This window comes from Dyadobacter linearis (assembly GCF_907165045.1).
GTDB classification, from domain to species: domain Bacteria; phylum Bacteroidota; class Bacteroidia; order Cytophagales; family Spirosomataceae; genus Dyadobacter; species Dyadobacter linearis.
Genome location: NZ_CAJRAU010000001.1, coordinates 1,035,980 through 1,151,322 on the forward strand (window position 1 = coordinate 1,035,980; position 115,343 = coordinate 1,151,322).

The window sequence follows — 115,343 nt, forward strand, 5'->3', positions numbered from 1 at the left end:
GGACTGTTTCAACGGCGCGCTGGCAGTTACAGTTTCAGAAGGAAAACCGTTAGAACAAGCCGTGGCGTTCGCCTGCGGGGCAGCCGCGATCAGCGTGACCAGAATGGGCGCACAGAGCTCCATGCCGACGCGGCGGGAGGTGGATCAGCTATTGTTTTCTTAAATAGTACTGCATTTTTGTCTAACCTATCCGACGAGAATCTTTCATCCCGAAATGGCTTGCCTTTCTCCTCCTGCTTCTTTCCCTGTCTTCGTGCTCGTGCCGCTTCTGCCGGAACATTTCTTCGGCGGCTTTACCTTCGAAATGCCAGCTTTGTGTGCCGTCAGGGCCGATGAAGATAAGCGGATTATCGTTGCCGTAGGTGTATGGGCTGAAACGCTGGGCGACTTCTGACATCGGGTCGGTGGTGCCCCACCGGCCGTGTTCGGGATGTACATTAATTTATTTACTATAATTTTTAAATTACAAAATTAGATAGTGCTCATCAGAAGTCTGGCGGCTGAGAAGTATGCGAGTTTTGCATTTACCAATTCCTCTTTAATAGCGAGTGCTAGTTGTATTCCCTCTTGATCCAGCTTATCTATATTTAAATCGTCATTAAACCCATTGAAATGTTCATCTCCGTATCGTGTTAACCAACTATTTAGCTGATTAGTAATGTTATTGCTTAACATAAGCGTCTGCGGATCTACATATGCACCATCGTATTTATTGCGAATTCCTGTTCCGCCTAGTAAAGCATCAATTATTAAGTACTTCATGAATTAGTATTTAAACGGCCTAAAAAACCTGTGGTCAATTATTGCTCCCTTATTAATTCCAATCTCAAATACTCCATCCTTACCATTCATTGTTCCATGCTTTTGAAATATTTTGTATCCGTTATTCTTGAATGCAGGTTTTGTCGATAATATAACATCATCAAACGAGTATGGAAAGTTATGGCTTACCGGATCTTCTAGCGCTCTTCGTCGAACTCGTTCAGCATAGGTGAAGGTATGTTTTGATGCATTAATTTCAATCCCGCTAGTTGTTCTCCCCCCAACCCTCCCCAACCACTGCGCCCGCACCAACCCAACAAGCGGCTTAACCAACCATTCTAATGGCTTCGCAATCGGAATGATTGTGAAGTCAATCGTATGATCACTTTCAATCCCATCCACCACCGGCAGCTGCTGCCCCGGCTCCCAGCCGGTCGCTTTCATTCTGGCCAGCAGACCAAAAGGCTTGTCCTTCTCAGCCCGTTTCTTTTCCCTATCCTCCTGCTCCCGCTGCTCCTGCCGGAACATTTCCTCCGCCGCTTTCCCTTCGAAGTGCCAGCTTTTCATGCCGTCCGGGTCGATGAAGATAAGCGGATTATCGTTGCCGTAGGTGTAGGGGCTGAAACGTCTTGCTGCCTCGCTCATTGGGTCTGTCGTGCCCCACCGGCCGATTTCGGGCATGTACATCCGTGCCCCATAGTCCACATACCCTGTTCCAACCTGCCGCTCCTTGCCATTGTACAGGTACCGGTTGGCCCAGTCCTGCACTTTCGGTACCGCCCCGTCGCGGTTAATACTTAGCCCAAACGGATAGTAATCCGTCCGTTGCAACGTGCTGCCCTTTTCATTGAAGACCAGCCGGGTGCTGCCCAGATGGTCTTTTAAGGCGTAATGGAAAACGGGCTTGCCCGCTACTATTGCTGCTTGCCCAGCCGCAAGCTGCACCCGGTACAGGCTGCTCACATTGCCTGCCTTCCGGTACTCGAATATCCCTGAGTATTGCAGTGTAATGGTGTCGGCCACATATTGAAGTTTCCGCCCTGATGCGTCATAATCGTAGGTAAATGTCTTTGCCCCGATCTTGACGGTTTTAGCAAGGTCTAGCTGGTTATAGGTGATGGTGGCATTTCGGCCGCCGTCGGTTGTCATATTGCCGTTTGCGTCGTAGGCGTAGCTGCTCAGCCCGGCTTTTAGCCCGGTATTGCTGGCTGAGTTGTCGGTGACTGAGGTAAGCCTGTTGCCCGAGTAGGCATAAGCCAGCTGGTCCTGGGCTGAGCCGGCGCGGGTGAGGGTTTTCAGGTTGCCGTTCGGGTCGTAAGTGATCGATTGCTCGGTGTCGGTATAGCCGTTGATCCCGGTCGAGGCGGTGAGCCGGTTTGCGCCGTCGTAGGTAAAACTGAGTCCTTTTGCGGCTTGTGCTTTGTCCTGCCAGTCGGTTTGACTGATGTTGCCATTTGTATAGCTGTTCCCTTTCTGGTAAGCCAGCCCGTAGCCAAAGAATGCAAGCTCGGGGCCGTCGTTTTGCTTTTTGTAGACAGTTTTTGCTGAGGTTTGCCAGCTGCGGATGTTTTGGGTATAAGTCGTTTTTCTCAGAAAGTAGTTGCCGTCTTTCGAATGCAGCCACTTCGTGTACAGCTGCCCTAGCGGATTGTATCGCTGCGCGGTCGTGTAAGCTTCGTGTGAACCAGTTGGCGCGCTTACCGTTTCATGCGTGCTCAAAAGACGGTCTGCATGATCGTATGTAAAAGTGGCCAAATGGGTATTGGTGTTATTACCTCCGAGCAACTGCTCAGTTTTCTGCGCTGATACTACCGGCGCCAGATCGTACAGGTATTGATTTGATAGCCTTTCGATCGCAGATGCTCCCAATCCATAAAGTTCCCGGCTTGTTTGCACCGGCCGGTACTCTGCATCGTAATAGTTCACAGTGGTTAGCCAAGCGCCGGTCCCGCCTGCTCCGGGAAGTACCCGGGCGCGGGTGCCGGTTGGGTAGCCTTTTACATTGGCGTTATTTGCAGGGTAGTAGACTGAACTGTAAGCCAGATTGGCTGCTTTGGAAAAAGCGTAATCATCGTAAAAAGTGATATTTAGAAGATTGGCTTCCGTAGCTGTTTTCGGCGCTGTTTTGTCCAGGGTATAGCCCGCTATTTGCCCGTTGCTGCGCTCTTCGTGATGAAGTGTTCCTACATCTACCGCTGCTGACCAGTCTGCCCGGCTTAGGTTCGAGGCGATTTCGCCAGTGGCAATTGGCCGGTTTCTTCCATCGTATTTGGTAAAACCCCAAACGCCCCGCGCGGCCTGGCCCGCATCACGCGAAAGTGCTGGCCGGTTGAAACGGTCGTAAACCAGCTCGGTCGTGCCTGCGCCGGGGATGGTTTTGGAAATGTTCCTGCCGCGATCATCATAACTATAAGTAAATGCCTGTTCGGCAAGCGAAGGGTTATCCTGGTAACCAGGCTGTAAAACCGTCCGCAATTGCCCCAGGTCATCGTACACATAGTAAGTCGAAAGAGTCTGCTGGGCCGAGGCGACGATCTGCTTGCAAACCATTTGGCCCAGCTTATCGGTAAAGGTATTGCTCACATTCCCAGCCTCGTCGGTTTCGTTGAGCCAGAACAAACTCCCTGCCGCATAGTGGCCAGCCTGCGACAAAGTGCTGGTCGTCAGGTCAAAATCATAGCGTTTGACCTGATTGGCTGCATTGACCTTGTGTTTGATAACCGAAGCTGCGCTTTTGTTGCCAGGCGCCTGCTGACCGGTAACCCTGCCCAGGGGCGACTTTTCATAGAAAGTTTGCTGGTAAGGTTTGCCCAGGTCAGCGGCATCCAGCCCAGCCGGTGCCGATTGATAAAAGCTTGCAGAAGAATTCGCTGCATTCGGCTGAAAAGAACCGCTGCCCGCTGCCGGGTAAGGCAAATGCTTTTGAGATAGCCGTCCCAAAACATCGTAGCTGGAACCGCCTATCAAATCGGAACCTGACGGACTTTGGCCCACATCGACCGTCTGAACCGGTCTTCCCAACCCGTCGAAGTACTGGATTTGGGTCGATACTTTGCTCACATCGCCCGCCGCCGCGCCGGTTTGTTTGTAGGTGCGCGTCAGGATGTAGTTTTGGCTGCTGGTAGGCTGGGCGGAAAGCTGATTTACCCAAAAGAGAACAAAAAGCAGTAATAGTTTCTTCATCAAAAACTGGCTAAACAAGTTGAATTTTTGTTTAGACGTCAGTCTTTCAATTCGGTCACATTTTTACAGCTCTTTTTATAAAATAAAACAGGCTGCCTTTCCAGACAGCCTGTTTCCTTCACAAACCAACTCCACAATCATTAATTACAATTACATTTTAATAAAAGGTATTGCGATAGCAAGCGTTTCCTCCTTGGTCAGGATTTCATCGAATGCTTCTGTTGCCGCTTTGTATCTCACTGAACCTGTATCAGGAATACCAGTAAGGTCAAGATCCAAAAGATTTACACCACCCTGAACGATCGTAGCTTCGCTATTCGAGCCTTTGTAAACCGGTGCAGGAGATCCTTCATCCAGTGTGATCCACGATTTGATGGACTTGCTGTTTCTGATCTTAGCCAGGATCTTTCTTGAAATAGATGCGTGACGGGCTTCAACCGAATGTACCTGCAATGCGTATTCCAGGATCTGTGGATCCTTGATCAAAGTACCTGCTTGTCCTTTGTATGCACGAACACCGGTGTCTTCGAATGCATGTGAAAGGAATACGAAAGTATCGAAATCAGTAAACGCCTTGTAAGTTCCGCCTACCGTGAAATCGAAAGTAGGTTTATCTCTGAAGGGAGGTGTAACACCCAAAGCCGCTTCAAGGAATTTTACGTGAGCAAGCTCGTGTTGTTCGATCTGCGCGAACACAGGCTTGTACATATCAGGGATAAGTCCAGCAGTTTTGTTACCCAGATTGTAAAATTCGTTTTCAAGATATTCAAGCGTCAAAGCAAATTTAAGCACGTCCACCGCTTCGGATGATTGCGCATAAGCTTTGTTCATTGAACCTGCAATGATAGCAGGAGCAGCAGCAGCAGCTACTTTAGTGCTGATCTTGTTTAAAAAGAAACGGCGCGAAGTATATTCGATACGCTCGATCGCGTCGCCGTCAAATTTTTGAAATTGGTCAAGTATATTAAGTAAGTTCATTTTGATCCGATGTTTTTATGTTATTGATTATGAAGGCAAGCCGCTTCCGCTGATTTTATTTACAACGAATGGCTGAACTGCAGGAAGAATAACGCCTGGCTTAATAGCTTTGTCGAAACCGTTTACAGTATCAACTACATCATTGCCTGCGAAATCCGCAGAATTAGGGTTCAGTAAATCACGGATTGCAGCAGCGTGACGCGCTTCCACTGAAACGATTTTGCCGGCAATAAGCAAGTAATTAACATCTTTGATCAGATTTCCAGCGCCATTGTAAGCCTGTACGCCTGTATCTTCAAATAATTTTGCAGCACCCAAAACACTGCCGCGGCTTGAAAAATCAATTCCGCCGAAGTTTGGGGTAAGACCTTTTATCGCAGCAGCACCTAATGCAGCTTTGAAAAATTGACGGTGAATGATCTCGTGATACATAATATCAGTAAGGATCGTTTTTTCCTCTTCCGACATTCCTGCATAAGGAGTCATGATCACTTGTGTGTAGAAAGCAGCTTCAAGCTGTTCCAATGCGTAAGCATAATTCAGGATACCAATGTCGCCAACACCAAGGTCAACCACCTCTTCTCCTGGTATATTATGATCGTCAAGTGTACATCCCATGATGAAGGCACCCGTTGTAGCAGCGACTCCCGCTGATCTCAGAAAATAGCGCCGATTAACTTTTTCAAGCATAGGGCCAGCATTTTTTAGTAAGTTGTTTTCCATTACGGCAAATCCGGTTTTGTTGAGAGATTATTCAATTTACCACACCTACGAACCATTGCCATAAAAAGATCAAAAAGAATTGCAAGTTTCTTAGAGCTTTTAAGAATAAAATTTTTGACTTAATACAAAACACAGAATTTAATTCTAAAATGCTTAGAATCATATAACTATACCAATACCGAAAATTGACTTGTACCCGGAAATAATTTGTAATTTCTTTATCAAAAATATAATTCAGTGCTGATCCTTTTCACATCCTTTTTTTTCTAAATTTGGAAGAACCAGGTGACTGGATTCAATAATTATTAACCTTATTTATTAGACTATGAAAATGAAATACCTCTTATTCGTCATGCTTTTCACCAGCGCAGCCTTTGCAGTAGCCCACAACGTGGCCGACAAGCTGGCCGGTACCTGGAATTACACAGTTTCGAACGTGCCGCCGGAGTACGAAAAAGGATCGATGACATTTGAAGAAAAGGGCGGCAAAATGGTAGGCTACCTGGGAGAAACAGATCGGGCCGAAATGAAAGAACTCGCTGTTACTGACAATAAAGTGACCTTCAAAGTGGATTTCCAGGGCGGGATGATCAGCCTTAATATGGTACAGAAAGGTGATTCACTAACCGGAATGGTTGTTACAAACGACGGAGAATTTCCTATTGCGGCTGTGAGAGCTGCCAAATAAAAAATGCAAAAGCCTCCGCGGATATATTTTCCTCGGAGGCTTTTTTGTGCACCTACTATTAGCTTTCCAGCCAAGCTTCGAACGCGCGCGCTTTTCCCCGGCTCACCATCACCTCTTGCGGCATCTGCCGCCGCAGTTCTAGTTTCAGTTTCCCGTTAAAACAGGTATGTATCTTATTGATCGCGTCAACCCGCGCGCGAAGAAAAAAGACGCCGACTGATCGCGGTGCATAGATTAACTAACCCTTAATCCAGCGATAACACAGCCTTAACATTGGCGACCTACTTTTGCGGGCGTTAAAAATGAGCACCAGCTATTGCACACGAAACCTGAACTCCATGCGTATACCGGCATACGGTAGCAGCGTCCCATTTAATTAATCCACCTAAACACCTTCTCTTGAATAACAAGTATCACCAGCCCGGCTGGTGTGTGAAGAAAATGCGCAACCCACAATTTTTAAAACAACGATTAAATTAACAACAAACACAAAATGAATCGATCAATTACAAGATGTATTGCATTGTTCGCCTTGCTTTTTTGCGCCTGCCTCACAGGTTTTGCGCAGGGTAATGAGGCAACAATTATCGGGAGAGTCACCGAAGTACAGGCAGGACCGATCCCGGGCGCGACCGTTCTGGTCAGAAACGAATCTACCGGTTTCCAGGCTGGTACCGTTACCGATGTCAATGGTGATTACGTCATCAAGCAGCTTCCATTGGGCTCACCTTACTCTATCACAGTTTCGTTTGTAGGGTTTGGAGAACAAAAGAAAACGGGATATGCATTGAACCAGGGCGATCAGCTGAGGTTGAACTTCGCAATGGAAAGCAGCGCAAACGAACTGCAGGCTGTGGATATCAAGGCCAATTCGCTGAAAAACACGGTTGTCAGCCTTGGAGCGTCCACTGCTATTACTGCCAAAGACATTACCAAATTGCCGGTAAACGGACGGAATTTCACCTCGCTGATCGAACTTTCGCCATTGAGCAACGGTAACAGCCTTGGCGGTCAGCTGGGATCCTCCACCAACTATACAATTGATGGTATGACTTCACGCAGCACAATCGCTGGTGGTGAAACCGGAGGTACCTACGCCATTTCAATGGAGGCTATCCGTGAATTCAAGGTAGTTACCAATGAATACGACGTTACACTCGGCCGCGCAGGTGGTGGAACGATCAGCACAGTAACCAAATCGGGTACAAATCAATTGACAGGTAGCGTGTTTAACTTCATGCGTGCAGACTGGCTTTCAAGCGGTTATGATTTGAGGGGAAATAAAAGAACGCAGGATTTCTCAACAAATCAATTTGGTTTGTCACTGGGTGGTGCATTGAAAAAAGACAAAGCGCACTTCTTTGTAGCCTGGGACCATCAGGCCGACTCACGTCCCCTTTTTATCGCCAACCTGCAATCTGATGCAGACGTAGCGGCTAACCGCGTAACGCAGGAAACTTTGGATAACTTTTTGGATATAGCAAGATCAAAATACGGTGTTTCCAACAACCCGCAGTTTGGTTCATTTGGTAAGAAAAAAGGTACTGACGCGATTTTTGCAAGAATTGACTGGCAGTTAAATTCCAAAAACCTGCTGACGCTCCGCAATAACCTGATTAAGGAAAACGACAAGCTGTCGGAAGGTGACAACACGAGCATTAATGCATACGAATCCTATATCGACCGTGAGCGTTTTAACAACAGCATCATGGCATCGCTTCGTACGATCGTGAGCCCGAAGTTGACGAACGAATTTAAAGTACAGCACCTTTATCAGTATGAAGCGGTTATCCCAAGCTCGGAGCTTCCTTCTGCCGGTATTCCACGTGCAATTGTTGAAAACATCAACTCCACGTCGGGAACAAACAACTATATCACCGCCATCCAGATTGGTGGTCAGCGTTTCTCACCTGAGTGGTTTAGAGGACAGGTTTACCAGGCGATGAACAATGTGTATTACAACACCGGCAAAATCAACTTCACATTTGGTATTGATGTTATGTTCAACCGCATGAAGTCGGTTTATGGTAGTGAAATGAACGGCCGTTTCTATTTCACTGGTCTTGACAACTTCAACAACCAGACGCCTTACCGTTACGCCCGTGAGATCAATTTGAAGGACGACCCAAGCTCGATCGTCAATTCTCTGGCAACAGGTCTTTATGCACAAATGGATACCAAACTGGCGCGTGGTCTTGAAATGGTGGCTGGTCTGCGTTTGGACAACACCCAATACCTGAACAAAGCGAATTTCAGCCAGGTCGTATTTGATGAGTTGAACCTGCGTACGGATAATAAGATCAATACAACACAATTGCAGCCACGCGTACAATTTACGTGGGATGTAAATGAGCAAAGCAAAGACATTATCCGTTTCGGTGCGGGTATCTTCGGTTCGCAGCTGAACCCGTATTCAATGATCAACAACATGTTGTTTGACGGAACGAAAGTAGCAGCAGTTGAGATCCAGGGTGCATTGGTTCCGAAACCTAACTTCCCGGGTTACCGCGAAGATCCTTCGACTGCACCAGGGGCGGATTTGTTCAATACGCCTGGTATCGAGCGTCTGATCACGATCAACATGAACAATGCCAATGCGAAAATCCCTGTTCTTTACAAAACGAACTTCTCGTATAACCACTTCTTCAGCGACCGTCTGCGTATTGGTGTGAGCGGTTATGCTTCATGGGCGCGCAACAACTATATGTATGTTGACCGCAATATGGTAGAAGATCCATATTTCCGTATTGCAGAAGAAGCCAACCGTGGCGTATACGTTCCGGCTGACAAGATCAATGCTAAAAACGGAGCCACCAACTGGTTGGACAGCCGCAAGACGAAGCAAGTGGGTCGCGTGCTTGAACTGAATAGCATTGGTAAGAAAAACCAGCTTGCATTGGTAATTGACGGTACTTACCGTTATTTCAAAGACGGACAGATTACTTTCTCGTATACCTGGAACGATTCAAAAGACAATACTTCATACAACGGTAACGTAGCAAACACTGCAACGCTTGATTTGATGGTCAATGACGATCCACGCGATCTGAGCCGCATTACTTATGCGAACAACCACTTCCGCAACAAAGTAGTATTCTACGGAACTGCGCCAAGCATCTGGGGCGTAACATTGGGTCTGCGTTACTCAGGTATCGGTGGAACGCGCTATTCGCTGGCCGTTAACGGTAACATGAATGGTGACTTCGTTTCTTCAAACGACCTTCCATACATTTATGACCCAAACAGCCCTGAAACGCCACAAGTTGTTCGCGACGGTATCAATGCTATCCTGAACAATCCGGAAGCTGAGCAAAGCATCAAGGATTATCTGACGAGAGATATGGGGAAAATCGCTGAGCGTAATGGTGGTATCAATGGTTTCTACGGGGTGTTTGATCTGAGATTGGCCAAGAAATTCAATTTCTACAAAAACCATGGTCTGGAAGCATCAGTTGACATTTTCAACGTAGCTAACCTGCTGAACAAAGACTGGGGCGTAGGAACCAACCTAGGCAAGCAAAACCTTTACACCATCAGATCATTCGACGCAACTGCCAAAAGATACGGATACGGCATGAGCAACGGAACCGGTGTTTCCGGCTTAAATGGAAGCCCTTACCAGATCCAGATTGGCTTGCGGTATGCATTTTAATTAAGGGAGGAAAGGGAGGAAGGGAGGATGGAGGAATGGAGAATGGAGACAGGAAAAAATATTTCCTCCTTCCTCCGTTCCTCCTTCCTCCCTTTCCTCCTTCCTCCCCCATTCAATCATTCAATCATTCAATCATTCAATCATTAATGAAAAAACTCCTCACACTTCTCGGCATTGCTATTTCGCTGAATGCAACTGCCCAGGACTCCCACGTGGTACTGATCAGTATCGACGGGCTTCGGCCTGAATTTTATAAAGACCCTAACTGGTCGATGGTGAACTTGCGGCAGGGAATGGAAACCGGCGCTTATTCCGACGGCGTTACCGGCGTTTTCCCGACAGTAACTTACCCTTCGCACACCACGATTATCACCGGAGTGAAGCCCCTCAAACACGGCGTACATTATAATACACCGCCCGAGCCGCTCGAAGTGACCGGAAAATGGATCTGGGATTACAGCACGATCAAAGTACCTACGATTTTCAGCGTTGCAAAAGAAAAAGGTTTGAAGACCGCCTCCGTGTTCTGGCCGGTTTCAGTAGGCAGCCCCGCTACCTACAATATCCCTGAGTATTGGTATTTGCCTGAGAAAAAAGGCGGGGACCGGATTATGATCAAGGCGCTTTCTGAACATGCTTCTCCCAAAGGTTTGTATGAAGAAGTGGAGCAGAATGCGACCGGCAAGATGGAAGAGATTGATTTTAACAGCGATTACCTGAGCGTGGACGAGAATATGTCGCGCATCAGCGCCTACCTGATCCGTAAATACAAACCTTCTTTCCTGGCGGTACATTTGGTAGCGGTTGACCATTTTGAACACGAGCAAGGCCGTGAAGGCGACCAGGTAAGAGCCGCTTTGGCGAGTGTCGACAGAGGCATTAAAACGATCATTGAAGCCACCGAAAAGGCAGGTATCAGAGAAAAAACGACTTTCATCATTACTGGTGATCACGGTTTTGTGGATATCCACACAGCGATCGCACCCAATGTGCTTTTGGCGAAAGCCGGCTTGTACGATCCTGCCAACAAAGCAGCGTGGAAAGCTTATTTTCACGGCTCCGGCGGTTCTGCATTTTTACATTTGAAAGATAAAAATGATACCAAAACGCTGGAAAAAGTAAAGCAGATTCTGAACGATCTGCCGGTGGGTCAAAAGAACTTTTTCGCTGTGAAAGACCGCGCGGCACTGGACGAAGTCGGCGCCGATCCGAATGCGGCACTGGCGCTGGCCCCAAGGCAGGGAATTACCGTCAGCGCAGCTGCTACGGGTGATTTTACGCGTGCTTCGAGTGGCGGTACCCACGGCTTTTTCCCCGATTTCAAGGAAATACAAACTGGTTTTGTTGCTTTTGGAAAAGGGATCAAACCGGGTGCGGTGGTAGCTGAAATGAGCTTACAGGATATTGCCCCACTGGTCGCCAAGCTGCTGAATATCGAATTCCCGACCGCCGACGGCACATTGTATCCGGGCTTACTCACTAATAAATGAGCGGCACTTACTGAAAAACAGGTAATTGTACGCTAGCAAAAAAGCTGTTCGAGTCATAGATTTACGTTTCGCACTATTCCGAATCCGATCTATGACCGAACAGTTTACCTCTAATCCCGCAGGCTGGTTCCACAAGTTCTGCGAAGCCTCTCTCGGCATCCTCGCCGCCACCGTCATTATCCAGATCCCGCTGGACATATTCACGTCGATCTGGGAATATCTCGGTGACTACGATAACTATTACTTCATTATTCAGGCTGTTCTTCCGCTGATCGGCGGAGCGATCTACGCCACGCTGTGGCAGGATCGCGAACGCACGGGCCGCATTAACAGTGGCTGGCACCACGCGATTTTACTTGGAATGCTGCGCTATTGGCTGGCCTACTCTATTTCAGTTTATGGTTTTGCCAAAATCCTCAAAACCCAGCTGCAATCGCCCATTTATCGGCTAGATATGCCCCTCGGAGACCTCAACGGATTTGCATTGACCTGGTATTATTTCGGCTATTCCTACACGCTGGCGGTGATTCTGGGCTTGTTTCAGGTAGGCGGATCAATATTGCTGCTCTTCCGCAGAACGACGCTGATCGGTGTGATGGTACTGTTGCCGGTAATGGTCAATATCGTGTTGATCAACTTATTTTATGATATCGCCGCGGGTGCTTTTTTCAATTCCATTATCTACACAATTGGACTTGTTTACTTGCTTTTCAATGATTTTGAAAAATTAAAAGCGGCATTCTGGGATCTGGTTGAGCGTTTTCCCACGATCGGAGGAAAGAACCAGTGGGCAAAAAATGGATTGCGCTTCCTGGTAATAGCCGCCGCATTTGCGACCATTTACCAATATTTATGGAATGATAAAACCGATAAGATATTGCTGGGAACATGGAAGGTTGAAAAGCTCCTTAAAAACAAACAGCCTGTTGATGAAACTGCCTGGCTTAAAGATTCGACCGCCTGGAATAAGGTCTATTTCGCGAGCTGGAACGGCGCGGCGTTCAGTCCCAATCCTTATCGGTACCTGCCGGCAGAGAGTTTACGTGGTTCGTATGAGTTTGATAGTCTGAAAAATGATATCCAGTTTATTTTTCAAAACCCGGCGCAAAAAGGCGGGAAAGACGATACCCTTCATATTGCAGTGACCAACCGGACGCAAAAATCCATGCACCTGCATTTCGTGATGGCGAGCGATACGATGGATTTGCAGCTGGCGCGGCTGCGATGATCTAATGCTTTTTTTGTTCAAATTGCGGTTGGTACTTTCTCCTCCCTGAGTTCTTTTTATGAAAAAAGCCTTTTTCCTGATCCCTGTTTTCGTTGTAGTTGCATTTCTTGTATACCTCGTTTTCTCGGAAAAGCCCGTTGAAAAAAAATCCCAGGAACCTGCGCCGCCCTACCCTTACCATAGCGAAGACGTCACATTCACGAACAATCAGGCGGATGTCACCCTCTCGGGCACATTGACATTACCCGAAAAAGGAGACAAATTCCCGGTGGTGATCCTGGTTTCCGGCAGCGGGCCGCAGGATCGTAACTCTGAGTTTTGGGGGCACAAACCTTTCCTGGTGATCGCCGATTACCTTACCCGCCAGGGCATAGCAGTTTTGCGCTACGACGATCGTGGGATTGGCAAATCCACCGGAAAGTTTATGGAAGCCACTTCCAACGATTTCGCAACCGATGCAGAAAGTGCGGTCGCCTATCTGAAAACCAGAAAAGAGATCGATGCTGAAAAAATTGGCATTGCGGGACACAGCGACGGAGGGCTGGTAGCCGCAATAGCAGCCTCGCGCTCCAAAGACATTGGTTTTATCATTTCTCTTGCCGGCCCCGGGGCAAGGGGTACCGAGGTGATCTCATTGCAATCCGAGCTGATCGCACGGGCTGGCGGTGCCAGTGAAGACGAAATCGCGGTAATCCGAAAATTGAACGGGAAAACCGTAGAGATACTCACAAAAACGACGGACACGACCCGCCTTCGAACCGAGCTCGCCGCATTTTTCCAAAAAAATATGGATAGCTACCCCGCAAAAGGACTCCCTCCCGGATTTACCAAAGAGCAGCTATTTACAGCACAAGTCAATGCCATGTGCACTCCCTGGTACCAATATATGTTCTCGATCGATCCGGCCGATTTTTTCTCAAAGGTCTCCTGCCCGGTACTGGCACTGAACGGAGCAAAAGACTTGCAGGTAGACGCGCAGCAAAATCTCCCAGTGATTGGAAAAGCCGTAAAAGTCGGCGGCAATGCGAATGTGACAGTTACCGAACTCCCCGGTCTCAACCACTTTTTTCAGAAAAGCAAAACCGGCCACCCCAGCGAATATGCGGGTAATGCAGAAACGTTTTCGCCGGTAGCGCTGGCAGCGATGAGTGACTGGATTAAGGCAGAAGTGCGGTAGGTAATGAAGTCAGCTTTCTTTCAAATACCCTTTCAACAAAGGCAGAATATCTTCTGAACTCGGTCTGGGCGCGTGGGTTTTTAGCATTTTCCCTTCGGCGTCGATCAATATGTATCTCGGAATGCCCCAGAGGTGGTAGTTTTCCCAAATCGCGTCGGGTTGGCCGTCCTGCTTTTGGTGCATGTGGATGCCTGCGGGGACGCTTTTATCGGGTAGTAGTTTTTTCCAGGTATCTATATTCGAATCGGTCGACACGTACAGGAATGCGATTTTGTCATTGCCTTCAAATTCCTTCACCAGCTTTTTGGAATGCGGAAATTCGTCCCGGCACGGCCCGCACCATGTTGCCCATACGTCGACGTAAACGAGCTTTCCTTTGAGGCTGCTCAGCGAAATCGGTTTTCCATCGGCGGTAGTGCCTGTAAAATTCGGCGCAGGTTTCCCCGGCGCGAGGGCCGCCCATTTATCGTAGCTCTTCTGAATCGCTTTCTTATAAAGTGCATTGCGCCCGGTTTTCTGGTAGTTCGCCCACAGCGAATTCACCTCTTCAGACAGTCCGTTAGTTCTAAACCAGTCATTGATATTCGCAGCTTTTAAATGCTCTTCCAGCGGCGGGATAAAGTTTTTCGATTCAATTTCCCTACTCGAAAATGTCGGGTGACTTATCTCTGGGCCATCGGTTTTGGAGCTGTGCGTTTCCTCGTCTGCCGGCCAGATGATTCCGGATTGAAGGTAGGTCAACAAAAGCAGACCGTATTTATAGCTATTGGCAGCCAATGATAGCGAATCCTGCGGCAGATCCGCCATCATTTTTTTTAGAGTTTCCGACATACCGAGATCTTCCATATCATAGCCGAAATTGGCAGTCACGTAACTCTGCGTGTATGAATAGAGAATAATGCGGTTGTTCGCCTCCATGATCTGCAAAATCTCCGGCTTTACCTTATTGTCTTTTTTGAGATCAGCGAAATGTCGTGCCATTTGTTTTTCCAGAGAATCCCTCTTTGATAGAAATGCGTCCAGCTTCATCTTCTCAAATACTCTGTAATCGAAAACCTCGTAATTCCCGTAAGTTGAATTTACCTTTTGCAAATATTGATTGATAATCGCTCCTTCGCCGCTGTATGTTACAGATCGCTTAGTTTTGCCCTTCATAGTTGTTACCATCAGATTGTCTCCCGGACTTATGAAAAGCGGAACAAGACTTTTTTTCTGATCTACATATACGAAAACGGGGTGGTCGACTGACAGCTCAAATTCACCCGTTCCCGTACTATCAAACTTAGCTTTCGTCAGCACAACCTCATCCAGGTTCAGTATATTGAATGTAATCAGTTCCAGCTCCAAATTTGCCGCACTATCAAGCTTTGCGACGATTGTAACCCTATTCAAGTCTTTCTTTTCACAACCTGACAGACCGAGATAAAGCAGTAAACTGAGAACGCTAATTTTGAAAAGATGTAACATCGCGAAGGAACTTTTGTGATAAAAAGGGATCGATATCAACTTCATATACTTTGCATAAGTCTGTATTGATGCAAGTATCCTTTTATTTACTAAAAAAAATGCTGCATTCAGGACGAATGCAGCATGATACATAACTTACTAAGAATGCGCTAATTACTTTTTCAAAGCCTTCCGCACAGCCGGCGCGACTTTGTCACCCAACAGCTCGATAGATTTCATAAGCAACTTATGATTTGGGCCACCCACGTCGGTATGGAGCAGGAAGCGCGTTAATCCGAACATCTCCTGGTTTTGCAATATCTTGTCTGTGACCTGATTTGGGTCACCCACAAACAAGGCACCTTCCAGGCTGCGACCGCCTTCAAATTGCCCCCTGGTATACGGCGCCCAGCCGCGGCTGCTGCCTACACGGTCCATTTGTCCTGCGTAACTCGCAAAATATTCATCGGCAAGTGCAGTACCATTTTCGCCTACCAATCCGTGCGAATGCGTCGCCAGCTGCATTTTCGCAGGATCGTGACCGGCATTGATATATTCAGTTTTATAAAGATCAAAAAACGGCTTGAACTGGGCCGGCATACCACCGATGATCGCGATAATAAGCGGAAAACCCATTTTAGCAGCGCGCACAACCGACTGCGGCGTACCACCGACGGCGATCCAGATATCCATTCGCCCATTGACGGGCCTCGGCAAAACCTGCTGACTATCCAGCGCAGCGCGGTATTTCCCTTTCCAGCTGATCGTTTCCGTCTCGTTGATCTGTTTCAGCAGTTCCAGTTTTTCGGTAAATAACCCGTTGTAATCGTTCAGATCATAACCAAAAAGGGGAAACGATTCGATGAAGCTCCCCCGCCCTACCGTAATCTCGGCACGACCGTTTGAAAGCAGATCTACCGTTGAAAAATTCTGATAAACGCGTACGGGATCATTTGAGCTTAATACTGTGACAGAACTCGTCAGCTTGATATTTTTGGTTACTGATGCGGCGGCAGCCAGGATAATTTCCGGACTCGAAACCGCATATTCAGCACGGTGATGTTCGCCGATCCCGAATACATCCAGCCCGACTTCATCAGCCAGTTTTACTTCTTCCAGCAAATCCTGTAACCTTTCGTGAGGGGATTGAAATGCCCGGGCCGCCTTATCAAAAGACAAATCCCCGAACATACTGATACCTATTTCCATGATATTGTTTTGGTCAACTTTTCCTACTTAAGGAAAGGGATTTTGGCGGTTAGAAGTTCAAAAGTGAGGGGTTTGGGGGTTTGGGGGTTTGGGGGTTTGAAAGATAATCCTCGCAATCTAACTTCCAATTCCTGCCTTCAAATAGTCCGGAACGACAGATCGTCCATCTCGTCTTGTCTTAAATATTATCTAATATAAATTATTACCAAATTGGCAAAGATTTCACATAAAATTATGCGACTTGCTTTGCTAGGCATCCAATATTCTATTGAAGACTCTTCAAGATGATTATTTTAGTTAGTGAACAAGTTAATTACCAAAAATTGGTAACTTAGTTTGACAAATCACTAGCGTTAAAATGGGCAAAAACACATCGATATCAATAGGCCAGCACTTTGATTCCTTTATCCAGAATCAAATAGATACTGGCCGATATAGCTCGACCAGCGAAGTGGTACGGGCGGGACTAAGGCTGTTAGAGGAGGAAGAGCAAAAGCTTAAATTATTAAGACAGGCCCTTATTGACGGAGAAGAAAGCGGCTGGGTCGAAAACTTCGATCCATCGGAATTCTTGGCTAAATTAAAGTCTAGCAATAGCGAATGATTAAATACAAACTTACCAAACTTGCGGAGAATGATCTTTGGAGAATTTGGCAATACACCTTGCATGAATGGTCAGTGAATCAGGCTGAAAAGTATGTGGAGGGCTTAATATCCAGTTTTATGGCGATCGGAGATGGTAAGATAAAGGGCAACTCGATCGACTTGATTCGTAAAGGTTACAAGAAAACTATTTACGGTAAACACAATATATTCTTTCGGATTCTGGCCACGGGCGTTGTCGAAATCACCAGAATTCTTCATGTAAGTATGGATATAAAAAAGAACCTTTAGCTTAAATGCACATACAACTACCTGAACGTGGTCTGCATTTAATGCCCCCCCCCTCCCATGCAACGGACATCATTTAGCAAAAAATGGCTGCTTGGCTTTGCGCTGGCGCTGGTTTATATTCCGTTGCGGACTTACATGAACGTGCCGGAGGATGTTTGGGCTACGGTCCTGCGGAAGCTGCCGCTTTTCTGTATGGAGATCGTGATCAGTACCGTGTTTTATACCAGCTGGATCTACCTGGTCGATTGGGGATTGCGCCGGATCGATGCGTGGACAGGCAGCAGCGGATCAGCAGAATTTAAGTTATCAAACCAGCTTATTGCACTCGTACCGGCCATTTTGCTGGCGATCGTGTTCGACAAGATCCTGAGCGAAACGTGGGGTTTAATGAATGGCCTCTGGACGCATACACCCAGACTTGAATTCGGTAGCAGGCTGACTCCCATGGTCCGTGCATTTTGGAGAAGAGCGAATGAGGTGCTGACCATTCTGGCATTGATCGCGGCGTATTACCTGTGCGTAAGCGATCAGATACAGGAGCGATTAAAGAAGGTACAACTCAATTCAGAACGGCTTGAAAAAGAGAATATTAACGCTCGTTTCATGGTCCTGAAAAATCAGATCAGCCCGCATTTTCTTTTCAATAACCTGAGCGTACTTTCTTCGCTGGTAGAGTCCGGATCGGAGAAATCGAGTGAATTTATCCAACAACTTTCACAGGCCTACCGTTATATTCTCGAACAGGCGGAGCTGCATCAGATCAGCCTGCAAGAGGAGATCCGATTTTTGGAAACTTATACCTATTTGCTCAGGATGCGGTTTAAGGACAAAATTGTAATGGACTTACAGCTTTTGCCGGACGATCTGCAACGATATTCGGTGATCCCGCTCACGTTGCAGCTGCTGATTGAAAATGCGGTGAAGCATAATACCATGTCCGCCGCTAATCCGCTGCTGATCAGCGTTTCCATAGATTCAGGTTGGCTGGTAGTCAGTAATCCGTTACAGCTTCGGAAACTGAGTGAACCTACAACCGGGCTGGGCCTGAAAAATATTGTAAACAGGTACCGGTTATTGCTTGACAAACAAGTTGTGATCGAAAAAAATAGTACGCATTTTGTCGTAAAAATCCCTCTCATAGCATGAAAGTACTGATCATTGAGGACGAGGAACTGAGTGCGGAAAGGCTGGAAAACCTGCTTCTCGGCATTGACAGGGATATTCACGTGCTGGCTATTATACCCTCGGTTTTTGAAACAATTACTTATTTTCAAAACCCCACCAACATCCAGCCCGACCTCATTTTTCTGGATATTCACCTCGAAGACGACAACGGTTTCCGCATTGTAGAGAGCCTGAACCTGATGATCCCGATCATTTTCACGACTGCATTCGACGATTATATGCTGAAAGCTTTCAAAACACACAGCATTGACTACCTGCTGAAACCGATCAATCCGCTGGAATTGCAGGCTTCTATATTGAAGTTCAGGAAATTAAATATACCTGCCGATCCGAAAATGAGTGTTCCGGCAAACGAGATTTCGGTTGAGAAATACAAGGATCGGTTTCTGGTTACGGCCGGCTCGCGGATATTTACATTCAAAACGTCAGAAATCGCCTATTTCACGATCGAGGAGCGGGCAACATTCCTGCGGCTTTTCGACGGCCGCCATTTTGCGGTGGAATATAGTCTGGAAAAATTGACGCAGTTATTAGACCCCGCTGACTTTTTCCGCGTTAACCGCACATTCCTGATCTCGATCAACGCGATTAAAGATATTCATGCGATTTCCGCAGGAAAGCTGAAAATTGAGCTGGCCCCCGCCGCTTCGCAGGAAGTTTTCGTCAGCTCGGAGCGCATTACAGAGTTTAAAATCTGGCTTGGGCGCTGAAAAACTGTTCCAGTTCTGCATTAGAAATGCCCGTTTCAGTGCCGGAAAAAGGGCTTTCCGACATTTACAATTTCAACTGATAGGAGGATTGAGGAATTTGAGGTAAACAAAAATTCACTCGAAATGTCCGCGGTCAGGTTTAGTGTGCATAAAAAATTCCACCTCCTCCAAAGCAAAACCAGTATTTGGGAGGCGAGTCCGGAAGAGCTGCGGCATTACCGGCTGATATTCATCCTGTCTGGCAACGGACAATTTGTGCTCGACGGAAAAATAGCTGCGTATGCCAAATCAGGATTGATTTTGCTGAAACCAGATCAGCAACCGGTTTTTCAGGAAGACCGCGGTACCGAGATTTTTGTGATCGCATTCCATACTTTCCTGGCAGACGATTTTCAGAAAAAGAAAGCATTTGACCCAGATTTTGCGGACACTTACAAGCAGGCCGAAAATCTTTGCAACAATACCAGGCTCACCCAGGGAAGGCCCCTCCCCAACGAGCGCGACGGCCAGACGATCGCTTACCTGATCAACCAGATCGCATTTGAAATCAGCCAGAAACAATCTTCGCACGTGAAACTGATTAAAGGTAGTATCGACCTGATCATCACGATTCTGGCGCGGAATAACTTTGAAACCAAGAAAAACGAAGAAAAATCGTCACAGCAGGTGCTCACCGAACGCATGATCGAATACCTGAAAAGCGAGCTGCAACAGAACAAAACCATTCGTATTCCAGAACTGCTTTTGCACTTCAATACGTCCGAGGAGGTTGCCAATCTTTGCATGATGAACAGTACCGGGATGTCGCTGCGCAATTTTATCATTAAATACAAAGCTGACCTCTTCAAAAGCCGCATGCTGAAAGTAGATGTGGGAGAAATTTCGTCTTTTGTCAAAAATCACCTGACAACCTAACCCCTGAGACCACATCAATGAGTATTCATACCAATAGGAGAGATTTTGTTAAAATGGCCGGGCTAGGTGCGCTCGGCTTTTCTATTCTGCCATCACTTTATGGAAAAGTTGCCGCCAGTGACCGCGTCCGCGTGGCGCATATCGGGCTGGGCGGAATGGGAAATAACCACATGAAATGGTTTGCCAACCTGCCGGAAGTCGAGATCGTGGCGCTTTGCGACGTCGATGAGCTGCACCTGGGCGAGACCAAGCAACGATTGCTCGAAATGCAGCCGAATGCAAAAGTAGATACTTACGGCGACTTCCGCCGGATACTGGAACGTAAGGATATTGATGCAATAACGGTGGCCACGCCGGACCACTGGCACGCGCAGATCGCCGCACTGGCGTTTCAGGCTGGCAAGGATGTGTACGGCGAAAAACCGCTTTCCTACAATTTGGGTGAGGGTAAAATGATGTTAAAGAACCTGGAAAAATACGAGCGGGTATTTCAAATGGGCAACCAGATCCATGCAGGGGACAATTTCCACCGGGTGGTAGAGATCATTAAGTCCGGCGCGATCGGCAAGGTCAGTACCGTGCGGCTGTGGAAAACTGCGAATGCAAAAGATATCGGCTCGCCCGTGGCGCAGGCTGTACCCAAGACGCTGGACTGGGATATGTGGCTTGGCCCCGCGCCTTTTACCGAATACATTCCCGAAAAATGTCACTTCACATACCGCTATTTTCTTGACTATTCGGGAGGCGAATTTGCTGATTTCTGGTGTCACATTGCCGACGTGGTCTATTCCTCGCTCGCGCCGCAGGGGCTTAAAAAGATCAATGCACACGGCGAAGCTTTTAGCGGAATAGCGGACGCGCCGAAGATCCTGAATGTGGATTACGAATTTGAAAACTTGAAAATATTATGGACCATGGCACCGCCTAATGTGCCGGGAGCCGCAGGAACGGGCATAGGCGCCTATTTCGAGGGAGACAGGGGCACGCTCATTTGCGATTATAACACCCGGTCGATCACGATCAATGGCGAAACGATGACCGATATTGCAACCATCCCGATCACAAATCCAAGGTCGCCGGGACATCAGCAAAATTTTATAGATTCTGTCAAATCCAGGAAACAGCCTGAGTCCAACCTCGTTTACGCACGAGAAATGACGATACCGATGCATTTGGGGCTGATCTCCTACCGGCTTAAACGGGAACTTACCTGGAATGCGGAGAAGGAAAAGTTTGTCGGCGACAAAGAGGCAAACCGATTGCTTTCGCGGAAGCCGCGTAAAAAGTGGGATCTGGCGTAAATATGAAAAGTAAGTAAAGCGGGGCTATCTGACCAGGGATTTGAAGAGGTCGTAATAGCCCCGCACCATTTTTTCCCAACCAAAATTTTCAATTGTATACTGCCTGAATGCGGCTTTGTGCTCGTTTGGCTGCGTGCTGGCGATCACTTCATTGATACGCTCCGCCCAGATTTTTGCATTTCCCGACGGAAGCAGATACCCATTTTTTCCATCCTGGATCGCGTCGGGGATTCCGTCAATATCAGCTGCGAAAACAGTTGCACCGGCCATAACAGCTTCCAGACATACCAAACCAAAACCCTCCATATCGCCTGCTACCTTGATATTTGGCATAATAAAGGCGGCCGACTGCGATAGTAACAACTGCACTTCGGTCGTGGGTAATCTTTTCAAATGCTTCACACGCTCCGCGACTTCGGGCTCTTGAAACAATTGCCGCAAAGGCGCATTATCAGTAGGAAAACCAAGGAAAAGTGAAATTTTTCCGGCTGGCTTTTTAGGCAAACGGGAAAGCAATCTTTCTGTACCGCCCGCGACAGGTTCGTATGCACCGACTAAAAGCACGAGAAAATTCCCTTTCAATAACGGGACCACATTTTCAATAAACCACGACATTCCTTTTCGCCTGACTGGCCGGCCCAATGCCAGCAATATCCGCTCGCCACGGTAGTCAATACCATGATTAGCAAGCATTTCGGTCAACGTAATCGGACTTTTGGCTATTTCAATCCTGGTATCAACGCCATTTGGAATTACTACTATTTTATTTTTATCAATCCCCAAACGCTGCGCCTCGGAGGCGGTCGCGCGGCTCACGGCGATCAGCTTATCGAAACGGTTGAAGCGGGGAAGGATGAATTTGTGATAGATCTTACTCGGAAAAACCACGTCGAGCCCGTGCAGGGTTGCAGTACGTTTCAGGTGATTATATCCTTTGTGGCGGGAGCAAAATGCGGCGATCAGGCCGTCGTTGAAATGGATGATACTGATGCCGGGATTGTCGGCGCAGGTTCGCAGTATTCTCTTTTTCAGTAATAAAAAGTAGCTCACTGTGCTTTCATTCCCGTCAAAAACAATGCGGTGCACTTTGCAATGCCGCTCCATTCCGGTGATCAGCTCGTAGCTCTGCTTTTCCATTCCGCCTACTGCCGGGGGATATTTATGGCTGACAAATAATATCTCCATACCGATCAGGATATCGCTTTTTTAGTGCGGGCAAACAATGCGTAAAACAATGCGCCCATTAATATCCAGAACAGCTGACGCGTGCGCCTCAATGCCGAAACTGAGATCCATAAAGTAGCACTTGTAATACCTATCACTGCGAGCATGAGCTTGTTACCTATTTCTTCCACGCCAATTTGCCCCGGCACAAATGCACCCGCGGACTTGACGAGCACGACGCCCATATCGAGCAAAAGTCCGTGCATGAGCGTCACATCATAACCCAGCAATTTGAGGATTATATAAAATTCCACAGATCCGATCAGCCAGTGAAGCAGGAAGCAAATGAATGCAAAAACGAGTTCACGCGGATGTTTTAAGGCAAATTGATAAAGCGCAATTCGCAGTTCCCGTATCTTGCCACTCACTTTTTGCAGCCGGCTTTGTGTAGAACTTGTCTCAGTTGCTGCCTCCAATTTCCCCGCCTTTTTAACCCAAAAAAAACAAAAACCAGCCAGCAGCAATATCGCCGCCACCATTACTGCGAGCAACCCAGGCGGCAGCAACCCAGCGCCCGGTCCGCTGCCCGAAACCAGCCAGATCATCGCTGCAACCAGTAATACCAGCTGACTTAATATCATCAAAAACCGGTAAATGATCACGGAAGTCAAGGCAGGTTGCTGGTCAATTCCGTAGGGTTTTAACAGAAAAACCTTGAACATATCCCCACCGGCGACACTCGCAGGATTGAATGCGCCGACAGATTCACTGATGTGCCTGACAACAAAGATCTTTGCGTGTGAAATGTGTTTTTTTGATTCGCCCAGACAAAACCACCACCCTATCGCACCAAACCAGTAGGCAACGAACGTACTGACAATCACCCAGATAAACCCTGCACCTGCATTTTGCAAAGCACTTTTCACCTCCGCAAGATCGGTGTGCCGGATAAATTGAAATAACAGGATCAGGATACTTAGTACCAGGATGATCTTGAAAATACGAATATGAGCGGGACTAATTTTCAAGTTCTAGTTTTTCGATGGGTGCGGTCAACGCGATCAGGTCGCTAAAATAAACCCTGGCGAGTTCATCCCAATCATAACTCTGGCTGTATTGAACAGCATTTTGACTCAATCTTGCCTGCAAAGAAGGATTTTCTATGACTTCCCTGATTTTTTCAACGTAGGCCGCCGCTTCGTACGGACTGCATTTGTACCCATTTTCACCTTCTTCAATAAAGTCCCGGCTACCGCCACCGTCGGCTACGACAGGTACCAATCCCGACGCCATTGCTTCCAGAACTACATTTCCGAAAGTTTCGGACACGGAGGGGAATACGAAAACAGAAGCCGATGCATATAAAACCGAAAGCTGCTCGTGACCTAGTCGCCCCGGAAAAATAGCACCGGGCATACGCGCCTCGCAATCTTTCCTGGCAACTCCGTCTCCAACTACGATGAAATTATAGGAAAGCCCCCCGGACCGGACCAGCTCATAAATCGAGATCAGCGTTTCGAGGTTTTTTTCCCAAACCAGCCTGCTGGCGAAAAGAATGGTGGGTTTGGTGTTTCCCGTGAGGGTTTGCAGATAATTTTCGTCCTTTTTACCGGGAGAAAAAAGTCCCGTATCCATGCCTCGCTTCCATATCTTCATGTTCTTTGGTGACATTCCTGCCTCAACCAATTCTTTTGCAATACTGGTTGAAGGAATGTAAACTTTGTCACACTGGTCATAAAATTCGTTCTGATACTTTCTGGTGAGGCTTTCGACCGGTTTGATCAGAAACGGCAGGTATTTGAGATAATAGGCAATGTAACTGACGAAATGCGTGTGGTAAATGCTGGTTACGGGCAACGATTTGTTGCGCGCATATTTGAGCGCAAAATGCCCTAGAAACGACGGAGTAGCAATATGTACAAGATCAGGAGCAAAATGATCAAGTTTTTCCCACGTTCCTTCCGGCGCGCGGCCGGGCATTCCGATCACGTAATTTCTATTAAATGGAATCCGCAGAGATGGAATTTTCAGGCAATCAAAACCAAAAATCTGGTCAGGGCCGCTGGCGCAGATGAAGAGGAATTCGAATCTTTCGTGGTCGATCCTTTCAAAAAGCTGGAACATGGTCCGCGCTGCTCCGTCAAAATCGGCAATCAGGATCTCTGCGAAAAAGGCAACCTTAACTTTCCTCATTTCCTTGCTTTAATCTGCTAATGTAGCTCCCGGAGATTTCCTGCGGGTTAAATTTTTGTTAACATTACGTCAACTCAATTTCCGTTCCTAATTAGCCGCGCTTAGTTTTTCGAGCAAATGTTCCCCAAGCGGAGACAACGTGTAGCCAGGCTCGTGACTGATCGTCAAGCCCAGGTTTTTGAGCTTTCGTACATTCAGTTTCAGCCATTCTTTTTCTTTTTTTGCTTTGATTGCAAGGTCAGCGGCGCTCAGCATCGGGTTTTCCTGAATTGCTTTGAGGATTTTGATCGTCCATTTACCCTGGTTACTGCCAATGTCGAGGCGTCTCAGCTTTTCAACCAGATCATCAAATTCCTCATCGTTAACCTCTACTGGTTCCTTCATTGCTAATGCCGGATCTACCGAAATATAGCGCACTTCCATTTTATAGATCGTCCCCTCACTGATTTTGTCTAGCAGGGATAACAGTCTGTTCACATCAGAAAAACCCGCCTGGTTTGCTTCCTGTTCGGAAATGTCGTCCCTTTTATATTCACTTAGTGAAGAAATTTCAATGATTCCGACAGAGGTTTGAATGCGGCTGCCGGCACTTACGTCCGCTTTTTTCCATTTCCGGAAAGCGAGTGAAATTTTGCCGGACCTGATACCTTCGAGATGATTTACTGTAAATAGCATTTGTTGAGAATTTTGGATACAAAAAAAGGGAATAAATCGACCAATCCATCAAACAAAAATCTCTTTAATCCTTCACATTAAAATGAGATTAAAAGTGAATTAAATTTTTTTGGGCTGTTTTAATCGTATCGTGCTGTTTCGACGTATATCGAGTCGAAACTATTTCACATTTCAATAAGCAGCTTATGAAAATTCTCAACCTACCAGTTAAGCAGGTACTCCTTGCCGCTTCGTTCATGTTCGCATTCGCGCTCGTTTCCTGCGAAGACCACCGCGTACCGCCGACAGAGCAAACATTGCCGGACCGTATTTTCTACGCATTATCCGACAATAACCAGCTTCACGAAATCAACATCAAAAACACAGCAAGCCCGCTACGCTCTTTCGCAGTGACCGGATTGCAAAGTGACGAAGTACTGGCGGGAATCGATTTCCGCCCGGCGACGGGTCAGTTGTATGCGATCAGCTCGCTGAGCAATTTATATCACGTCAATATCAAAACTGGCGATCAGGAAGGAAAAGCGACACGGATCGGAATGGACCCTATTGCTACCAAATTGAACGGATCAAGCATTGGTTTTGACTTTAACCCAACCGTTGACAAAATCCGTGTGGTGAGCAATACAGGACAAAACCTGCGCCTGAACCCCGAAACCGGCGCTGTATTGATGGGCGATTCTCCGTTGAATGGGCCAGCCAGTCCGAAAGTGGGCGCGGTAGCTTATACCAATAGCAGAGCCGGTGTAACTGCCGCTCCTGGCGTGGGAACTACACTTTACGACATTGATGCTGAGGCAAATATGCTTTACATTCAAAACCCACCAAATCCCGGCGCATTGGTTCCGGTAGGTTCGTTAGGTTTGGATATCACCGAAGTAGGCGGATTTGATATTTCGCCGGACATGAATGCAGCCGATGTATTCCCGATCGCTTCTGTGAAATTCGAAAACAAATGGGAGCTTGATTTTGTAGACCTGAAAACGGGTAAGCTTCAAAAATTGGGTGACCTGCCGGCTGGCGTAAATATCACTGGTATTGCAATTCCTGCAATGCCTGTTGCTTATGCGCTGGACGCTGCCAACAACCTGAAAATTTTCAATCCGACGAATGGAAATGAGTATGGAACAAAGGTGATTGGCGGTCTGCCAGGCGGCGTGATGCTGGAAGGAATTGATATCAGACCGGCAAACGGCAGGTTGTATGCTTTGGGTAATGACAGCAAGATTTACGGAGTTGACCTTGGAAGTGGCGCTGCGATGGAAGTTGCTGCATTGAAAACAGGCGATGGTCCGTTGCTGATCGACGGAATGCATTTCGGAGTTGACTTCAATCCCGCAGCCGACAGACTTCGTGTGGTAAGTGACAAAGGACAGAATCTGCGTATCGATGTCGGTACGGGAATGACGATGATAGATACACCTTTGAAAAATTCAGACGCAACTCCTTTTGTAACTGCGGTTGCTTATACCAACAGCTACCCGGGCGTAGTTGCAGCAAATACGACGCTATTCGATATTGACAGTCAATCCAATATGATCTTCAAGCAAATTCCACCAAATAATGGTACGCTTGCCGATGGCAAAAGCCTGGGCATTGACGTGGCCGCAGGAATTGGCTTCGATATCGGCAATTTTACTGGTGTTGGTTATGCGATTTTCACGGTTGGCGGTTCAACCAGCTTCTATACAGTCGACCTGGCTTCGGGTGCGACGCAAATGAAATACAGTTTTAGCACGCCTGTGAAGGGGCTTGCGACAGGTTTTGGTTTGTAAGTTCGGTTTTGAGCAAACAGGCGGTCAGACGTTTTCTGGCCGCCTGTTTTTTTTGTGACAGCCAGGCATGGTTGTTTTTTACTCTCAAAAAACAAAAACTTCCCGCTATGCATCTTTTCCATCTGCTTCCTTTTGCGTTGCTTTTGTCCACTATCCAGCTTTCGGCGCAAAGCAAAAGTGATAGCATTCCGAAATATGTGAAGGTACCGGCGGGCTTTGTAATGGTGCTGCGCCAGGGCGATAATGTTTTTAAAGAAATTGAAAACATGGCTACGAAAGAGCAGATACCTTCCGCCAACTTTACTGGAATGGGTTTCGTGAGCGCCAAATTCGGGTTCTTCAATTTTAAAACAAAAGAGTACGATCCGAAGAATTTTAAGGATGTGGAGCTGGCTTCGATGCAGGGTTCCATTGCGTGGCAAAATGGCAAACCTTCGCTGCACTGTCACGGCGTGGTGACGGGGAAAGATTTCAAAGCCTATGGCGGACATTTACTGGAAGCAACCGTGGGTACAGGCTCCGTCGAGATAATGATCACCGTTCATGACAAGCAATTCCAGCGGCTTATGGAAGAGCCGCCGGGCGCCAATGTACTGAATATCAAAGAATAGTAGCCAGCCGGCTATTTTTTCAGCGCTTTAATATACAGGATCACGGATTCGATGTCAGTATCCGTCAAAACGCCTACGAACGAGGGCATTTCCTCATTATATCCCTTTACAATCCTTTTTGACGGTTCCAGGATCGATTCCCTGAGATACTTTTCATCGGCAACTACCTTGGTGCCGTCGTCAAATATACGCTCAGATTTGTACAGATTTTTGAAGGGCGGGCCGTACATCCCGTCGGTTTTGGTACCGGGCGAGTGACAGCCGGCGCAGGCCATTTTCTGGAATATCTCCTGCCCTTTTTCGGCGGATGCTATTTCTGTTTTCGCAGGCTGCGTCGCTATCTCAGCTTTTTTTGAAGTCAGTAATGCCAGATCCACATTCTCGAAACCATATTTTTTCAAATCCATATCGTCTGAGCTATTGACAGTAAAGTAAAAATGGTCGTTCATTTTCCGGCCGTCTTTTGCATTCAGCTTATACCCAACTTCCATTTGCATTACCTCCTTCATGTCGGGAACGAGCAGCAATATTTTTTTCCCATCGGCAGAAATATACGATCCTGCAACCGGCAATAGCTCCTCTCCCGTACTACCATCAAGCTTAAAGTGGCCCGAACCGTACTCCTCCGTTCTCTTATAGTTATATCTTTTTATGTCAAAATTCGCAGCATTCAGCGCAGAAGTCTTGTCTATTTCCGAATCAAAACCAATGATAATGCCCTGGTTACCAGCGTGAAACTGATTTGGCAGATAACTTGGCTTGCCGGTATAACGAAGCCGAAGCAGCGAACTGATACCGACCGATGCAGATCCCCAAAGATTAAAACCGGTCACATACAATTGTTCATCCACCGGATTCAATGCACCTTTCGAAGTGGGCGCCGGATAATTGGCATTGATGTACGAAACGCCACCCTGCATGATCCTCGAAGTACTGTCGATCAACACACGGAAAAGCCCTGGCGTACCGAATGAAAAGTGGATCAGGCTACCATTCAGCGGCCCCATTTTGTTACCCGTAACCCAGGCCTGGCCCAGGCTTGACCGGTCGACGCCATGCGGGATCCACGTTAACGGAGGGGCGATCTCCGGATTATCAGTGCGGTGGGCAGTTGGGATAACGCCGTAATAATCGCCTTTTTTGATCACGTAAATAGGCGTCGACGGCACGAAGTTACCTTGCTGATCAGTTGCTGTCAAAACGCCTGTTTTGGGATTATAACCCAGATACGGGCCACGTAAACCCGTCGCGATCACCTCGGATTTTTTTCCGTCAACTGATATTTTCAGGATCGTACCATTCTGATCCGAGCCGGTGCGGAATCCTTTTCCGGAGGTAGCCGCCGTCATTCCAGGCCCGTTGCTCAGACTTCCGCCTTTGGCCACATAAAAACTTCCATCGGGCGTGTACACCAGGTCCGCCGCCCACTCCCGCGACTCTGCGGATTGCGACATCACATTTGAAAAATTCTCGTAATAGTCTGCATTCCCGTCGTTGTTCAGATCGTGCAGTTTTACGATTCCGTTTCTGTCAAATACATAGATAAAATCTTTCACCACCTCAATGCTCAACGGCTCGTGCAAGCCCGACGCGAACCTTCTCCATTTGATATTTTGCAAATTCTTGTCAATACCCTCAACAGTCCACACATCCCCTTCAAACGTCACCACCGCAGCCCGCCCGTCGGGAAAGAATGCGATATCGGCTACCCGCACGTTGCGTTTCCAGGGGTTGTTCAAAGGTAAAGTCAGCTGGTCGGTAACAAATGCAGCGGTATCCGGAGATAGTTTTCCTGTCGTAGTAATTGTTTCTTTCCACGCAGCAGGGCCACCTTTTTCAAAATCAGGGAGCTGCTCGGGGCGCAAACGCGCCGCTTTTTCGAATGCTTTCAGCGATTTCGCCGGCCCTTTCCACATCACAATAATACCAAGTGACTGCTTGGCCGCCGGAGGGAATTTAACCGTAACATATTTATTCTCATTGATTTCAAGCGACCAGCCTACTTTGCCGGCAATGGAAATGGCTGTCACACTATCCTTATTTGCACCCTGATAGATATACGCAGTCTTTCCTTTCACCTCGCCCGTAGAACCGTTACTGACTTCCGCAGCTATCATATAAAGCTCTTTCTCAACACTTTCAACCCGCAGTTTCCGACGAAAAACCGTTTGGTCCCCAAACTTGAAACTGCCCGGCAACTCGTAGATCTTTGAATTCCCAACCGTGTAATGCAAAATGGCCTCTGAGCCTACCACGTACGATCCGTTCCACCGCGCCTGGTCCGCCGGTAATGCCTTCCAGGTCGGCTCGTTTTCCTGCTTTCCATTCCTGAAAAGTGGCTTTCCAATAGTCCAGCCGGCATAATTGCCCGTCGCGATCTTGGGTTCGCCCGTCAGCCTGGCAATAGCGTTATTCTTATTAAAGAAGTTTTTGTAAGATATCTGCGCCATTAAAACCATAGGCAAAAACTTACCTGTCCACGCCACCGACCACCGCAACTGATCGGTATCAAAGCACACATACGCACTGTCGCCCAGCTGCAATGCAAGCGTGCGCGCCGCCTGGTTATCAGTCGGGAAACCCGCGCCGATCTTCCGGGCATCGACGGAAGTAGAGATATATGGAAAGCCCGGCTCTACGAAAGCGGCCAGTCTAGACGAATCGGGCTGATCGGAGGCAATATGCTGGTATTTGGTATAACTGGTAAGCAAGACAGTCGCGAGGGACAACACCACAACAGAAACAACTCCCCACTTCCTGACCTGATTTTTAACAAACTGAGACATGTAAGAACGAATTAAAAGATCTAGTCCAAAAGTCGGCGGGTACCTAAACCTCCTCATTCGATATAAATCAATATATTTGAAATAAACCGCACGCCAATGTTTTCTTTTTCCCGGCTAAGAAAAGATCATACGTCTGTTTCCACCGAAATCCTCGCCGGACTTTCCTCCTTCCTGGCCACCGCTTACATTATCGTTGTCAACCCGTCGATACTCAGCCAGACGGGCATGCCGTTTTCAGCGGTTTTAACGGCTACGATCCTGGTATCGTTTTTCAGTTCGATGATGATGGGGCTGTACGCCAATAACCCGATCCTCGTCGCGCCGGGAATGGGGCTTAATGCATTCTTTACTTTCACGGCGGTGTTTACGTATAAACTCACCTGGCAGGTCGCATTGGGCACTGTTTTCTGGTCGGGGATATTCTTTTTGCTGCTCTCAATATTTAATGTAAGGTCCTATATTGCAAAAGCGATCCCAAAGCCGCTCCGGTATGCAATCGCCTCAGGGATAGGTATTTTCATTACATTAATAGGGTTTTCAAATGCAAAATTCATCGTCGCAAGTCCGGCTACGATGGTTAGCCTGGGTAACCTCAATGCATCCACACTCACTTTCATTGCCGGCCTGCTGCTCACAGTCGTTCTATTAATAAGAAATGTAAAAGGAAGTATTCTGATAGGTATCGTGCTCACCAGCCTCCTCGCCTGGCCGATCGGGCGCTGGTGGGGAGGGACTGAAACGGTGATCACCATCACTAACCTGGTGGCGCCGCCGGATTTCAGTTTATTGTTTCAGCTCGATCTGGTCAACTCGCTGAAATGGAGCCTGGCGCCCGTTATCCTCGCTTTTGTATTCACGGATATGTTCGACAGCCTGTCCACATTTGTCGGTCTGGCGGAAGCTTCGAACCTGCTCGACGAAAACGGCGAGCCGCGCAATATCAGGAAATCGCTGATCGTAGATGCATTTTCAACCACGGTCGCCGGACTTACCGGCAGCAGCCCCGGTACAGCGTATATTGAATCTGCGGTAGGCATTGAGCAAGGCGGAAGAACGGGCCTCACAGCTATTGCGGGGGCGATTTTGTTCCTGCCATTTCTATTTTTATCCCCATTATTAAGTGCGATCCCCGCTATTGCTACGGCGCCGGCATTGGTTTTAGTTGGGGTTTTTATGATGAAACCGGTTGTGAAAATTAACTGGAACGAGCTGCACGAAGCTTTTCCCGCATTTCTCGCGATGGTACTGATCCCATTTACTTACTCCATTACCCAGGGTATTATCTGGGGATTTCTCAGCTGGACAGCCCTGCATATTTTAACGGGCCGCGCCAGAGAAATTACATTAGCATTGATAATCATCGACTTATTCGCGGTACTCGCATTAATTTTTTAAATCTCTTCATGAAAAAAGTACTACTGCTGCTGGTTTTTTGTTTTGTTCAAATTCAGTCGAATGCGCAGGAAATAATTGGAATACTCGGCGCTTTTCCGCCTGAGTTGAAGCTTTTGAGGGCAAATATGGTCAATCCGAAAGATACCGTGATCCGCTCTGTCGGGTTTATAACCGGTGAACTGAAAGGCCGGAAAGTGGTAGTCGCACAAACCGGCGTGGGTAAAGTGAATGCGGCGATCACTACTACGATCATGCTCGACCATTTCCGCCCCCGCCAGATCATTTTCTCTGGTATTGCAGGTGCCGTGAACCAGGCATTGCGCCCGGGTGACATTGTGATCGGTACCGAGATCGCTTACCACGACTTCGGCGCATTGACCGATGATAAAATGGATTATTGGGCAACCAAAAATCCCCTCACCGACCAGCCCAATCCTACACATTTCAAATGTGATCCTGAGCTGGTACAAAAAGCAATTAAGGTTTCGAAAGGTCTGAAATTTAATCAGATAGCAGGAAAATCAGGAACCCGCGTACCGGCGGTGAGCGAAGGTATCATCGTTACCGGTGATGTTTTTGTTTCCTCCAAAAAAACAGCTGAGCGGCTGCGGAAAGATTTGAATGCGGCCGCTACCGAAATGGAAGGTGCGGCCATCGCGCAGACTTGTTTTCAACAAAATGTGCCTTTCCTGATCATTCGGAGCATGAGCGACAATGCCGACGACCACGCGGCGGAGGATATGGGCAACTTTTATGATATCGCAGCAGCCAATGCAGCCACGCTGGTTATGGCAGTAGTGGAGGCAAAAAACTAGTTCAGCGTATTCAACAAAAAAATCCCTGTACCAGACAGGGATTTCGTTTATATACTGCTTCAAAACCGACCTTAGTTTTGCTTTGGAGTAGATTTTGGTGTTTTGCTTTTGTTACCACCTGCACTACCCGACTGGTTAGTGGCTTCGTTTTGGTTGCCCGGCAATTTGGTTTTGCCTGTTGCATCTCCGTTACTTTTTCCACCTGGTTCACTGCGTTTGCCTGCGCCGGTCGCGCGGCCCGCCTGAGTTGCCGTCGCGGGGCCTCCCTGGTTCTCTTTTCCTCTTCCGTCAGTGGTCCTGCGTTCGCCCTGGATACTTCCGGCAGAGTTACTTGCGGTATCGCCGGTAGCTTTTTGTTTAGGGTTGGTTGATTGGGTTGTTGACTGTGCAAATGCGGCTCCGGTCGCGGTCAGAAAAAACATTGCTATTGATAAGATTGCAGTTTTCATGATTTGTAGCTGGTTTTAGCTGTTGAAAAACGCATTCTGTTAAATAACTATTCCAGCAACATCATTCCAGCACGATTCCGCTGGGCGCTTCGCCCTTTTTTGAACTGTCGGGGTATTGCAATTTTAGCTTTTTTCCCTGTTCGTCGGCCTCTTCGAGCAACTCGAACGTGCGCCGCTCGCCGACCATTAATAATGCCTGAAAAAGAATACCGGCATACGCACTTTCCTTAGTACCCGGCCCTTTTTCCTTTGCAAGATCATTGTAGTGACCAAAAAGTTCTTTCCCTTTTCCCATGGTGAATGTTTGCTTGTTCCTTTCAAAACCGTCTAAAATTGCGTGCCTTTTGTGCCTTTGCAGCGGCGGCGCGCATCTTACATCTGTGGAAAGCATTGAAAGCGGGCTAGTTACTTATAGGCTCCGGCAGATTTAGCAGCGGCATTTGCATTCCTCTTTTCCCGCCTGGAACGGATTTCCGCCTGCATATTCAGGAATGTTTCAACCGGTGCCTGCCTTGCAAAGTAGTTGACAACGTGGGCCGGGATCAGCCCGCCGGGATCTGCACGCAAGGTATATTCGAGCTTCACCTTCCACTCGCCCGCTGGTACGATCTTCCACACACTTTGCGAATGATTTACCCTCACCAGCCCTTTTTTTGGCGCAACTTCACCCGCGACAGCCGGCGAGTTAACGGTGACTATTTTAGTAACAGGGTCTTGTGTGATCTTCAAATGTGTCACGAAATCACGGTTATCAAGCGGCCAGGGCAGACTTACTTCGGTATAATAATAGAGTTCCTGCTCCGAGATCTTTTTCAGCAAAACGCAGACTTTGGCGTGACACATCCATTTGGTAGTAGCCGGAATATCAACCAGCAGATTTAATATTTCCTCCACCGTAGCCTCCATTACATATTCGGCTTTCAACGCTTTGATCCGGGAATCGGGAACCGTTTTACTGTACACTTTAACACCATCTTTCTCAGTAGCGACGACCCAGTCTGGCTGAGCCGCCGCGAAAGCAGCAGGGAATAATATCCCGATTAAGATGACAATTATTTTTTTCATGGCTACACAAAAATTGTCACTCGAAACGCCTCATAGCCAGTCATTTCTTCCAGATCGTCGGATATGCTGTACTAGTTGCAGCATTTCGCCTCCGAACTGAAAATGACGCGGCCCAAAAATTAGACGTATAGTGTTATACGCAAATCCCGACTGCCTGACTTTGTTTGCTGAGTGACAATTCAGGTAGCCTTTACCCTTTTTTTCCGCTCAAATAAAATGATAGTGTGGCATGGTAAGTACTACTAAGCGGGCTCCCACTGTAAGTTGGGAAAATGTACGCGAAATCCGCCTGGAATTTTTTCAGAATCCTGGCGCCGGCACCGGCTGTGACGTATCTCGCATTTTCTTTCCGCTTATCCTGATGGTAATAACCTGCCCGCAATGCAAACGCGTTGTTATACCAATATTCTGCTCCCATTCCGATTTTGATTTCCTGCATTTCCTCCTTAAAACCGCCTGGCGCGTCTGAAAACGATCGGAAAATGGCGTCAAAGTAGGTACCTGAATAGGGAACTCCGTTCACATTGGGAGTTGGTACGAGCAGCTTGCTCAGATCAGCAATGACGTTTATCCTATGCCGGCCAGTCGCCGTGTATGATATCCCGCCTCCTACCCTGAGTTTGGTAGGTAAATAAGATTCCATACCGCCACCGTAATCGACCTTTTCACCAATATTTGACACCACAGCTCCCAGCGACCAGGTGAAATCCTCTCCCGTAGATTCACTTTTAACCTGTTTCCGGTAATAGGCACTGATATCTGCAGCTGCTGTGCGTCCCGGCTCAACAGAATTTCCCCCAATAACAGCGTATCCCAAGTTAGACGAAATGTATTTTAGTGTGAGTCCCATAAAAAAGTTGCGCCCAAGCTGTCTGGAATACATAGCGCTCAAAGCCAGATCCTGCCCGTTGCTGAGAATACCAAAGGGAGCATTTGTACCATAGTCAAAATACTGCACTGACGCGGCAACCGCTTGTTTTTCGCCCAGCTTTTTGTAGGCACTTGCGTAACCCAGCCACATTCCGTTTGTCAGGTTTCGTAACCAGGGCGCGTAGGAAACGGAGGCCCCAAAATCCTCTTCGGCAGCGGCCAGTTTTGAGGAATTGATGTAGGTCGCATTGGCGTCGGGGCTCGATGCGGCGCCTGCATTGCCCATAGCGGCAGTCCGGGCATCGGGGTTGATTTCCAGCATCCACGGCAATCCGGTGGGTATGCCGGAAAACTGCGCGGCAGCCGGTGCACAACTTAACAAGAAAAAACTCAGGGGCAGGATTTTTCCTTTCATAGCAGACAGATTAAGTTGAAGGTTTTTGAGCAATCGGTTACAATGCAATCAACGCAACCATATCTTACTTAGTATGAGAATATTCCGGGTTTTATTTAAAACCGCAAATTGATCTTTCTTAACAAAATACTATCTTACAGCCTCGATACACCCGTCCTCTAAAAAGTTCTCTTGAAACCTGATAGCACGCAACACGTTGCAGATCAACTTGCAAATATTGCCTTATGCAAAATTCCCATCATCCCGACTAATGCGGCAACGCTATCAGATCAGATCTCCACTTTTTTTTCAAGCGTTTTCAACACAAGCGATTTTTCGCCAAGGTGGTACTGTGGGAGCTGGTCCGACTTTCATGGCTGGCTCTACATCCTTTCCGATATCGGGATCGGAGCAGCCTTTTTTGCCATTCCCGTATTGCTTCTCATCGTTTTGCGCCGACGCAAAGACTCCCCTTTTCCCAGGATCTTTCTGCTTTTTATAGCCTTTATCCTCCTCTGTGGTCTAACCCATTTGATCGACGCCGCGATATTCTGGTGGCCGGCTTACCGGCTCAGCGCACTGCTCAGGCTGGCAACTGCAATTGTATCGATCGTCACCGTTTTTGTTTTGTACAAAACGCTTCCGCTAATGAGCAGCCTCCGGTCTGTGCGCGACCTTGAATGCGAGATCGCAAAGCGAAAGGAAGTGGAGGAAAAGCTGGCTGCGAGCGAGTTCCTGCTGTCGGAGGCGGGGCGGATCAGCGAAGTGGGCGGCTGGGAAACGGATCTTGCGACGAAGGTAAGAACCTGGTCTAAAACGGTGTATGCTATATTGGAACTTCCCGACGACTATCCGCTTAACGAACTGAGTTTGTACAGCCACGTTCAGCAACCGTACAAGAAGATCGCAGAAGCAGCGGTGACAGCGGCTATCGAAACAGGGCGGGAGTGGGATGAAGAACTGGTAGCCACTACGCTGACGGGAAAATCAGTGTGGGTAAGGTCCACCGGCCGGCCGCTGTTCGACGAAAATGGCAAAGTGACGAAGCTGCGCGGGATTTTTATGAATATTGATCGATACAAGAATGCCGAGCTTGCATTGAACAAATCGCTCGAACTCACTACCCAGAATAATGTGCAGTTGAAAAATTTCACGCACATCCTGTCCCATAATATCCGGAATCACGCTACCAATATGGTACTGCTTTCCACACTTGTGGACCCGGAGAAGCTCGACCAGGATAATGCACTGCTTTTTGAGAAAATGAAGGACGTTTCAAATGGACTTAATTCCACGCTGGAAGATCTTTCCAAAGCGATCAAGATCAAGGAAAGTGTGGTACAATCCGAACTGATCGACCTGAAAACGATCACGGAAAAAGTGCTGGATATTTTCCATACGGACCTGAATAGGAATAATGCGGTGGTTGATATTTATTTTGAGGAAACAGTTGTCTCATTTCCCAGGGTTTACCTCGAAAGCATTATCACCAACCTGGTATCCAACGCAATTAAATACCGGAAACCGGACAGCCCGCTTCATATCCAGCTGAAATGTTACCAGGACCAGGAGGAGAGAACGGTACTGGAATGCCGCGACAACGGGCTGGGAATTGATCTGGCGCTACACGGTAAAAAGATATTCGGACTTTACAAAACCTTCCACAACCGCAGTGACGCGTACGGAGTGGGATTATTTTTGGTAAAAACGCAGATTGAATCCCAGGGGGGGAAAATTGAAGTGGAAAGTGAGCCGGGTGTAGGATCAGCTTTTAAAATAATATTTAATGGAGAAGATAAATAACCTCTGGGTAGTCGACGACGACGAGATCTACCGTTTTGCCGTCAACATCATCATCGACAGGTCGGCGATCGCAAAACAAACCAACTACTTCAATAACGGGCAGCTCGCGATCGACGCTTTTAATGAAAACCTGAGTACTCCCGACAAACTCCCCGACCTGATCCTGCTGGATCTGAACATGCCCGTTCTCGACGGCTGGCAGTTCCTGGACGCTGTTGGTAAGCTGCTGCCAACGGTTCAAAAGAAGGTGCATATTTTTCTCGTGAGCTCCTCAAATGACGAAGAAGACTTTGCCCGGGCGCAGTCGCTCAGCGAAGTGCAGGACCTGATCGTCAAACCACTGACACCCAAAGTGCTGGCTGAAATATTGGCCCGTATCCAGACAGGCCCGGTTATCTATTAACATTTTTTTTCTCTGAAACACAAAGCTATAAAGTGCTCTGACGCAGTGCATTCGCCACTTCTGCGTTCCAAATCTGTTGTTGCTTGAATAATCATGATATTTTTAAGATCATTTATTTGATACTTATTATATCATTGCTATTTTTGTAGTGTTACTAATCATTGACATTCAACAGACTACAAGATGAAAAGTATTCACATCAACAACAATCATCCCAGTACCTTAACCAGTATCCGCAATCACATGCTGGAATACCTTCTGATCTTCTCCTGCGACGAAGTGACGAAGGCACATATAACGAGTGTAAAAGAGTTTTTTGAGCGGCGTTACGGTTGTAAGTTCGCTGCCAACCTGACTCCGCACATGGCTTTAATGCAATGCATTATCCATGAAAGTAAAGTGGACCGGGTTGTTCAGGGATGCAAAAAAGTGGCAGAAACCTCCGCTCCGTTTAAAATGGAACTCAATGGTTTTGACAAATATGACCGCGGTACCATGTATGTAGACGTAGCTGCACCTGCTTCCGGGAAAATACTGGAAATCGTAAAAAACCTGAAAACAGATATTGATAAACATATTCAGCAGTGGTCGCCGGCAGAGCACGAATACTGCACAGACCCGCATTATACGATCGCGCGTAATATGACTGAAAAGCAGCTGGACCAGGCGTGGTTTGAGTGGAGGTACCAGCAATTTTCGGCCAACTTTCAGGTCAATGAGATGCAGCTGCTGAGGAGGTCACTCGTAAAAGGTGATAAATTCCAGATCGTGGAGCGTTTTCCTCTGAAAGGACTGCCCAGCGCACAGTTTGTTCAGGCCGCACTATTTTAATGCATGAAAGCAGATCAATACTTGATCTGCTCGTCCGTGTAGTAAGTTTTTCTGCTGCCTACCGTTGCATTTTTAATCTGTCCACCGGTTGGGCTGGTTTTCCGTTTGTGGTTATGTACCACCATAAAATCACGGATCTCGCCTGAAATGATATCCGGATTAGACTCCCTGATCTTTTCGATAGAATCGTTTACAACGCTTTTTATTGCCTTGGCGAGCTTGTGGACTTCTTTTGCAGGAATTTGATTGGCAATGGACTCTGGATGGATTTTTGCTTCCCAAAGGATTTCATCTGCGTATGCATTACCAATACCACCGATGATCTTGGGATCACAAATTACTGTCTTTACAGGCGACCTGCGTTTTTTCAACTGTGCTTCCAGCCATTCCGGTGTCATTTCATCGGAAAGTGCATCTACAACCATATTCTCTTTTGGATTGAGTGAGATTTTGGCTGCTTTCTGATAATCAGACAACACCAGTGGCTCAGTACCTTCAAATAAAAAAGCCGCTACAAATGCTTTGGGCAAAGTTTCGGGTGTACTGAGCTGGCCATGTAACATCAAATGCATGGAAACAACCTGATCGTCACCAAAATTGAAATATAGCTCCTTGGCTTTTCGGTCGACGCTTTTCAGTTTTTTGCCGGAAAGCGCTTTTTCAAAATCCTTTTCGGAAGCTTCGATCTTGGCGCCGGAGCCGATTTCCACTTTTTGAAGCTTCTTATTTTTGAAACGCTTTTCAAGGTTTTTCTTAAAGATTTCGAGGTCGACTATTTCCGGCATGTTTTCGCAGTTTTTGTAGGATGATCAATCAAAAATAATGATTCCAATCTATGCTCTGTTGGTTGCGTGATATATAAATCTAGCTTGAAACTAAGCTAGACATTTTCAGTTTTTTACGAGAAATGGTTTTGTGACGAAAAGGCCGAAATAGACTTTTTGGGATTTCAGATCGACCATATCTTTGAAGAAACTATCATTAAACCGGCTGGTGTAACCTATTTTTATCCCGGCCTGCAATCCGTTAAAATTACCGTCTTCCCGCTTCGTGAGAAAATATACCGGAATATCGAGATTGAGCTTTTCACTTTTGACAATCCAGGTTACGCTCGGATTAAGCCCCAGGACCGGTACTCTATCCCTGGTTATCATTTGTCGGAGCTCGGCTTTGATCCGCGAGCCGATACTTTTTGCCGGCGCTCCGTATGTGACCTCAGAGGTGAATGCGTGACCATTGGTCCCAACGGGAAACGAATAATCGAGCACGTCGCTTCCGCTTGCATAATTGACGACCAGGCCGTACGAAAAAGAATAATAGGTATAAAGATTTTTGAATTTGGAAAATGCAAGATTGAAATTTTTCCCCACGCGGGTCGCGGCGGAAGGTCTTGCGGCAAGCGAATCGGTGATGTAGTCGAATCCGACGCGACTGGCGCTGAACCTGGCTGTGAATATCCACGGCGTTTCAAAAGCATCGAGATTGATCGCGCCGGCTTCAATCAATTCCTTTTTGTCGGCCTCGTCCATATCCAGAAATGTTACATCGTTGGCCGGATCAATTTTCTTTCGCTCACGCACTTTCTGTTTTACCTCGATAAATTTCCGCAAGTCAGTGATCGGCAGCTTCGTCGGAATAAGTGTGCGTCCGATGGTCCGCTGCCAGGCGACCGAAAATGTGGTCCCGGTGGTAATGCCTTCCAAATCCAGAAAAGTAGCGGATCCGGGTTTTTCAGAAAAAGATTGTGAAAGGCCAATATTGAAAAGGCTTTCGCCCGCATTGACAGAAAACTTAGCCTCGGCTTGTGTGTCCGAAAAAAGTGAAGTCAGACTAATGCTGGGCAGATTGCTCACTGTCCCTGCATTGGCGACATTATTATTGGATTGTAACTTTTCGTTCAGGTTTTTTCTGGCAATAACAGTCTCCTGATCCGAAAAATCTTCCGCGTCCTGCGCGTGGCCTTCCCCGCCCATTAATATGCCCGCAATCAGGACAAGTTGTAAAAATCGTTTGTTCATATCTGCATTTGAGTTAGCTGACCTGAAATTCCCCTCCGCTAAAATCCGTATCTCCGCCTTTCAATGTCCTGGGCCCTACTCCCGTCCCGGGCACTGCCACGCCATTGCTCGTCATCCGAATATAATACCGAGTTAAATTGTCCTTTCCGTTCACCTGCCACTGGTATTCGTGCCTGCCTGCTTCAAGGATCATTGTTTTAGAATCGATGGAATCCCTTGCGCTGATAATCTGGTTACCGTCAAGAAAAAAGGTGAGCGTACCGTGCTCCACCAGTGTGCTGATGTGAAAATTTGATGAAAGTGTCTTGAATTGTGCCATCGCTGAGCTGGATAATTGGTTAGAAAATCGCCGGATTATTTCCTGAATAATCAATAGCAATATAACGAAATCCTCAGCTACATTCTGGAACGGGCTACCAGGAAATGCTATGAAATTTCGGAAGGTTTTGAAAATCCTTTTCCGGTAAAAAAACAATATCCCCCTATTAATAGCAAAGACACAATTTCGGCTAAGCCTCTTGCAAGCCAGACCCCGTTTAAACCTAGAAAATAAGGTAAAATCCAGGCGAACAAAGCGACCAGCAAGCCTCCTTTCAACACATTCATGATAATGGAAACAGTGGTTTGACCGGTGCTTTGCAAGTAGGCCGAGAGGATATAATTCGGGCCGGCAGCTAGAAAAAGGGTGAAATACCATCCCATACCGTTAGTCGCTATCTGGCCGAATTCCTTTGTTTCCTTCCCGGAAAAAAGGGCGACCAGCGGCTGCGGAAATGCGAAACCGGCTCCGGCGACGGCGATACCAAGAAGGAATGTAAACAGCAGGGCGAAAAGAAAAACTTCGCGCGCACGGCTGAACTTCTGCGCACCGAGATTGAAGGAAATAATAGGCAGGGAGGCGATCATGGCGGCTGTAAAAAATCTCAGGAATATAAAACTAATGTAATTGATCATCCCGAAAGCAGCAACTGCCAGCGCACCATGCGCCACAACCCGGCGGTTAATGATCAGCAAGCCAGTAGAAAAAGCGATTTCCGACGCAAACGAAGGTACCCCCAGACGCAGCAACTCCCTCCATTCCTGAAAGTGTAAAGTGAGATGGAAGCCTCGAAAATTCACATGCCCTTTTCCTCTTCGAATATGAAAAAACAGGAAAAGGTTACCCGAAAAAATAGCCAGTGTCGTGGCTACCGACGCGCCGGTTACGCCAAAGTTAAACACAACAATTAGGACCAGATCAAGGACTATATTCACAAAAACCGCAAGTAACGAGGCATTCCGGGAAGTTTTCGGGCTGCCGTCATTGCTCACAAAATTGCTCCAGAACATGCGTATAAAGAAAAACGGTAGTCCCAGGAATTGCCACAGCATGTAGTCTGAGGTGCTTTGCGCAATCTTTTCGTTTTCAGTACCAGCAAGGAAGTCGGCTATGGGCCTGACGACGAATGGGGCGGACAGAGCGATCATACCGCCGAATAGCAAACCGAGCGTGGTAGCAAACCTGAATATCTTCCCCACCTTGGGATAATCGGCTGCACCGATATTTTTGCTGATCATGATCCCGCCGCCAACCATAATCGGCAAGGTGAGCGCGATAAAAACGAGCAATACCGATCCGTACAACCCAACAGCCGCCAAACCTTCCTTACCCACCTGCCTGCCGAGGATAATACCATTGATCACCTGATGCGCGGTCACTGAAAGAATGCTGATCAGCGCTGGAACGTAATATTTGAAGAACAGCGGTTTGACGGGCGCTTCTGCGAGAGGGTTCTGATCTTTCATAGCCGCGAAATACCGCAAAAAGCAGCTAGCACCAAGCCGGTTACCTGATAATTTCGAGATTTTAAGGGAAATTTTGACCTAAATATTCACGACTTTTACTATTACAGCTTCACTAAACCGCGGGATCCCATTGAAAATAAAACTTCTATTCTCGACCCTGTTGATCACTACTTCGTCTTTTCTTGCGCGGAGCCAGTCTTTTAACAATTTCCCCGTAACAACCCAAAAACCGCCGCTGCATGGGAAACATTGGATGGGGATTACCGGAAAGCCACTGGCCGCGACTGCCGGGGCGATGATTTTTAGTAAAGGCGGAAATGCAGTCGACGCTTCCTGCGCTATGCTGGCTGCCACTTGCACGATGTGGGATGTACTGAGCTGGGGCGGCGAAACGCAGGCTTTGATCTACAATCCAAAAACGAAAAAGGTGATTGCGATCAATGCGATGGGCGTGGCCCCGACCGGAGCTACGGCTGATTTTTACAAAAAGAAAGGAATGAAATACCCACCGGAATACGGTCCGCTGGCCGCGACTACGCCGGGAACGCCGGGCGGATTGATGACGATATTGGCAGAATATGGCACTATGAGCCTGAAAGAAGTTTTGGCTCCGGCTATGCAAATGGCGGAAGGTTATCCGATCGAGGCGCAAACTGCGAATGCGATTGAGCGCGATAAAGCCGAGATCAAAAAATGGCCTTATTCTACCAAAATCTTCCTGCCGCATTTGGGACAGCCAAGAGAAGCGCCTGACGCCGGGGAGATTTTTGTGCAAAAGGATCTGCTGGCGACGCTGCAAAAGCTGGTGGACACGGAGCAGCAGGCACTCAAAAAAGGAAAGAATAGAAAAGATGCCATATATGCAGCTTATGACAGGTTTTATAAAGGGGATATTGCCAAAGAAATCGCCAGAGGTACCCAGGAACAAGGCGGGCTGATCACCGAACAGGATCTTGCGACCTGGAAAGTAAAGATCGAAGAGCCGCTGGTGACGAATTATAAGGGTATTGATGTGTATAAAATGCAGCAATGGACGCAGGGGCCGGTGATGTTGCAGGCACTTAATATGCTCGAAAACTTCGATCTGAAAGGAATGGGCTATAATTCGTCAAAATATGTGCATACCCTGTACCAGGTAATGAACCTTGCTTTTGCCGACCGTGACTTTTACTATGGCGACCCGGCATTTGCGCCCGAAGAGCCGATGAAAGGGTTACTGTCGAAAGAATATGCGAAGGAGCGGATCAAGCAGATCGACCTGGAAAAGAATGACGCAAAAGTGCTTCCTGGTGATCCCTACCCTTTTGAAGGCAAGAAAAATCCTTACGCTGATCAGCTCAAAAGCTGGGGTAATTTTCATGCAGTATTAAACCAAAACCAAGACGGGCCGAGCGAGCAGTTTATGAAGGAATTTACGGCTGGTACCACGTCGGTGGAGGCGGCCGACGAGGAAGGCTGGGTAGTGAGCATTACGCCGAGCGGCGGCTGGGTACCTGCTTGCATTGCTGGAAATACGGGCGTGGGATTGAGCCAGCGGATGCAATCTTTCGTGCTCGACGCCCGTGAAAACCCTTTCAATGTGGTGGAACCGGGCAAAAGGCCACGCGTGACGCTCACGCCAAGTCTTGCGTTAAAAGACGGAAAACCGTTTCTTTCATTTGCCAAGCAAGCGGGCGACGAGCAGGATCAGCTTCTGCTGCAATTCTTTTTGAATATGGTTGATTTTGGAATGACCGTGCAGGAAGCTACGGAAGCGCCGAGTTTTAAAACGCTGCAAATGTACGGGAGTTTCGGAGCGCACGAAAAGATCCCGGGCGGGCTGATATTGAACGAATCGATGCCCGACTGGACCAGGAAGGAGCTATCCAAAATGGGTTACAAACTCTCCTACCAGCCCAGGACCAGCGGCCCGATCAATGCAATTTACTTCGATTGGCAGCACGGCAGCTTCTGGGGCGGATCCAGTAACCACGGGGAAGATTATGGATTTGGCTGGTAGATTCCGCCGTAGCAGCATTCTAATAAGATTTTTATGAAACTATCTGCCCGCGTTCAAAGTGAATTCAATCGGCACTCGGTTCTCCTTGAAACGAATGGATCTGCCAAATCCATTCAGATTGCGCCAAAGCCGACAGGTTATGGCTCCTCCGTCAACGGCGGGGAGCTGCTTCTACTCGCATTAGCGACGTGTTTTTGCAACGATATTTATCGTGAGGCGGCCAAAATGAACATCATAGTAACCGGCGTGGAGGTCGATTGTACAGCTGAATTTGGAGCGGACGGACAGCCTGGTAACAACTTTCAATATGCGGCAAGAGTAACTTCTGACGCACCCCAAGCGGCAATCGATGAATTGATCAGGCACACCAATGAGGTTGCAGAGATACATAATACACTCAGAAAAGGCGCGAAAGTTACCCTGGTTCAGTGAGCGATCAGAAAAGTAATGTTGCGCGGCGCCTGGGTGAAATGGAAGAAAATTGCTTAGTTTGAGGTTTCTTGGTAATCTCAACGCTTCGAGGGACCGTAACCCGGCCCTTATCTCAACGGTATGCAAAAATTGTTACGCTTCGTATTGTCACTGTTTTTATGGGGCATAACTGCTCATTTGTTCGCCCAGTCAGAAACAGAAAAGCTCGATCTACCAGGAGATAATCTCAATTTATACGCTGTCATGAAGCTTTTTCAGGAATCCAAAACCCTGGAATCCTTTGAAAAAAGCCTGAATGCTCAACTGTCTGGAATCAATAACCTTGACCTGAACGGCGACGAGGGTACCGACTATATACGGGTGACGGACAAGGTAAGTGGTGATATTCACACCATTACATTAAAAACGGCTGTCAGCGAAAATGAAGACCAGAACATAGCGGTCTTTTTCGTGGAGAAGAAAAGTGACGGTAAGGTGCTGATCCAGCTGGTCGGCGACGAGGACTTGTATGGTAAGGATTATATTCTGGAACCAAACAATACGGAAACTGCGAATCCAGGCTATACAGGATTAGAAACGGTTAAATCGGCGCAGAGCAATCCTGTGTCGGTAGCCACCTGGCCGATGGTGCGTTACGTTTTCTCTCCTGGTTACTCAGCCTGGAACTCACCCTGGCGCTGGCGGTACTATCCTTCTTACTGGAAACCCTGGCGGCCGCGGTACTGGCATTCCTATTACGGTTACCATTATCACTTGCACAAATCGTACAATGCCCGCTACCGGAAATGGAAATATTTCCGGAACCCGGCCTGGTACGGGCAGTATTACAGCGCAAATTTTCGGTCGAGATCAATTATTGTGCGCACGAAATCCAATCGAGGAGACTACAAAACGACTTATTCCCGACCAGCAACGGCGAGTGAAGGTTCTGCATTATTTGTAAAAAGAAACCCAAAGTCGAGATCGGTCAGTTACCGCGTTCCTGCATTCGACAAAAATGGGAGGCCGATTATTGTGAAACAGGTGGAACCTGCCAGGCCCATAAAAAAGCCGGTCAAGAAAAAGAAGCCGAGGTATTCCGGCAAAAAACCTGCTTCAACCAAAGGTTTGACCAAACCTTCCTCCCGCAAATCGGTCAAACCGGCCACGCCAGCTTCTTCTCGCGAGCCGAAAAAAGAGATTAGATAGCGGCTTACAAATTATCAAGATACTTGCGTCCGCCAAGGTATTTCATTTGCCGAACGATCTGCCCGGTGCGCTTATTGACGTAGCCTGAGGGGTTTTTAATAGAAAAACGGATCGGATTGGGAAGTACCGCCGCAATGCGCGCCGCTTCATATCTCGTGAGATTTTGCGCCGATTTCTTGTAATAGCGCTGTGAAGCCGCCTCCACGCCGAAAGTCATTTCTCCCATTTCGGCCACATTTAAATATACTTCCAGAATGCGTTCCTTATCCCAGATCAGCTCGATCAAAACCGTAAAATAAGCTTCCAGACCTTTCCGGATATAGCTCCTGCCATGCCACAAAAAGACATTTTTAGCAACCTGCTGGGAAATGGTACTTGCTCCGCGCGCGCGCTTCCGCTTTTCGGTTACAGCATTATAGATCTGGTCAAAATCAAAACCCCAGTGCCGTGGAAAGTTCTGGTCCTCCGAAGCAATTACTGCCAAAGCCACTTCTTTCGAAATATTCTCGTAGGGTTCCCAATCATGAAAAAGCTCAGTTTCCTTGTCTTCCCTGAAAGCTTCGATTTTTCTGGAAAGCATATACGGAGTTGCCCAAACTGGTAAGAACCTGAGAATGACCACCCAAATAATTGAAATTCCAAAAAACAGGAGCAGTAACCTTAAAACAATAAATCGCAGACGGCGCACAAAAGAACTTTTCACTTCAACAATACGAGACCAAAGGACGAAAACAGCGTACAAAGAACAGAAACTAATCAGGTTTAGACAAAGAAATCAAAACCAATATTTAGCAAATCACACGTATCTGTCCCTTGTTATGATGAATGAAGAGATTCTGAGTTTCGTTTGGCGTTTCCAGTATTTTGAAAGCGCAAATCTTGCCACAGACGATCAAAAGCGCATTTCCGTAATCCGTACCGGCCATAGAAACAACAACGCCGGCCCCGATTTTCTGGAAGCCGCCGTCGTGATCGACGATGTACATTGGTATGGAAGCATTGAAATCCACGTGCGCTCTTCGGATTGGTTTGTCCACACGCACGACTCCGACCCGGCTTACGAAAGCGTGATCCTGCATTTGGTTTGGGAAAACGACAAGCCGGTAATGCGCCAGGACGGGACACTGGTACCGACTTTGGCGCTCAAAGGATTAGTGAAAAATTCCATTATGGAGAGATATGCGCTGTTGCAGGATATGGGCGACACGATCCCATGTTCAGGTATGTTCTCTGAAATCCATGAAATTCATAAGTACGCGATGCTCGACCGCGTGTTGCTGGAAAGGCTGGACAGAAAAGCCGCCGCCGTGATGGAAATGTTAGAAAAAAACCGCAATGATTGGGAAGAAACGGCTTACCAGTGGCTGGGAATGCATTTCGGATTCAAATTGAATGATCCTGCATTTCTCAGGTTAACTCAAATTGTGCCTTTGAAAATAATTCAAAAACATCGCGACCGGCTATTGCACATTGAGGCTATTCTTTTCGGCTGCGCGGGATTGATTCCCGAAAAATCCGAAGACATTTATGTGCGGTCTTTGCAAAAAGAATTCCGGTTTTTCAGTACCAAGTACAAGCTGGCCGACAAAGTAATGCAGTCGCACGAATGGAAATTTGCGAAACTGCGGCCTGCCGGCTTTCCCACGATCCGGCTGGCGCAGCTGGCGCGACTGCTCAGCATACAGGGTAACCTGTTTTCGACTATTATTTCGGTGAATTCATTTGAGAAAATGCAGGAACTGTTTCAGCTCAGACAATCGGAATATTGGGTCCGACATTATGTTTTTGATAAAAAAGCGGCGACACCTGTGCCTTTCATGGGAAAAGATGCCGGCTCTTTGCTGATTATCAATGGTATCATTCCGGTACTGGTCGCCTTCGCCCGACAACGGCAGCAGCCCGAACTGCTCGATAAGGCGATTGACTGGCTTTCGCAGCTTCCTTCGGAGAACAACCGGATCACCAGGGAGTGGGCGACGCTGGGAATGCGGGTGAAAACCTCCGCCGATTCCCAGGCGCTGATAGAATGGTATAATAATTACTGTTTGCCCAAGAAGTGCCTTGATTGCACGGTAGGCGCAGGTTTGGTAAGATCAAATTAGCCTTTGACCAGGTTGACCCCCGTGAGCAGAAACACGGTACCTACTAAAAAAGGCACGATCGATTCCCATTTGGAAACCGTCAGCCCGAGTACCGGTTTATCAGAAAGAAATGCGATGCAGGCGAAAAGCAGAACTGAAATGCCGAGAATCGTCAAAAGCGCGCCAAAAAAACGCTTGAACGGAGTATTTTCCATTGAATTGGTAAAGAGAAGATGTTTTTGGTAAAGTTATAAATATGCGCCTTATGCTATAAAATATGTGCCGTGTCACTGCACAGAAAACCCCATTTTTTTACCCTCTTCCACCATAAAAGCAAAAGCAGCTTCATATTCATTGGGTATCGTGCCTTCGAGAATCGCCTCGCGGATGATTTCTTTGATTATCCCGACTTCTTTCGCAGGTTTCAACCCGAAAGTCTGCATGATCATTTCACCGGTGATCACTGGCTGGAAATTGCGCAGCTTGTCACGCTCTTCCAGGTCTTTCAGCTTCTGTTCAACGAGATCGAAGTTACTGATGTATTTTTTAACCTTTTCAGGGTTTTTGGAGGTGATATCCGCCCGGCAAAGCTTCATGAGCGCCTCAATATCCTCGCCCGCTTCCACGAGCAAGCGCCGCATTGCAGAGTCTGTAATATCTTCCTTCGACAAAACGATCGGTCTCAAATGCAGCCGCACAAGCTTTTTCACAAAGCGCATTTTCTCATTCAGCGGCAGTTTCATCCGCCTGAAAATGACGGGTACCATTCGCGCGCCCACTTCTTCGTGATTATGAAACGACCAGCCGATCTTTTTGTCAAACTTCTTGGTAGCCGGCTTGGCAATATCGTGCAGGATCGCAGCCCAACGGAGCCAGAGGTCGTCGGTGGTCTGCGACACATTGTCCAGGACTTGCAAAGTGTGGTAAAAATTGTCCTTATGTCCCTTTCCCTCGATGTTTTCCACGCCTTGCAGCTCGATCATTTCAGGAAAAATGATAGCCAGTAATCCTGAGTGAAATAGCAGTTTGAAACCGTAGGAAGGCGTTTTGGAAAGAATTATTTTGTTCAATTCGTCTGAGATCCGCTCCGCAGAAACAATGGAAATACGGTCCTTCATTTTCACGATCGCATCGAAGGTATCCGCTTCAATATCAAAGTTGAGCTGACTGGCGAAACGGATCGCGCGCATCATTCGCAGCGGATCGTCGGAGAAAGTGATTTCAGGTCCGAGCGGGGTTCGTATGATCTTCTTTTTAAGGTCTTTAACACCATCAAACGGATCGATCAACTCGCCGAAGCTTTCTTTTTTCAGGCTGATCCCCATTGCGTTAATGGTGAAATCGCGCCTGTTCTGATCGTCCGCCAGCGTCCCGTCTTCTACTGCCGGCTTGCGCGAATCGGCGCGGTAAGATTCTTTTCTGGCGCCTACAAACTCGATTTCCAGATCACCCTGGCGGATCTGGGCTGTTCCGAAACTTTTGTAAATGCTCACAAAAACATCCGGCCCAAGCTGACTGGCGACAAGCTCGGCCAGTTCAATGCCGCTTCCGATTGAAACGATGTCAATATCCTTGCTATTCCTTTTGAGTATCAGGTCCCTTACAAACCCACCGATCACGTATGCCTCTACATCCAGCTCAGCCGCAGCCTTCGCCACCATCTCCAATATCGGATAGCCGGATAATTGCTCTTTGAAATTCATGCGGCAAAGGTAATATTTTCTCGTTTTGCCCGCGCCCGTGCAGCAAGTTTAGCGGGACAATTGATAATCGGCGATCAGGCTTCACAAATTCGTAACAAAATAAGCTCGCAACTTGTTTAGCATAAGACAATACTTAAATTTGTTAAACTCCAAAAAAAAGATATTGTGCTGACTTTAAGTAAAAAACAAATCGGAAACTGGGTTTTGCTTGACTATCTGTCGCAAAAGCAGGTGTATTCTGATAAGATTTCATTTCTGGAAAAGAAGTATGATGCAGACCTCGCATCTTTCGAAAATCAAATTAAAAATGCTTCTTCCGAGGATTTTGAAGCTTGGGATGATTTGATCGAGTGGAAAGCTTACCAACAATTATTATCCGAGATCACAGCCAAAATCACTGATATCAGGAATGGAGATTTTCAAATGGCTGGATAACCCTGACTTTGTCAGGAGCTACGCTGTTAATGATTTCAGACAGACGGAAGAATCATTTTATTTGAATATTGAAGCCCGCTTTTTTGACGGCAGTGTTTTGTATCAATACCTCCCCACATCATAAGCATATCGGAACAACTGATATCGAACCCAGCCACGACATTTCGGCCGAAGATGTGTTCCAGTTTATTTATAACAGCCTCTCACAGAATAAGACCAATTTCACCCCTCCGAATTCACCATAAAAAACGCTGTCCTGGGAAACCTGTTAAACAACTCGTCTTTCAGTTCCTTACTAACAGGCAGCTTGCCTACTGCTTCCGACATACATTGCAGCCACGCTACTGCGTCGTCTTCGGTGATGGTGTGTGGCATGTGGCGGGCGCGCATCATGGGATGACCGTATACATCCGAATAAGCCTGCGGGCCGCCCAGAAATTGTGTCAGAAACAACCTTTGCTTTTCCTTGATCAGGTCCTTATCCGTTTTAAACAACCGCGAAATGAGCTCGTGGCTGAATACCAGATCGTAAAAATTGTCAGTCAGCATCCGCAGCGCCTCGTCGCCGCCTATCCGCTCATATAAGGATTGATTTTCCATTTCGATGTGCATTAATTTAATTCTCAAAGCGCATATGCTTCACGGATTCTCCCGAGCGCGCCAGTTCAGTCAGTGACTCAATGCCGATTTCTAAATGCTTTTTTACAAAATTGGTCGTCACTTTCTGGTCACTTTCCTCCGTTTTCACGCCCTCGGGAACAAGCGGATTGTCGGACACGAGCAGCAATGCACCGTGCGGGATCGAATTCGCAAAACCCACTATAAAAATTGTCGCCGTTTCCATATCGATCGCCATCGCACGGATCGCCCGCAGGTATTCTTTGAAGTCGTCGTCGTGCTCCCAGATCCGGCGGTTTGTGGTGTAAACCGTGCCCGTCCAATAGTCCATTTTTGCCTTTTTGATGCTAGCAGAAACAGTGCTTTGGAGCCGGAACGAGGGTAACGCAGGTATTTCTGGCGGCATGTAATCGTCGCTGGTACCTTCACCCCGGATCGCCGCAATAGGCAGGATCAGGTCGCCGATCTGCGTCTTTTTCAGCCCGCCGCATTTACCCAGAAACAATACAGCTTTCGGGTTAATCGCTGACAGCAGATCCATTACAGTAGCCGCCATCGGGCTTCCCATTCCGAAATTGATGATCGTAATATCCTTGTGTGTAGCAGTTTGCATTGCTCGCCCCTGCCCTCTCACGGGTACGTCGAACTTCTCTGCAAACATGGTCACGTAGTTACCGAAATTTGTCAGGAGAATATAGTTTCCAAACTCCCCCACCGGCGTGCCCGTGTAGCGCGGGAGCCAGTTTTCCACTATTTGCTCTTTGGTATTCATGAAGTCAATGCGTTAATTGGCCAGGTTTGTTGTGATGCGTATCTTCGTTCTATGGAATCTCTGAACCTTCCCGAATTTGCTTATAAAGTTAAGCAGGTTAACGGGAAACCGCATATTTTCGACATTATCCGAAGGAAATACGTCTCTCTGACGCCCGAAGAATGGGTACGCCAGCATTTTATCCATTTGCTGATTTCCCACTACGGCTACCCTAAATCGCTTTTCGCAGTCGAGACGGGATTGGTATATAATTCCCTTGCCAAAAGAAGCGATATTATGGTATTGTCTTCCAATTCGCTGCCATTCCTACTTATCGAATGCAAGGCGCCGTTTGTGCCGGTTACGGAAGCTACATTTGCGCAGATCAGTCGGTACAATTTCACCTTACAACCTCAATATCTTGCAGTTACCAATGGAATGAGCCACTACTGCTTTAAGGCGGTCAACGGCCAAATCGAGTTTATGGACGATTTTCCGGCTTATGGGATTAATAATATTTAGTCTGCCTGGTCACCAGAGGTTCGCAAAAAATAATCCATTGTTGTCGGAAAAAGTTTATAGATAACTTACATTTGAGCAGTATATATCATTTAACTTAATATACAATTAAAATGAAAACTTTACTGACTGCTTTCATTCTAATTGTAGGCCTGAGCTTGGCTTCCGCACAACATAATGTTCCGCAACCTAAAAAACTGGATTTGAAAGGTATGATCACGGTGCATATAAAGTCTGCGCCGGAATCCGGAAATATTCCTGTGAGCCTGAATACCTATCACAGCTTTCCCAAATCTGATGTCGATCATTTCCAAGATTCTCTAACTGATAATAATGAACTCTACATGCATAGTCCGTTCAGGGCCACCGGAAAAATCTATGTGTCCATTGCAGATTCAACTTATGAACTGGTAGGCGCTCCCGGAGATACGATTAGTATCCTTGTATTAAACAATTTACAATCTGTTCAACAAAAACGATTGGTTGTATTTGAAGGAAAAAATAAGGAGATACAGCAGTACTACCAAGCCAAAACGCGGGTCATGGACGATCCGATTCAAGCTTGTATGAATGAAGGAATGAGCGCCAAAAGCTTGGCACCATTTAAGAAAATGATGGACGCGACGTACCAGCAATACGACCAATTCTGGACCAACTATCAGAAAAATCACATACTGCCCGACTGGTTTAAGACCTATGAAAGCAACGAACTCAATTATTCCGACGCCTGGCTGAGGGTATACATGGTCTGGTATCAGATTGAATATCAAAAGAAGAAGCAGGTGATTCCCGATTCTTATTATGACTTCAAAAAAAGGATTATGATCAAAAATGAAGCTGCTATGTACGATTATCAGTACCTGCGATTTCTCAGGGAGGAAATGTTTTCACAACTGCGGCAGTCGAAACAAGAGATCTCTCTGGGAGGTTTTACCGAATTTGTACACAAAAAATTAGGAGAGAAACTTGGTCCGTTTGTCGAAATATGGGAACTAAGCGGTTCAGTTGACAATCCAAATTGGGTTGAAACGAAGTTTAACAGACCATTTCCGGCTCAATACCAATATCTTGTCGACTATATTAAGCTCCGCGCGAAGGACAATATCAAGGTGTTAAAATCCGGGGATAAGGCACCCAATTTCGCATTGGTTGATTCAAATGATTCTCTGATCTCGTTGAGCCAATTCAAAGGTCAGGTCGTTTATCTAAGTTTCTGGTTCACGACCTGCGGGGCGTGTGTTAAGGAAATCCCTTTTGAAAATAAGCTCGTCGAGCAGTTCAAAAACAGGCCGGTCAAGATCATCAGTATTTGTACCGGAACTCCGGGAGCGGCTGACGAACAGCAACTGCCAAAGTGGAAAGCGACTTCTAAAAGGTTTAATCTGAAAACCATAGACCTGTTCTCGAATTTTTCGTGGACATCGACACTTCGAGAAAAATATCTGATCAGCGCATATCCACATTACGTACTGATTGGCGCGGACGGGAAGGTCATCGAAAATTTCGCCGAGCGTCCGAGCCAGAATATTGCTGCGAAAATTGAAAAGGCAATCGCAAATGCCGGTAAATGAACATCGGCTATCAAACAAATAAAGCCTGCCACAAACGGACAGGCTTTAAAGCAATCTATTAGCCATGAAAAATTATTTCCCGGCAACCAATTTCACGTCGATTGTAAAATCGTCATTGATCATCTTGTCGCCAAGGTTTTCGAAGAATGACTTCGAGTTGTATTTAATGTCATATTTCGAGCGGTCAACTACCAGTTTACCAGTTGCTTCAGTTCCGGCAGCTGTTGTTTTAACTGTTACAGGAAAAGTAGCAGGTTTGGTAATTCCTTTGATCGTCAAATCGCCGGTTACGTCGTAAACACCAGCTGATTTTGCAGTCGCTTTCGTCACTACAAAAGTAGCATTAGGATGTTTTGCAACCGAGAAAAAATCGTCAGATTTCAAGTGACCGATTAATTTATCATTGTATTCTTTGTCAGTAAGGTCTGTACAAGTAATGCTGTTCAGGTCAGCAACGAATTTTCCGCCGGTCAATTTTGCGCCGTCCATCGTGATCGTTCCTTCTTTCAATGCGATTTTGCCTGTGTGCTCGCCCGTTACTTTTTTACCAACCCATGTTAACTCACTTTTAGCGGGGTTTACTTTCAAATTTGTGGCTTTCTTGCCATCCTCAGCCGAAACTGATACAGAAACAAAAGCAGCTACTGCCAGAGATGCGAAGAAAAATTTAACGGATTTCATTGTAGTTTTCATTTTAAATTGAACTGTTAATTATAATTATGGTAATAAGAGTGAAAATTATCATTCAGCTTCCCGAACCTTGTCAAGCAACGCGCTGATCAGGTCAGCTTCTTCGGGTGTTATAATGTTAAAACGGTCTTCCCACTGGTCTACATGAGGATCCAGCTCCGCAAGCAATTGCAAACCTTCTTCCGTGATCACGACGTCGACCGCGCGTCTGTCATTCGGGCAGGAAGTTCTTTTCGCCAGGTTTTTCGCCAGCAGTTTGTCTACCAGCCTGGAAGTATTGGAATTCCTGTCGAGCATTCTCTCAGTAATATCACTTACCTTGATCGGCACGGTTTGCTGACCGCGCAAAATGCGAAGTACATTGTATTGCTGGGGTGTAATGTCATGCCCCTTAAAAAATTCCAATTGTTTGTATTCCAGCCAGTTGGTCGTATAAATCAGGTTCAGTGCCAGCCGCTGGTACGGGCTCCGAAATTTTTTTTGTTTTATATCAGTTTCAATGGACATGGTGTCTGCTATGAATGTAAATAAATAATGTATGTACATTTAATGTAGTAACATCTATTAGTGAAATGATAGTTCCTGCTTTGATAAAAAAATGATTAATCTTCGAAAACCGCTCATCCTCGCCTCCAATTCACCCAGAAGAAAACAATTGCTGACAGATTCCGGGTTTGCATTTACTATCGATGTGAAGCCAACAGACGAAAGTTTTCCGGCTGATCTGCCCGCCAAAGACGTGGCCGCATACATCTGCGAACAGAAAGCCGCAGTTTTCGTCGACGATTCAATGGGAAAAATCATATTGACAGCGGATACAGTTGTAATCGCCGAAAACCGCATTCTTGGTAAACCGGCCGACGCCGCGGAAGCTTTTGAAATGCTGAGATTGATGTCCGGAAAAACACACGATGTGGTTACCGCTGTGACGATCCTGACGGACGGGCAAATGGAAACGATCTCAGATACGGCCACGGTTTATTTCCGCGAGCTGGCGGATTCGGAAATATCGTACTATATTGAACAATGTAAACCTTTTGACAAAGCCGGCGCGTACGGCGTGCAGGAATGGATCGGAATGACCGGCATTGAGCGCATTGAAGGATCGTTTTATACGATCATGGGTCTGCCTGTTCATATTGTTTACCAGAAATTAAAGCCCTTTTTCCGGGATTAAAAGTTTACAATGATCGCTGACAAATCGAAATTGATTCCCCGGGTTTGTTACGAAATCTTCGTCCGCTCCTTCTGTGATTCCAATGGGGACGGGATCGGCGACCTCAAAGGGATTATTTCCAAGCTCGACTATCTGGCCGATCTGGGCATTGAGGCGATCTGGCTCACACCCGTTCACCCCTCACCGAGCTACCACAAATATGATGTTGTCGATTATTTTGGCATTGAACCTGAATATGGTACGATATATGATTTCCGCAGACTGTTGTACGAGGCACACAAACGGAAGATCGAGATTTACCTTGATCTGATCGTAAATCACACGAGTACGCTGCATCCGTGGTTTACAGAAGCCCGCAAAAGTGCAGATAACCGTTTCCGCGAATTTTACTGGTGGATGACGCCGCCGCAAATTGAGACTTTGGGGCTTGCAGAACGCGAAACTTCGGATGATTCGCAGGTGGTGTATCCCTGGCACGATAACCAGGAAGATCAGGAAAAATATTACGGGCTGTTTTATGTAGGAATGCCCGATCTCAACTACCATTCCCCTGCATTGCGCACGGAGCTGGAAAAGATCATCGATTTCTGGCTGGTGGAAATTGGCGTGGACGGTTTCAGACTGGATGCAGCGCGACATATTTATCCGGAATGGGAGAAACAGCATAGTCTTGAATTCTGGGACTTCTTTGCGGGATTGATCAAAAAAAGCAACCCGAATGCATTTACAGTGGGGGAAGTTTGGGCTGAAACAGAAGAAGTTGCACCTTACTTCAATCACCTCGACGCTACCTTTCATTTCGACCTCAGTTTTGCATTGCAACGCATTCTGATAAGTGAACGGGACGAAAATCTGGTCGAAAAGCTGCTTGAAAGCTACACGCTTTTTGCCCAATATAACCCGCATTTTATAGACGCTATCATGCTCACCAACCACGATCAGGAGCGGATTGGAAGTGTGGTTGAGAACCATCAAGAAAAGATTAAACTGGCTGCCAGCATGCTGCTTACATTGCCTGGCCAGGTTTACATTTATTACGGGGAAGAAATAGGAATGTTGGGTTCCAAACCCGATCCACACATTCGGGAACCATTTTTGTGGTCTGATAATGAGGAAGATACCAAGGAAATCACCCACTGGATCGACGCGAAATTCACTACTACCAAAACCGTCAAGCCGCTTTCGAGGCAAACCGGCGATCCGCATTCTATCTATTGTCACTACCGATCGCTGATCCATTTACGCAAAAAACAGCCGGCGCTGGGTCAGATTTTCGAACCGAATCTGGCCTCTGTCAACCTGTATGACGATCAGCTGATGGCGTTTCTGCGGACACACGAATCCAGCCCGCTGCTGGTTATTCATAACCTGAGTGGCTTGAAAAAGCAGATTACGCTGCCGGGCATATTAAGCGACTTTCGCCATGTAATCTTCTCCAATGATCCTGGAATTTTTGGTCAATTCACGGGTGGAAATCTGAGCGCCTATTCATCGCTCATTTTGGCGGCAAATCCAGAGCAAGCCGATTCTCCGCTTATCGGACAGTAGTTGCAGTGACGCAAACCCCTTTTTAAACAGATCCCATTTAACCGCACATTCATTTTTGTATATGAAAATTGCTTCCCGACTGCTTCTGCCTGCATTGCTCATTACCCAACTTGCATTTGCCCAAAAGAACTATCCCACAATGGGAAAGGTGATTTATGAGGATCCGTCTTTTGAAAAACTGATTGCAAAAGACGCGAAAATTGAAGTGCTGGCCTCGGGTTTCGAATGGTCGGAAGGGCCGGTTTGGGTCAAGGAAGGCGGATTTTTGCTGTTTTCGGATGTTCCAAAAAACAGGGTTTATAAGTGGGATGAAAAAGATGGACTTTCTACTTTTCTGGAACCGTCGGGCTATACCGGCAAAGGTATTTACAGCGACGAACCCGGCAGCAACGGATTGATCATAGACAGCAAAGGAAGATTGGTTTCCTGCGAGCACGGAGACAGGAGAATATCTGCGATGCCGCTTAATGTAGGAGGAAAAGTGACGCTGGCGGGCAATTTCGAGGGAAAACGTTTTAATAGTCCAAACGATATTACGGAGCATACAAACGGCAGCTACTACTTCACAGACCCGCCCTATGGAATGAATAAGAAACACGCCGATCCGACTCGGGAAATCGCACAGTTCGGTGTTTACAGAATTGCCAAAGATGGAAAGATAACGCAGGAAATAGCAGACCTGACCAGACCGAACGGACTAGCATTTTCACCCGACGGCAAAACTTTATACGTAGCGCAGTCGGATCCTGAAAAAGCGATTATCATGTCCTATCCTGTGGATGCGACCGGAAAAATTGGGACAGGCAAACTGGTATACGACGCGACGCCGATGTTGAAAGCCGGGAAAGCCGGACTTCCTGACGGATTGAAAGTAGATAAAGACGGCAATCTCTGGTCGTCGGGACCAGGCGGAATGCTGATCCTGACCCCGGCAGGAAAACTCCTAGGACGCATTGAAATGAACGAACTTACCTCTAACTGCACCTGGGGAAATGACGGTTCAACACTTTATATGACCGTTGACGGGTACGTTTGCAGGATCAAAACGCAGACAAAAGGTGCTGGCTGGTAATTATTTGTCAACCCGGCGCACTGACCTTAAAGTGTTCTCCACCTGCGATTTTACCACGGGCCAGTTGTTCTTTCCGTTGCGATAAATATTGGTATAAGCTTTATAAAGCACTTTTTCATCATCCTGAATACGATCGAGCTCGTTCGAAATCACTTCTCTTGAAGATGATTTTGCCGTTTTGTATTCATTGATCAGCACATCATATCTTCTTTCCAGAATGTCCAGCTCATACAAAACCAGGTCGCCTACCTTATCCATTTCCTCATATTGCGCCAGCAGGTTTCCGTCGGAGGCGCGCACATTTGTGTCGGTTGCTTTGCTGTAATCCCGGCGGTAAGTCTCATCGGACGAACTGGAATTTGAACTTCGGTACCTGTCTGAATCGGTGTCGTAGCTGGTTGTTCCGTGGCGCTGGTCATACCTTTTTTGCAGCGTGGAAGAGCACGATAACTGAATGAGTGCCAATGCAGTTACGTACAGGATAATTTGTGCTTTTTTCACTTGAATGCTGATTAAAAGTTATGTCTTAGCCCAACGCTAAGGGTAGGATTAAAGTAGAATATTTTGGGAATTAATTCAAGGTATCCCCCGCCTTCTACGAAAAACGAAGCCGGTTTGCGGGCGAAAAAGAATTCCAGTCCAACTGTACCCGACGGGCCCAGGGAAATATTGGTAGTATGCACTTCCTTGATATTACGGTTTGGATAATATCTTCTCGAATTCACCTGCACACCTGGCCCGGCGTATGCCGATATCCGCTCGTTCAGAAGTGGCACGTACCATTCGTAGGAAGCATTGAACATAATCCCGACACTGCCCAGATCATCGTTGCTCACTTTGTAGTTCTGCTTATCTTTAAAAAGACCGATATACGTACCCACACTAATATCCAGTGCATTTCTTTCGCCATATTTCCTGATACTTACCCCGATCGGCTCGCCCACCTCAACACCGAATGCCCAATCCTGGGTTTGTGAAAATGCGGTGGTGGCAGAAAGAAAAAGGATGGATAGCAGAAGTAGCGTTTTCATATTCGCAAGCATGATTTCAGTTATTACTTTACTTTAAAAGTTAAAACAGAACAAAAACAGTGCCATGTACGGGCGGTTGCAGACACATTTTCCAGTGAATCAAATTAGGTTGGCGGTTTTGGTTAGAGACCATTTTCTTTCTAATATTGAGCCTCATTTGAGTATCCAGCCGTATTTAACCAACACCTGCACACGTGGCCGAAGTAAGAAAGAGTCAGATTTTTAATGCAAAAGATTTAATCGCTTATTTTCTTGTTGCAGGCACCGGGGCAGTTATTCAGTTAGTTTCCAGCAGTTTAATTCAGGATTGGTTCGGTATTTCGTGGAGCGATTCCATTGTCCCTTCTTATCTCGTTGGGCTAATCTGGGGATTTATCCTCACCAAACTTTTCGCATTCGACGCGCGCCGCAGTAACCAGACGCGACGCGAAATGGTGAAGTTTTTTATGGTCGCAACCTTCTCTTTAATTGTAACAAAACTAGGCGCCGACATTTCGTATTATGTAGTGACGAATACGCTCGGCTTTGATATTTACCAGGCAAAACTACCTTTCGGTAAAAAAGAGGCGAATATCACCGAAATGGCGTGTTATATTTTCGGTCAGGGATGCAGCTTTGTGAGTAACTACATTCTTCACAAAACCTTCACATTCAAGAGCACAGGTTTTTATGATCGCCTGAAAGTGTTGATCAAATAATCAAAGCCGCTCGACGAGCCGCTCGACGATCACAGCCGAAGCGCCACCGCCGCCGTTACAGATTGCCGCAAGTCCGTATCTTCCGTTTCTTTGTTTTAATACCGATAGTAAAGTTGTGATAATGCGCGCGCCCGATGCACCCAGCGGATGTCCAAGTGATACCGCTCCTCCAAATACGTTGACCCGCTCAATATCCAGGTCCAGCATTTTAATGTAAGCCAGCGCAACAACCGCAAATGCCTCATTTACTTCGAAGTAATCAATATCCTGGATAGTTAAGCCTGCCTTTTTCAACACTTTTTGTGTAGCCAAAACGGGCGTCGTCGTGAACCAGGCGGGATCCTGCTCGGCATCTGCATACGCCACGATCCTGGCAAGAGGTACCAGGTTTCCAGCATTCACAATTTCCTTTCCTGCCAAAACCAATGCTGTCGCTCCGTCGTTGATCGTAGAAGCATTGGCTGCGGTGACTGTTCCGTCTTTTGAAAAAACGGGTTTCAAAGAAGGTATTTTATCAAACTTAACTTTCCTGAATTCTTCGTCTTCGCTTACCCACGTGGAGTCGCCGCCTTTTGGAGAAGGGATTTCAACAGGTACCAGCTCTTCTGAGAATAGCCCGGCTTCGGTTGATGCTGCGCTTCTTTTGTAGGATAAAATAGCAAATTCATCCTGCTCCTCCCGACTGATCTTGTATTCCGCGGCTGTCCGGTCGCCGCACAGGCCCATCCCGATCTGATCATATACGTCGGTCAGTCCGTCTTTCAGTAACCCGTCGACGATCTCGCCGTGGCCATAACCATATCCGTTTCTCGCTTTGGGTAAATAATAGGGAATCTGCGACATACTCTCCATTCCGCCTGCAACTACCACTTGCGCATCGCCCAGTTGAATCGATTGTGCCCCGAAAACCGTTGCTTTCATGCCGGAAGCGCACACTTTATTGACTGTCGTGCAAATTACGCTTGTCGGCAAGCCGGCATATATCGCCGCCTGGCGGGCCGGCGCCTGGCCCAGATTAGCAGAAACCACATTCCCCATCAATACTTCATCCACCTGTCCCGCATCCACGCCCGATTTGGATAAAGCCGCCTGAATAGCTGTGGCGCCCAGTCTGGCTGCATGAACCGAGGACAAACTTCCCCCAAAACTTCCGATAGGTGTGCGGGCCGCAGCCAGGATATATACTTCTTCTTTCATGTGCTTACAATGCCGATGAACTCTCGGGCAAGTGTTCGTACTCGCCTTTCCACGCGTAATAACCGAAAATCACGAGTCCGGCGCAAATCGGAATAAAAATCAATATGATGATCGACCATTGCAAAGTCGTATTGGTCCGATCTATTCCTTCTGCCGCCAGCCCGATCTTATCGCTCGCCTGCATAAACAAAAAAAGTATGATAACAGGTCCCAGTAACATCCAAACCAGACCCAAAAATTTCTTTAAAGCATTCATAGTAAGCTATATATATGTTTTTGAAATCAATATCTTAATCCATCACATTATTATCGACCCGGTTGTTAATATAAACCGCGCCGATCACGAAGGACAGCGCAGCGATACCTATCGGGTACCAGAGCCCGGAAAGTGGCGTGGAGCCACTGAAAGAAGCGACCAGCGTGGCGATGAATGGCACCAGACCTCCAAATACCCCATTTCCGATATGGTAAGGAAGCGACATCGAAGTGTAGCGGATCTGAGTCGGGAAAAGCTCGACCAGAAACGCGGCAATAGGCCCGTACACCATTGTAACCAGCAAAACTTGGAAGAAAACCAGCGCGATCACCATGATGTAAGTGGAGCTGGATAACGTTACATCCTTGATTGCGACAGCCGATTCGGACGAAGAACCGATTTGTCCGGCTGCTATTGTTTCCGTTTTTACCTCTTTAAATGTCATCCCGCTTGCCAGCGTTTTTACCACAGTTGTCGTAATCAGCGAATCCGTTTTGTTAGTAGCCAAGCCGCGTTCTGTAACCGGCTCTGAAACATTGGCAAGACTTGTTTTCTCAAACTCCCGCACATTAGTAGCATCGATAAAATATTGATAAATAGGTCGGTAACATATTACTCCCAGCAGCATTCCAGTCAGCATGATCCATTTCCTGCCCACTTTATCGCTCCACGATCCGAATACCACAAAAAACGGCGTCGCAAAAAGTATGGCCCAGAGCAGGATATATCTGGATTCATTGAAATCCAGTTTGCAGGTATTTTCAAGAAAAGATTGCGCGTAAAATTGCCCGGTGTACCAGATAACCCCCTGCCCCATTGTCGCCCCGAAAAGCGCAAGCAATACCATTTTGAAGTTCGCCTTTTTCTGAAAACTCTCTTTCAAAGGATTTGCCGACACTTTTCCTTCCGCTTTCAGCTTGGTAAAAACGGGAGATTCGTGCATTTTCATGCGGATATAAATGGAAACGCCAACCAACAGAATAGACACCAAAAACGGGATCCGCCAGCCCCAGTCGGCAAAAGCTTCACTTCCTAACATATTCTTAGTCAGCACGATAATACCTAGCGAAAGGAACAGTCCGAGTGTTGCGGTGGTCTGTATCCAGCTGGTGAAGAATCCCCGTTTCCCTACGGGCGCATGCTCTGCTACATAGGTTGCAGCACCACCATACTCGCCGCCCAAAGCCAGTCCCTGCACAAGCCGCAATATCAAAACCAGAATAGGCGCTGCGTAACCGATGCTTGAATAGGAAGGTATTAACCCGATCAAAAAGGTGGAGCCGCCCATTAAAACCAATGTGAGCAGAAAAGTATATTTCCGCCCGATCAAATCCCCCAATCTACCAAAAACCAACGCGCCGAATGGTCTTACAATGAATCCCGCAGCGAAAATCGCGAGTGTATTGATCAATGCGGAAGCACCTGCGTCGCTGGGAAACAGCTGTTGCCCGATGATGACGGCGAGGCTGCCGAAAATGTAGAAATCATACCATTCGATTAATGTACCAAGTGACGAAGCGGCAATTACCTGGGTAATACTCTGGGTAGCATTTGGATTCTCGGAACGCATGGGTTTGGGAAAAGTGAGAAAAACAGATTTTAGCTGAATAAGGCGCAACCCCCTTCCCGATACTCATTAATAAAGGAAAAGCCCTCAGGAGTTTGTCCAAAGGGCTTTTCAAAACAGATCGTTTCCGATACTAGATGTCGTCGTCTTCGTCGTCCGCATCGATGATCTCATCACCGTCTTCAATAACAACCTCGCGGTCGTCAATATCTGCATCGAACTCGTCGGCTACTGTGTCTTCGTCTTCAATAACCTCATCATCGGTTTCTTCATCCAGCAGATCCTCATCATCGTCGTCGCCATTTCCGCCGACAATGCTCGGATCTTCTGCGATCGGCCTTGATTGCTGGGTATTGGTGGGATAATCAGGAAAAACAGGTGGTTCAATAATGGGTTTGCTTGTATCTGCAATAGCAGGCTCTCCTCTTTCGCGTATCATGACATTTGAAGTTAAAAGTTCTACTAATTATTTGGCAAGTACTGTTTAAATAATCGTTCCAAGACGCTTCTTAAATGCGTTGCTGCGCGCTTCATCCAGCAAATGGTACATATTGTTAATCATTTGGTAAAATGTAAAAACCTGATGAAATTGCTGCGACCCCACCTGACTACAAATAACCACACTCCAATCCTGTTCCTACCATCCTAACCCAAAGAGCCTGACCATGACCCAAAGAATTGCTGTATTCCTGTGCTTCATTGTATGCGCCTTTTCCCATTATGTTAGCGCAGCCGCATATACTGATTCCTCACTTGTCGTCAAAAGAACAACCGATTTTAAAGTAAATGGAGAAGGTACCGCCGCTAACTGGGCGGCCGCAAAGTGGTTTGATATTACCGTACAAAAAGGTCCCAAACAGGCCGCTCCCGGCAAACAATATCCGACCAAAGTCAAGATCATGTATTCGGATAAAGGCATTTACTTCCTTTTCGACTGCACCGACAAGAAACTGACCGCAACTATTCTGGAAGATTACGGAATGTTGTTTAAAGAGGACGTAGTCGAAGTTTTTCTCTGGCCAGACACCAAAGTGCCCATTTACCTTGAATATGAAGTATCGCCGCTCAATTACGAGCTGCCGATTCTGGTGCCCAATATCAATGGAAAAGCACAGGGTTGGAAGCCGTGGATCTACAATGAAAGTACGCGCGTGCACCACGAAACCAGCGTGCAGGGCGGACAGAAAAAGAGTATGGCCTCAGTAGAAGGCTGGAAAGCGGAGTTTTTTATTCCTTTCGCATTGATGAACCCGATCGTACCATCGATCCCAAAGAAAGGAACCAAATGGAGGGGCAACTTTTACCGCATTGATTACGATTCGGAAACTGCCTATTATTCGTGGCAGAAAACGGGTGGCAGCTTCCACGAATTCCAGAAATTCGGCACACTGATCTTCGAGTAATGCTGCTTCGCAATTTTATTTTATACCAACCAATTACTAAACCCATGAGATTAACCATTCTGACCCTGCTTTGCCTGATCGCTATGACAACATTCGCACAAAAGACCAAAGAGATCCTGTATGTGGGCACTTACACGCAAAAAGGAGAAGGTATTTACGTGTATGAGCTGGACCGAAGTAATATGTCTGTCAAAGAGTTACAGATCATTACCAGCAAAACCAGCCCGTCTTTTCTGGAATTTCATCCCAACAAAAAATACCTGTACGCGGCCAACGAAGGAACGGGGACCGTCTCAGCTTACGCGATCGACCCGGCTACGGGAAAGCTGACTGTGATCAATGAGCAGCCTTCGCACGGAAGCGGGTCTTGCCACATCGGTGTGGATCCGAAAGGCCGGTTTGTGTACGTTTCCAATTACGGCAGCGGCGACCTTGCTGTATATAAGCTGAACCAGGACGGCAGCATCGGTGCGCTGACCGACACGATCCAGAACAAAGGTGCCGCTGACCAGAAGCCGCACATGCATTCAATGATACCAAGTGCCGATGGAAAATTTGTATACGCTTCCGATCTGGGTATTGATAAAATAATGCTCTATGCTATTGACGCTAACACAGGTAAACTGACGCCCGGCTCAGTACCTTACGCAGAAGTACAAAAAGGCGATGGCCCACGGCATTTTGTGATCCACCCAAACGGGAATTTTGGTTACTCAGTAGGAGAACTGAGTTCGGTGGTCAATTCATTTAAGATCGTGAAAAATTCAGGCGCGCTCGTGCCGCTGGAACGTGTTACCATGTTGCCGGCTGACTTTAAGGGCAAAAATTCTGCCGCTGATATTCACTTTTCACCGGATGGAAAATTTCTGTACGCTTCTAACCGGGGCCACGAAAGTCTGGCGATTTACAGTGTCGACGCTGCAACCGGTAAACTGAAATCAGCTGGTCACGTAGAAACGCATGGAAAGCATCCCCGGAATTTTCTGATCGATGAAAAGGGGGAATTCGCGATCGTCGCCAACCGCGATAATGACAATCTGGTATTCTTTAAAATGGACGCAAAATCCGGACAGCTGACGTTCGCAAACAAGGAGATCACCGTGCCTACGCCAGTTTGCGTCAAACAGCTTTTCCTGAAATAGCCTTTCTAATTTCTCGAAATACAAGTAAAAAAAGAGCCTGCATGAGCGCAAGAAGTCGCGTTCAGCAGGCTTTTCTGTTTTGTACTGTGTTCGAACACCCGTTTCAAAAATCCATAATTTTCATCAAAACAAAAGAACTACAATTGCTATATTGACCAAACTTTATTCTATAAATTGCGCATATCAAAAAAAATAAAGCTACCAGAAGAGTATTCGCACATATTTCCTGCATCCTTATTTAAGAGTATTCCAAAAATTCTTAAAACAGCGTAATTAAATAGTCCTGAACCATTATGATCAATCGCAGAGATTTAATCAAGCATTTGTCCGCCTTTCCTCTTCTGGGCGGATTTCTAGGGCAAAACGGAGCAGAAGCTGCCGGGCTTGTTGCGAAAGTACCAGCCAGGAACCTGGCCAAAGAACTGGGGATCCGCACATTCATCAATGCCGCTGGAACCTACACTGCGATGACTGGCTCGCTGATGCACGAGGAAGTGATGGAAACGATACAAGGCGCTGGGAAGGAATTTATGATGCTGGACGAGGTGCAGACGAAAGTGGGCGAAAAGATCGCGGCACTGACGCACGCGGAAGCTGCGGTGGTTACGGCGGGCTGTTTTTCGGCATTAACACTCGGACTCGCGGGAGTACTGACCGGAATGGACCAGAAAAAGGTCGAGGCACTGCCGCATCTGGAAGGTACCGGGATGAAATCGGAAGTAATTATTCAGAAAGGACACGATATCGGCTATTCGCACGCACTGACCAATACAGGCTGCAAAATCATCCAGATCGAGACGATCGAGGAATTACAGAAGGCCATCAATGAGAAGACCGCGCTGCTCTGGTTCCTGCATATTCAATCGGACAAAGGCCAGATCAACCACCAGCAATGGGTTGAGATCGCGAAAAAGAATGGTATCCCGACGATGATCGATATGGCGGCCGACGTTCCGCCCGTTGAAAATCTCTGGAAATTCAATGATATGGGCTTTGACCTGGTTTGCGTTTCGGGTGGAAAAGCAATGCGCGGGCCACAGAGCGCGGGAATTTTGATGGGCAGAAAACACCTGATCGACGCGGCGCGACTGAGCATGCCGCCACGTGGCTCGACAATCGGCCGGGGAATGAAGGTGAATAAGGAAGAAATCCTGGGTATGTACGTGGCGCTCGACAAATTTGTCAAAATGGACCACAAAAAGGAGTGGAAAATGTGGGAAGATCGCGCGGCAACAATCAGGAATGCGGCGAAAAGCGTGGCCGGTGTAAATGTAGAAACGTTCGCCCCTGAATTAGGAAACCACACGCCTACCCTGCGGATCTCCTGGGATGCCACGAAGGTATGGCTGCCCGTAAAAGTGTTGCAGCAAAACCTGCGGGATGGAAGCCCGTCGATTGAAATCATGCCCGGCGAGAACAATACGCTGACTATAACCACCTGGATGTTGAAGCCGGGAGAAGAAAAAATAGTTGCTACCAGACTGAAAGAAGAGCTGTCGAAAGCAGTTGTCTGATCGCATTCCGGAATAGCAGTACCTAAGCCCTTTAAAAAATGAAATATAGATTTATACTTACCTGCCTTTTATCGGCTGCCGGACTTTTCGTTTGCAATGCCCAGACATACAGCATTTTAATCAAAGGCGGAACAGTTATCGACCCGAAAAACAATATCAATCAGGTGATGGATATTGGGATTTTTCAAGGGAAGATCAAAAAAGTAGCCAAAGATATTGACCCAAAAGAAGCCCGTCAGGTGGTGGACGCAAAAGGAATGTACGTCACGCCCGGCCTGATCGATATTCACGGACACGTCTTTTTCGGCACGCAGGTCAACCACTACCTCAGCAACGGATTTATCGCCCTGCCGCCCGACGGGTTCACGTTCCGGGTGGGCGTTACCACGATCGTCGACGCGGGCGGTGCCGGGTGGAGCTCATTTGAGGAATTTAAAAACAACATTATCCTTAATTCGAAGACCCGCGTACTCTCTTTTATGAATATCGTGGGCCAGGGAATGCGCGGCGGAAACTGGGAGCAGGACACTTCCGACATGGATCCTAACCTGGCGGCGGCTGTCGCATTAAGGAACAAAAATGACGTGGTGGGTTTCAAAGTCGCGCACTTCGTAGGTCAGGACTGGAAGCCTGTCGACAATGCGGTTAAGGCCGGAAAGCTGGCCAATATGCCTGTTATGGTCGATTTTGGAGGAAGTACCCCGCCACTTCCGCTGGAAGATCTTTTCATGAAACACCTGCGCCCGGGTGATATTTTCACACACGCCTATACCCTGCTGGAAGGAAATGTGCGCGAAACGATCGTGGATGAAGAGACAAAAAAAGTGAAACCATTTGCGATCGAAGCCCGCAAAAAAGGCATTGTTTTTGATGTAGGCTACGGCGGCGCGAGCTTCAACTATTCGCAGGCTATCCCGGCAGTCAAAGCAGGTTTTTATCCCAATACCATCAGTACCGACCTGCATACAGGCAGCATGAATGGTTCGATGAAGGATATGCTCAGCATTATGTCCAAGTTTTATGTAATGGGAATGGACCTGCCGGCTGTCATCAAAGCCAGCACGTGGACGCCCGCTCAGGTGATCCACAGAGAAAATCTCGGACACCTTTCGGAAGATGCGATTGCAGACGTCGCGATCTTCTCGATGCGCAAAGGAAATTTTGGCTTTTATGATAAAACAGGATACAAAATGGAAGGCAAAGAAAAGCTGGAATGCGAGCTCACGGTCATGGGTGGCAAGATTGTTTACGACCTGAACGGGATTACGAAGCCTATTTATTTGAAATAAGGGAGGATTCCGCCAAGCTCAATGAACAAACGCTACCTGAAATACCTCCTTACCGTACTGACATGCTGTGCATTGGGTTTTACGCAGCATTCGGCTCGGAAGGATCAGCCTGTGAATACCAAGAACGGCGGATTGTTTCTGCCGGCTGGCTTTGAGGCGGTTGTTGTGGTGGATAGTCTGCCGGGGCGGGCGCGGCATATTGCGGTGAATGATAATGGAGATATTTATGTAAAAGCACGGTTTGCCAATACCGGCGAGTCGGTGATTGCCTTGCGGGATACGAATGGCGACGGAAGGGCGGATATTATCAAGCGTTTTGGAGGGGTGGGCAGAGAGCGGGCTTATGGTACTGCAATGCGGATTTACAAAGGCTACCTCTATTTCAGCTCCGAGCTGGTGGTGTACAGATATAAACTCACGCCCGGCGACCTAATCCCGCAGAGTAAGGAAGAAGTGATATTGACCGACGACCATCCGCACGGCATGCACGAGCATATCGCCAAGCCTATCACTTTCGATGATAAGGGTAATATGTATGTGCCTTTTGGTGCCAATTCCAATGCTTGTCAGGAAGATAACCGGATACCTGGTTCGCCTGGAATGACGCCCTGCCCTATTCTGGAAGACCATGGCGGAATATGGAAATTTGATGCAAACAAAACTGGGCAGCTGCAAAAGGACGGAGTGAAATTTGCGACCGGGCTTCGCAGTATCGTGGGTATGGACTGGAATTTTGCAGATAACAACCTTTATGCATTGCAGCACGGGCGCGACGATTTACTGCGTTTATGGCCGCAGTTTTATGACGGTTGGGAAAGTGCAATGCTACCTTCGGAGGAGTTTTTGAGAATAAAAGAAGGCACGCACGCCGGCTGGCCCTATTGCTACTGGGACCAGATGCAGGGCAAAAAAGTATTGAATCCTGAATACGGCGGCGACGGGAAGAAGGAGGGCGACTGTGCGCAATATGAGAAACCACTGATTGGGTTTCCGGGCCACTGGGCACCGAACGATCTTTTATTCTATCAGGGTAACCAGTTTCCTGAACGTTACAAAAATGGCTCATTTATCGCATTTCATGGATCTACTAACCGCGCGCCTTATCCGCAGTCAAGCTATTTCATCGGTTTTGTTCCCTTCAAAAATGGTCAACCGGCGGGTGAATATGAGATATTTGCAGACGGATTTGCTGGTATAGACCCGATCGTAAATGTGAGCGACGCGGTGTACAGACCAATGGGAATCGCGATGGGACCCGACGGTTCTATCTATATCGCCGAAACCGAAAAAGGGAAGATCTGGAAGATTACCTATACTGGCGATAAAAAGAAATTTCCAAAAAAAGCGCTTGCGGGGATGGAAAAAAGAAAATCGATGAGCCACATCCGCACGCCGGATCAGACCAAAGATAATCTCGATAAAGACAAGCCTATTGCCGGCGGAAACGTGTACAGCATTTACTGTTCGGCCTGCCACCAGCGAAACGGAATGGGCGATTCGCAGCGTTTCCCGCCACTTGGAGGAGCCGATTGGGTGACCGGCGATAAGGAAAGATTAATCAAAGTACTATTGCAGGGCCTCGAAGGGCCGATTGAAGTAAAAGGGCAATCCTATAATAATGTGATGCCGCAACACAGCTTTTTGAAAGACGAAGAGATTTCGGAAGTACTGACACACATTCGAAGCAATTTCGGAAACTCGGCCAGCGAGGTCACCACCGAAGAAGTGGCGGGCGTAAGGGCCGCATTAGACAGTTTGAAGTAACGTTTTTCTCCTTCCAACCTCATTGAGTGGATATTACTCTCCGGCAATTGAGTATTACTTTGGGGGTTGGAGGGAGAATTACTGATAGATAAATTCACCTTTTTCCAGATACTGAATGCTTCAAAATATTACCCTTGCCGCAAGTATCATCCTGTTTTTTGGCTCGGCTCTGGCCGGGCTTTCGTCTCGAGACAACAGACAATCACATTCAAACCAGGACCCGTGGAAGGCCCCGGCCTGGGCGGATACCCTCAAAAGTCCGCACCATGAAGAGCCGCTGACACTCGCGCAGGGGGAAGAACTTTTTACACTATACTGCGCCTCCTGCCACGGGGATGAAGGCTATGGCGACGGCGCAGCGGGAGGAGCTTTGGGGCAGAAACCTGCGAATTTTCACGATACCCTGGTTAAAAGTCAGACCGACGGTGCCTTATTCTGGAAACTGTCTACCGGGCGGGGAAATATGCCGCCTTTCAAGGATGTGTTTGAAGATGAGCAGAAGTGGCAGCTCGTCGCGTATATTCGCCATTTGGGCAAAAAAGAATAAATCCTGAACCAGCACATAACATGTCAAATCGCTACCAATATGCACTCGCCGCCCTGCTTTCGCTCGGGGTAGCCGGGCAGACATTCTCTCAGTCGAAGGAGGTAACTACCAAAACGCCGGTCGCGCTTCGGGACGATATCACCATTGAGGAATACATGAAAGTAGAACCGGAAGCGGTGCGGATCATTCGCCACCCGAATACAGGTGAAATTTACTATACCACGTTTTTTGGGGATGTGATCAGGATTGTGGAGGTGAACGGAAAGCCTGAGGGCAGGAAGGTTTTTTCAGTGGAGGACCACGGTATCCCCCGGTTGCAGGGCGCTGCATTTAACGGAAACACCCTTTTTCTGGCTGGCAATGTGAGTGTAAATAATAACAAGGGAAATAAAGGCAGGATGGTGCGCTATGAAATGCAAAAGGACGCGGATAAACCGGAAATGACAGTTGTTTTTAATACAGTTGAGTATGGGGCTAATAAAACCACTTTCGATCACGGCTGGAATGCACTGGAAATCAGTCCTGATAAAAAATTCATTTACGTAAATACAGGAGCGAGAACCGATCATGGAGAAGTGCAGGATAACGGCGGCGAATATCCGAATGCACGGGATAATGCTTTGACAGCGAATATCTTTCGAATTCCGATCGCCTCAAAAGATCTGGTATTGACCACCGATGTTGCGGAAATGAAAAAGGCAGGCTACCTCTACGCCGAGGGAATACGGAATGCTTATGATATGGCTTTTGATGGAAAAGGAAATCTGTTCGCGGTATCCAATTCCGGCGATTACGACCACCCGGAAGATATGTTTTGGGTGCGGTCTGGACACCATTATGGATTTCCGTGGATCATGGGCGGCATTGAAAATCCGCAGCAGTTTGCTGACTATCAACCAGATCCCGAAAAAGATCCGTTCCTGAGCAAGTTCGCATTTGCCTGGCTCATGAAATATTTTCACAATGATCCTGAATTTCCAAAGAAACCGGAAGGTGTTCAGTTCACTCCGGCAGTTCAGAATACTGGCCCCGATGCCAATGAATACCGCGACCGGAAAACGGGCATTGTAATGGACGGAGACACGACAGGAGTAACTGTGGGCACTTTTAATGCACATTCATCGCCGCTGGGGCTGTTTTTTGACAATGATAAAACATTAGGCAAAGACCTCGCGGGTGACGGATTTGTGATCAGGTACACAGGCGGGCCGAGAAACGGTGTCGTTAATCCAAGTCCGCTGCGCAGGCAGGGGAAAGATCTGTTGCATCTGGAAATGAGCTATGACAAATCCGCCGACAACTACAAGACGAAAACTACCCGGATCGTCGACAATTTCACCTCTCCGACCGATGCATTGCTTGTCGGAAATACACTCTATGTGATTGAATACGGCGGAAAGCAGGGCGGTAACAAAGCAGGCGGCAGCATCTGGAAAATCACACTTCCGGCCAGCGAGAAAATCGCAAAAAAGAGCAAGAAAAAAAGATCCTAAGACAGCTTATTTATAAACCAATTCAGACCATTATGAAAACCGAAAGACGATCACTTATCAAGAAACTTTTCGCGTCCGTAGCAGGAATAGCCGGCATTGGAGCAGCCTCCAAAGTGCAGGCCGAAGCTGCGCCCGAAAAAGAAGTCGGCAGTGTCGAAATGTATCAGGATGTGCCCTTGTTTTCGGGCCATACCAAATTCAATAACCTGGTTTTTGTTGCCGGAAAAGGTGCTCACTTCGAAGGAGATATTACTGCCCACACCAAACACGTGCTCGACGAACTCGAAAAAGAGCTGATCAAGGCGGGTTCTTCTATGGAAAAAGTGCTCAAATGCAGTGTATTCCTGCATGATCTGAATGATTACAAACTGATGAACGAAGCCTATAAGGGGCGTTTTGGCAGCAAACCGCCCTGCCGCACAACAGTAGCAGTTTATGGCGGCGTACCAGGCGACTCGCTGGTGGAAATCGATTGCATTGCGTATGTATAAGCGTATTGTCTAACTGAGCGCAGCCAAAGTGCATGTACTTCGACTGCGCTCAGTTAGACAAGCAATAGCTTAATCAGACAAATAAATAGTAATTAAATATTCTGGGATAATGCAATTTGCCGGTAGATTATTCTAGGTAATAAAATAAAGTCTTTCATATATTTTACATTATTATCAATTACCAGTTTATTTGTTGTCTTACCTGACAAGATTTGAACAAAAGACAACGCATCGCTGAGGAGAATACTGTTCTTCTGAACCTCTGGCAGCAATCCCAGGCGGGGGATAGTCTTGCGTTCTGCCAGCTAGCCGACAAACAGTACCGCACGCTTTTCAACTACGCCACTAATTTCACTTCCGACAAAGAGTTCATCAAGGATTCCATTCAGGATTTGCTGATCCATATCTGGGAGAAAAGAAATAATATACAGATCCAGTTTGTGACGATTTATTTCCTCCGGGCTTTGCGAAACCAGCTGATGCAGGAGTTCAGGAGAAACAATAATGCACTTCCGCAACTGGATATTGAAGAAGCAGGTGAGCTGTCTGATTACCAGACCATTGAGACAGAAATCGAGCAACATGAAGTTTTTACGGAAAACCAGGTAAAAGTCCGCACGGCTTTGGACGACCTGCCGCGCCGCCAGAAAGAAGCGATATTCCTGAAATACTACGAAGGAATGGACAACGAACAAATCGCCGACCTGATGCAGGTAAACAGGCAATCGGTTGCAAATCTGTTGTTTAAGGCGATCAATTCATTGAAAGTCCAAATGCAGCTGATAAGTCAGGCGCTCGTTCTGGCTTACCTTTATTTTAAATAAAATTTATAGCTATTCCTTCACGATCGTGCGGCTCTCTTTCGTACCGTCTGCCATTCCGATTTGCAGAATATATTTGCCTGACGGCAGGCCCTCTATATTGATCTTCGCATTAGCTTTTTCAAACTTTGAAACCAGCTTACCGGCCAGATCAAAAACGCGGACATTTGCTATACCCACGTCGCCTAAAAGCAGTTGAATCTCACCAGTCGGCCCTATTGGATTCGGATAAGCGGCTAGTTCTGACGCCCTGTCAAATGCAAGCGAACGAATTTGGCTGTAAGCAAAAGTCGAATCACCGTCGACCATTTTGAGCCGGTAGTAAACGTGCTTTGCGGTAATATTCTGATCTGCATACTGGTACTGCGCCGGTTCATCCGGAATGTTCTCAGCCTGAACCTTACCAATGTAAAACCAGTCTTTTCCGGTGTTACTTCTTTCGATTTCGAAATGGCTGCTGTTTGTTTCGCTCTCTGTTTTCCATTCTAGCAAAGCTGTTTTTCCCTCCGCATTCACGGTAAAAGTTTTGAGCCGGACCGGAAGAGGTATACGCGGATCTGTGGCTGCAAATAACTCTGAGAATTCCTCAAACATCCCGCTCGCAAGTAACGTGGTTCTCGGGACGAATGTGCCGTTTGCGAGCGTAGCGTATAATATTTTAGGGTTTCCAATATAATGTGCAAACACTTCCAGGTCGGCGACGGTGGTAAGCAAAAAGTCGTTTTCCCATACATCGCTTGCTAATACATCTGCCTCAGCCAGATTCAGTTCGGTTGGCGTTTCGGGATCTGCGGTAACATCTTTACAATCGGCCACGAAAATACCTACCGAGTGGGTACTGCTGATATCCCTCCGCCCCGGGTATGTACGCACACAAGTGATTTGATATAATCCCACGCTCTCAGCCCGAAAAGTAATTTGATCACCGGTAGTTGTAAAGTGCTGGTCGCCTGGCGCGACAGTCCAATTGTGAATATACAGTCCATTAGAAGGAGAAGCGAGGGATACATTAACAAATGCAGTGTTGTCTTCGGTAGTCCTTTTCTTGTCGAACGGGTGGCAAACAGGGTAAGTCATTATTGTAGGAACCGGTGGCACTGGAAGCGCCGGGCAAGCGGCTATGCCAGTAAGGAGGTTTTCGGCTTCGCCAATTAACCCCCACTCGATATCGTCTGCCTCAACATGCTCAGTGTTTTCATTATTTCCATATATAGCCGCAAATGGAGTTTTCCGATTAACAGTTTGCGCATTTACAGCTGTCACATTCAGCAGCTCGCGATCTGCTTGCGTCACTCGGGGCCCAGTATAATCAATGGCACTAAATGTAGGTACAAAGCAGAATTCAAATTCCTTTGTAGAATTGAACAATTTGTTCGGAACTGGTGCATTCGTTCTACCGCCAGGAAGAAAATCGTCGTTTAAAGGACTGTTATATTTTCGGTTAATACCGATTGCTTTTGAAAATATACCCCAGCTTGCAAAACGAAGTACATTGGTGTTTTGGCCGGGATGGCTGGTATGTATGTCGATGTTGGTATTCTGTAAACCAAACGGTGTCCAGCTTCGCAATATCCTGCTGCCGTACTGATAATCGTTAAATAATGTTAGATCGCCCGCATCCATACTACCGTGTGTCACTGCAATGTTGCGGCAGTTCTGAGGATAACCGCCATTGCCAAGCGCTACCAGTTGAGTCCGGAACAGATCAAACTCCGGATGCTTGCCACCAATATTTGGAGCGTCGGTCTGGTGCATCAATAGCTGCAAAGCTGCGGGCGTTGACATTGCCAGATAATAGTTTCGCCAGCCTTTCGCGAAAAATTTGAGGATCACTTTGGTGAGTAGTGTGGGACTTGCTGCGTGCATCAGTTGCGTGAGTCCGACCGGGACGTTCGCTCCCTGGTGCGGCGTATCGTAACAAAGCATCAGCTTAACCTGATGAGCCAGCCCTTCGTTTTCCATTTGTCTGAGTGCCCATCGCGCAACCAGACCACTCATACTTTCGCCGATCACCACAGATTGGGCTGAACCCGTTTTCATCGTGTTAACCTGTTGGATCAATGCTTTTAGCACCTGCGCATTGTTTTGTATCGCTGCGCGGCCGTCGGAGTAATCCAAAAATACCAGATCATAACCCTCCGCTAAGTATCGATTAAATCTGGTTCTGTATTTGGCTTCCAGGAAATCCAAAAAGATATCCTGCCCCATATCAAACCCCTCGGCAATGATGATCGGTTTGTTCAATATCTGGTCACAGCCCAGCAGAATCCTGACGTTTCCGCCTACCAATGCAGTTCTGGCTGATCGGTCATTGTCCGCAGTATCCTGATAGATTTTGTTGGCCGTGATCTGAAACTCTGCAAATGGCTTGATTCGCTCCATTTGAAGGACATTCACTTTGGTTTCAAAGCGGTAAGTAATGCGGCCAGTCGTCAGCCGGATATGGATCAAGTGCTCGCCCTCTGTTTCAAAACGATGTGGTATCAGCTGCTCTGAAAGCGTAAAACTTCGGTACCCTTTTCCATTCCCAAAATCAATTTCGACCGTTTTCACCTGATCAGTTTGATTTGAGAAATAGAAACCCGGACTCAGTTTAAAAATCACATCTGCCTGATAGAGATCTTCCTTTAACACCGAAGCTGACACGATTCTCACCCTTTCGTATTTCACGAAGTCAGCTTTATTACCTGCCTTTTTTTGGGCTTCATTTTCTGTAATCTCAGTACCGGTCAGGTATATACCTTCCAGATTCATGATACCGATTGGTACCGTATCGTTTTTGGTGATTTTCGCCGGATCGGTCTCCATCCATTTCTCAAAGTCCGCCAACTTCTCCCCGTTTGGTCTGAAATCCGCGTCCATTAATCTTTCATACAGATTTTGCCATTCAGCTGATGTGACCCGCTCGGGATCTGGTATTGGGCTTTTTGCCAAATTTCTGTAATGATTGACTTCATGCTGATCTGTGATTGCAGCATTGAGAAAAAGAGTTTTGCCCAGACCCGTCAAGTCCAGTGCATTGAGCTTTGCATCCCTTTGCTGAATATAATCCTGGGCTGAAACGGTTGAAAGAACACAAAGAAGGAGCAGGAGGAAAAGACATAGTTTTCCTCTACCGCATTTTAAGAAATGCATCATGGCAAGTGCGTTAAAATTGAAAATGAACTATTTAGGTATTAGCTGAAAATCGTATTTCGTTTTGTCACCAATGGAAGCTTTACAGCAATTATTTGTGAGCTGATCATTTTTAGAAGTCTTCTTGCCTTGGTAATTCCTCTCATATTTGGGGTTGTCGTATGAACCAAAAGGTACAACTACGTTTGCTGAGCCGTATTTCCTTGGAACGTCTACTACCAATTCATAGCTACCATCTTCCACGGAGTAAACTTCTTTCAACCTCTCATATTTAAAACCGTCTACTCCTTTGATAGTAACCAAAATGCTATCAACCGGCTCGCCATTCTGATCGGTGATGGTTCCGTAAACTACTGTTGTACGATCCTGTGTAAGAAAGCATTGTGAGAGCAAAAAGCTTAGAGATAGGGCGGTGATAAGCAGCCAGATTCTCTTTCTCAAGTTTGTAGTCTGTGTATTCATATTTAAATTATCTGGGTATCAATTGAAAATCGTATTTGGTCTTATCGCCGATTGTCGCTATACAGCAATCGTTAGTCGGCTTATCATTTTTTACTGCCAATTTATCTTTATAGTATTTCTGAAATTTGGGATTGACATAGGAGCCGAAGGGAATAATTACGTCTACGGAGCTATATTTTCTTGGCACCTCTAGTACCAATTCGTAGGTACCATTCTTTCCAGAGTACATTTCTTTTAACGTCTCGTACCTAAAACCTTTAACTCCGTCAATCAACACCAAAATACTATCAACCGGCTCGCCATTCTGATCGGTAATTGTTCCGTATACTACGGTGGTACGATCCTGTGTAAGAAAACATTGTGAGAGCAAAAAGCTCAGGAAGAGGCAAGTGATCAGCAGGTACATTCTCTTCGCTGTGGTAGTAATCTGTGTATTCATATTCAATCATTTAGGTATCAATTGAAAATCATATTTAGTCTTCTCTCCGATAGAAGCCGAGCAGCAGTTATTGGTTGATTTGTCATTTTTTTTAACAAGAAGTTTTTTGTACGGCCTTTCGACTCCGACATTTTCAACTGGCGAGGTGTCAACTATGATATTTACAGATGAAAATTTCTTCGGCACCTCAACGAGTAATTCATAGCTACCAACATTATTAGGTGAAACCTGTTTCAACGTCTCGTACCTAAAACCTTTAACTCCGTCAATCGAAACCAAAATACTATCAACCGGCTCGCCATTCTGATCGGTGATGGTTCCGTAAACTACTGTGGTGCGGTCTGTGAAGACTCCGCAGCCTGATAAGCTGACTAAATTGATCAAGAATAGAATTCTATTGAAACGGGTCATAGTAAGAGCTTTTGGATGAAAATTTAAATCCGCTATTCACTTCTTTAAATAACTCAGTTAATTCTGACTCGCGCCTCAAATAGTTTCCCAATGGAGCGATCTGGTAATCCATCGGCTATACCTCCAAAAAAAATTTCACAAAAAAGAGTATTGCCCCAATCATTCTGCATCCTTATAGAAATTAGCCAAATTTTCATTTGCCGCTTATGCATAATTACCAAAATTATCTTCCGGAGGAACTTGCCGCGGATATGTCGTTCAGGAAGTGGGTTTTGTTCCATGATGCCAGCGCGACAGCCGCGTGGGCCAGGTGGCTTGAAGAAAATCCCGACAAGACGGAGCTGGTAGAAAAAGCAATAGCGCTGCTGGCTGCGACAGAAGCCACTTTTAACCAGATTTCAGATGAAGAAGTAGCCAATGAAATTTACCGCCTTTCACACGCGATCGGTGAAAAAGAAGCCCGAAAAACGACGGTTTGGCTGAAATTCCGTCCTAACTGGTACCACTTGGCTGCGTCCGTGATCGCATTGCTCTTTGTGGGCTGGTGGCTTAACAAGCAGAGTATCAACAGGCAGCAATCGGATCAGTACAAGGTGATTCTGAGCAAAATAGAAGAGCCTTTGGTGGAGCAATACAACTCGACGAACAAGGTAAAACTGGTCACGCTGGGAGACGGCAGTACGGTTTTGCTGCAACCCGACAGCCGCATTACCTACCCCGGAAAGTTTGAAGGAAAGAAAAGAGAAGTGTTCCTGGTCGGCGAGGCGTTTTTTGAAGTGGCTAAAAATCCGAACAAACCCTTCTATGTATACGCACACACGCTGGCGACGAAAGTGTTAGGTACCAGCTTCAAGGTAAGGGCATTTGAAAATGACAAAGAAGTGAAGGTAGTTGTGAAAACAGGTAAGGTTTCTGTGTTCCCGATGACGAAAGAGGCGCTGGCAAGTCAGCATGCGGATGAGAAGCTGGCGGGAATGATACTGACGCCCAACCAGCAGATCGTCTTCGCAGCCAAGGAGTTACGACTGACCCGGAGCCTGGTACCTGATCCAAAGCTGCTTGAACTGCCTATTCAGCGGCAATCGTTTGATTTTAAAGCAACTCCTGTCTCGGAAGTATTCGCAACACTGGAAAAGTCTTACGGAGTGAAGATCATTTTCGATGCGGAAGTAATGCACAACTGCTACCTCACCGCCTCCCTTTCCGACGAGCCGCTATTTGAAAAAATGACCCTGATCTGCAAAACGCTCGGAGCAGAATACGAGCAGATGGATGCGAGCATTATCATCAGCAGCAAAGGCTGTTACTGACCATTTTTAACAAACTCCTATATGCCAAAAACCGTACAATTTCATCATGCTTTACAGAAAATCATGCGCATTACGCTGTATCAAGCCCTACTTTCCATCGCAGTCGGCGCGCTTGTGCACGCCAACGACGTGCGCGGACAACGAATACTGGAACAAAAAGTGACGCTACGGCTATCCAACTCGGATATTGACAAGACATTGGAGAAGATCGAGCAAGTGGCGAAGGTGAAGTTCATGTACAATCCGCAGATCTTCAATGACCAGAAAAGCAACTTCAAATTTCAGCAGGAGGCACTTTCGGAAGTGCTAACCCAGATCCTGGCACCTCACCACGTGGTGTACGAAGTGGTGCAGGACCGCATTATCCTGAAACGCGAGCAGGCTGCACAAGGCGAAACGTCTGCTGAAAGTAAAGTTTCCCCAAAACGCAATCTGACCGGGAAAGTAACCGACGAGACCGGCGCTGGCCTGCCTGGTGTAAGTGTTCTGATAAAAGGCTCACAGCGAGGTACTTCGTCGGACGCTGAGGGAAATTTCACAATCGATATTCCTGACGCAGAACTTGCTTCTTCGGTGTTGATTTTCAGCTTCGTAGGTTATACTTCGCAGGAAGTGGCTGTTGGCAACCAGACTACTGTTAATGTGCAGCTGCAACCGGAAGCAAAAGCGCTTAATGAGGTGGTGGTCACCGCTTTGGGTATTGCAAAAGAGAAAAAGGCATTGGCTTACGCGGTTTCAGAAGTGAAAGGTTCGGAGTTCACCCAGGCGCGCGAAAACAATATCGGTAATGCATTGACAGGCAAGATCGCCGGTGTGAATGCATCAGGTATGGCGACCGGCCCGGGCGGATCGAGCCGCATTGTGATCCGCGGAAACGGTTCATTGAATGGAAATAACCAGCCTCTGTACGTGATCAACGGAATGCCTATGGATAATTCTACCCCGGGTGGAACTACTGCGGATGGAAATGGAATGAACGTCGACCGCGGTGACGGGATCGGTGGTATTAACCCCGACGATATCGAGTCAATCAGCGTGCTGAAAGGTGGACCGGCGGCGGCACTTTACGGCGCCCGTGCTTCCAACGGAGTGATTTTGATCACCACTAAAAAAGGCCGCGCGCAAAAGGGAATCGGTGTGGAGATCAACAGTAATACCACATTTGAAACGCTTGCTGTTATTCCCGACTGGCAGTATGAATATGGGCAGGGTGTGGACGGTGTGAAACCGACTACGGTGGAACAGGCTAAAAGCACGGGCCGCCTTTCGTACGGCGCAAAAATGGATGGCCAACCGACGATCCAGGTCGACGGGAAAATGCACCCCTATTCTCCGCAAAAAGACAACCTGAAAAATTTCTATAATACGGGTACCAACTACATCAACTCCGTTGCATTGACTGGCGGTACGGAAACTGTAAACTTCCGCTTGGGTTTGAATAATACGAAATCCAATAGTGTGGTGCCGAATTCTTCGTTTGTCCGCCGCATCGCGAATTTGAACCTGAATGCTTTTTTGGGCAAAAAACTGAGTGTCGAAACTGTTTTCCAATACAACCTGGAACAAGGTACCAACCGTCCGAAAGTAGGTTATGCAGATATGAACCCGCATTGGGCTACTTACCTGGTTGCCAACACAGTAGATATCCGCAGCCTTTCGCCTGGATTCGATCCGGTGACCGGCAAAGAAATGGAATGGAATCCGGTACCAGCTGCTCCAAACCCTTATTTTGTGATTAATAAATTCAAAAACGACGATACGAAACACCGCTTTTTAAGTCAGGGAAGCCTTCGTTATGATATTCTTGAAAACCTGTACGTAAAAGGAAGTGTGAGCCAGGATTTTTACAGCTTTACTTCTGAATATGTGCAGCCTACCAACAATGCATTCTTTCCGCGTGGAAGTTATGAAGGAAGAAAAACAAGTTCTTCTGAAACCAACGGAATGCTGACTGTTAACTACAACAAGGAGTGGGAAAATGTAAGCTTTTCGGCGATGGCCGGCGCGAATGCACAGCGCAGCATTTTTGACGAAACGATCATTTTAGGCAGCGAATTTACGATCCCTGAATTTTACAGCTACACCAATTTAGCTGCCATGACCACCACGCCGAGGTACCTGAAAAGTGCGATCAACTCGCTCTTCGGATCGGTTGACTTCGGCTACAAAGGGTTGGCTTACTTAACTGTTTCCGGCCGCCAGGATTGGTTTTCAGTCTTGAATCCAAAAAGCAATACTATTTTTTACCCGTCCATCGGTGGCTCGCTGATCCTTTCGGAAGCGATGGATCTGCCTTCGGCGATCAGTTTTGCAAAGCTGCGCGGTTCGTGGGCGCAAGTTGGCGGCGCAACGGTGAATGCTTATCAGATTTACCAATATTACAATATGCAGCAAGGCGGACATAACGGTCGTCCCGTGCAGGGACTAGCTTCTTCGGAAGTGCCGAATCCCGACTTGAAACCTTTGACCTCGACTACTTACGAAGGAGGTTTGGAAGCCAAATTCCTGAACAACCGGATAGGTCTGGACATCACTTTATATAACCGCAAAACAACTGATGACATCGTGACGACCAACATCGCATTGTCGTCGGGCTACACTTCTGCATTGTTGAATGTGGGTGAGCTGAGTAATAAAGGGGTGGAGTTATTGATAACAGGAACGCCGGTCCAGAAAACGAATTTTGGATGGGATGTGAGCTATAATATGGCTTACAACCGAAGCAAGATCGAGCAGCTGGCAGAAGGGATCAATGCATTGGACATTGCTACCGGCGTAGGTGGTGGCGTGGTCCGCAATGCTGTAAACCGACCTTACGGAACGGTTTGGGGGTACCGGAAGAAAACTGATGCGGGTGGAAATGTGATATTCAACCCGGCCAGCGGCTATGCAGTACGCGGTGACCTGGAAGAGATCGGACAAGGTACGCCTCCTTTGACAATGGGTATTACCAACAATTTTCGCTACAAAAATTTGTCACTGAATGTATTGCTGGACGGTAAGTTCGGAAGTATTGTGTACTCCAACCTTTACCAATATGCCTACCGTTTTGGTTTGCCGAAAGAAACGTTGCCAGGCCGAGATACAGGCGTAACTGTGGAAGGTGTGACACCGGAAGGCGCCCCTTTTAGCAAAACCTGGGAGAAAAAGGATGTGGATACTTACTACGACAACGACAAGAATTACACGGCGATGTTTATGTTCAACAACGATTTCATCAAGCTTCGTCAGGTTGTGCTGAGTTACAATATCCCGGTTAACAAGCTGGCTTTCCTCAAACTGCAATCGGCTTCGGTATCATTCGTTGCGCGTAACCTTGCTATTCTTTTCAAGGATAAAAAGCAAAACTACTTCGATCCTGAATCGAGCTATACGAGTACTAATGCGCAGGGTCTGGAAGCATTTGGTGTGCCGAGAACCCGTAGTATGGGCGTGAACCTGATGGTGAAATTTTAAAACATGAACTGTACGATGAAAAGTCTATTTCAAAAATTCATATATGCGGCCCCACTGGCCCTGATGGTTTCCTCTTGCGATAATGGTTTCGAGGAAATGAACGTCGACCCGAACAAATACGCCCAGGTTGTTCCCGAATATCTGTTCACGAGAGCCCAGCTGGACGGTGTCGCGACTAACTTTACCGGCGCCGCCTACCTCACGATCGGACAATCGATGCAGCATTTCGCCACATATAAAGAGGTGCCTGCTGCGGGGGATAAGTACTTCAATTTCAACTATTCGCAAGCGAGCTGGAATGCCTACGCCGGTACTGCGCAAGGTGCAGGCGCGGTGATTTCGATCAACCAGATCATCGATGCGGTGCAGGATCATCCTTTGGCTGTCAACAAGCTTTCGGCGGCAAGGATTTGGAGAGCCTACATTTTCCACCGCCTTACTGACCTTTACGGTGATATTCCCTATTTCGAATCCGGCCGGGCTTTATCAGAAAAAAACTACGGCCCGAAATATGATACCCAGCAAGCGATTTATGCGGATATGCTGAAAGAGCTGGAAGAATCCATTGCCGCATTCGACGCTTCCCAGGCCAATTTTGCAAATGCCGACCTGATTTACGCGGGCAATATCACGCAATGGAAAAAATTCGCCTACTCGCTGATGCTGCGTCTTGGAATGCGTCTGACAGAAGTCGATAATGCATTGGCTAAAACGTGGGTTGAAAAAGCGATCGCAGGTGGTGTTATACTCGAAGATGCGGACCGTGCGGTAATAGCTTATGTAGATGGTTCACAAACACTTAGCCGCAATTTTATCGCGAACGGTTTAATGGCAACCGACTATATTACCCCGGGCGGCGATAATGTGGAAGGCGGGAAATTGGCGAAAACGCTGATCGATCATTTGAAAACCACCAAAGATCCCCGCCTGAATGTGGTATCTGTTGTATGGAAACCGGAAGGATCGACTTTTGTGGCTGACACTTCTACTGCGGCGCAAAAGGGTATGCCGAATGCTGCATTCAATAGTCGCCCTGCTGATTTCAATGAATATTCGGAGCCCAATCCGGCCACGGTACTCAGGTATGCTTCGCCGCTGATCGTTTTCGGAAATGCTGAAACAAATCTTTTGCTGGCAGAAGCGGCGGTTCGTGGCTGGTATACCGGAAGTACGGCAGCAGTTGCGTATAATAATGCGGTGAGAGCGGGCCTGCGCCAGTGGTCACTTTTTGGTCCGGCAGGTACCATTTCAGAAGCAAAAATCAATGCATATCTGACCGCAAATCCTTACAGATCAACCGGTACCGTGGAACAGCAAATCGAGCAGATCGCTACGCAGAAGTGGGTTGCATTGTTTTTGGAAGATGAATATGAAATTTTTTCCAACTGGCGCCGAACCGGCTATCCTAAACTCACTCCTACCAATTATCCCGGAAATTTGACGGGCGGAAAAATACCTACGCGCTTTGTAATTCCTGATTCGGAAGAGCAATACAACCGTGTCAATTTTATGGACGCACGCGACCGGCAGGGCGGGACAAATACGCTTTCCAGTCTGGTTTGGTGGGATAAGTAAGTTTATACCTATTTTTATCCACCCAAAAACCTGATCAACCATTTTCCATTTATGAAATTTAAACTTCTGAGCTTAGCCGCAATTGCTCTTTCTGCGCTCACGTTTACAAATGCCGCCGAGGCGCAGACGATATCCAAGGACGAACTGATCTTCCTTACCTCCGAATGGAAGGGCGAAAGGTTTCCCGACGGTCGCCCGAAAGTGCCGGACGATCTGATCAGGCGGGTAAAAGAAATCGCAATTGAAGAAGCTTGGGTGGTTTTGCAGAATGAAGGATATAATTGCCAGTTTGACGGTAACTGGAAGATGATCCACCAGGATGTACCCATCGCGGGCCGCGCACTTACGGCTCAGTTTATGCCGTCGCGGCCCGATGTGGAGAAGAGTATTAAAGAAAGAGGCGCAAAAGACGGGCGTATCGGCAACACCAATTCGTGGCCGATCGACCAGCTATCAAAGGGTGATGTATATGTCGCAGATGGTTTTGGCAAGATCGCGCAGGGCACTTTGATCGGCGACAATCTGGGTAATTCTATTTTTGCCAAATCGGGCAACGGCGTCATTTTCGACGCTTCTTCGCGCGATCTGGAAGGACTTTCCAAGATTGAAGGATTCAATGCATTTGTAAGAGACTGGGATCCCTCCTATCTGAAAGACGTTTTTCTCTCTGGCCTGAATACGCCGATCCGCATCGGCCGCGCGATCGTGCTGCCCGGCGATCTGGTCCTTGCGAAGCGTGAAGGCGTAATATTCATCCCCGCACATCTGGCCGAAAAAGTAATCGTCACCGCCGAGTTCATCGCATTGCGCGATAAGTTTGGTATTAAAATGCTGAAAGAAGGCAAATACACCCCCGGCCAGATCGACAGCCAATGGTCTGACACCCTAAAAAGCGACTTCATGAAATGGCTTGACAAAAACCCGGGCGAGATCCCGATGAAACGGTCCGAGCTGGATGAATATATGAAGAAGAGGACTTGGTAGGGTTGGTGATTTATACGAATCAGTCCTCCTCGATCAGCAACTGCATAAATACAACGTCGAGCCACTGGTCGAATTTGAAGGCTATCTCTTTGAGGTAGCCTTTTTCGACAAAACCATATTTCTTGTGGAATTCGATGCTGCCGCGGTTTGCAGCGTCAATTACGCCGATCATTGTGTGGACACCGGATTCTTTCGCGCGCTGGATTAGACTTCCCAGTAGTTTCCCTCCTACCCCCATTCCGCGGGACTTATCATCGAGATAAATGGAATGTTCTACACTGAATTTGTAGCCGATTTTCGGCCGGAATGTATTGTAAGATCCGTAGCCGATCACCTTACCTTCCATTTCTGCCACGACAACGGGCATTCCGTCGTTGAACATTTTCTCAAACCAGGCCTGTTGCTCGTCCATCGTCCTCGGTTCATAATCGTAAATGGCCGTAGTGTTTAAGATCGCGTGATTGATAATGTCCAGTAAAACGGGTAAATCCTTGGGGGCAGCACTTCTGATAATAAGATCCATCAAATAATACAGGTCGTTGTCAGGTTAATTGAATGCGTTAAAATAACGCTTTATTTATAAAAAATTAACCCGCTCCCGGTGATCGAAATCGGAACATTACCTGTTTTCTGGTGAAAAGGTCTAAAATTGCCTGACGAGCAAACAATAATATCAATATGTCAAAATTGGAAAGCGGCGAGCGTAAACGATATAGCAGACAGATACTTTTGCCAGAAATCGGTCTGACCGGACAGGAAAAATTGAAGGCGGCGCGGGTTTTGGTGGTTGGCGCGGGCGGCTTGGGCTGTCCGGTACTTCAATATATTACCGCAGCAGGAATCGGAGAGATCGGTATCATCGATCATGATGTGGTGGAAGTCACCAACCTGCACCGGCAAATCCTTTACAATTTGGGAGATGTGGGTAAAAGTAAGGCGATCACGGCTGCTGAGAAGCTTTCTGCGCTAAATGAATTTGTTAAAATCACGCCCTATCCTGTAAAGCTCACTGAGGAAAACGCAGCCGAAATCATCAGTAAATACGATCTGATCATCGATGGGTCGGACAATTTCGAAACGCGTTATCTGGTGAATGATATTTGTGTTGCATTGGGAAAACCCTGGGTATTTGGCTCTATTCTCAGATTTGAGGGGCAAGTTTCTGTTTTTAATTATGAAGACGGACCTACCTACCGTTGCCTTTTCCCCGACGCTGAGGAAGGTGATAACTGCGCCGAGGCGGGCGTGATCGGAATTTTGCCGGGAATGATCGGCACTTACATGGCGAATGAGGCTATTAAAATCGCTTGCGGGGTTGGTAAGGTACTATCCGGCGAACTGCTTGTGATCAACGCGCTTACCAATGCCACTTCCGTTTTCAAATTCAACAGAACGGTTACAACTTCGCCAGTACCTGCCGCAAAACCGCAGATCAAAGAAGCGGACACAGAGTTAGTGGAGATTTCGTGGGAAGAATATGAAAAAGTAAGTGAAACCGACCCGGAGCATATTCAACTGGTGGATGTGCGCGAAGATTATGAATATGAGGCAGATAACTTTGGCGGCGTCAATATACCCCTTTCAGAAATTCCCGACGTGATTTCTTCTTTTTCCCCTGATCAAAAAATCGTTTTTTACTGTCAAAGCGGAAAGCGCAGCAAGCAGGCCGCGCGGTTGCTGGCAAAAAGTGGTTTTTCGGGGGAGAGTTATTGGGCGGGCGGCTGGTGAATCCGCTAGCTACTACTATTTTTTTACATAACTCAACAAAATTCTAATTCATTTGAATGCATTCAATGAATTTAGCTAAATTGGTTGAACACATTCAATGAATTTAGCTAAATTTGTTGAATAGAGATTCCAATGTCAGCTAATATGTCATTCCACCGGGCAGTTTTTGATACGATCAACAGCAAGCTAAAATCGAACAAGGTAATCGTATTATCAGGTGCGAGGCGGGTTGGGAAAACGCATTTGCTTAACGAAATTCAAAGTCAATTTTCAGGGAAGTCGCTCTTCATGAATGGAGAAGACCTCGATTCTATCGCTATTCTTACTGACAGACGTGTTGCCGCTTTTCGAAGATGGGTAACGGATCTGGAATTATTGATTATTGATGAAGCACAAGTGGTACCTGAGATAGGCAAAACGCTCAAGCTCCTGATTGATTCCTTCCCTGCATTGACGATCATTGCCAGCGGCTCGTCCGCTTTTGAGCTTTCAAACCGCACAGGCGAGCCACTGGTAGGAAGACAGATAAGTTATCAATTGTTTCCGCTGGCACAGATGGAACTATCTGAGCAGGAAAGTTATCTTGAGACAAAACAACAATTGGAAAACCGGCTGGTATATGGATCCTATCCTGACGTATTAAAAATGACCGCGGAAGAGGACAAAAAGGATTATCTCAAGGAAATGGTGAATGCCTATTTACTAAAAGATATTCTGATGTTTGAACAGGTTAAGTATTCTCACAAAATGTTGCAGCTGCTGCAATTGATAGCTTACCAGACCGGCCAGGAAGTTTCGTACGAGGAGTTGTCAAAATCGCTGCAAATAGATCGGAATACAGTTGAGCGCTACCTTGATCTGTTTTCGAAAGTGTTCATTATTTTCAGGATTGGGGGATTTAGTAAAAATCTTAGGAAAGAAGTCACGAAATCGTCGAAATGGTTCTTTTTTGATAATGGGATCAGGAATGCACTGATCAACAATTTCCTGCCGCCTGCGCAACGTCAGGATACCGGGTTGATCTGGGAAAATTATCTGGCGGCCGAGCGAATGAAGTACAACTCTTATTCACGAAAAGACCCGTTTGTTTACTTCTGGCGCACATACGATCAGCAGGAACTAGATTGGCTGGAAGTCAGAAATGATCTATTGAGCGGCTATGAATTCAAATGGAACGATAGCAAGGTGAAATTTCCAAAAGCATTTGTTGAAGCCTATCCAGACGCAAAAACTAATTGGATCAACCGCGACAATTTTATCGATTTTGTGAACGGGGAGATTTAAAGATTAGATTTGCAAAAAGAAGCAAAGTATGATTTCTGATTTTGGTTACATATTACTTTTCATCATTTCCGGCCTGGTATTGCTGGGTGTAATGCTCCTTGTTGCAAAATTCCTCCGCCCCGACAATCCCAACGAGGAAAAGCTGAGTACCTACGAATCCGGCGAAGACCCGATGGGAAATGCGCAGATCCAGTTCAATATCCGGTTTTACATTGTAGCATTGATCTTCGTTTTGTTTGAGGTGGAGCTGCTTTTTCTTTTTCCCTGGGCGGTTGTTTTTGGCAATGAAGAGCTGATAGCGCAAACAAATGGGGCCTGGGGCTGGTTTGCAATGGCCGAAATGACCGTTTTCATCGGCATCCTGATCCTCGGCCTCGCCTACGCCTGGGCCAAAGGCTACCTCGACTGGGTACGCCCCAAACAACAAATCCCCGAAATCAAATCACCGGTACCAGCGGATATGTACAAGCAGGTGAACGATCGGTATGGTTCGAAGTGACAGTATTCAAACAAATCGAATACTTTTTTCTTATTGCCAGACTTCTGTGTAGTAAAATTTCACCGAGTCGGCTGCGCTTCCAATTTCTTTCACATAATCAGTCGCTTCTAATTTATGGGGAAGTCCAACGCGTACGTGAAGTTTGTAAAAGCGCTTTAAATCCGATCGATAAGTTACCAGTATTGTATTGAGGGCTTCATCGATGACAGGCTGGGTGTCCGCTGACCAGTTTTGGGTATTCACGAGCGAATCGTCTTGAAAAGTATAGTCAATATCCTGCTGTTCCCTGTTATCAATTTCAAGCATTTCGGAAGGTCTGCTCATTAATTTGCTATTTGTTTTAGCAGAGTCCAGTCGCCATTTACTACGTAATTTTGCCATAGTAGGTCCTCCCGGCCCCCACCCGTCATCGCACGAACAGATATGTACAAGGCAGCACGCGGTTGCAGAAGCGAATAAGAATTTTTTGAACATTTCCATATAGACAAAGGTCTGATTCCGGTGATTACATGCAGGTTCCCATTGAAGTTTCCACTATTGGGATTGTATTGGCGAAGGGCACCCGTTTCTGCTGATATGTACAAATAAGTGAACGGGCAGTATGCTTCGAAGTGACCGGGTTACCACCAGTTCTGTGAGTAATAATACTTGATCGAATCTGCTTGCCCGCCTAGTTCATGCAAGTATTGAGATGCTTGAAGTATAGTAGGTTCTCTTAAAACAATCGTTACCTTGAAGAATCTCTTTCTTCCATCACGGTAATGCATTAGTACAGTCTTAAGCTTTGCGCTTTGAGTTGGCTTTATATTTCCCGCGCGAAAATTTGTGGCAAATAAAGTATCATCACGATAAATTTGATCAGCAACATAACCGTTAACCGAGGAGACTACAAGCTTTTCTGAATATCCAATTTGAGAACCCGTCAGGACTTTTGTCGGTGTTACGACCTTCTCTAAAATCCAGGTTCCTGACACAAGTGAGCTGACAGGGCTGTTGTCAGGTAGTACTTCATCACCTCTCCTGAAACAACCTGCCAGAAGCACAGGAAATGAGGCAATCGAAAGTATCTTTAAAAATGAAGTCGCTCTTATTATACTCATGGTCTGATGCCTGTTATTACGTGTAGATTTGTATTGTAATCACCTTCATCCGGGTTGTATTGCCCGAAAGCATAATATCCATTCGAATCATTACCCCACCCCCAGTTCATATTCAGGTAGCTATAACTCCATTGATTGCACTGTTTAGTAGTGCAATTAAAATCACTGTAGTGATGCTGCAAATAACCGTCGCATAACCAGATATGGTAATCGGCGAAGCAATCCAGGCATGTTGAGCCCCAAAAGATCACCGGGTGGTTTCCATTCAATTCACTTTTGATCAAAGCAAAATTGTAAGCCTCATTCCCGTTGCCCCCATTTGAGAATCCGAAATCCTTTAATCCGCTTTTGACATTTGCCGGCCAGGTGAAAGTGGCGCAGGTTCCCATATAATTATAGCTCGCCTTCGACTTGGAGCCCATCACCTGCATAAGCGTTCCCAAACTAACTTGTCCTGCATTTGTTGCAAAGCATGTACCATTGGAAAATCTTGGCCTCGCTAGATTTGGATGATAAAATTCTTCCAGTTGCGCCATTGCTACAGGTCCACAGCCAGCAAATCTTCTACCGCAGTCATCACAATCACCACCAGAACTCAATTGTGTCGTAGACAAGTGACGTTGGCTCCACTCGGATGTAAGCAGCGGGCCTTTTTGTGTGGAAGTATACTTACATTGATACTGACCATACTGATACCATTCAATGCAATAACTGTCACTAGTTCTAAGCTGGCGGGATAGGAACTTTTGCCACTCTTTTAAAACAATAGGATGAGGCGGGCTTGTATCCCTTTTTGCCTCCCGGATCTTCTCTTTCGCCATTTCCAACCAAAGCGTTACGCCGTTAGGAATATGGTTCGGATCAATGTTCGATTTATCAGAATATGCCAGAACCGGCATTACCCGCAGATCGGCAGAGACGATCATGAAACCTTCCCTTTTCCTGAATATGTATAGTAAAGGCTGATTATCAACAGAATCCAGAATTGCTCGCCTTTCCAGAATTTCATTTGTCCCGGACCCTATTTTGCTTGTTGGTTTTGGGAATGAATCGGTTGACTGGTCTGCTGTGGCAACTTTGGAGGCTTCTTCCATAGAAACCGTAAATTCCATTACTGCTGCTTTGGGACCGTCGCGGTCCGACGATGCTATTTCTAATCTTTGACAGGAAAAGGATACTAAAAGAAAGATTGCGGAAAGTGACCAGCAATGCCGGAAGTGTCGGAATTTTAACATGTGTACAGTTTGTATAGTGAAAGTATAGTCTCAGAAAAGCACTCAGGGATTCCTGCGCTACAAAGTGACGGAGACATTTTTTCACTTCCAACAAGTCACACTTATAACTCTATAAGCAGGACTTATAAGTCTATAACCTACGCTTATAATTTGGCGAAAGAGTTGTGGTTGAAACAGAATTTTTGAATTATTGCAATATTAAATCCTCAAAAAATCACACACTCAAATGAATATTCTTGCAAGTAACCTGCTCACCAGGCGGGAGGAGAAGAGGCTTACGCAAACCTATGTAGCCCTAAAATGCGGCATGTCACAGCCCAACTATTCGGCTATCGAAAGAGGTAAAACCGACCCTAGCATCAGTCAGCTCAAAAAATTCGCAGAGGTTCTCGATACTACGGTCGACGATCTGATATCGGAGAAACCGAGGCAAAACCCTATTCTGGGTCACAAAAATATCCTTACCGAGTCTGATAAGGATATTTATATCAAGATTTTAGAAAATCAGCTGCGCGCTTTGATGGCAGAGAGAAAGAAAGGTCAGTGACCGCCGTGCATTCCGCCCCACTTTTTATCCCTCCCTGGTTTCGGAAAAAATACAGCGCCGATCTGTATATAGACCTGATTTACTTTTAGATAGGATAAGTCGCTGATCGTCACGTTTTCGCCCCTCCATTTTCTTTTGCCCAATAACGGCTGGTGATAAGTTGCCTTCGCACTGAGATACACTTTGTCATTGATTTTTGGCATTACATTCATTTTATAATCCACACCAATGCCTCCGTGCAGATTTACATTGCCGGTGAATAGTTTGACCGCCTGGAATGAAGAAGGATTGCTGACAACCTGGCCCAGCGTGGCATTAGCATTGCTTTTGATATTCATCCGATACAGCATCAAATCCACTCCCAGCGGAATTGTGACGTTCCAGCGCGAAGTATTCACCAGTTTCGGACCACCGTCGGTACCAATACCTATTCCTGATAAATATGCCTTTTTCTGATCTTTATCTGTGGTATAGTTGGTACTGTTCATTAAAATGATCCTTCCTTCGGAAAACCATTTGTCCGACTCAGTCCGGCGTGCCAGTACCAGTGATGCCATTACGTTCTCAAAAGGCTTGATCTGCAGGCGGGATAAGTGGTCGCGGATCACGCGGTTATTCGGAAGCAATCCAATCTCAGCATAAATGGCCATACCATGTTTGAACATCCGCACGGTCGAGTCCGTTTGCGCGCTCGCCAAACCCGCTGTGAAAACTAAAAAAGTGGCAATAAGAAGTAATTTGTTTTTCATACAGTTGAAGTTATGCTTTTGTTTTGTAACGTTGACTGAAACCGATTCTTGCCAAATATGGTTACTTTTGGATAGTTGGTACACCATTTAGAAGGCAATATCCGTACCAACAAATTTCTTCCCTTGAACAAGCAATGAGCGAAAGACCAAAAACCGGCGACGGTGGAATTATACTAACAAATGCAGAGGATCTGATGAACTGGGCGCGGCTTTCGTCGCTGTGGCCCATGGGCTTTGGTATTGCCTGCTGTGCGATTGAAATGATGGCAACTTATGCCTCTAACTATGACCTGGAACGGTTTGGAATCATGCCGAGACCTTCCCCGCGCCAATCCGACGTAATGATCGTGGCTGGCACGGTGACTTTTAAAATGGCTGACCGGATCAGGAGATTATATGAACAAATGCCGGAACCGAGATACGTGATCTCGATGGGAAGCTGCTCAAATTGTGGCGGCCCTTACTGGGAACATGGCTATCACGTTGTAAAAGGCGTGGACAGGATTATCCCGGTGGACGTTTATGTGCCTGGCTGCCCGCCACGGCCTGAGGCTTTGATCGGCGGTTTTATGAAACTTCAGGAGAAAATAAGGAACACAAAAGAAGTGGCTCCCGCGTTGTTTCTCGAAATGGAAGCTGCTGAACCGGTTACTACCTAATATCCTGACTTATGACTTTTCAAGAAATCAGTGCGCTGATCGTTGCGCAATTTCCAGGTGTGGCGATTGACGCAGATACAAAAGGCCCGCAACCTATATTGATCGTGCCCGTCGAGAAAATCGATGCGATCTGTGCATTCCTGCATCAGGACAGCCGGTTGTATTTTGATTTTCTCGCCTGCATTACCGCCATGGATAACGGCCCGGGACTGGCAACTATGGAAGTGATTTATAACCTTACTTCCATTCCCTACCACACCGACCTGACGATTAAAGTCGTATTTCCAAGGAATGCAGCCGACACTGCGCTGCCTTCGGTGCCTACGGTGAGCCACATCTGGCGCACAGCCGACTGGCACGAGCGGGAAGCGTACGATCTGATGGGGATATATTTCGAAGGTCACCCCGACCTGCGAAGGATATTACTACCGGAAGACTGGGAAGGTCACCCGCTGCGCAGAGATTACAATGTCCAGGACCGGTATCACGGGATATATGTGCGGTATGAAGACGGCGGACCGGACCAGGAATTAGTAGGCCCCGACCGCACCTGAAACACCGTTTTGTAACTTCCTGACACAAGGGAATAAAAGAAACAAATTTGGTGGGACAAAAAACGCTGGCTATTTTTCGTTATAAAATTTTAATAGTCACGTGCATGCGCTTCATCCTACTACTAGTCCTCTTTACAATTACCATACAGCTGTCTGAGGCTGCCACTGATTCCCTGATCGTTAAAGGCCGCATTCTCAACCTCAACGGCAGGCTTTACCGGCAGGCGCCTTTCATTAATTTTTCCAGAAACAACATTCTGCAACCGCAGTCGGAGCTGAGTAAACAGGCTCCGCTGGAAGCAGACGGTAGTTTCCGGGTATCGCTTCCGATGTTATTTGCGCAGGAAGAAATTTACCTGGATTATGGCGGCCGGGCATTTACCACCTTTCTGGGATCACCGGGAACGGTTGAAATTACGTTCAATGGGGACTCTCTGAATAAAGCCAGCAAATTATTTTACTTCGCCGGCGTCAATGCAGATGCTAATAACCAATATGCCGCTTATCTCACAGAAGTTGACAAAAAGCTGGCGGGAAGCAAGGCGCTTGGCCAGGATTTCTTTAAAAGCTTTTGGGAAAAAGGCCCGAATGAAGCGAGAAAATCTACCGAACAGCGTACAGCACTCAGGCTAAGCGCCATTGAATCGGCTACACAGAATACCGTCAAATCGCCTGCATTGGTGGAATGGGTGAAATCAAATGCCGACGAAGAGCAGATGCAATTCCTCTACGAGCACGCTTTGAGCAACAGGTACGAGGTAAGTAAGGCATTGCAAGACAGTCTGAAAAGATTGATCACTCCCCCGCTTACCGGTCAGCGCGTGATTTGGGCGAATAGGTTCGGCGACTATGCGGACCTGCTGGTAGAACAACGCAAATTCAGTAACCCAAACCGGACCAATTCGTTACCAGTGCGGTTAATGGCAACTTTGATCCGTAACAATACCCCTAAACTTACCCCCGAAGAAAAACAGCGCCTGGAACAGATCACCCTGAACGGGCTTGCCGAAAAAAGTGAGCTGGATTTCCTGAACAAGCTTTTTGCTAAAAATGAATCTGTCTTGAATCTGCTGTTCAATTTTGAAAGAGAAAACAGGATTTACGGGGATTTGTTTGACAGTACGGCGACCGAGTTTTTGAAAGTGCGCTATTTATCCAAAAACCTTTACAAATACACTTATAAAGAACAGCTCGCACTGAGCAAATACATTCAATCCAGAACCGGCAGCCCGCAGTTCAGCCAGTCACTTGACGAGATCGTGAGGCTGGAAGTGAAGGATAGTGCTGATATCAGGCAGTTTGTAAGCTTTCGGGACGTGAAAACCGATCCGACGGAGGCACTGCCTGGCTATTATCTCACTGCTTCCAACGACCGCGGCACCAGCTGGATCAACAGGATTATTGACGGTTTTAAAGGCAATACCATTTACCTGGCCAAATGGAATCTGGCCGATGCAAGAAGCAGGGAAGAACTGGGTTATATTCCATTGCTGCAAGCCCGCTTACCCGAGAATACAAAGTTCATTTTTGTGCACCTGCCCGGTGAAGATTTTGGTCTTTCGGACGCATTGCTCCGGCAATATGTGATCCGGCACCAGTTAAAAGGCGTACATGTATTCCTGGACAACAATCAGATGATGGACCTGCTGTTCAGGCTGAACCCGCTGGATGCAGCTACTTTTTCGATTATCCGCCCAAATGGAAAGTTCGCCGCGAAAAATGCCCCGGCACCGAGCGCACTGGAAAAAACGGTGCAGGCTATTCTGGAAGCTAATAAATAACGACATTCCTGCTGCATACCTTGATACCTGCAATTACGTTAATTCTGTCTAGTGGAATTTGGTTACCCCAATGTGTAAATATCTGTTGCTGTTTCTTCTACTTACGACCCTTGCATCGGCCCAAAATCCCGATAGCGTGTCTGTTTACAGCAGGGACAGTATCCGTTACACAAACCTGAAAGCACGGATGTCCAAAACCAAGTTCTCGAAGGCGGTTTACAGATTGTTGTTCAGGGACGTATATAATCAGGGTAAGGTTAAGGAAGTAAAAGAGATCGAAACCAATCCGTTCACACCCTATGAAGGGATGGTGATCCGTACAATATATATCCGGCAACTCGATATTATGGGTGAGTCCGTGTACGACACCACACGTAAAGGAAACCGCCTCCAACGATTTCTCAGCAAAAGGCTCCATACGAATACCAGGGAAGGTATTATCCGAAAATCATTTTTGCTCTTCTCCGAAGGCGACGACATTCAGGCGCAGACTTTGAAAGATAACGAGCGTTTGCTCCGGGAAAACCGTACTATCCTCGATGCCCGGATCATCGTAGTGCCGCGAACAGATGTGACCTGGATGGCCGATGTGGTGGTTTTGGTGCAAGATTCATGGTCGCTGAATTTTGCGGGCGGATTCAGTTCTTTCAATAAGTTCAATCTGGCAGTGGAGAATATAAATGTGCGCGGTACTACTCATTCGCAGCGAACGGGAATCCGCTGGAACTCCAATGACACTATTCAGAAATTTCAGTTCAGGACCATTTACACGGTCCCTTATATTGGCAAAACCTTTATAACCGGGCAAGCCAACTTTATTTATGAGCGCGACCTGAAAGAACAATCGATACGACTTTACCGGCGGTTTTTAACCAACGAAACCAAGTATGCAGGTGCATTTGAACTCGGGCATATTAAAGTACAGCAATATAGAAGGCGGCTGGACGATATCGATGTGGTGATCCAGTACCCTACCGAATACAAGTTTTACGATGCCTGGATCGGCCGATCTTTCAAATTCCCTTTTCCGAACAGTCCGCTGGCCAAGAATTCACGGATCGTGACGGCGATCCGTCATAACAAGTATAGTTTCGACGAGCGCCCGCAGGTCGCGCCCGACCTGAATAAGATCTACTGGAACCGCAGTGCGACGCTCGTCAGTCTGGGTTATTCCAACCGTAACTATAAAAGGGACGTTTTGATATATGGTTTTGGTAGAACGGAAGACGTTCCGATCGGGCACCTTTTTGCATTGACGCTCGGCCAGGAAAACACGCAGTTCGGGGCGAGGGGCTATGCCGGTGTTCAATATGCGACCGGCCAATATCTGGCGCATAACCTGGGCTATATGTACGCACTTGCCAATGTAGGTACCTATTCAAAAAACGGAAAAGCGCAGCAGGGTGTGCTCAGCGGCCAGCTCAATTATATTAGTAACCTTATTCCCTTCCGTTACAGCTTTTTCCGGCAGTTTCTCACATTCCGCTACACACATGGAATCCGCCGCGACCCGCTCGACTACCTGAATATCAGTGGCGAACAAGGAATTCGCGGTATAAATAACGATCAGCTGATCGGTACGAAGCGGCTTACGGTAGGCACCGAAACGGTCTTTTTCTCTGACAAAAGTTTACTGGGATTTCGTATTGCCTATTTCGTATTTGCCGACCTGGGGCTCGTAAATGGTGTTTCTTCTTTGTGGGACGGGCCGCTTTACCAGGGTTACGGGTTGGGTCTGCGGTTCCGTAATGAAAACCTGGCTGTCAACACATTCCAGATCAGGGTAGGTTTTTATCCCAATATCCCCGGCAACTCGGCGCCTTGGCGTTTTGGTGCGAGCGGCAACGTTCCGCTCAGGCTGCGCGACTTCGATATCTCTGCCCCGTCGATCGTTCCCTTGCAGTAATTCTTTATAATTTTCTTAAAATCAATACATTAGGTAACAATACCTAAATTTTTGCAGTTATTTCCGCAAACCTTCCCTCCTTTTTCAGATATGTGAATTAACTTTGTGGAATTTTTGGACGTACCCCTCCGCCGACCAGGCCAGGCAACCCCAAAAGTTGTTAGCGTATTTCCTTTATTTCTACAAAAATTACAATCTGCTGTGCCCAAAAATACGAATATCAAATCCGTTCTGATTATCGGTTCAGGTCCCATTGTTATAGGTCAGGCTTGTGAATTTGACTACTCAGGTTCTCAGGCTGCGAGATCGCTTCGCGAGGAAGGAATCGAAGTAGTTTTGATCAATTCCAACCCGGCAACGATCATGACTGACCCGATCAGCGCAGACCATGTGTATCTGTTACCCTTGGAGAAGAAGTATATCGTCGAAATTCTCGAAAAACACAAAGCACTAGGCAGGCCGATCGACGCGGTATTGCCGACGATGGGCGGACAAACTGCATTAAACCTGGCTATCGACTGCGATAAAGCCGGGATTTGGAAAAAATACGAAGTGGAGATTATCGGTGTGGATATCAAAGCGATTGAAACTACCGAGGATAGAGAAAAATTCCGGTTAAAAATGCTTGAACTGGGCGTGAACGTTTGTAAGGGACGCACGGCCAGGTCATTTCTGGAAGGAAAAGAGATCGCGCAGGAAATCGGTTTCCCGCTGGTTATCCGCCCTTCATATACTTTGGGAGGTACTGGTGGCGGTTTTGTGGAGAAAGAAGAAGATTTTGATAAAGCACTGAATTACGGTCTGCACGCATCGCCGGTACACGAAGTACTGGTGGAACAAAGTGTAATGGGCTGGAAGGAATACGAGCTCGAATTGCTGCGTGACAACAATGGCAACGTGATCATTATCTGTTCGATCGAGAACTTCGATCCGATGGGTGTGCATACCGGCGACAGTATTACGGTTGCGCCAGCTATGACGCTGCCTGATACGCTTTACCAGCAAATGCGCGATCTGGCTATCAAAATGATGAACGGGATCGGCAAATTTGCGGGAGGCTGTAATGTACAGTTCTCGGTAAACCCTGCCGACGATATGATCATCGCGATCGAAATCAACCCGCGCGTGTCACGTTCTTCCGCCCTAGCCTCCAAAGCGACGGGTTATCCTATTGCCAAGATCGCTGCCAAAATGGCGATCGGCTATAACCTCGACGAATTGATCAACCCGATCACGGGAAGTACCTCTGCGTTCTTCGAACCGTCGATTGACTACGTAATTGTAAAAGTACCGCGCTGGAACTTCGATAAATTCCAGGGCGCTGACCGCACACTTGGCTTGCAGATGAAATCTGTTGGTGAAGCGATGGGTATCGGACGGAATTTCCAGGAAGCTTTGCAAAAAGCTTGTCAGTCGCTGGAAATACGCAGAAATGGTTTGGGCGCTGACGGCCGCGAACTGCGCGATCAGGAAGCGATCAAATACAGCCTGAAACACCCGAGCTGGGACCGTCTGTTCCATATTTACGACGCATTCAAAATTGGATTGTCTTTCAAAACAATTCAGAACCTGACCAGAATCGACGCCTGGTTCCTGCGCCAGATTGAAGAACTGATCGAGCTGGAACACCAGATCGAAAAGTTTGACCTGGAAGATCTGCCGAAAGAACTGTTGCTTACAGCCAAGCAAAAAGGCTACGCCGACCGCCAGATCGCGCATTTATTAGGAACAAAAGAAAGTAAGGTTTACGACCGCAGAAAAGCACTTGGTATCAAACGTGTTTACAAATGTGTAGATACCTGCGCGGCGGAATTTGAAGCAAAAACACCTTACTACTACTCTACTTTCAACACATCACAGGAATATCCTGATAACGAATCGATCGTAAGCGACCGTAAGAAAGTGGTAGTACTGGGTTCAGGTCCGAACAGGATTGGTCAGGGTATTGAATTTGACTACTCCTGCGTGCACGGTGTACTTGCTGCCAAAGAGGCTGGTTACGAGACCATTATGATCAACTGTAATCCGGAAACAGTTTCGACCGACCCAGATATTTCAGATAAACTTTACTTCGAGCCTGTTTTCTGGGAGCACGTTTTCGACATTATCGAGCACGAAAAACCGGAAGGTGTAATTGTACAGCTCGGCGGCCAAACAGCTTTGAAAATGGCTGAGAAACTGGAAAAATACGGTGTAAAGATCATCGGTACCAGCTACCATTCACTCGACTGGGCAGAAGACCGCGGCCGGTTCTCTTCGCTTTTGGAAGAACTTGAAATCCCGTTCCCGAAATTCGGAACTGTACGTACTTCTGATGCGGCGGTAGAACTTTCGAGAAACCTGGGCTTCCCGCTGCTGGTTCGTCCAAGCTACGTGTTGGGTGGACAGAGCATGAAGATCGTGATCAACGAGAAAGAACTGGAACAGCACGTTGTGAAGATCCTGCACGATATTCCTGATAATAATATCCTCCTCGATCACTTCCTGGAAGGCGCTTTGGAGGCAGAAGCTGATGCGATCTGCGACGGCGAAGATGCTTACATTATTGGTGTGATGGAGCATATTGAGCCGGCGGGTATCCACTCCGGAGATTCGCACGCAGCATTGCCACCATTCGATCTGACAGCAGACGAAATTCGCCAGATTGAAGAACATACCCGCAAAATAGCGCTGGCGATGAGCGTGAAAGGATTGATTAATGTTCAGTTCGCGGTTAAAAATGGCGTTGTATACGTGATCGAAGCGAATCCAAGAGCTTCGAGAACGGTACCTTTCATTTGCAAAGCTTACCAGGAACCTTATGTTAACTATGCGACGAAACTGATGCTGGGAGACAAAAAGATCTCTGATTTCAATTTCAAACCAGTGAAAAAAGGCTGGGCGATCAAGATTCCGGTATTCTCATTCAATAAATTCCCGAATGTAAATAAGGAGCTTGGTCCGGAGATGAAATCGACGGGAGAAGCGATCTACTTTATAGATGATTTGCAGGACGACTTCTTTCAAAAGATTTATGGAGAAAGAAATCTGTACCTGAGCCGGTAGCAGAAGCATTCAGATAAATTTACCGTGGCGTGCAGAGCAATTTGCACGCCACTTTTTTGTTTGTGTAAGTCACCTTCCCTATACACATTTTGTAGAAAAACTTGTATTTTCGGGCACTTTTGTAACTCCTCTTAAACATGCTCAAATTTTACCCCTGCATTATTGCATTGCTCTTGCTTTGCTCTCGTTCTTTTGCGCAGAATAATTCCATTAACATTGACCATAACTATCTTACTTCGTCTGTTTGCGTCAATACAACCTTCAAGCTGCCCGTAATCTCGTCAGGAACTTTCAATGCAGACAATAAGTACACTGTACAAATCCGTAAACTTTACGCGAACAACATCAGTGCAGAAATTCCTGCAGTGCTGGTCGGCGGGAACCTTGAATTCAAAATTTCGGATTCGGTTACATTCGGCAACTCCTACATTCAAATGCGCGCAATTACCTCATCTCCAAAGGCACAGAGCGATTGGAGCTCTTCCATCGGCGTGCATTCCAAGGGACGCGTTGTATTGAACCCTCCCGGCAAATCCGATACCCTGAATGCATACGACCGCGTGGAGATTCTGCTGCAGGGTACCAACTTTCAGGAAGGGCGTGTGACTTTGAGTGATAGCAGTAAGATCAGCATTTACTCGAACGACGGTATTTTTGCTCAACCATATACCCTTACCGTCCCAGCCAGCGGCACTTATAGCATCGCGCATGCGGAGAACTTTTGCGGTGCAATGGAGATAAGTGGAAGTTATACTGCGGTTGTTAACAAAACCTCTGTTAAGACCATGCTCGTCACCCCGTCCGCGCTTTGCGAAAACAGTGAGGTTTCGGTCAGGATATCAACAAATGGAGAAGCTTTCACGAACGCAACTAAATACAAGGTCCGGTTTCTTCGCTATGCAAGCAGCGGGGAAATGCCTGCGGTACTGGAAGCACCTGCCACCGTTGATGGAAATTTACTTAAGACAAGATTTCCATCCAATGCAAATATTAATGTTAATGCGAGTTACAATGTGCAGGTTGTCACGGAAAATCCGGCAACGGTTTCCTCTATTTACCAGCTTCCGATCCAGGTTTGGGCAGCACCTAATGCGACTTTCAATACCCAGAGCCAGACGATCAATTTTGCTGATCACATGCAACTTACGGTCAACATGACTGGGCTACCGCCTTACTCAGTTGAATTTACCGATGGTACGGTATACAATTCGAACAGCTCAACAGCTTACGTGTCCAACTATCCCACAGCAGATCAGAATTATTCAATCAAATCTATCACTACCGGCTGCGGTAAAACGGAGATCCGGGATCCGCAGGTAGTGGAGATCAAGGTCCGCCAGGGAATCAGAATTGATGATTCGCAAAGGCAGCTGATCTGTGCGGGGACACAAGGAAAAATCAAAGTATTGACCAATGTGAATTTTACAGGTTCCTCGCAATTTTTTGTAAAACTACATAATCAGTTCAATGGTGAAACGAGCACATTACCGGCAAGCAAGAACGGCGATTACATTGAATTTGCATTGCCGCCGCGTGAAAGCGGGTACGGAGGTTACGGTTATCAGATCATCACAACACAACCTGCCCTGCAAACAAACGTATCCTATAATGTAGTGCTGCAAACCATGCCGAATGTCCAGTATGCGGGCTTCAATGAAACTTACGTATATGAAAAGCCGCAGATGATTGCATTAAGGTACGGGCTGACAGGCGGCTCGCCTTACAAGATCGAATATGTAGACGGGACAGCCGCTGAATATGAATACGAGGGAAATATTGCGGGTAAAGATTTTTTCCTGAAATCAGATACAGAGTTCAAGATCAAATCGATCAGCAACAGCTGTTTTTCAAATGATAATCCGCGTTCTGTCAACCTTTCAGTAAAATCTACATCCGCGCCCGGGATCTATCTGGAACCGATCAAGAAGGAAATCTGCGAAAACGATAGTATTGAAATTGTATTCGGCACGGTCGGGTCCTTTAATGCAGGAAACAAGTTTTACATTCAGGGTTATGGAAATTGCTGTGAGTTCCAAACCCTCCAAACCATTGAGAGTGGCGGGACTTACAGGGTTAAAATAAAATCAAATTACTCGTATTCAAATAACGGCGGAGTACGGATTGCGTCAACAAATCCGGTATTATTCAGTGAGGTTCAGTCGACTACATTGCAGCAGCCGCTCTCGAACATTACCATTTACCCTGAAACAACTGCCGAAAATCCTACGGTATTCCTTGCCAGCGGAGGCGGGTACGTTACGGTAAGATCGCAGACAAGCAGCATTTCACAGGCAACCTATTCCATTGACGGAGGTGCCGACCAGGTCTATAATTCAACAAATACCGGAAGTAGCTCCATCGAAGTGCCCATTAAATCGCCGGTTGGAAAGATGGCTGTTTACAAGATCAAATCCGTAGCGAATACATGCGGAAGTGTGCCCGTGAACCTCAGTGCGCACCTGATCCCTGCTGCATACCGCATTCAACTTACTTCCTATTATAACAATAGTTACTTCTGTCCCGGCGACCCAATTTCCGTATCCTTCGGGGTGAGTGATGGTCAAGCTTCGTCGGGAGCAACTTTCGACCTGGAATTCACCAAACAAAATACAACTGATAAGACGATTATTGTAAAGGGCGGTGCCGTACCTGCATTGAATGGATTTATCCCGGCAAATCTGGCTGCTGGCTACTATTCTGTTAGGGTAGTTTCATCAGACGGCCCCGTTACTGACAGTTATTCAGTCCAGGTCAGTGAGCCGGCAACGGTTAATCTGGTTACCGAAAACATGAGTGATAATATTACAGTGGAAGCAGGACAAACGGTGATCCTGAAACTGATATTCACCGGCAGCAATCCCTGGACTACAATCTGGCAGGATAATTCTACTGCCAACTACTATTCCGGCAACCAGGAGAATGTTTACGTATATCCGCAGAAATCGCAGCAATATGCAATCAAAATGATCTCAAATGCTTGCGGATACGGTACTGCTTCGGGTTCGGTAAAAGTATCCGTCAAGCCGCGTCTGACCATGCAGTCAAACACATCGTCGGTTTGTCCGGGCAACGCTGTCCGGATCAGTTACAGCCTGGCCGGAGAGGCCGATCTTTCTGATTCATATATCCGTTTTGTACTGACAGACCTTGATAAGAACGCCGAGATACCGCTTGATTCCACCAAAATAATCGCGGGTGATATCAACCTGAACATACCCGCTATACTGACAGGCAGCAGATATCAGATCAGAGGCATGGTAACAAAATATGCCCTAACCTCCGAGGTCAACGTATACGTTACAACCAGGGCAGATTTGAGTATTAGCGGCAACACCACGATTAATAGCGGAACCTCAACGCAGCTTGCATTTAAATCAAGCAAAAGCACGGGATATTTAGAATATACATTATCAGATGGAACCCGCGGCAGTTTTTACGCTTACCCGGGACAGATCAATTACGTCCGCGTGCAGCCCCGGCAAACTACTACCTACACGATTTCCTCGGTTCGGAATGAGTGCGGAGCAGGAGACAGTTTCGGATCAGCAACCGTGGAGGTAAATCCGGTTTCAGCAAAAAGCGTGAGCGTCACGAGCTGGACTTCTCAGAGCAGTGCAGGTTTTTGTACCGGCGACACGATCGCAGTTTCTTACGCTACCCTGGGCACATTCACATCGGGCAATATGATGTCTGTACAAATTTCAGACACAACGGGAAAGAACTTCCGGTCCATTACTACAATTGGAAACACGAACCCGCTCAAAGCTGTACTTCCGGCCGACCTTATCCCAAATGGACAATACAGAATGCGCGTGGCTGCGAGCGATCCGGGAACAGCCAGCGGAGCTTATGAATTTGCAATGGTTGCAGGGCAAAAAGCCAAAGCGCGGTTCGCTTCCGAATCGGTGATTTTTGACGGTAAAAACAATCCTAAAATCACAGTATTGCTGGAAGGCGGCGCTCCCTGGACTTATCAGTGGGGAACAGATCTGCTGATCAACACGCGGCAGACCCACAACCCTACCGACGTAATTGAGCTTTTTCAGGCATCGCCAAACCAGTTTTACAGGCTTTTCAAAGTGTCTAACTATTGCGGATTTGGGACGATAGAAAGTCCTGGAACGGTGAGGGTAGAAATGGTAACCGCCTCCGAGCCTGCTCTTACATTCAAAGTTACCGTAGCTCCCAACCCTGCCCAGGAGGTGCTCAACGTCACATTTGAAAATGCAGCCGCATTGAAAAAAATTATTTTATATGATCTGAATGGAAGGATACTACGGCAATCGGAATCACGTAAAGCTGCTGAAGAGCTCAATATAGCTGCGCTGCAAAGTGGTATTTATGTGCTTATGGTAGAATCAAAAGGAAGAAAAAGCACATTTAAGATCGTAAAACAGTAAACATACTCGGTTTCCCGACTCAACAAAAAACCGGCACTGAAAAGCGCCGGTTTTTTATTTCAAAATATTTTAGTACTACTTAACCTCTTCGTAGTCAACATATTCACCACCTCCAAATCTCGAAGACTGATCCTTGTTCGGGGGAGTATTGTCGACTCTCACTCCATTCCTTGTTTTCTGCTCCTGTTGTTTCTGATGCGCACGGAATATTCTTTCCTGCTCCTTCACCAGCTTCCGTCCTACAAGCAAATGGAAAATGAAGTTTCTAAAAAAAGGGACGAATGCTAACAAAAGCAGGAATATGAGAATTATATTAAATACAAGTTTCATTTTTCAAAAGTTTTCTTCTCTGTATAACGCAAACCTAAGTAAAATAGCACACTAATATAAAGAAAATCCTAGCGAATGAGGCATTCTGGCTGTGGAAAGGTCCGAGCCGGTTATAAGCGGCCCGCTCCGTTTTCACACTACATTTCAATCATTTTGCTGCTTTCAACGACCTTTTCGTAGTAAGATTCGTAGTGCGGCAATATTTTGGCAACGTCAAACTCCTTCGCGCGCGCCAATGCATTTGCTTTAAATGTTGGCAAATTATTATCGTCCAGAATGTAAGCCGCGTGCTTCACCATATCATCCACATCACCTACATTACTTAAAAAGCCGGTGATACCGTGAAGGTTCAGTTCTGGTAATCCGCCTGCATTGGAAGTGATCAAAGGCACTTCACAGGCCAGCGCTTCCAGGGCTGCCAATCCGAAACTCTCTGTCTCAGAAGGCATTAAAAACAGATCGGCTACGGAAAGTACTTCTTCGATCGCATCCAGTTTACCCAGAAAACGAATATCCGAAAGCATATCCAAATCCTTGCAAAGCCGCTCGATACGCGCGCGGTCTGGACCGTCGCCTACTAGTAAAAGCTTGCAGGGAAGCAGTTTACGTAGTTTTTCAAATATCATGATCACATCGTCGATCCGCTTCACCTTCCTGAAATTGGAAGTATGAACGATCAGCTTTTCATCATTCGGGCAGATCGCGAGTTTGAAATGGTCTTTCTTTTGTCTGTTAAAACGATCCAGATCGATAAAATTCGGGATCACTTCGATGTCTTTGGTCACATTGAAATGGCTGTAAGTATCTCTTCTCAAAGATTCGGAAACAGCCGTAATTCCGTCAGATTGGTTGATACTGAATGTAACCACCGGCTCGTAGGATTCGTCTTTCCCTACCAATGTGATATCCGTTCCGTGCAAAGTCGTGATCACGGGAATGTGGATTCCCTGCTGCGCCAGTATCTGTTTTGCGAGATAAGCCGAAGACGCGTGCGGGATTGCATAATGTACGTGCAGCAGATCAAGACCTGCGTTTTGCACCACATGCACCATTTCACTCGAAAGCGCAGATTCGTAGGGCGGATATTGGAATAATGGGTAAGCGGGTATATTTACTTCATGATAATAAAGGTTCTCGTTGAAAAAATCGAGTCTTTGAGGCTGCGAGTAGGTTATAAAATGAACCTGGTGGCCGGCTTTGGCGAGCGCCTTACCTAGTTCGGTAGCTACCACACCGCTTCCTCCGAAGGTTGGATAGCATACAATACCGATTTTCATAATGTTGTCAAAATAGTTAAATGTCCCGACTGCCGTTAGAGTGCGGGCTGTTTCATTTGGGCTAACAACAAATAATCATTTTTTATCCCCTAACCGGATAAAGAAGTGAAGAATTGTCGTTAATGCTTTAAAATGAATAATTTTATCGGCTAAACCTTCTTTTCAGCGTTAACCCGCATTAAAGTGTCGGCAAGGTCAAAATTGAGATTACGGGATTATATTGCGGGAAGTGCGCGGCTTGTCAGGACCACCAACCTGATCATTGTCGCATTGACCCAATACCTGACCCGCATTCTCCTCATCGGCCCGCGGGAGAACTGGCGCGAGATCGTACTGGATCCCTACCTTTTTCTGCTATCGCTTTCCACAGTTTGCATTGCCGCCGCAGGTTACATTATCAACGATTATTTTGATGTTAAAATAGATATTGTCAACAAGCCGGAGCGGGTTGTGGTAGGCAGGTATCTCAAAAGGCGCTGGGCAATAGGCGCGCACCAGATCCTGAATGTGATGGGTGCAGTGCTCGGGCTCGCGGTCAGCCCGTATATTTTCCTGATCAACGTATTCTCGATTACGCTGCTCTGGTTTTACTCCGAGCGTTTCAAGCGGCTGCCTTTTATAGGCAACTTCATCGTATCGCTGCTCACGGCTATGACTTTGCTCATCCTGACCGTTCATTATCCTGAAAACCGGCATCTGGTGTTTATTTATGCAGTTTTTTCATTCTTCATTTCACTGGTCCGGGAAATTGTGAAGGATATGGAGGATATCAAAGGCGATCAGGCGCACGGCTGCCGGACATTGCCTATTATCTGGGGTATTCCGCGCACCCGCAATTTCCTGTATATAGTGCTGGTACTATTCATTTTCGCACTTTTTGCGATGGCGAGGGTATTGAATAACAGCTTGCTCGTGCTACTTTTCATTCTGTTGCTGCTGCCGATTTTATACCTCGCATTCCAGCTTTCCCGGGCTGATACGCGCCGCGATTTCAGGCAGGTGAGCAGCTTATGCAAGATCATTATGCTGCTTGGGCTTATGACAATGATCTGGGCCTGACAGGATTTTAATTTCCTTTAAATCAATATAGCTGCCACCCGCCCGCTATACTGCCGCAAGAAAGTATATTTACAGGTTTCCAATCTAAATCACGAATCGATCGACGAATTATGAAAAAGCTTTTACTATGGACAATTGTTTGTCTGGTTTCGCTGCAAATACCTGCATTCGCCCAGGATTGTGCCGGCCTCACGCTCAAAGAAGGTTCCGGATTTGAAATGAACAATTACGACGCAAAAGGAAGGCCGGCCGGCAAAATGATCTACAAGATTGCGAAGGTCACGAAAGATGGCGCGTACACCGTTTTCAAGATCGATATGGAGTTTTTTAATACCAAAGAAAAGTCGGAACTGAAAAATACGTACGAGATGAAATGCGATGGAAATGTAATGTTACTCGACGCCAGTTCGCTCGTGAATCAGGAGCAAATGAAGTCTTTCCAAAATATGGAGATGGAATTCACTTATGAAAATATAGAATACCCTACGAAATACCAGGTAGGCGACAAGCTCAAAGACGCTTCTGTAAAAGGAAAGGGCAAGACTGGTGCCGCGCCGGTTGCATTCAATATGCTGATCAGGAACAGAAATATAAGCGCGCAGGAAAAGCTTACAGTCCCGGCAGGAACGTTCGATGCATACAAGCTGAATGCAGATATGAACATGGAAATGGTAATGGGATTTCCGATCAAAATGGAAATGCAGAGTATCTCGTACCGCACGCCGGGCGTTATCTGGGACCTGAAAACAGAAACTTATCGCAAGGGTAAACTGATGGGTTATAGCGAGCTGACGAAAATATACTGACCAGCGCATTTAAAATACGATTTTGTCAAAGAACGGCTTTCGAATGAATTCGTAAGCCGTTCTTTTTTAGCTTTGTCACAATTCTAAGATCAAACTCATCGATATAATATTAGTAACACCAATGAAAAGAATTGCCATTTTCGCTTCCGGCTCCGGCACGAACGCAGAAAACATAAGCGAATATTTTGCAGACAGGGAAGACGTGGAAGTTTCGCTGATATTTACCAACAATCCCATGGCAGGTGTGATCAAAAGAGCCTGCCGATTACAGATCCCGGTTGTATTTTTTGATAAAAAGACATTTTACGAAACGGGAAAAATCCCGCAGATCCTGCAAAATGAGCGCATTGATCTGGTTGTGCTGGCAGGTTTCATGATGCTGGTACCCGTTCCACTGGTGGCTGCTTTCCCCAATAAAATCATCAATATCCACCCGGCGCTTCTGCCCAAATATGGCGGCAAAGGTATGTACGGGCATTTTGTTCACGAAGCAGTGGTGCAGGCCGGCGAGAAGGAATCAGGCATAACGATCCATTACGTGAATGAACATTATGACGAAGGCAATATCATTTTTCAGGCAACCTGCGACCTTGATCCCGCCGATAACGCCAGCGCCGTCGCTACCCGCATTCACGCACTGGAATACGAACATTATCCCCGGGTTATAGACGAACTTCTTTCCAAGCAATAGCCGCAAATGCTCTATTTCGCACTGGCAGTTGTATTCACTGTCGCCCTTTACCTGATCATGCGCGCCTACCCGCGTTACCAGGTCAATTCATTTCACGCGGTTGTTTTTAATTACTATTCCTGCGTGCTGACCGGCTTGGTCCTTACGCCGGACCTGGCTGTTTTTCAGCAGGTTAAATGGAATTCAGAAGGTACGCTGCTTACTCTTGCGCTCGGCTCCCTGTTTGTCACTGCATTTATGCTGATCGGTCTCACAGCACAAAAAGTAAGCGTGACAGCCGCGTCGCTGGCGGGTAATATGTCGCTGGTTATCCCAGTACTTTTCGGTCTTTTTGTATTTAAAAACAATAACAAGGACTTTACTTTCCTGAACTACGCCGGCCTCATGGTAGCGCTCGCAGCACTGGCATTAGGTGCTATACAGACCAAAGACAAGACTAAAAACCAGCCTCAGGGCGCATTGAGTGCACTATGGATATTTCCGGTGCTCACGTTTCTTGCATCGGGCACCAATAATACGCTGATCAATTTCTTGTCTGTCAAATATTACGAGCCCGGGCAGACCACTGTTTTCATGATCATCGCCTGCACAGGCGCAGTGGTGATCGGTACAACGATATTGATTTACAGGATTTTTGCATGCAAAGAGCAACTAAAATTGAGGAGTATCATCGGCGGACTAATCCTGGGCGTTCCTAATTTCCTATCCCTGTATTTCCTGTTGCTCGCGCTGGCTTCATTCGGCAATAGCGCAGCTTTCGTTTTTCCGATCTACAATATCCTCAGCATGCTCGTTTCCTCGGTAGCAGCGTGGCTCATTTACAGGGAACGGTTGAATTCTTTGAACAAATGGGGGCTTGTTTTGGCCGTAATTGCTATAATACTCATCTCCTATCAGGAATTGAACTTCTAACAAACCTGCCTAATGCCTGAACCTTCCGGAAAAATCCGTCCTCAGATCGGGGTATTTGATTTGGGGATGATCGTGATCAGTCTTGTGATCGGTATCGGCATTTTCAGAACTCCGGCGATAGTCGCGAAGCAGGCAGGAAGCCCGGAGATATTCTTTTCAGCGTGGATCGCGGGCGGGGTTGTGAGTTTGATCGGCGCTTTCGTTTTTGCTGAAATAGGCAGCAGACACCATTTTCCCGGTGGTTTTTACAAGCTGATCTCGACTGCATTCCACCCGCTATATGCATTCATGATCAACTGGGTGATCGTACTTACCTATGGCGCGGGCATGGCCGGCGTTGCATTGATCGGTTCTGAATACCTCAATCCGCTGCTTCCTGATTTTGCCCGCGGCCAGAAAGGCATTCTGGTTACTGCGATTATTACACTGTTGTTTTTTTATGTAGTGAATATGCTGGGGATCAAGTCCGGCTCACGTACGCAGAATATCCTTAGCAGTGTCAAAATTCTGATGATGCTTGCGCTTTGTACCGGTATTTTTTATTCCAATACAAGTAATGAAGTCGTGACTGTTACACCGGAACTTTCGGGCGGAAACTGGCTTTCCGCCTTTGGGGCGAGCCTGATCGCCGTGTTCTATACTTTTGGCGGGTATCAGCAAACATTGAATTTCGGCGCGGATATTAAAGATCCGGTTCGTAATACACCGCGGGGGATTTTCCTGGGCATGTTCCTGATTTTGGCTTTGTATCTGGCGCTCAACTATACTTATTATAATGTACTCGGTTACGAGGGTTTAAGTAATTCAAGTCTGATAGCCGCTGACGCAGCCAACGTTTTGTTTGGTCCGTCGGGGAAAATATTTTTCTCCCTCGCTATATTTTGCTCGGTACTCGGCTTTATCAATGCGACCATGCTTTCGCTCCCGAGGGTATATTACGCACTGGCCGACGACCATATTCTGCCGCAGATATTTAAGAAAGTCAACGAACGCACGCAGGTTCAGGAGTTTGCACTTACTTTCCTGATCGTAACTACGCTGCTTTCACTCTGGGTGCTGGATACTTTCGAGCAGATTGTGAATTACGTGATGTCCGTCGACGGGATTGCGCTGGCGAGCGCGGCCGCTACGCTCTTTGTTTTCAGGAAGCGGGCGGGAAAGAACGATCCGCATCAAGGCTTCAAGGTCTGGGGATATCCTTATCTGCCTGGATTATTTGTGCTGTTTCTACTAGTTACTGCCATTAATGTAATCGTGACTGATCCGAGCTCGGCAATTGTCGGCTGGGCGTTGTTCCTGGGTGGCGCTCCACTCTACTACATTCTTCAATGGCTGGGAAAACGCAAATAGCCGAGCTCCCTCTGTCTTCTGAGGTGAACGTATACACTTGTAGACGAATTTCCCCGATTTTCAGCTTCATTTTCTGAATATAATTATCCAAATACGAGCTGGTTCATCTCAATAGGATCGTTGTCAACATTATAAGCATCTCACAAGGATCTGGTACGCATTTTTCTGAACGTATAGTAAAGTGTACCCAAATTCTAATCAAATGAAAAATTGTATTATTTTACTACTGGTCACATTCCTTTGTGTTCAGCAGTCACACGCTCAGGAAAACGTTTCAATAGGACCAATGGCAGGAGTTTCGATCGCCAACTTTCGCGGCGACATCTCAAACACCGATTGGAAACCCGGGTTGACAGTCGGCGGGTTTTATAATTACAGCTCTAAAACGGGTTTTGGTTTCAGCGGGCAACTGCTCTTTACCCAACTCGGCGCGCAAACTGACGACAAGCGAAATGCCATTAATCTCAACTACATCCAGGCTCCGCTGCTCGCTACATTCTATTTTGGTCAATACGGAGACAATGTAAGACCTAAAATTTTCCTCGGACCTTCGCTGAACTTTTTGGTTGGCGCGAGAAATAAGAATGGGGACAATATCAATGGAAATTCAAACGACCGCGTTTATAGCCCATTTGACCTCGGTGGAGTAGTTGGTGCAGGTATTAACTTCCGGTTGCAAGATAAGATCTGGCTCAACTTTGACGCACGTTACGGATTCGGCCTATTGGATGTTACGAGGCTTGATAATTCGAATATAAAAAATAACAACTGGGGCATCAATGCCGGAATCAGTTTCCCGCTTGGGACTTACGATAGCGGTTCAGGCAGACTGCGCACCCGTTAACACGCACTGTTGAAAGTACTCCAACACACTACCTATAAGAATGCGTTAACACACTATTTCATAAATAAGAAAGGGCATCTCAGCTGAGAATGCCCTTTTTTTATATTTTACCAATACCAAAATTGAGTATTGTGTCTCACCTTACACCCGGACTTCAATAACCGGCAGATAAGGCGTAACTTTGCGCCTCAATTTGAATTGCATTATGACTTTTGAAGAATTAAATCTGACCAAACCTCTCCTGAACGCATTGCAGGATTCGGGTTATACTACTCCTACTACGATTCAGCATAAGGTATTTTCTGTGATGATGTCCGGGAAAGACGTGTGCGGCATTGCCCAGACCGGGACCGGAAAAACGATCGCTTACCTGCTGCCTACACTCCGCCAGCTTGAATATTCGAAAGACAGATTACCGCAGTTACTTATTCTTGTACCTACCAGGGAACTCGTTGTACAGGTAGTGGAGGAAGTGAGAAAACTGGCCACTTACCTGACGCTGGAAGTGGTTGGTGTTTACGGAGGCGGGAATATTAAGGTACAAATGGCAGAACTGCATCAGGGCGCCGATGTGGTGGTGGCCACGCCGGGCCGGCTGTACGATCTTGCATTGAATGGATCATTGAAAACCAAAGCGATCAAGAAGCTGGTAATAGATGAAGTAGACGAAATGCTGAATCTGGGTTTTCGGACACAGCTGAAAAATATCCTTGATCTTTTACCTCAAAAAAGGCAAAACCTGCTTTTCTCGGCGACTCTTTCCCAGGATGTGGAGAATCTGATGCAGGAATATTTTAATAGCCCGGTGCGCGTGGAAGCCGCGCCTGCCGGTACGCCGCTGGACAATATAGAACAGTACGCCTACGAAGTCCCGAATTTTTACACCAAAGTAAATCTGCTTGACCTGCTGCTGGAAGAACACGAAGAAATGAATAAGGTGCTGATCTTTGTGGCAACGAAAAAGCTCGCCGATCAGCTGTATAACCAGCTTGAAGTAGGTTATCTCAACAAAATCGGGGTAATGCATTCAAACAAGGAGCAGAATCACCGTTTCAATACGATCAGGCAGTTTCACGATGGTACCTTCCGACTTTTGATCGCTACGGATATTATAGCCCGCGGTCTCGACATAGCAGAAGTGTCCCACGTTTTCAATTTCGATATTCCCGAATCGCCCGAAAATTATATCCACAGAATAGGCAGAACCGGCCGCGCTGACCGAAAGGGTGTGGCCATTTCCTTTATTACTGAAAAAGAAAAGGAATTTCAGGAAGAAATAGAGGCATTAATGGAATTCAAGATACCAATGGTACCGCTTCCGGAAAATTTGAAAATCTCCGAGATACTTACGCCCGACGAAGAGCCGAAGATCTACATGAAAGACGTGCTTTTCAAAGCGCCTAAACGCGAAGATGTAGGTCCTGCATTCCACGAAAAAATCCCGAAAAATCAAAAGGTGAATATCCGCCGCGACCACGCCAAAGAGAAAATGCAGAAGTACGGCAGGCCGATCAAAAGGTCCGGGAAGAAATAAGCAATGTCGGTTTCAAGGAGGTTTCAAAAAAAATAAATTTTTTTTCTATCTCACTGATCCAAATGTTTTGCGGCATCGTAAATAGGATCAGATGTGCTGAAAACTGTTGAGAGATATAAAGTATTCAGCAATATCTTTTGAATTGGTTAGGATCCGGCCGCTTAGGTGGTCAATCAAAGAATACAATTAATTATTGTGGAGGGTAAGGTAATACATAGAGAGGGTGACCATGTCACCCTCTCTTTATTTTAGCATAAAAAAGGCCCTCAGAAATATTCTGAGAGCCTTTTTCTATTTTGAGAACCATCTTAATGGTTTGAACTGACTTTTTCAAGATTGAACAGATCGTTCAATACATCTATGAGCGTTTCTGCTTCGCCTCGCTTACATGCGGCTTTCAATTGCAGCACAGGAAGTTTGAGGATTTTCTGCATCATGCTCGTCGTAATGCGTTCCACTTTTTCAAGCTCTGAATCGCTCAGGTTTTTGGTAAAACGGGTAAGTTCTTCTTTTCTGATCTGTTCCAGCGCGCCTTTCAGCTTTTGAATAGTCGGAGAAACGACCATTTCCCTCGACCAGTCATTGAATTCTAAAACCGCTTCGCCGATGATCTCTCTCACGTGCGGCACGGCTGCCAACCGGCGGTGCAATGCTGCGTCAGCCTTCGAGCGAATCGAATCAATGGTATAAAGCATTACACCCGGAATTTCTTCCACTTCAGGCGAAACACTTCTTGGTACTGAAAGATCAATGAAATATTTAAAAGACATTCCACGCAGGCGGACCATCATTTCTTTGGTAAAGAAAGGTTCGTTGCGGGCAATAGAAGATACGATAATGTCTGCTCTGGAAACTTCCGTTTCGATATCTGCAAAATCGGCTACCCTGAAACCAAGCGTGGCGGCTAATTCTTCTGATTTGCTTCGCGTTCTGTTGACAAGCGTCACATCCGCATTGGCGTTTTCAGCCAGATTTTTACAAACATCTGCACCAATTTCACCCAATCCTACGATCAGTATCCTTGGATTTGGCATTAATCCTTCCAGCATTTCGACCGCTGCATAAGATATGGAAGCAGCGCCGTCGCGGAAGAATGTTTCCTGCGCAACACGTTTATTAGCAAAAAAGATGGTGTGCAATAAACGGTGCAAAAACGGCCCGGCCATATTCAGATCCGCCGACCATTGGTACGCGTGCTTGATCTGGTTCGGGATTTGCATATCACCAACAACCTGCGATTGCAGACCAGTAGCTACCTGAAATAAATGGTGAACTGCTAGTTCCCCGTCACTAAAACGCTCGAAATATGATTTGAAAAGATCGGTGTCAACAATGCCCTTCTCGATGAGAAGTAACTTGATAATATCCTCATTCAGGTCAGATGAGGCAGAATAATATATTTCGGTACGGTTGCAGGTAGATACGACGAGAACGTCGGAAACATCGAAGAAATCTTTTAGACGCAGCATAATGCTCTTTGCCTCCGCCTCATTCAATGCTAACTGTTCCCTTATGGCAAGAGGAGCGTTCCGATGTGATAAACTTATTAATTTGAACTGATTATACATCACTTTGTCTAGTCAATATGCAAAAATACGGCACAAACTTTCAATAGAAAAGTTAAAGCAGAGTAAGGGGTTTATTTAGAAAGCATTTAAATAATTATGGTTAATGCTATGCGAAATAACAACGAACCTTCACCCGGAAATATGAT

General features: G+C 46.8%; 105 protein-coding genes (1 of these 105 cut by a window edge). 60 read left to right on the top strand and 45 right to left on the bottom strand.

The annotated features are described in order from the left end of the window. Positions 1–163: the 3' end of a ribokinase gene (gene rbsK / locus KOD92_RS04210; protein WP_215232251.1), read on the top strand. Its footprint begins 746 nt before the window's first position; 163 of the gene's 909 nt are visible here — the last part of the coding sequence; the start codon falls outside the window, past its left edge; it ends in the stop codon at positions 161–163. Between the two features lie 18 nt (positions 164–181). Here the strand turns inward: rbsK and KOD92_RS04215 are convergent, their stop codons facing one another. The 5 genes from KOD92_RS04215 to KOD92_RS04235 all read right to left on the bottom strand — a co-directional run bounded on the left by KOD92_RS04215 (position 182) and on the right by KOD92_RS04235 (position 5,613). Continuing rightward, positions 182–397, bottom strand: a complete 216-nt coding sequence (locus tag KOD92_RS04215) for a hypothetical protein (RefSeq protein WP_215232252.1) — start codon at positions 395–397, stop codon at positions 182–184. Positions 398–471: 74 nt separating this feature from the next. After that, the gene (locus KOD92_RS04220; RefSeq protein ID WP_215232253.1) at positions 472–762 is read right to left on the bottom strand and encodes a hypothetical protein; all 291 of its coding nucleotides are present in this window, start codon (positions 760–762) and stop codon (positions 472–474) included. 3 nt (positions 763–765) lie between these two features. After that, a complete protein-coding gene (locus tag KOD92_RS04225; protein ID WP_215232254.1) occupies positions 766–3,945 on the bottom strand; it encodes an RHS repeat domain-containing protein in 3,180 nt (1,059 codons plus the stop codon). A gap of 150 nt (positions 3,946–4,095) precedes the next feature. After that, positions 4,096–4,923, bottom strand: a complete 828-nt coding sequence (locus KOD92_RS04230; protein ID WP_215232255.1) for a ferritin-like domain-containing protein — start codon at positions 4,921–4,923, stop codon at positions 4,096–4,098. Positions 4,924–4,950: 27 nt separating this feature from the next. Next, positions 4,951–5,613, bottom strand: coding sequence for a ferritin-like domain-containing protein (locus KOD92_RS04235; protein ID WP_310589432.1), 663 nt, complete (start codon positions 5,611–5,613; stop codon positions 4,951–4,953). Positions 5,614–5,977: 364 nt separating this feature from the next. Between KOD92_RS04235 and KOD92_RS04240 the strand changes: the two genes are divergently transcribed. From KOD92_RS04240 to KOD92_RS04260, 5 genes are all read left to right on the top strand, one after another. Continuing rightward, positions 5,978–6,334 carry a hypothetical protein gene (locus KOD92_RS04240; RefSeq protein ID WP_229254513.1) on the top strand — a complete coding sequence of 119 codons (357 nt, stop codon included), beginning with the start codon at positions 5,978–5,980 and terminating at the stop codon, positions 6,332–6,334. A 493-nt stretch (positions 6,335–6,827) separates the two neighbouring features. Then, positions 6,828–9,986 carry a TonB-dependent receptor gene (locus KOD92_RS04245; protein WP_215232258.1) on the top strand — a complete coding sequence of 1,053 codons (3,159 nt, stop codon included), beginning with the start codon at positions 6,828–6,830 and terminating at the stop codon, positions 9,984–9,986. A gap of 146 nt (positions 9,987–10,132) precedes the next feature. Further along, positions 10,133–11,476, top strand: a complete 1,344-nt coding sequence (locus KOD92_RS04250; RefSeq protein ID WP_229254514.1) for an alkaline phosphatase family protein — start codon at positions 10,133–10,135, stop codon at positions 11,474–11,476. Positions 11,477–11,567: 91 nt separating this feature from the next. Next, positions 11,568–12,704: a hypothetical protein gene (locus tag KOD92_RS04255; protein WP_215232259.1), complete on the top strand. Its 1,137-nt coding sequence runs from the start codon at positions 11,568–11,570 to the stop codon at positions 12,702–12,704. Positions 12,705–12,762: 58 nt separating this feature from the next. After that, a complete protein-coding gene (locus KOD92_RS04260; protein WP_215232260.1) occupies positions 12,763–13,881 on the top strand; it encodes an alpha/beta hydrolase family protein in 1,119 nt (372 codons plus the stop codon). A gap of 9 nt (positions 13,882–13,890) precedes the next feature. Here the strand turns inward: KOD92_RS04260 and KOD92_RS04265 are convergent, their stop codons facing one another. Together KOD92_RS04265 and KOD92_RS04270 are read right to left on the bottom strand one after the other, a co-directional pair. Next, a complete protein-coding gene (locus tag KOD92_RS04265) occupies positions 13,891–15,348 on the bottom strand; it encodes a TlpA family protein disulfide reductase (RefSeq protein ID WP_215232261.1) in 1,458 nt (485 codons plus the stop codon). Positions 15,349–15,501: 153 nt separating this feature from the next. After that, a complete protein-coding gene (locus tag KOD92_RS04270; RefSeq protein WP_215232262.1) occupies positions 15,502–16,536 on the bottom strand; it encodes an LLM class flavin-dependent oxidoreductase in 1,035 nt (344 codons plus the stop codon). A gap of 358 nt (positions 16,537–16,894) precedes the next feature. On the opposite strand from KOD92_RS04270, the gene KOD92_RS04275 reads away from it, so the two are divergent. From KOD92_RS04275 to KOD92_RS04300, 6 genes are all read left to right on the top strand, one after another. Continuing rightward, entirely contained in the window at positions 16,895–17,140 is a 246-nt protein-coding gene (locus KOD92_RS04275) for a type II toxin-antitoxin system ParD family antitoxin (RefSeq protein WP_215232263.1), read from the top strand. Continuing rightward, the gene (locus tag KOD92_RS04280; RefSeq protein WP_215232264.1) at positions 17,137–17,430 is read left to right on the top strand and encodes a type II toxin-antitoxin system RelE/ParE family toxin; all 294 of its coding nucleotides are present in this window, start codon (positions 17,137–17,139) and stop codon (positions 17,428–17,430) included. The genes KOD92_RS04275 and KOD92_RS04280 overlap by 4 nt, the downstream gene beginning before the upstream one ends. A 57-nt stretch (positions 17,431–17,487) precedes the next feature. Next, positions 17,488–18,576, top strand: coding sequence for a sensor histidine kinase (locus KOD92_RS04285; protein ID WP_215232265.1), 1,089 nt, complete (start codon positions 17,488–17,490; stop codon positions 18,574–18,576). Further along, positions 18,573–19,325, top strand: coding sequence for a LytR/AlgR family response regulator transcription factor (locus KOD92_RS04290; RefSeq protein ID WP_215232266.1), 753 nt, complete (start codon positions 18,573–18,575; stop codon positions 19,323–19,325). The genes KOD92_RS04285 and KOD92_RS04290 overlap by 4 nt, the downstream gene beginning before the upstream one ends. A 123-nt stretch (positions 19,326–19,448) precedes the next feature. Continuing rightward, entirely contained in the window at positions 19,449–20,240 is a 792-nt protein-coding gene (locus tag KOD92_RS04295; RefSeq protein WP_215232267.1) for a hypothetical protein, read from the top strand. Between the two features lie 17 nt (positions 20,241–20,257). After that, positions 20,258–21,541, top strand: coding sequence for a Gfo/Idh/MocA family protein (locus KOD92_RS04300; protein ID WP_215232268.1), 1,284 nt, complete (start codon positions 20,258–20,260; stop codon positions 21,539–21,541). 24 nt (positions 21,542–21,565) lie between these two features. On the opposite strand, the gene KOD92_RS04305 is transcribed toward KOD92_RS04300, so the two are convergent. The 4 genes from KOD92_RS04305 to KOD92_RS04320 form a co-directional block, all read right to left on the bottom strand. Next, entirely contained in the window at positions 21,566–22,726 is a 1,161-nt protein-coding gene (locus KOD92_RS04305) for a glycosyltransferase family 4 protein (protein ID WP_215232269.1), read from the bottom strand. Positions 22,727–22,731: 5 nt separating this feature from the next. Beyond that, a complete protein-coding gene (locus KOD92_RS04310) occupies positions 22,732–23,733 on the bottom strand; it encodes a lysylphosphatidylglycerol synthase transmembrane domain-containing protein (RefSeq protein WP_215232270.1) in 1,002 nt (333 codons plus the stop codon). Next, on the bottom strand, positions 23,723–24,898 hold the full coding sequence (locus KOD92_RS04315) for a glycosyltransferase family 4 protein (protein WP_215232271.1): 1,176 nt from the start codon (positions 24,896–24,898) through the stop codon (positions 23,723–23,725). The genes KOD92_RS04310 and KOD92_RS04315 overlap by 11 nt, the downstream gene beginning before the upstream one ends. 87 nt (positions 24,899–24,985) lie before the next feature. Continuing rightward, positions 24,986–25,573: a hypothetical protein gene (locus KOD92_RS04320; protein WP_215232272.1), complete on the bottom strand. Its 588-nt coding sequence runs from the start codon at positions 25,571–25,573 to the stop codon at positions 24,986–24,988. 185 nt (positions 25,574–25,758) lie between these two features. On the opposite strand from KOD92_RS04320, the gene KOD92_RS04325 reads away from it, so the two are divergent. Together KOD92_RS04325 and KOD92_RS04330 are read left to right on the top strand one after the other, a co-directional pair. Next, positions 25,759–27,345, top strand: coding sequence for a DUF4394 domain-containing protein (locus KOD92_RS04325; RefSeq protein ID WP_215232273.1), 1,587 nt, complete (start codon positions 25,759–25,761; stop codon positions 27,343–27,345). 107 nt (positions 27,346–27,452) lie between these two features. Next, positions 27,453–27,956 (top strand): PPC domain-containing DNA-binding protein, encoded by a 504-nt coding sequence (locus KOD92_RS04330; RefSeq protein WP_215232274.1) that lies wholly within the window; start codon positions 27,453–27,455, stop codon positions 27,954–27,956. Positions 27,957–27,967: 11 nt separating this feature from the next. On the opposite strand, the gene KOD92_RS04335 is transcribed toward KOD92_RS04330, so the two are convergent. Next, a complete protein-coding gene (locus KOD92_RS04335) occupies positions 27,968–30,742 on the bottom strand; it encodes a DUF6797 domain-containing protein (protein WP_215232275.1) in 2,775 nt (924 codons plus the stop codon). Between the two features lie 96 nt (positions 30,743–30,838). Between KOD92_RS04335 and KOD92_RS04340 the strand changes: the two genes are divergently transcribed. After that, a complete protein-coding gene (locus KOD92_RS04340; protein ID WP_215232276.1) occupies positions 30,839–32,137 on the top strand; it encodes an NCS2 family permease in 1,299 nt (432 codons plus the stop codon). Positions 32,138–32,145: 8 nt separating this feature from the next. Continuing rightward, entirely contained in the window at positions 32,146–32,952 is an 807-nt protein-coding gene (locus tag KOD92_RS04345) for a 5'-methylthioadenosine/adenosylhomocysteine nucleosidase (protein WP_215232277.1), read from the top strand. Positions 32,953–33,023: 71 nt separating this feature from the next. Here the strand turns inward: KOD92_RS04345 and KOD92_RS04350 are convergent, their stop codons facing one another. From KOD92_RS04350 to porV, 4 genes are all read right to left on the bottom strand, one after another. Continuing rightward, positions 33,024–33,401, bottom strand: a complete 378-nt coding sequence (locus KOD92_RS04350; protein ID WP_215232278.1) for a hypothetical protein — start codon at positions 33,399–33,401, stop codon at positions 33,024–33,026. 61 nt (positions 33,402–33,462) lie between these two features. Continuing rightward, entirely contained in the window at positions 33,463–33,792 is a 330-nt protein-coding gene (locus tag KOD92_RS04355) for a hypothetical protein (protein WP_229254515.1), read from the bottom strand. 14 nt (positions 33,793–33,806) lie between these two features. Then, positions 33,807–34,466, bottom strand: coding sequence for an START domain-containing protein (locus tag KOD92_RS04360; protein ID WP_215232279.1), 660 nt, complete (start codon positions 34,464–34,466; stop codon positions 33,807–33,809). A 190-nt stretch (positions 34,467–34,656) separates the two neighbouring features. After that, a complete protein-coding gene (porV, locus tag KOD92_RS04365; RefSeq protein WP_215232280.1) occupies positions 34,657–35,751 on the bottom strand; it encodes a type IX secretion system outer membrane channel protein PorV in 1,095 nt (364 codons plus the stop codon). Positions 35,752–35,922: 171 nt separating this feature from the next. Here porV and KOD92_RS04370 point away from each other — a divergent pair, with 171 nt between their 5' ends. The 3 genes from KOD92_RS04370 to KOD92_RS04380 all read left to right on the top strand — a co-directional run bounded on the left by KOD92_RS04370 (position 35,923) and on the right by KOD92_RS04380 (position 38,767). Further along, the gene (locus KOD92_RS04370; protein WP_215232281.1) at positions 35,923–37,533 is read left to right on the top strand and encodes a sensor histidine kinase; all 1,611 of its coding nucleotides are present in this window, start codon (positions 35,923–35,925) and stop codon (positions 37,531–37,533) included. Then, entirely contained in the window at positions 37,517–37,936 is a 420-nt protein-coding gene (locus tag KOD92_RS04375; RefSeq protein ID WP_215232282.1) for a response regulator, read from the top strand. Before KOD92_RS04370 ends, KOD92_RS04375 begins: the two co-directional genes overlap by 17 nt. Positions 37,937–38,119: 183 nt before the next feature. Then, a complete protein-coding gene (locus KOD92_RS04380) occupies positions 38,120–38,767 on the top strand; it encodes a 2'-5' RNA ligase family protein (protein WP_215232283.1) in 648 nt (215 codons plus the stop codon). Positions 38,768–38,781: 14 nt separating this feature from the next. On the opposite strand, the gene KOD92_RS04385 is transcribed toward KOD92_RS04380, so the two are convergent. The 4 genes from KOD92_RS04385 to KOD92_RS04400 form a co-directional block, all read right to left on the bottom strand. Further along, the gene (locus tag KOD92_RS04385; protein ID WP_215232284.1) at positions 38,782–39,552 is read right to left on the bottom strand and encodes an Fpg/Nei family DNA glycosylase; all 771 of its coding nucleotides are present in this window, start codon (positions 39,550–39,552) and stop codon (positions 38,782–38,784) included. Between the two features lie 105 nt (positions 39,553–39,657). Then, positions 39,658–40,785, bottom strand: a complete 1,128-nt coding sequence (locus tag KOD92_RS04390) for a hypothetical protein (RefSeq protein WP_215232285.1) — start codon at positions 40,783–40,785, stop codon at positions 39,658–39,660. A gap of 13 nt (positions 40,786–40,798) precedes the next feature. Further along, positions 40,799–41,104 (bottom strand): hypothetical protein, encoded by a 306-nt coding sequence (locus tag KOD92_RS04395; protein ID WP_215232286.1) that lies wholly within the window; start codon positions 41,102–41,104, stop codon positions 40,799–40,801. Between the two features lie 107 nt (positions 41,105–41,211). Continuing rightward, on the bottom strand, positions 41,212–42,570 hold the full coding sequence (locus KOD92_RS04400) for an MATE family efflux transporter (RefSeq protein ID WP_215232287.1): 1,359 nt from the start codon (positions 42,568–42,570) through the stop codon (positions 41,212–41,214). 253 nt (positions 42,571–42,823) lie between these two features. Between KOD92_RS04400 and KOD92_RS04405 the strand changes: the two genes are divergently transcribed. The 3 genes from KOD92_RS04405 to KOD92_RS04415 all read left to right on the top strand — a co-directional run bounded on the left by KOD92_RS04405 (position 42,824) and on the right by KOD92_RS04415 (position 46,189). Next, on the top strand, positions 42,824–44,569 hold the full coding sequence (locus KOD92_RS04405; RefSeq protein ID WP_229254558.1) for a gamma-glutamyltransferase family protein: 1,746 nt from the start codon (positions 42,824–42,826) through the stop codon (positions 44,567–44,569). A gap of 33 nt (positions 44,570–44,602) precedes the next feature. Further along, positions 44,603–45,001, top strand: a complete 399-nt coding sequence (locus tag KOD92_RS04410; RefSeq protein WP_215232288.1) for an OsmC family protein — start codon at positions 44,603–44,605, stop codon at positions 44,999–45,001. Positions 45,002–45,121: 120 nt separating this feature from the next. Further along, positions 45,122–46,189: a hypothetical protein gene (locus KOD92_RS04415; RefSeq protein ID WP_215232289.1), complete on the top strand. Its 1,068-nt coding sequence runs from the start codon at positions 45,122–45,124 to the stop codon at positions 46,187–46,189. Between the two features lie 4 nt (positions 46,190–46,193). Here KOD92_RS04415 and mtgA read toward each other — a convergent pair whose 3' ends face one another. Continuing rightward, entirely contained in the window at positions 46,194–46,892 is a 699-nt protein-coding gene (mtgA, locus tag KOD92_RS04420; RefSeq protein ID WP_406566154.1) for a monofunctional biosynthetic peptidoglycan transglycosylase, read from the bottom strand. 115 nt (positions 46,893–47,007) lie between these two features. Here mtgA and KOD92_RS04425 point away from each other — a divergent pair, with 115 nt between their 5' ends. Next, positions 47,008–48,291, top strand: coding sequence for a DUF2851 family protein (locus KOD92_RS04425; RefSeq protein WP_229254517.1), 1,284 nt, complete (start codon positions 47,008–47,010; stop codon positions 48,289–48,291). Here the strand turns inward: KOD92_RS04425 and KOD92_RS04430 are convergent. Continuing rightward, positions 48,288–48,485 (bottom strand): hypothetical protein, encoded by a 198-nt coding sequence (locus KOD92_RS04430; RefSeq protein ID WP_149641352.1) that lies wholly within the window; start codon positions 48,483–48,485, stop codon positions 48,288–48,290. The genes KOD92_RS04425 and KOD92_RS04430 overlap by 4 nt on opposite strands. Positions 48,486–48,557: 72 nt before the next feature. Beyond that, positions 48,558–49,973 (bottom strand): CCA tRNA nucleotidyltransferase, encoded by a 1,416-nt coding sequence (locus KOD92_RS04435; RefSeq protein ID WP_215232290.1) that lies wholly within the window; start codon positions 49,971–49,973, stop codon positions 48,558–48,560. Between the two features lie 165 nt (positions 49,974–50,138). Between KOD92_RS04435 and KOD92_RS04440 the strand changes: the two genes are divergently transcribed. After that, positions 50,139–50,408 (top strand): hypothetical protein, encoded by a 270-nt coding sequence (locus KOD92_RS04440; RefSeq protein ID WP_215232291.1) that lies wholly within the window; start codon positions 50,139–50,141, stop codon positions 50,406–50,408. A gap of 222 nt (positions 50,409–50,630) precedes the next feature. Here the strand turns inward: KOD92_RS04440 and KOD92_RS04445 are convergent, their stop codons facing one another. Beyond that, positions 50,631–51,008, bottom strand: coding sequence for a globin domain-containing protein (locus KOD92_RS04445; protein WP_215232292.1), 378 nt, complete (start codon positions 51,006–51,008; stop codon positions 50,631–50,633). A gap of 16 nt (positions 51,009–51,024) precedes the next feature. Beyond that, the gene (locus KOD92_RS04450) at positions 51,025–51,798 is read right to left on the bottom strand and encodes an AMP nucleosidase (RefSeq protein WP_215232293.1); all 774 of its coding nucleotides are present in this window, start codon (positions 51,796–51,798) and stop codon (positions 51,025–51,027) included. A 51-nt stretch (positions 51,799–51,849) separates the two neighbouring features. On the opposite strand from KOD92_RS04450, the gene KOD92_RS04455 reads away from it, so the two are divergent. After that, positions 51,850–52,299: a type I restriction enzyme HsdR N-terminal domain-containing protein gene (locus tag KOD92_RS04455; RefSeq protein ID WP_215232294.1), complete on the top strand. Its 450-nt coding sequence runs from the start codon at positions 51,850–51,852 to the stop codon at positions 52,297–52,299. Positions 52,300–52,409: 110 nt separating this feature from the next. Next, the gene (locus KOD92_RS04460) at positions 52,410–53,867 is read left to right on the top strand and encodes a TlpA family protein disulfide reductase (protein WP_215232295.1); all 1,458 of its coding nucleotides are present in this window, start codon (positions 52,410–52,412) and stop codon (positions 53,865–53,867) included. A 72-nt stretch (positions 53,868–53,939) separates the two neighbouring features. On the opposite strand, the gene KOD92_RS04465 is transcribed toward KOD92_RS04460, so the two are convergent. Further along, complete coding sequence (locus KOD92_RS04465) at positions 53,940–54,548, bottom strand: YceI family protein (protein ID WP_215232296.1); 609 nt, start codon at positions 54,546–54,548, stop codon at positions 53,940–53,942. Between the two features lie 60 nt (positions 54,549–54,608). Beyond that, positions 54,609–55,064 carry a MarR family winged helix-turn-helix transcriptional regulator gene (locus tag KOD92_RS04470; protein ID WP_215232297.1) on the bottom strand — a complete coding sequence of 152 codons (456 nt, stop codon included), beginning with the start codon at positions 55,062–55,064 and terminating at the stop codon, positions 54,609–54,611. A gap of 91 nt (positions 55,065–55,155) precedes the next feature. Between KOD92_RS04470 and KOD92_RS04475 the strand changes: the two genes are divergently transcribed. From KOD92_RS04475 to KOD92_RS04485, 3 genes are all read left to right on the top strand, one after another. Continuing rightward, a complete protein-coding gene (locus tag KOD92_RS04475) occupies positions 55,156–55,734 on the top strand; it encodes a Maf family protein (protein WP_215232298.1) in 579 nt (192 codons plus the stop codon). Between the two features lie 9 nt (positions 55,735–55,743). Then, a complete protein-coding gene (locus tag KOD92_RS04480; RefSeq protein ID WP_215232299.1) occupies positions 55,744–57,282 on the top strand; it encodes an alpha-amylase family glycosyl hydrolase in 1,539 nt (512 codons plus the stop codon). Between the two features lie 61 nt (positions 57,283–57,343). Then, positions 57,344–58,354 carry an SMP-30/gluconolactonase/LRE family protein gene (locus tag KOD92_RS04485; protein WP_215232300.1) on the top strand — a complete coding sequence of 337 codons (1,011 nt, stop codon included), beginning with the start codon at positions 57,344–57,346 and terminating at the stop codon, positions 58,352–58,354. On the opposite strand, the gene KOD92_RS04490 is transcribed toward KOD92_RS04485, so the two are convergent. Both KOD92_RS04490 and KOD92_RS04495 read right to left on the bottom strand, forming a co-directional pair. After that, positions 58,355–58,855 (bottom strand): hypothetical protein, encoded by a 501-nt coding sequence (locus KOD92_RS04490; protein ID WP_215232301.1) that lies wholly within the window; start codon positions 58,853–58,855, stop codon positions 58,355–58,357. Between the two features lie 11 nt (positions 58,856–58,866). After that, positions 58,867–59,385 carry a hypothetical protein gene (locus tag KOD92_RS04495; protein ID WP_215232302.1) on the bottom strand — a complete coding sequence of 173 codons (519 nt, stop codon included), beginning with the start codon at positions 59,383–59,385 and terminating at the stop codon, positions 58,867–58,869. A 194-nt stretch (positions 59,386–59,579) separates the two neighbouring features. On the opposite strand from KOD92_RS04495, the gene KOD92_RS04500 reads away from it, so the two are divergent. Further along, positions 59,580–60,083: a GtrA family protein gene (locus tag KOD92_RS04500; protein ID WP_215232303.1), complete on the top strand. Its 504-nt coding sequence runs from the start codon at positions 59,580–59,582 to the stop codon at positions 60,081–60,083. Here the strand turns inward: KOD92_RS04500 and KOD92_RS04505 are convergent, their stop codons facing one another. From KOD92_RS04505 to KOD92_RS04520, 4 genes are all read right to left on the bottom strand, one after another. Continuing rightward, positions 60,084–61,280: an acetyl-CoA C-acyltransferase gene (locus tag KOD92_RS04505; protein WP_215232304.1), complete on the bottom strand. Its 1,197-nt coding sequence runs from the start codon at positions 61,278–61,280 to the stop codon at positions 60,084–60,086. Between the two features lie 4 nt (positions 61,281–61,284). Further along, the gene (locus KOD92_RS04510; protein WP_215232305.1) at positions 61,285–61,536 is read right to left on the bottom strand and encodes a DUF6814 family protein; all 252 of its coding nucleotides are present in this window, start codon (positions 61,534–61,536) and stop codon (positions 61,285–61,287) included. Between the two features lie 34 nt (positions 61,537–61,570). Then, a complete protein-coding gene (locus KOD92_RS04515) occupies positions 61,571–63,106 on the bottom strand; it encodes an MFS transporter (protein WP_215232306.1) in 1,536 nt (511 codons plus the stop codon). Between the two features lie 130 nt (positions 63,107–63,236). Beyond that, positions 63,237–63,542 carry a hypothetical protein gene (locus KOD92_RS04520; RefSeq protein WP_215232307.1) on the bottom strand — a complete coding sequence of 102 codons (306 nt, stop codon included), beginning with the start codon at positions 63,540–63,542 and terminating at the stop codon, positions 63,237–63,239. 226 nt (positions 63,543–63,768) lie between these two features. Between KOD92_RS04520 and KOD92_RS04525 the strand changes: the two genes are divergently transcribed. The 9 genes from KOD92_RS04525 (at position 63,769) to KOD92_RS04565 (ending at position 73,570) form a co-directional block, all read left to right on the top strand. Beyond that, entirely contained in the window at positions 63,769–64,506 is a 738-nt protein-coding gene (locus KOD92_RS04525) for a carbohydrate-binding family 9-like protein (RefSeq protein WP_215232308.1), read from the top strand. A 44-nt stretch (positions 64,507–64,550) separates the two neighbouring features. Beyond that, complete coding sequence (locus KOD92_RS04530; RefSeq protein ID WP_229254518.1) at positions 64,551–65,648, top strand: lactonase family protein; 1,098 nt, start codon at positions 64,551–64,553, stop codon at positions 65,646–65,648. A 293-nt stretch (positions 65,649–65,941) separates the two neighbouring features. Continuing rightward, positions 65,942–67,162: an aminotransferase class V-fold PLP-dependent enzyme gene (locus tag KOD92_RS04535; RefSeq protein WP_215232309.1), complete on the top strand. Its 1,221-nt coding sequence runs from the start codon at positions 65,942–65,944 to the stop codon at positions 67,160–67,162. 38 nt (positions 67,163–67,200) lie between these two features. Next, on the top strand, positions 67,201–68,451 hold the full coding sequence (locus KOD92_RS04540; protein WP_215232310.1) for an amidohydrolase/deacetylase family metallohydrolase: 1,251 nt from the start codon (positions 67,201–67,203) through the stop codon (positions 68,449–68,451). A gap of 21 nt (positions 68,452–68,472) precedes the next feature. Continuing rightward, the gene (locus tag KOD92_RS04545; protein WP_215232311.1) at positions 68,473–70,215 is read left to right on the top strand and encodes a PQQ-dependent sugar dehydrogenase; all 1,743 of its coding nucleotides are present in this window, start codon (positions 68,473–68,475) and stop codon (positions 70,213–70,215) included. Between the two features lie 115 nt (positions 70,216–70,330). Further along, the gene (locus KOD92_RS04550; RefSeq protein WP_215232312.1) at positions 70,331–70,762 is read left to right on the top strand and encodes a c-type cytochrome; all 432 of its coding nucleotides are present in this window, start codon (positions 70,331–70,333) and stop codon (positions 70,760–70,762) included. Positions 70,763–70,782: 20 nt separating this feature from the next. Then, complete coding sequence (locus tag KOD92_RS04555; protein ID WP_215232313.1) at positions 70,783–72,255, top strand: PQQ-dependent sugar dehydrogenase; 1,473 nt, start codon at positions 70,783–70,785, stop codon at positions 72,253–72,255. Positions 72,256–72,287: 32 nt separating this feature from the next. Beyond that, complete coding sequence (locus KOD92_RS04560) at positions 72,288–72,746, top strand: RidA family protein (RefSeq protein WP_215232314.1); 459 nt, start codon at positions 72,288–72,290, stop codon at positions 72,744–72,746. A 212-nt stretch (positions 72,747–72,958) separates the two neighbouring features. After that, entirely contained in the window at positions 72,959–73,570 is a 612-nt protein-coding gene (locus KOD92_RS04565) for an RNA polymerase sigma factor (protein ID WP_215232315.1), read from the top strand. 9 nt (positions 73,571–73,579) lie between these two features. Here KOD92_RS04565 and KOD92_RS04570 read toward each other — a convergent pair whose 3' ends face one another. The 4 genes from KOD92_RS04570 to KOD92_RS04585 are packed head-to-tail and all read right to left on the bottom strand — an operon-like array spanning position 73,580 to position 78,014. After that, the gene (locus KOD92_RS04570; protein ID WP_229254519.1) at positions 73,580–76,705 is read right to left on the bottom strand and encodes a T9SS type A sorting domain-containing protein; all 3,126 of its coding nucleotides are present in this window, start codon (positions 76,703–76,705) and stop codon (positions 73,580–73,582) included. Between the two features lie 27 nt (positions 76,706–76,732). Next, positions 76,733–77,143 carry a hypothetical protein gene (locus KOD92_RS04575; RefSeq protein WP_215232316.1) on the bottom strand — a complete coding sequence of 137 codons (411 nt, stop codon included), beginning with the start codon at positions 77,141–77,143 and terminating at the stop codon, positions 76,733–76,735. Positions 77,144–77,171: 28 nt separating this feature from the next. Next, positions 77,172–77,603 (bottom strand): hypothetical protein, encoded by a 432-nt coding sequence (locus KOD92_RS04580; protein WP_215232317.1) that lies wholly within the window; start codon positions 77,601–77,603, stop codon positions 77,172–77,174. Positions 77,604–77,609: 6 nt separating this feature from the next. Then, positions 77,610–78,014, bottom strand: a complete 405-nt coding sequence (locus tag KOD92_RS04585) for a hypothetical protein (RefSeq protein WP_215232318.1) — start codon at positions 78,012–78,014, stop codon at positions 77,610–77,612. Positions 78,015–78,220: 206 nt separating this feature from the next. On the opposite strand from KOD92_RS04585, the gene KOD92_RS04590 reads away from it, so the two are divergent. Genes KOD92_RS04590 through KOD92_RS04605 form a run of 4 tightly spaced genes read left to right on the top strand, consistent with a single transcriptional unit; the run spans position 78,221 to position 85,339 of the window. Beyond that, positions 78,221–79,324, top strand: coding sequence for a FecR family protein (locus KOD92_RS04590; protein ID WP_215232319.1), 1,104 nt, complete (start codon positions 78,221–78,223; stop codon positions 79,322–79,324). A 21-nt stretch (positions 79,325–79,345) separates the two neighbouring features. After that, positions 79,346–82,780, top strand: a complete 3,435-nt coding sequence (locus KOD92_RS04595) for a SusC/RagA family TonB-linked outer membrane protein (RefSeq protein ID WP_215232320.1) — start codon at positions 79,346–79,348, stop codon at positions 82,778–82,780. Between the two features lie 15 nt (positions 82,781–82,795). Next, entirely contained in the window at positions 82,796–84,355 is a 1,560-nt protein-coding gene (locus KOD92_RS04600; RefSeq protein WP_215232321.1) for a SusD/RagB family nutrient-binding outer membrane lipoprotein, read from the top strand. Between the two features lie 51 nt (positions 84,356–84,406). Continuing rightward, a complete protein-coding gene (locus KOD92_RS04605; protein WP_215232322.1) occupies positions 84,407–85,339 on the top strand; it encodes an RraA family protein in 933 nt (310 codons plus the stop codon). 19 nt (positions 85,340–85,358) lie between these two features. Here the strand turns inward: KOD92_RS04605 and KOD92_RS04610 are convergent, their stop codons facing one another. Beyond that, complete coding sequence (locus KOD92_RS04610) at positions 85,359–85,862, bottom strand: GNAT family N-acetyltransferase (RefSeq protein WP_215232323.1); 504 nt, start codon at positions 85,860–85,862, stop codon at positions 85,359–85,361. Between the two features lie 155 nt (positions 85,863–86,017). Between KOD92_RS04610 and moeB the strand changes: the two genes are divergently transcribed. From moeB to KOD92_RS04625, 3 genes are all read left to right on the top strand, one after another. Next, complete coding sequence (moeB, locus tag KOD92_RS04615) at positions 86,018–87,067, top strand: HesA/MoeB/ThiF family protein (protein WP_215232324.1); 1,050 nt, start codon at positions 86,018–86,020, stop codon at positions 87,065–87,067. A gap of 132 nt (positions 87,068–87,199) precedes the next feature. Then, entirely contained in the window at positions 87,200–88,351 is a 1,152-nt protein-coding gene (locus KOD92_RS04620) for an ATP-binding protein (protein ID WP_229254520.1), read from the top strand. A 28-nt stretch (positions 88,352–88,379) separates the two neighbouring features. Continuing rightward, positions 88,380–88,850 (top strand): NADH-quinone oxidoreductase subunit A, encoded by a 471-nt coding sequence (locus KOD92_RS04625; protein WP_215232325.1) that lies wholly within the window; start codon positions 88,380–88,382, stop codon positions 88,848–88,850. A gap of 30 nt (positions 88,851–88,880) precedes the next feature. Here the strand turns inward: KOD92_RS04625 and KOD92_RS04630 are convergent, their stop codons facing one another. The 3 genes from KOD92_RS04630 to KOD92_RS04640 form a co-directional block, all read right to left on the bottom strand. Beyond that, positions 88,881–89,174: a hypothetical protein gene (locus KOD92_RS04630; protein ID WP_215232326.1), complete on the bottom strand. Its 294-nt coding sequence runs from the start codon at positions 89,172–89,174 to the stop codon at positions 88,881–88,883. Between the two features lie 296 nt (positions 89,175–89,470). Further along, positions 89,471–89,950: a hypothetical protein gene (locus KOD92_RS04635; protein WP_215232327.1), complete on the bottom strand. Its 480-nt coding sequence runs from the start codon at positions 89,948–89,950 to the stop codon at positions 89,471–89,473. After that, complete coding sequence (locus KOD92_RS04640; RefSeq protein ID WP_215232328.1) at positions 89,947–91,185, bottom strand: Spi family protease inhibitor; 1,239 nt, start codon at positions 91,183–91,185, stop codon at positions 89,947–89,949. The genes KOD92_RS04635 and KOD92_RS04640 overlap by 4 nt, the downstream gene beginning before the upstream one ends. A 226-nt stretch (positions 91,186–91,411) precedes the next feature. On the opposite strand from KOD92_RS04640, the gene KOD92_RS04645 reads away from it, so the two are divergent. Beyond that, positions 91,412–91,732, top strand: coding sequence for a helix-turn-helix domain-containing protein (locus KOD92_RS04645; protein WP_215232329.1), 321 nt, complete (start codon positions 91,412–91,414; stop codon positions 91,730–91,732). On the opposite strand, the gene KOD92_RS04650 is transcribed toward KOD92_RS04645, so the two are convergent. Then, positions 91,726–92,481: a hypothetical protein gene (locus KOD92_RS04650; protein WP_215232330.1), complete on the bottom strand. Its 756-nt coding sequence runs from the start codon at positions 92,479–92,481 to the stop codon at positions 91,726–91,728. The two genes, KOD92_RS04645 and KOD92_RS04650, sit on opposite strands and share 7 nt — an antisense overlap. Positions 92,482–92,615: 134 nt before the next feature. Between KOD92_RS04650 and nuoB the strand changes: the two genes are divergently transcribed. The 6 genes from nuoB to KOD92_RS04680 all read left to right on the top strand — a co-directional run bounded on the left by nuoB (position 92,616) and on the right by KOD92_RS04680 (position 104,826). After that, entirely contained in the window at positions 92,616–93,140 is a 525-nt protein-coding gene (gene nuoB / locus KOD92_RS04655; protein ID WP_215232331.1) for an NADH-quinone oxidoreductase subunit NuoB, read from the top strand. Positions 93,141–93,151: 11 nt separating this feature from the next. After that, the gene (locus KOD92_RS04660; RefSeq protein WP_215232332.1) at positions 93,152–93,694 is read left to right on the top strand and encodes an NADH-quinone oxidoreductase subunit C; all 543 of its coding nucleotides are present in this window, start codon (positions 93,152–93,154) and stop codon (positions 93,692–93,694) included. Positions 93,695–93,798: 104 nt separating this feature from the next. Next, positions 93,799–95,475: a hypothetical protein gene (locus KOD92_RS04665; protein WP_229254521.1), complete on the top strand. Its 1,677-nt coding sequence runs from the start codon at positions 93,799–93,801 to the stop codon at positions 95,473–95,475. A gap of 136 nt (positions 95,476–95,611) precedes the next feature. After that, on the top strand, positions 95,612–97,381 hold the full coding sequence (locus tag KOD92_RS04670) for a BamA/TamA family outer membrane protein (protein ID WP_229254522.1): 1,770 nt from the start codon (positions 95,612–95,614) through the stop codon (positions 97,379–97,381). Between the two features lie 201 nt (positions 97,382–97,582). Then, the gene (gene carB, locus KOD92_RS04675) at positions 97,583–100,426 is read left to right on the top strand and encodes a carbamoyl-phosphate synthase large subunit (protein ID WP_215232334.1); all 2,844 of its coding nucleotides are present in this window, start codon (positions 97,583–97,585) and stop codon (positions 100,424–100,426) included. Between the two features lie 137 nt (positions 100,427–100,563). After that, the gene (locus KOD92_RS04680; protein WP_215232335.1) at positions 100,564–104,826 is read left to right on the top strand and encodes a T9SS type A sorting domain-containing protein; all 4,263 of its coding nucleotides are present in this window, start codon (positions 100,564–100,566) and stop codon (positions 104,824–104,826) included. Positions 104,827–104,901: 75 nt separating this feature from the next. Here the strand turns inward: KOD92_RS04680 and KOD92_RS04685 are convergent, their stop codons facing one another. Beyond that, positions 104,902–105,156 (bottom strand): DUF4834 family protein, encoded by a 255-nt coding sequence (locus KOD92_RS04685; RefSeq protein WP_215232336.1) that lies wholly within the window; start codon positions 105,154–105,156, stop codon positions 104,902–104,904. 137 nt (positions 105,157–105,293) lie between these two features. After that, positions 105,294–106,433 carry an N-acetyl-alpha-D-glucosaminyl L-malate synthase BshA gene (gene bshA / locus KOD92_RS04690; protein WP_215232337.1) on the bottom strand — a complete coding sequence of 380 codons (1,140 nt, stop codon included), beginning with the start codon at positions 106,431–106,433 and terminating at the stop codon, positions 105,294–105,296. Positions 106,434–106,610: 177 nt separating this feature from the next. Between bshA and KOD92_RS04695 the strand changes: the two genes are divergently transcribed. From KOD92_RS04695 to KOD92_RS04725, 7 genes are all read left to right on the top strand, one after another. Beyond that, the gene (locus tag KOD92_RS04695; RefSeq protein WP_215232647.1) at positions 106,611–107,492 is read left to right on the top strand and encodes a geranylgeranylglycerol-phosphate geranylgeranyltransferase; all 882 of its coding nucleotides are present in this window, start codon (positions 106,611–106,613) and stop codon (positions 107,490–107,492) included. Between the two features lie 110 nt (positions 107,493–107,602). Beyond that, a complete protein-coding gene (locus KOD92_RS04700) occupies positions 107,603–108,298 on the top strand; it encodes a TapB family protein (RefSeq protein ID WP_215232338.1) in 696 nt (231 codons plus the stop codon). Between the two features lie 121 nt (positions 108,299–108,419). Then, a complete protein-coding gene (purN, locus tag KOD92_RS04705; protein ID WP_215232339.1) occupies positions 108,420–108,989 on the top strand; it encodes a phosphoribosylglycinamide formyltransferase in 570 nt (189 codons plus the stop codon). A gap of 6 nt (positions 108,990–108,995) precedes the next feature. Further along, a complete protein-coding gene (locus tag KOD92_RS04710; protein ID WP_215232340.1) occupies positions 108,996–109,901 on the top strand; it encodes an EamA family transporter in 906 nt (301 codons plus the stop codon). A gap of 12 nt (positions 109,902–109,913) precedes the next feature. Continuing rightward, positions 109,914–111,251, top strand: a complete 1,338-nt coding sequence (locus KOD92_RS04715) for an APC family permease (protein ID WP_215232341.1) — start codon at positions 109,914–109,916, stop codon at positions 111,249–111,251. Positions 111,252–111,453: 202 nt separating this feature from the next. Continuing rightward, complete coding sequence (locus tag KOD92_RS04720) at positions 111,454–112,095, top strand: porin family protein (protein WP_215232342.1); 642 nt, start codon at positions 111,454–111,456, stop codon at positions 112,093–112,095. A gap of 205 nt (positions 112,096–112,300) precedes the next feature. After that, positions 112,301–113,629 (top strand): DEAD/DEAH box helicase, encoded by a 1,329-nt coding sequence (locus KOD92_RS04725; RefSeq protein ID WP_215232343.1) that lies wholly within the window; start codon positions 112,301–112,303, stop codon positions 113,627–113,629. A gap of 308 nt (positions 113,630–113,937) precedes the next feature. On the opposite strand, the gene hemA is transcribed toward KOD92_RS04725, so the two are convergent. After that, on the bottom strand, positions 113,938–115,197 hold the full coding sequence (hemA, locus tag KOD92_RS04730) for a glutamyl-tRNA reductase (RefSeq protein WP_215232344.1): 1,260 nt from the start codon (positions 115,195–115,197) through the stop codon (positions 113,938–113,940). Positions 115,198–115,343 lie beyond the last annotated feature (146 nt).

Coding starts and splice junctions, on each gene's coding strand:
- KOD92_RS04215 (WP_215232252.1), bottom strand. CDS start 397: ATGTCAGAAGTCGCCCAGCGTTTCAGCCCATACACCTACGGCAACGAT.
- KOD92_RS04220 (WP_215232253.1), bottom strand. CDS start 762: ATGAAGTACTTAATAATTGATGCTTTACTAGGCGGAACAGGAATTCGC.
- KOD92_RS04225 (WP_215232254.1), bottom strand. CDS start 3,945: ATGAAGAAACTATTACTGCTTTTTGTTCTCTTTTGGGTAAATCAGCTT.
- KOD92_RS04230 (WP_215232255.1), bottom strand. CDS start 4,923: ATGAACTTACTTAATATACTTGACCAATTTCAAAAATTTGACGGCGAC.
- KOD92_RS04235 (WP_310589432.1), bottom strand. CDS start 5,613: ATGCTTGAAAAAGTTAATCGGCGCTATTTTCTGAGATCAGCGGGAGTC.
- KOD92_RS04240 (WP_229254513.1), top strand. CDS start 5,978: ATGAAATACCTCTTATTCGTCATGCTTTTCACCAGCGCAGCCTTTGCA.
- KOD92_RS04245 (WP_215232258.1), top strand. CDS start 6,828: ATGAATCGATCAATTACAAGATGTATTGCATTGTTCGCCTTGCTTTTT.
- KOD92_RS04250 (WP_229254514.1), top strand. CDS start 10,133: ATGAAAAAACTCCTCACACTTCTCGGCATTGCTATTTCGCTGAATGCA.
- KOD92_RS04255 (WP_215232259.1), top strand. CDS start 11,568: ATGACCGAACAGTTTACCTCTAATCCCGCAGGCTGGTTCCACAAGTTC.
- KOD92_RS04260 (WP_215232260.1), top strand. CDS start 12,763: ATGAAAAAAGCCTTTTTCCTGATCCCTGTTTTCGTTGTAGTTGCATTT.
- KOD92_RS04265 (WP_215232261.1), bottom strand. CDS start 15,348: ATGTTACATCTTTTCAAAATTAGCGTTCTCAGTTTACTGCTTTATCTC.
- KOD92_RS04270 (WP_215232262.1), bottom strand. CDS start 16,536: ATGGAAATAGGTATCAGTATGTTCGGGGATTTGTCTTTTGATAAGGCG.
- KOD92_RS04275 (WP_215232263.1), top strand. CDS start 16,895: ATGGGCAAAAACACATCGATATCAATAGGCCAGCACTTTGATTCCTTT.
- KOD92_RS04280 (WP_215232264.1), top strand. CDS start 17,137: ATGATTAAATACAAACTTACCAAACTTGCGGAGAATGATCTTTGGAGA.
- KOD92_RS04285 (WP_215232265.1), top strand. CDS start 17,488: ATGCAACGGACATCATTTAGCAAAAAATGGCTGCTTGGCTTTGCGCTG.
- KOD92_RS04290 (WP_215232266.1), top strand. CDS start 18,573: ATGAAAGTACTGATCATTGAGGACGAGGAACTGAGTGCGGAAAGGCTG.
- KOD92_RS04295 (WP_215232267.1), top strand. CDS start 19,449: ATGTCCGCGGTCAGGTTTAGTGTGCATAAAAAATTCCACCTCCTCCAA.
- KOD92_RS04300 (WP_215232268.1), top strand. CDS start 20,258: ATGAGTATTCATACCAATAGGAGAGATTTTGTTAAAATGGCCGGGCTA.
- KOD92_RS04305 (WP_215232269.1), bottom strand. CDS start 22,726: ATGGAGATATTATTTGTCAGCCATAAATATCCCCCGGCAGTAGGCGGA.
- KOD92_RS04315 (WP_215232271.1), bottom strand. CDS start 24,898: ATGAGGAAAGTTAAGGTTGCCTTTTTCGCAGAGATCCTGATTGCCGAT.
- KOD92_RS04320 (WP_215232272.1), bottom strand. CDS start 25,573: ATGCTATTTACAGTAAATCATCTCGAAGGTATCAGGTCCGGCAAAATT.
- KOD92_RS04325 (WP_215232273.1), top strand. CDS start 25,759: ATGAAAATTCTCAACCTACCAGTTAAGCAGGTACTCCTTGCCGCTTCG.
- KOD92_RS04330 (WP_215232274.1), top strand. CDS start 27,453: ATGCATCTTTTCCATCTGCTTCCTTTTGCGTTGCTTTTGTCCACTATC.
- KOD92_RS04335 (WP_215232275.1), bottom strand. CDS start 30,742: ATGTCTCAGTTTGTTAAAAATCAGGTCAGGAAGTGGGGAGTTGTTTCT.
- KOD92_RS04340 (WP_215232276.1), top strand. CDS start 30,839: ATGTTTTCTTTTTCCCGGCTAAGAAAAGATCATACGTCTGTTTCCACC.
- KOD92_RS04345 (WP_215232277.1), top strand. CDS start 32,146: ATGAAAAAAGTACTACTGCTGCTGGTTTTTTGTTTTGTTCAAATTCAG.
- KOD92_RS04350 (WP_215232278.1), bottom strand. CDS start 33,401: ATGAAAACTGCAATCTTATCAATAGCAATGTTTTTTCTGACCGCGACC.
- KOD92_RS04355 (WP_229254515.1), bottom strand. CDS start 33,792: ATGCTTTCCACAGATGTAAGATGCGCGCCGCCGCTGCAAAGGCACAAA.
- KOD92_RS04360 (WP_215232279.1), bottom strand. CDS start 34,466: ATGAAAAAAATAATTGTCATCTTAATCGGGATATTATTCCCTGCTGCT.
- porV (WP_215232280.1), bottom strand. CDS start 35,751: ATGAAAGGAAAAATCCTGCCCCTGAGTTTTTTCTTGTTAAGTTGTGCA.
- KOD92_RS04375 (WP_215232282.1), top strand. CDS start 37,517: ATGGAGAAGATAAATAACCTCTGGGTAGTCGACGACGACGAGATCTAC.
- KOD92_RS04380 (WP_215232283.1), top strand. CDS start 38,120: ATGAAAAGTATTCACATCAACAACAATCATCCCAGTACCTTAACCAGT.
- KOD92_RS04385 (WP_215232284.1), bottom strand. CDS start 39,552: ATGCCGGAAATAGTCGACCTCGAAATCTTTAAGAAAAACCTTGAAAAG.
- KOD92_RS04390 (WP_215232285.1), bottom strand. CDS start 40,785: ATGAACAAACGATTTTTACAACTTGTCCTGATTGCGGGCATATTAATG.
- KOD92_RS04395 (WP_215232286.1), bottom strand. CDS start 41,104: ATGGCACAATTCAAGACACTTTCATCAAATTTTCACATCAGCACACTG.
- KOD92_RS04400 (WP_215232287.1), bottom strand. CDS start 42,570: ATGAAAGATCAGAACCCTCTCGCAGAAGCGCCCGTCAAACCGCTGTTC.
- KOD92_RS04405 (WP_229254558.1), top strand. CDS start 42,824: ATGGGGATTACCGGAAAGCCACTGGCCGCGACTGCCGGGGCGATGATT.
- KOD92_RS04410 (WP_215232288.1), top strand. CDS start 44,603: ATGAAACTATCTGCCCGCGTTCAAAGTGAATTCAATCGGCACTCGGTT.
- KOD92_RS04415 (WP_215232289.1), top strand. CDS start 45,122: ATGCAAAAATTGTTACGCTTCGTATTGTCACTGTTTTTATGGGGCATA.
- KOD92_RS04425 (WP_229254517.1), top strand. CDS start 47,008: ATGATGAATGAAGAGATTCTGAGTTTCGTTTGGCGTTTCCAGTATTTT.
- KOD92_RS04430 (WP_149641352.1), bottom strand. CDS start 48,485: ATGGAAAATACTCCGTTCAAGCGTTTTTTTGGCGCGCTTTTGACGATT.
- KOD92_RS04435 (WP_215232290.1), bottom strand. CDS start 49,973: ATGAATTTCAAAGAGCAATTATCCGGCTATCCGATATTGGAGATGGTG.
- KOD92_RS04445 (WP_215232292.1), bottom strand. CDS start 51,008: ATGGAAAATCAATCCTTATATGAGCGGATAGGCGGCGACGAGGCGCTG.
- KOD92_RS04450 (WP_215232293.1), bottom strand. CDS start 51,798: ATGAATACCAAAGAGCAAATAGTGGAAAACTGGCTCCCGCGCTACACG.
- KOD92_RS04455 (WP_215232294.1), top strand. CDS start 51,850: ATGGAATCTCTGAACCTTCCCGAATTTGCTTATAAAGTTAAGCAGGTT.
- KOD92_RS04460 (WP_215232295.1), top strand. CDS start 52,410: ATGAAAACTTTACTGACTGCTTTCATTCTAATTGTAGGCCTGAGCTTG.
- KOD92_RS04465 (WP_215232296.1), bottom strand. CDS start 54,548: ATGAAATCCGTTAAATTTTTCTTCGCATCTCTGGCAGTAGCTGCTTTT.
- KOD92_RS04470 (WP_215232297.1), bottom strand. CDS start 55,064: ATGTCCATTGAAACTGATATAAAACAAAAAAAATTTCGGAGCCCGTAC.
- KOD92_RS04475 (WP_215232298.1), top strand. CDS start 55,156: ATGATTAATCTTCGAAAACCGCTCATCCTCGCCTCCAATTCACCCAGA.
- KOD92_RS04480 (WP_215232299.1), top strand. CDS start 55,744: ATGATCGCTGACAAATCGAAATTGATTCCCCGGGTTTGTTACGAAATC.
- KOD92_RS04485 (WP_215232300.1), top strand. CDS start 57,344: ATGAAAATTGCTTCCCGACTGCTTCTGCCTGCATTGCTCATTACCCAA.
- KOD92_RS04495 (WP_215232302.1), bottom strand. CDS start 59,385: ATGAAAACGCTACTTCTGCTATCCATCCTTTTTCTTTCTGCCACCACC.
- KOD92_RS04505 (WP_215232304.1), bottom strand. CDS start 61,280: ATGAAAGAAGAAGTATATATCCTGGCTGCGGCCCGCACACCTATCGGA.
- KOD92_RS04510 (WP_215232305.1), bottom strand. CDS start 61,536: ATGAATGCTTTAAAGAAATTTTTGGGTCTGGTTTGGATGTTACTGGGA.
- KOD92_RS04515 (WP_215232306.1), bottom strand. CDS start 63,106: ATGCGTTCCGAGAATCCAAATGCTACCCAGAGTATTACCCAGGTAATT.
- KOD92_RS04520 (WP_215232307.1), bottom strand. CDS start 63,542: ATGATACGCGAAAGAGGAGAGCCTGCTATTGCAGATACAAGCAAACCC.
- KOD92_RS04525 (WP_215232308.1), top strand. CDS start 63,769: ATGACCCAAAGAATTGCTGTATTCCTGTGCTTCATTGTATGCGCCTTT.
- KOD92_RS04530 (WP_229254518.1), top strand. CDS start 64,551: ATGAGATTAACCATTCTGACCCTGCTTTGCCTGATCGCTATGACAACA.
- KOD92_RS04535 (WP_215232309.1), top strand. CDS start 65,942: ATGATCAATCGCAGAGATTTAATCAAGCATTTGTCCGCCTTTCCTCTT.
- KOD92_RS04540 (WP_215232310.1), top strand. CDS start 67,201: ATGAAATATAGATTTATACTTACCTGCCTTTTATCGGCTGCCGGACTT.
- KOD92_RS04545 (WP_215232311.1), top strand. CDS start 68,473: ATGAACAAACGCTACCTGAAATACCTCCTTACCGTACTGACATGCTGT.
- KOD92_RS04550 (WP_215232312.1), top strand. CDS start 70,331: ATGCTTCAAAATATTACCCTTGCCGCAAGTATCATCCTGTTTTTTGGC.
- KOD92_RS04555 (WP_215232313.1), top strand. CDS start 70,783: ATGTCAAATCGCTACCAATATGCACTCGCCGCCCTGCTTTCGCTCGGG.
- KOD92_RS04560 (WP_215232314.1), top strand. CDS start 72,288: ATGAAAACCGAAAGACGATCACTTATCAAGAAACTTTTCGCGTCCGTA.
- KOD92_RS04570 (WP_229254519.1), bottom strand. CDS start 76,705: ATGATGCATTTCTTAAAATGCGGTAGAGGAAAACTATGTCTTTTCCTC.
- KOD92_RS04580 (WP_215232317.1), bottom strand. CDS start 77,603: ATGAATACACAGATTACTACCACAGCGAAGAGAATGTACCTGCTGATC.
- KOD92_RS04585 (WP_215232318.1), bottom strand. CDS start 78,014: ATGACCCGTTTCAATAGAATTCTATTCTTGATCAATTTAGTCAGCTTA.
- KOD92_RS04590 (WP_215232319.1), top strand. CDS start 78,221: ATGCATAATTACCAAAATTATCTTCCGGAGGAACTTGCCGCGGATATG.
- KOD92_RS04595 (WP_215232320.1), top strand. CDS start 79,346: ATGCCAAAAACCGTACAATTTCATCATGCTTTACAGAAAATCATGCGC.
- KOD92_RS04600 (WP_215232321.1), top strand. CDS start 82,796: ATGAAAAGTCTATTTCAAAAATTCATATATGCGGCCCCACTGGCCCTG.
- KOD92_RS04605 (WP_215232322.1), top strand. CDS start 84,407: ATGAAATTTAAACTTCTGAGCTTAGCCGCAATTGCTCTTTCTGCGCTC.
- KOD92_RS04610 (WP_215232323.1), bottom strand. CDS start 85,862: ATGGATCTTATTATCAGAAGTGCTGCCCCCAAGGATTTACCCGTTTTA.
- moeB (WP_215232324.1), top strand. CDS start 86,018: ATGTCAAAATTGGAAAGCGGCGAGCGTAAACGATATAGCAGACAGATA.
- KOD92_RS04620 (WP_229254520.1), top strand. CDS start 87,200: ATGTCAGCTAATATGTCATTCCACCGGGCAGTTTTTGATACGATCAAC.
- KOD92_RS04625 (WP_215232325.1), top strand. CDS start 88,380: ATGATTTCTGATTTTGGTTACATATTACTTTTCATCATTTCCGGCCTG.
- KOD92_RS04630 (WP_215232326.1), bottom strand. CDS start 89,174: ATGAGCAGACCTTCCGAAATGCTTGAAATTGATAACAGGGAACAGCAG.
- KOD92_RS04635 (WP_215232327.1), bottom strand. CDS start 89,950: ATGAGTATAATAAGAGCGACTTCATTTTTAAAGATACTTTCGATTGCC.
- KOD92_RS04640 (WP_215232328.1), bottom strand. CDS start 91,185: ATGTTAAAATTCCGACACTTCCGGCATTGCTGGTCACTTTCCGCAATC.
- KOD92_RS04645 (WP_215232329.1), top strand. CDS start 91,412: ATGAATATTCTTGCAAGTAACCTGCTCACCAGGCGGGAGGAGAAGAGG.
- KOD92_RS04650 (WP_215232330.1), bottom strand. CDS start 92,481: ATGAAAAACAAATTACTTCTTATTGCCACTTTTTTAGTTTTCACAGCG.
- nuoB (WP_215232331.1), top strand. CDS start 92,616: ATGAGCGAAAGACCAAAAACCGGCGACGGTGGAATTATACTAACAAAT.
- KOD92_RS04660 (WP_215232332.1), top strand. CDS start 93,152: ATGACTTTTCAAGAAATCAGTGCGCTGATCGTTGCGCAATTTCCAGGT.
- KOD92_RS04665 (WP_229254521.1), top strand. CDS start 93,799: ATGCGCTTCATCCTACTACTAGTCCTCTTTACAATTACCATACAGCTG.
- KOD92_RS04680 (WP_215232335.1), top strand. CDS start 100,564: ATGCTCAAATTTTACCCCTGCATTATTGCATTGCTCTTGCTTTGCTCT.
- KOD92_RS04685 (WP_215232336.1), bottom strand. CDS start 105,156: ATGAAACTTGTATTTAATATAATTCTCATATTCCTGCTTTTGTTAGCA.
- bshA (WP_215232337.1), bottom strand. CDS start 106,433: ATGAAAATCGGTATTGTATGCTATCCAACCTTCGGAGGAAGCGGTGTG.
- KOD92_RS04700 (WP_215232338.1), top strand. CDS start 107,603: ATGAAAAAGCTTTTACTATGGACAATTGTTTGTCTGGTTTCGCTGCAA.
- purN (WP_215232339.1), top strand. CDS start 108,420: ATGAAAAGAATTGCCATTTTCGCTTCCGGCTCCGGCACGAACGCAGAA.
- KOD92_RS04710 (WP_215232340.1), top strand. CDS start 108,996: ATGCTCTATTTCGCACTGGCAGTTGTATTCACTGTCGCCCTTTACCTG.
- KOD92_RS04715 (WP_215232341.1), top strand. CDS start 109,914: ATGCCTGAACCTTCCGGAAAAATCCGTCCTCAGATCGGGGTATTTGAT.
- KOD92_RS04720 (WP_215232342.1), top strand. CDS start 111,454: ATGAAAAATTGTATTATTTTACTACTGGTCACATTCCTTTGTGTTCAG.
- KOD92_RS04725 (WP_215232343.1), top strand. CDS start 112,301: ATGACTTTTGAAGAATTAAATCTGACCAAACCTCTCCTGAACGCATTG.
- hemA (WP_215232344.1), bottom strand. CDS start 115,197: ATGTATAATCAGTTCAAATTAATAAGTTTATCACATCGGAACGCTCCT.